This window comes from Bacteroides caecicola, from assembly GCF_023337095.1.
Lineage (GTDB): Bacteria > Bacteroidota > Bacteroidia > Bacteroidales > Bacteroidaceae > Phocaeicola > Phocaeicola gallinarum.
Window position 1 is genome coordinate 288358 of record NZ_JAMBLM010000001.1, and the last position, 115343, is coordinate 403700.

The 115343-nt window shown below is 46.0% G+C and carries 94 protein-coding genes, 6 tRNA genes and 2 pseudogenes (2 of these 102 only partly in view); 43 read left to right on the forward strand and 59 right to left on the reverse strand.

Annotated elements, in window-relative coordinates:
* The 3 genes from M3085_RS01135 to M3085_RS01145 all read right to left on the reverse strand — a co-directional run.
* Positions 1-807: the 5' portion of an MBL fold metallo-hydrolase gene (locus M3085_RS01135; RefSeq protein WP_071149578.1), read on the reverse strand. 492 nt of this gene lie to the left of the window's left edge; the window shows 807 of its 1299 coding nt (coding positions 1-807); its start codon is at positions 805-807; its stop codon lies beyond the left edge, outside the window.
* Positions 798-1973 carry a hypothetical protein gene (locus M3085_RS01140; protein ID WP_249052113.1) on the reverse strand — a complete coding sequence of 392 codons (1176 nt, stop codon included), beginning with the start codon at positions 1971-1973 and terminating at the stop codon, positions 798-800. Before M3085_RS01140 ends, M3085_RS01135 begins: the two co-directional genes overlap by 10 nt.
* A gap of 115 nt (positions 1974-2088) precedes the next feature.
* Positions 2089-2478: a hypothetical protein gene (locus M3085_RS01145; RefSeq protein ID WP_249052114.1), complete on the reverse strand. Its 390-nt coding sequence runs from the start codon at positions 2476-2478 to the stop codon at positions 2089-2091.
* 252 nt (positions 2479-2730) lie between these two features.
* Between M3085_RS01145 and M3085_RS01150 the strand changes: the two are divergent.
* Positions 2731-3402, forward strand: a pseudogene (locus M3085_RS01150) (IS982 family transposase); the annotation flags it as partial.
* Positions 3403-3461: 59 nt separating this feature from the next.
* Here the strand turns inward: M3085_RS01150 and M3085_RS01155 are convergent.
* Positions 3462-4079, reverse strand: coding sequence for a hypothetical protein (locus M3085_RS01155; protein ID WP_249052115.1), 618 nt, complete (start codon positions 4077-4079; stop codon positions 3462-3464).
* 345 nt (positions 4080-4424) lie between these two features.
* Between M3085_RS01155 and M3085_RS01160 the strand changes: the two genes are divergently transcribed.
* Genes M3085_RS01160 through M3085_RS01170 form a run of 3 tightly spaced genes read left to right on the forward strand, consistent with a single transcriptional unit; the run spans position 4425 to position 9375 of the window.
* Positions 4425-6683 (forward strand): aconitate hydratase, encoded by a 2259-nt coding sequence (locus M3085_RS01160; RefSeq protein ID WP_249052116.1) that lies wholly within the window; start codon positions 4425-4427, stop codon positions 6681-6683.
* 51 nt (positions 6684-6734) lie between these two features.
* Complete coding sequence (gene icd / locus M3085_RS01165) at positions 6735-7994, forward strand: NADP-dependent isocitrate dehydrogenase (protein ID WP_178255672.1); 1260 nt, start codon at positions 6735-6737, stop codon at positions 7992-7994.
* Between the two features lie 40 nt (positions 7995-8034).
* On the forward strand, positions 8035-9375 hold the full coding sequence (locus M3085_RS01170) for a citrate/2-methylcitrate synthase (RefSeq protein ID WP_178255671.1): 1341 nt from the start codon (positions 8035-8037) through the stop codon (positions 9373-9375).
* 71 nt (positions 9376-9446) lie between these two features.
* On the opposite strand, the gene M3085_RS01175 is transcribed toward M3085_RS01170, so the two are convergent.
* The 17 genes and pseudogenes from M3085_RS01175 to M3085_RS01255 all read right to left on the reverse strand — a co-directional run.
* Positions 9447-10046 (reverse strand): RNA polymerase sigma factor, encoded by a 600-nt coding sequence (locus M3085_RS01175; RefSeq protein ID WP_178255670.1) that lies wholly within the window; start codon positions 10044-10046, stop codon positions 9447-9449.
* A 117-nt stretch (positions 10047-10163) separates the two neighbouring features.
* Positions 10164-11528, reverse strand: coding sequence for a TrpB-like pyridoxal phosphate-dependent enzyme (locus tag M3085_RS01180; protein WP_191710012.1), 1365 nt, complete (start codon positions 11526-11528; stop codon positions 10164-10166).
* A gap of 129 nt (positions 11529-11657) precedes the next feature.
* Positions 11658-12869, reverse strand: a complete 1212-nt coding sequence (locus M3085_RS01185; protein WP_178255668.1) for an L-serine ammonia-lyase — start codon at positions 12867-12869, stop codon at positions 11658-11660.
* A gap of 118 nt (positions 12870-12987) precedes the next feature.
* Positions 12988-13060, reverse strand: a tRNA-Lys gene (locus M3085_RS01190).
* A 349-nt stretch (positions 13061-13409) separates the two neighbouring features.
* Complete coding sequence (locus tag M3085_RS01195; protein WP_178257562.1) at positions 13410-14537, reverse strand: AI-2E family transporter; 1128 nt, start codon at positions 14535-14537, stop codon at positions 13410-13412.
* A 157-nt stretch (positions 14538-14694) separates the two neighbouring features.
* Positions 14695-14931, reverse strand: a complete 237-nt coding sequence (locus M3085_RS01200; protein ID WP_178257563.1) for a hypothetical protein — start codon at positions 14929-14931, stop codon at positions 14695-14697.
* Between the two features lie 159 nt (positions 14932-15090).
* Entirely contained in the window at positions 15091-16128 is a 1038-nt protein-coding gene (locus tag M3085_RS01205) for a BACON domain-containing protein (RefSeq protein WP_204500611.1), read from the reverse strand.
* A 26-nt stretch (positions 16129-16154) separates the two neighbouring features.
* A complete protein-coding gene (locus M3085_RS01210) occupies positions 16155-17414 on the reverse strand; it encodes a DUF4302 domain-containing protein (protein ID WP_249052117.1) in 1260 nt (419 codons plus the stop codon).
* A 42-nt stretch (positions 17415-17456) separates the two neighbouring features.
* Entirely contained in the window at positions 17457-18332 is an 876-nt protein-coding gene (locus M3085_RS01215; RefSeq protein ID WP_178257566.1) for a putative zinc-binding metallopeptidase, read from the reverse strand.
* Positions 18333-18359: 27 nt separating this feature from the next.
* Positions 18360-19895: a RagB/SusD family nutrient uptake outer membrane protein gene (locus tag M3085_RS01220; RefSeq protein ID WP_249052118.1), complete on the reverse strand. Its 1536-nt coding sequence runs from the start codon at positions 19893-19895 to the stop codon at positions 18360-18362.
* Between the two features lie 16 nt (positions 19896-19911).
* A complete protein-coding gene (locus M3085_RS01225) occupies positions 19912-23250 on the reverse strand; it encodes a SusC/RagA family TonB-linked outer membrane protein (RefSeq protein ID WP_204500622.1) in 3339 nt (1112 codons plus the stop codon).
* 487 nt (positions 23251-23737) lie between these two features.
* On the reverse strand, positions 23738-25198 hold the full coding sequence (gene rodA, locus M3085_RS01230; protein WP_410553992.1) for a rod shape-determining protein RodA: 1461 nt from the start codon (positions 25196-25198) through the stop codon (positions 23738-23740).
* Entirely contained in the window at positions 25179-27029 is a 1851-nt protein-coding gene (mrdA, locus tag M3085_RS01235) for a penicillin-binding protein 2 (protein ID WP_178257569.1), read from the reverse strand. The genes rodA and mrdA overlap by 20 nt, the downstream gene beginning before the upstream one ends.
* On the reverse strand, positions 27029-27526 hold the full coding sequence (gene mreD / locus M3085_RS01240) for a rod shape-determining protein MreD (RefSeq protein WP_178257570.1): 498 nt from the start codon (positions 27524-27526) through the stop codon (positions 27029-27031). Before mreD ends, mrdA begins: the two co-directional genes overlap by 1 nt.
* Positions 27527-27529: 3 nt before the next feature.
* Positions 27530-28372, reverse strand: a complete 843-nt coding sequence (mreC, locus tag M3085_RS01245; protein WP_178257571.1) for a rod shape-determining protein MreC — start codon at positions 28370-28372, stop codon at positions 27530-27532.
* 112 nt (positions 28373-28484) lie between these two features.
* Complete coding sequence (locus M3085_RS01250; protein WP_178257572.1) at positions 28485-29507, reverse strand: rod shape-determining protein; 1023 nt, start codon at positions 29505-29507, stop codon at positions 28485-28487.
* A gap of 121 nt (positions 29508-29628) precedes the next feature.
* Positions 29629-30213, reverse strand: a pseudogene (locus M3085_RS01255) (IMP cyclohydrolase); the annotation flags it as partial.
* 386 nt (positions 30214-30599) lie between these two features.
* On the opposite strand from M3085_RS01255, the gene M3085_RS01260 reads away from it, so the two are divergent.
* The gene (locus M3085_RS01260) at positions 30600-32897 is read left to right on the forward strand and encodes an inorganic phosphate transporter (protein ID WP_178257574.1); all 2298 of its coding nucleotides are present in this window, start codon (positions 30600-30602) and stop codon (positions 32895-32897) included.
* A 96-nt stretch (positions 32898-32993) separates the two neighbouring features.
* On the opposite strand, the gene queF is transcribed toward M3085_RS01260, so the two are convergent.
* The 3 genes from queF to M3085_RS01275 are packed head-to-tail and all read right to left on the reverse strand — an operon-like array spanning position 32994 to position 34835.
* Positions 32994-33449 carry a preQ(1) synthase gene (queF, locus tag M3085_RS01265; protein WP_178266810.1) on the reverse strand — a complete coding sequence of 152 codons (456 nt, stop codon included), beginning with the start codon at positions 33447-33449 and terminating at the stop codon, positions 32994-32996.
* A gap of 7 nt (positions 33450-33456) precedes the next feature.
* Positions 33457-34122 carry a 7-cyano-7-deazaguanine synthase QueC gene (gene queC, locus M3085_RS01270; RefSeq protein ID WP_249052119.1) on the reverse strand — a complete coding sequence of 222 codons (666 nt, stop codon included), beginning with the start codon at positions 34120-34122 and terminating at the stop codon, positions 33457-33459.
* A gap of 26 nt (positions 34123-34148) precedes the next feature.
* The gene (locus M3085_RS01275) at positions 34149-34835 is read right to left on the reverse strand and encodes a queuosine precursor transporter (RefSeq protein ID WP_178257577.1); all 687 of its coding nucleotides are present in this window, start codon (positions 34833-34835) and stop codon (positions 34149-34151) included.
* A 145-nt stretch (positions 34836-34980) separates the two neighbouring features.
* On the opposite strand from M3085_RS01275, the gene corA reads away from it, so the two are divergent.
* Both corA and nth read left to right on the forward strand, forming a co-directional pair.
* Complete coding sequence (corA, locus tag M3085_RS01280; protein WP_191710101.1) at positions 34981-36021, forward strand: magnesium/cobalt transporter CorA; 1041 nt, start codon at positions 34981-34983, stop codon at positions 36019-36021.
* A gap of 15 nt (positions 36022-36036) precedes the next feature.
* Entirely contained in the window at positions 36037-36684 is a 648-nt protein-coding gene (gene nth, locus M3085_RS01285) for an endonuclease III (RefSeq protein WP_249052120.1), read from the forward strand.
* On the opposite strand, the gene M3085_RS01290 is transcribed toward nth, so the two are convergent.
* Both M3085_RS01290 and M3085_RS01295 read right to left on the reverse strand, forming a co-directional pair.
* Complete coding sequence (locus M3085_RS01290; RefSeq protein WP_249052121.1) at positions 36681-37898, reverse strand: S-adenosylmethionine:tRNA ribosyltransferase-isomerase; 1218 nt, start codon at positions 37896-37898, stop codon at positions 36681-36683. The genes nth and M3085_RS01290 overlap by 4 nt on opposite strands.
* A gap of 334 nt (positions 37899-38232) precedes the next feature.
* Entirely contained in the window at positions 38233-39120 is an 888-nt protein-coding gene (locus tag M3085_RS01295) for a hypothetical protein (RefSeq protein ID WP_178257581.1), read from the reverse strand.
* 227 nt (positions 39121-39347) lie between these two features.
* Here M3085_RS01295 and M3085_RS01300 point away from each other — a divergent pair, with 227 nt between their 5' ends.
* The 3 genes from M3085_RS01300 to phnW all read left to right on the forward strand — a co-directional run bounded on the left by M3085_RS01300 (position 39348) and on the right by phnW (position 42691).
* On the forward strand, positions 39348-40733 hold the full coding sequence (locus M3085_RS01300; RefSeq protein ID WP_249052122.1) for a DUF5690 family protein: 1386 nt from the start codon (positions 39348-39350) through the stop codon (positions 40731-40733).
* Positions 40730-41524 (forward strand): phosphonoacetaldehyde hydrolase, encoded by a 795-nt coding sequence (gene phnX / locus M3085_RS01305; RefSeq protein WP_191710018.1) that lies wholly within the window; start codon positions 40730-40732, stop codon positions 41522-41524. Before M3085_RS01300 ends, phnX begins: the two co-directional genes overlap by 4 nt.
* Before the next feature lie 75 nt (positions 41525-41599).
* A complete protein-coding gene (gene phnW / locus M3085_RS01310; RefSeq protein ID WP_249052123.1) occupies positions 41600-42691 on the forward strand; it encodes a 2-aminoethylphosphonate--pyruvate transaminase in 1092 nt (363 codons plus the stop codon).
* 50 nt (positions 42692-42741) lie between these two features.
* On the opposite strand, the gene M3085_RS01315 is transcribed toward phnW, so the two are convergent.
* Together M3085_RS01315 and M3085_RS01320 are read right to left on the reverse strand one after the other, a co-directional pair.
* Entirely contained in the window at positions 42742-43218 is a 477-nt protein-coding gene (locus M3085_RS01315) for a GNAT family N-acetyltransferase (protein WP_204500627.1), read from the reverse strand.
* Between the two features lie 184 nt (positions 43219-43402).
* Complete coding sequence (locus M3085_RS01320) at positions 43403-44293, reverse strand: hypothetical protein (protein ID WP_249052124.1); 891 nt, start codon at positions 44291-44293, stop codon at positions 43403-43405.
* A gap of 211 nt (positions 44294-44504) precedes the next feature.
* Here M3085_RS01320 and M3085_RS01325 point away from each other — a divergent pair, with 211 nt between their 5' ends.
* Genes M3085_RS01325 through M3085_RS01350 form a run of 6 tightly spaced genes read left to right on the forward strand, consistent with a single transcriptional unit; the run spans position 44505 to position 52175 of the window.
* Positions 44505-45824: a DUF5690 family protein gene (locus M3085_RS01325; protein ID WP_249052125.1), complete on the forward strand. Its 1320-nt coding sequence runs from the start codon at positions 44505-44507 to the stop codon at positions 45822-45824.
* 3 nt (positions 45825-45827) lie between these two features.
* Entirely contained in the window at positions 45828-47054 is a 1227-nt protein-coding gene (locus M3085_RS01330) for an NAD(P)/FAD-dependent oxidoreductase (protein WP_249052126.1), read from the forward strand.
* A gap of 60 nt (positions 47055-47114) precedes the next feature.
* Positions 47115-47894: an electron transfer flavoprotein subunit beta/FixA family protein gene (locus tag M3085_RS01335; protein ID WP_178257589.1), complete on the forward strand. Its 780-nt coding sequence runs from the start codon at positions 47115-47117 to the stop codon at positions 47892-47894.
* 12 nt (positions 47895-47906) lie between these two features.
* Complete coding sequence (locus M3085_RS01340) at positions 47907-49112, forward strand: electron transfer flavoprotein subunit alpha (protein WP_249052127.1); 1206 nt, start codon at positions 47907-47909, stop codon at positions 49110-49112.
* Complete coding sequence (locus tag M3085_RS01345) at positions 49109-50233, forward strand: porin (RefSeq protein ID WP_249052128.1); 1125 nt, start codon at positions 49109-49111, stop codon at positions 50231-50233. Before M3085_RS01340 ends, M3085_RS01345 begins: the two co-directional genes overlap by 4 nt.
* A 52-nt stretch (positions 50234-50285) precedes the next feature.
* A complete protein-coding gene (locus M3085_RS01350; RefSeq protein ID WP_178257592.1) occupies positions 50286-52175 on the forward strand; it encodes an AAA domain-containing protein in 1890 nt (629 codons plus the stop codon).
* 2 nt (positions 52176-52177) lie between these two features.
* Here M3085_RS01350 and M3085_RS01355 read toward each other — a convergent pair whose 3' ends face one another.
* Positions 52178-53197 (reverse strand): BF3164 family lipoprotein, encoded by a 1020-nt coding sequence (locus tag M3085_RS01355; protein ID WP_249052129.1) that lies wholly within the window; start codon positions 53195-53197, stop codon positions 52178-52180.
* A gap of 227 nt (positions 53198-53424) precedes the next feature.
* Positions 53425-53661, reverse strand: coding sequence for a hypothetical protein (locus tag M3085_RS01360; RefSeq protein ID WP_249052130.1), 237 nt, complete (start codon positions 53659-53661; stop codon positions 53425-53427).
* Positions 53662-53826: 165 nt separating this feature from the next.
* Here M3085_RS01360 and M3085_RS01365 point away from each other — a divergent pair, with 165 nt between their 5' ends.
* A complete protein-coding gene (locus tag M3085_RS01365; protein ID WP_249052131.1) occupies positions 53827-56169 on the forward strand; it encodes an outer membrane beta-barrel family protein in 2343 nt (780 codons plus the stop codon).
* 6 nt (positions 56170-56175) lie between these two features.
* On the opposite strand, the gene M3085_RS01370 is transcribed toward M3085_RS01365, so the two are convergent.
* On the reverse strand, positions 56176-56997 hold the full coding sequence (locus tag M3085_RS01370; RefSeq protein ID WP_191710025.1) for a tetratricopeptide repeat protein: 822 nt from the start codon (positions 56995-56997) through the stop codon (positions 56176-56178).
* Between the two features lie 113 nt (positions 56998-57110).
* Between M3085_RS01370 and msrA the strand changes: the two genes are divergently transcribed.
* The 3 genes from msrA (at position 57111) to M3085_RS01385 (ending at position 59256) form a co-directional block, all read left to right on the forward strand.
* Positions 57111-57596 carry a peptide-methionine (S)-S-oxide reductase MsrA gene (gene msrA / locus M3085_RS01375; protein WP_178257595.1) on the forward strand — a complete coding sequence of 162 codons (486 nt, stop codon included), beginning with the start codon at positions 57111-57113 and terminating at the stop codon, positions 57594-57596.
* A 6-nt stretch (positions 57597-57602) separates the two neighbouring features.
* Complete coding sequence (locus M3085_RS01380) at positions 57603-58214, forward strand: L-threonylcarbamoyladenylate synthase (protein ID WP_249052132.1); 612 nt, start codon at positions 57603-57605, stop codon at positions 58212-58214.
* A 178-nt stretch (positions 58215-58392) separates the two neighbouring features.
* The gene (locus M3085_RS01385; protein WP_178257597.1) at positions 58393-59256 is read left to right on the forward strand and encodes a mechanosensitive ion channel family protein; all 864 of its coding nucleotides are present in this window, start codon (positions 58393-58395) and stop codon (positions 59254-59256) included.
* Between the two features lie 53 nt (positions 59257-59309).
* Here M3085_RS01385 and thrC read toward each other — a convergent pair whose 3' ends face one another.
* The 7 genes from thrC to M3085_RS01420 all read right to left on the reverse strand — a co-directional run bounded on the left by thrC (position 59310) and on the right by M3085_RS01420 (position 73525).
* A complete protein-coding gene (gene thrC / locus M3085_RS01390; protein ID WP_249052133.1) occupies positions 59310-60611 on the reverse strand; it encodes a threonine synthase in 1302 nt (433 codons plus the stop codon).
* 20 nt (positions 60612-60631) lie between these two features.
* Positions 60632-61843, reverse strand: a complete 1212-nt coding sequence (locus M3085_RS01395; protein ID WP_249052134.1) for a cofactor-independent phosphoglycerate mutase — start codon at positions 61841-61843, stop codon at positions 60632-60634.
* A 23-nt stretch (positions 61844-61866) separates the two neighbouring features.
* The gene (gene thrA, locus M3085_RS01400) at positions 61867-64299 is read right to left on the reverse strand and encodes a bifunctional aspartate kinase/homoserine dehydrogenase I (RefSeq protein WP_178257600.1); all 2433 of its coding nucleotides are present in this window, start codon (positions 64297-64299) and stop codon (positions 61867-61869) included.
* Between the two features lie 369 nt (positions 64300-64668).
* Entirely contained in the window at positions 64669-66498 is a 1830-nt protein-coding gene (locus M3085_RS01405; RefSeq protein ID WP_249052135.1) for a DNA polymerase III subunit gamma/tau, read from the reverse strand.
* A 471-nt stretch (positions 66499-66969) separates the two neighbouring features.
* Positions 66970-68769 (reverse strand): RagB/SusD family nutrient uptake outer membrane protein, encoded by a 1800-nt coding sequence (locus M3085_RS01410; RefSeq protein ID WP_178255729.1) that lies wholly within the window; start codon positions 68767-68769, stop codon positions 66970-66972.
* A gap of 30 nt (positions 68770-68799) precedes the next feature.
* The gene (locus tag M3085_RS01415) at positions 68800-72063 is read right to left on the reverse strand and encodes a SusC/RagA family TonB-linked outer membrane protein (protein ID WP_191710032.1); all 3264 of its coding nucleotides are present in this window, start codon (positions 72061-72063) and stop codon (positions 68800-68802) included.
* A 10-nt stretch (positions 72064-72073) separates the two neighbouring features.
* On the reverse strand, positions 72074-73525 hold the full coding sequence (locus tag M3085_RS01420; RefSeq protein WP_410554023.1) for a calcineurin-like phosphoesterase C-terminal domain-containing protein: 1452 nt from the start codon (positions 73523-73525) through the stop codon (positions 72074-72076).
* A gap of 312 nt (positions 73526-73837) precedes the next feature.
* Between M3085_RS01420 and M3085_RS01425 the strand changes: the two genes are divergently transcribed.
* Positions 73838-74143, forward strand: coding sequence for an FtsB family cell division protein (locus M3085_RS01425; protein WP_178255731.1), 306 nt, complete (start codon positions 73838-73840; stop codon positions 74141-74143).
* Positions 74140-74490 carry a hypothetical protein gene (locus M3085_RS01430; protein ID WP_225230912.1) on the forward strand — a complete coding sequence of 117 codons (351 nt, stop codon included), beginning with the start codon at positions 74140-74142 and terminating at the stop codon, positions 74488-74490. Before M3085_RS01425 ends, M3085_RS01430 begins: the two co-directional genes overlap by 4 nt.
* Before the next feature lie 204 nt (positions 74491-74694).
* Here M3085_RS01430 and M3085_RS01435 read toward each other — a convergent pair whose 3' ends face one another.
* A complete protein-coding gene (locus M3085_RS01435) occupies positions 74695-76152 on the reverse strand; it encodes an aminoacyl-histidine dipeptidase (protein ID WP_204500652.1) in 1458 nt (485 codons plus the stop codon).
* Entirely contained in the window at positions 76149-77162 is a 1014-nt protein-coding gene (locus M3085_RS01440) for a lysylphosphatidylglycerol synthase transmembrane domain-containing protein (RefSeq protein WP_178255733.1), read from the reverse strand. The genes M3085_RS01435 and M3085_RS01440 overlap by 4 nt, the downstream gene beginning before the upstream one ends.
* Before the next feature lie 102 nt (positions 77163-77264).
* On the opposite strand from M3085_RS01440, the gene rsmA reads away from it, so the two are divergent.
* The 3 genes from rsmA (at position 77265) to M3085_RS01455 (ending at position 81333) form a co-directional block, all read left to right on the forward strand.
* The gene (gene rsmA / locus M3085_RS01445; protein ID WP_178255734.1) at positions 77265-78053 is read left to right on the forward strand and encodes a 16S rRNA (adenine(1518)-N(6)/adenine(1519)-N(6))-dimethyltransferase RsmA; all 789 of its coding nucleotides are present in this window, start codon (positions 77265-77267) and stop codon (positions 78051-78053) included.
* Positions 78050-79393, forward strand: a complete 1344-nt coding sequence (mgtE, locus tag M3085_RS01450) for a magnesium transporter (RefSeq protein WP_178255735.1) — start codon at positions 78050-78052, stop codon at positions 79391-79393. The genes rsmA and mgtE overlap by 4 nt, the downstream gene beginning before the upstream one ends.
* Positions 79394-79518: 125 nt before the next feature.
* Positions 79519-81333 carry a DUF349 domain-containing protein gene (locus M3085_RS01455; RefSeq protein ID WP_249052137.1) on the forward strand — a complete coding sequence of 605 codons (1815 nt, stop codon included), beginning with the start codon at positions 79519-79521 and terminating at the stop codon, positions 81331-81333.
* A gap of 80 nt (positions 81334-81413) precedes the next feature.
* Here M3085_RS01455 and M3085_RS01460 read toward each other — a convergent pair whose 3' ends face one another.
* Both M3085_RS01460 and M3085_RS01465 read right to left on the reverse strand, forming a co-directional pair.
* The gene (locus tag M3085_RS01460; protein ID WP_178255737.1) at positions 81414-82604 is read right to left on the reverse strand and encodes an FprA family A-type flavoprotein; all 1191 of its coding nucleotides are present in this window, start codon (positions 82602-82604) and stop codon (positions 81414-81416) included.
* A 14-nt stretch (positions 82605-82618) separates the two neighbouring features.
* Entirely contained in the window at positions 82619-83545 is a 927-nt protein-coding gene (locus M3085_RS01465; RefSeq protein WP_249052138.1) for a TIGR01212 family radical SAM protein, read from the reverse strand.
* 297 nt (positions 83546-83842) lie between these two features.
* On the opposite strand from M3085_RS01465, the gene M3085_RS01470 reads away from it, so the two are divergent.
* Together M3085_RS01470 and M3085_RS01475 are read left to right on the forward strand one after the other, a co-directional pair.
* Positions 83843-84637, forward strand: coding sequence for a thymidylate synthase (locus M3085_RS01470; protein WP_191710037.1), 795 nt, complete (start codon positions 83843-83845; stop codon positions 84635-84637).
* A gap of 62 nt (positions 84638-84699) precedes the next feature.
* Positions 84700-85188, forward strand: a complete 489-nt coding sequence (locus tag M3085_RS01475; RefSeq protein ID WP_178255740.1) for a dihydrofolate reductase — start codon at positions 84700-84702, stop codon at positions 85186-85188.
* A gap of 3 nt (positions 85189-85191) precedes the next feature.
* Here the strand turns inward: M3085_RS01475 and M3085_RS01480 are convergent, their stop codons facing one another.
* The gene (locus tag M3085_RS01480) at positions 85192-85668 is read right to left on the reverse strand and encodes an Lrp/AsnC family transcriptional regulator (protein ID WP_178255741.1); all 477 of its coding nucleotides are present in this window, start codon (positions 85666-85668) and stop codon (positions 85192-85194) included.
* Between the two features lie 86 nt (positions 85669-85754).
* Between M3085_RS01480 and M3085_RS01485 the strand changes: the two genes are divergently transcribed.
* Both M3085_RS01485 and M3085_RS01490 read left to right on the forward strand, forming a co-directional pair.
* Positions 85755-87044 (forward strand): M64 family metallopeptidase, encoded by a 1290-nt coding sequence (locus M3085_RS01485; RefSeq protein ID WP_249052139.1) that lies wholly within the window; start codon positions 85755-85757, stop codon positions 87042-87044.
* 61 nt (positions 87045-87105) lie between these two features.
* Entirely contained in the window at positions 87106-87633 is a 528-nt protein-coding gene (locus M3085_RS01490) for a GNAT family N-acetyltransferase (protein WP_249052140.1), read from the forward strand.
* 183 nt (positions 87634-87816) lie between these two features.
* On the opposite strand, the gene M3085_RS01495 is transcribed toward M3085_RS01490, so the two are convergent.
* Both M3085_RS01495 and rplS read right to left on the reverse strand, forming a co-directional pair.
* The gene (locus M3085_RS01495) at positions 87817-89415 is read right to left on the reverse strand and encodes an aspartate:alanine exchanger family transporter (protein WP_191710041.1); all 1599 of its coding nucleotides are present in this window, start codon (positions 89413-89415) and stop codon (positions 87817-87819) included.
* A gap of 398 nt (positions 89416-89813) precedes the next feature.
* Positions 89814-90170: a 50S ribosomal protein L19 gene (gene rplS / locus M3085_RS01500; RefSeq protein ID WP_178255745.1), complete on the reverse strand. Its 357-nt coding sequence runs from the start codon at positions 90168-90170 to the stop codon at positions 89814-89816.
* A gap of 223 nt (positions 90171-90393) precedes the next feature.
* On the opposite strand from rplS, the gene M3085_RS01505 reads away from it, so the two are divergent.
* From M3085_RS01505 to M3085_RS01520, 4 genes are all read left to right on the forward strand, one after another.
* Complete coding sequence (locus tag M3085_RS01505; protein WP_191710042.1) at positions 90394-91173, forward strand: 5'-nucleotidase C-terminal domain-containing protein; 780 nt, start codon at positions 90394-90396, stop codon at positions 91171-91173.
* A 3-nt stretch (positions 91174-91176) separates the two neighbouring features.
* Positions 91177-92019, forward strand: a complete 843-nt coding sequence (locus M3085_RS01510) for a bifunctional metallophosphatase/5'-nucleotidase (protein WP_249052141.1) — start codon at positions 91177-91179, stop codon at positions 92017-92019.
* A gap of 34 nt (positions 92020-92053) precedes the next feature.
* Complete coding sequence (locus M3085_RS01515) at positions 92054-95035, forward strand: glycoside hydrolase family 3 N-terminal domain-containing protein (protein ID WP_249052142.1); 2982 nt, start codon at positions 92054-92056, stop codon at positions 95033-95035.
* Positions 95036-95153: 118 nt separating this feature from the next.
* Entirely contained in the window at positions 95154-95321 is a 168-nt protein-coding gene (locus M3085_RS01520; RefSeq protein ID WP_007557742.1) for a DUF362 domain-containing protein, read from the forward strand.
* Between the two features lie 538 nt (positions 95322-95859).
* Here M3085_RS01520 and M3085_RS01525 read toward each other — a convergent pair.
* The 3 genes from M3085_RS01525 to M3085_RS01535 all read right to left on the reverse strand — a co-directional run bounded on the left by M3085_RS01525 (position 95860) and on the right by M3085_RS01535 (position 99367).
* On the reverse strand, positions 95860-96237 hold the full coding sequence (locus M3085_RS01525) for a hypothetical protein (RefSeq protein ID WP_249052143.1): 378 nt from the start codon (positions 96235-96237) through the stop codon (positions 95860-95862).
* A gap of 239 nt (positions 96238-96476) precedes the next feature.
* Entirely contained in the window at positions 96477-98117 is a 1641-nt protein-coding gene (locus tag M3085_RS01530; RefSeq protein ID WP_249052144.1) for a helix-turn-helix transcriptional regulator, read from the reverse strand.
* A 50-nt stretch (positions 98118-98167) separates the two neighbouring features.
* Positions 98168-99367 (reverse strand): mechanosensitive ion channel family protein, encoded by a 1200-nt coding sequence (locus M3085_RS01535; protein ID WP_249052145.1) that lies wholly within the window; start codon positions 99365-99367, stop codon positions 98168-98170.
* Between the two features lie 275 nt (positions 99368-99642).
* Here M3085_RS01535 and M3085_RS01540 point away from each other — a divergent pair, with 275 nt between their 5' ends.
* From M3085_RS01540 to M3085_RS01560, 5 genes are all read left to right on the forward strand, one after another.
* Positions 99643-100314, forward strand: a complete 672-nt coding sequence (locus M3085_RS01540) for a B3/4 domain-containing protein (RefSeq protein ID WP_178255751.1) — start codon at positions 99643-99645, stop codon at positions 100312-100314.
* A gap of 10 nt (positions 100315-100324) precedes the next feature.
* Positions 100325-100516, forward strand: a complete 192-nt coding sequence (locus tag M3085_RS01545) for a hypothetical protein (protein WP_178255752.1) — start codon at positions 100325-100327, stop codon at positions 100514-100516.
* A 32-nt stretch (positions 100517-100548) separates the two neighbouring features.
* Positions 100549-101064: an outer membrane beta-barrel protein gene (locus M3085_RS01550; protein WP_178255753.1), complete on the forward strand. Its 516-nt coding sequence runs from the start codon at positions 100549-100551 to the stop codon at positions 101062-101064.
* Positions 101065-101190: 126 nt separating this feature from the next.
* Positions 101191-101799 (forward strand): porin family protein, encoded by a 609-nt coding sequence (locus tag M3085_RS01555; protein ID WP_178255754.1) that lies wholly within the window; start codon positions 101191-101193, stop codon positions 101797-101799.
* A 21-nt stretch (positions 101800-101820) separates the two neighbouring features.
* Positions 101821-103155, forward strand: a complete 1335-nt coding sequence (locus M3085_RS01560; protein WP_178255755.1) for a sigma-54-dependent transcriptional regulator — start codon at positions 101821-101823, stop codon at positions 103153-103155.
* Between the two features lie 374 nt (positions 103156-103529).
* Here the strand turns inward: M3085_RS01560 and M3085_RS01565 are convergent, their stop codons facing one another.
* From M3085_RS01565 to M3085_RS01575, 3 genes are all read right to left on the reverse strand, one after another.
* The gene (locus M3085_RS01565) at positions 103530-104204 is read right to left on the reverse strand and encodes an RluA family pseudouridine synthase (protein ID WP_249052146.1); all 675 of its coding nucleotides are present in this window, start codon (positions 104202-104204) and stop codon (positions 103530-103532) included.
* 74 nt (positions 104205-104278) lie between these two features.
* On the reverse strand, positions 104279-105025 hold the full coding sequence (gene fabG / locus M3085_RS01570; protein WP_178255757.1) for a 3-oxoacyl-[acyl-carrier-protein] reductase: 747 nt from the start codon (positions 105023-105025) through the stop codon (positions 104279-104281).
* A gap of 22 nt (positions 105026-105047) precedes the next feature.
* Positions 105048-105644, reverse strand: a complete 597-nt coding sequence (locus tag M3085_RS01575; RefSeq protein WP_178255758.1) for a TetR/AcrR family transcriptional regulator — start codon at positions 105642-105644, stop codon at positions 105048-105050.
* 317 nt (positions 105645-105961) lie between these two features.
* Here M3085_RS01575 and M3085_RS01580 point away from each other — a divergent pair.
* From M3085_RS01580 to M3085_RS01595, 4 genes are all read left to right on the forward strand, one after another.
* Positions 105962-106034 (forward strand) — tRNA-Met (locus tag M3085_RS01580).
* Positions 106035-106077: 43 nt separating this feature from the next.
* Positions 106078-106153 (forward strand) — tRNA-Met (locus M3085_RS01585).
* 120 nt (positions 106154-106273) lie between these two features.
* On the forward strand, positions 106274-107221 hold the full coding sequence (gene cysK, locus M3085_RS01590) for a cysteine synthase A (RefSeq protein ID WP_178256462.1): 948 nt from the start codon (positions 106274-106276) through the stop codon (positions 107219-107221).
* 22 nt (positions 107222-107243) lie between these two features.
* Positions 107244-108530 carry an O-acetylhomoserine aminocarboxypropyltransferase/cysteine synthase family protein gene (locus M3085_RS01595; protein WP_204500666.1) on the forward strand — a complete coding sequence of 429 codons (1287 nt, stop codon included), beginning with the start codon at positions 107244-107246 and terminating at the stop codon, positions 108528-108530.
* Here M3085_RS01595 and M3085_RS01600 read toward each other — a convergent pair.
* The 7 genes from M3085_RS01600 to trpS all read right to left on the reverse strand — a co-directional run bounded on the left by M3085_RS01600 (position 108521) and on the right by trpS (position 111710).
* Complete coding sequence (locus M3085_RS01600; RefSeq protein ID WP_178256464.1) at positions 108521-109156, reverse strand: helix-turn-helix transcriptional regulator; 636 nt, start codon at positions 109154-109156, stop codon at positions 108521-108523. The genes M3085_RS01595 and M3085_RS01600 overlap by 10 nt on opposite strands.
* Positions 109153-109503: a hypothetical protein gene (locus M3085_RS01605; protein WP_249052147.1), complete on the reverse strand. Its 351-nt coding sequence runs from the start codon at positions 109501-109503 to the stop codon at positions 109153-109155. Before M3085_RS01605 ends, M3085_RS01600 begins: the two co-directional genes overlap by 4 nt.
* Complete coding sequence (locus tag M3085_RS01610; protein WP_178256466.1) at positions 109500-109691, reverse strand: hypothetical protein; 192 nt, start codon at positions 109689-109691, stop codon at positions 109500-109502. Before M3085_RS01610 ends, M3085_RS01605 begins: the two co-directional genes overlap by 4 nt.
* A gap of 161 nt (positions 109692-109852) precedes the next feature.
* Positions 109853-109927: transfer RNA gene (locus M3085_RS01615), tRNA-Val, on the reverse strand.
* 35 nt (positions 109928-109962) lie between these two features.
* Positions 109963-110037: transfer RNA gene (locus M3085_RS01620), tRNA-Val, on the reverse strand.
* 41 nt (positions 110038-110078) lie between these two features.
* Positions 110079-110153, reverse strand: a tRNA-Val gene (locus M3085_RS01625).
* Between the two features lie 465 nt (positions 110154-110618).
* Positions 110619-111710, reverse strand: coding sequence for a tryptophan--tRNA ligase (trpS, locus tag M3085_RS01630; protein WP_178256728.1), 1092 nt, complete (start codon positions 111708-111710; stop codon positions 110619-110621).
* A 218-nt stretch (positions 111711-111928) separates the two neighbouring features.
* Between trpS and carB the strand changes: the two genes are divergently transcribed.
* Positions 111929-115153, forward strand: coding sequence for a carbamoyl-phosphate synthase (glutamine-hydrolyzing) large subunit (gene carB / locus M3085_RS01635; RefSeq protein ID WP_249052148.1), 3225 nt, complete (start codon positions 111929-111931; stop codon positions 115151-115153).
* Positions 115154-115239: 86 nt separating this feature from the next.
* On the opposite strand, the gene M3085_RS01640 is transcribed toward carB, so the two are convergent.
* Positions 115240-115343, reverse strand: the 3' portion of a protein-coding gene (locus tag M3085_RS01640; protein ID WP_249052149.1) for a glycosyltransferase family 32 protein. It continues 646 nt past the right edge of the window; the window shows 104 of its 750 coding nt (coding positions 647-750); its start codon lies off the right edge, out of view — the gene reads right to left on this strand; it ends in the stop codon at positions 115240-115242.

Here is a 115343-nt window from a genome sequence, read left to right on the forward strand (position 1 = left end):
TGCCGTTGCAGAGAAGATGTCAAGAATGTCCTTTTGGTAATCATCCGCCAATAAAGGACGTTGGGGAAACATGTTCCGGGTGGCATTCTTGAAACTTGCCAACCGTTCCATGTCTGTCGACGAACAATGAACAAACACATACTTATGCTTCTTCATTAGTTCGGTGGCTTTTTGCGACAATGCTGTTTCGGTCAGAATGGTTTCATCCTTTCGGGCAAGCATGGTTCCCTCTATGATTAACAAATCTACTTGACCGATATACTTTTGAATTGTAGGAAGCAACCCTTTGCTCAGATAGCCATGTCCACGGAAATCGCCCGTATGGAGGATGCGCTTCCCCTCCGCTTCTATCAGAAACATATAGGCATCATAGGCAGAATGGCTAACGAAATAAGGAGTGACCAAGATGTCCCCGAAACGCAATGGCTGTTTTTCGTGAAACGTGTGCATTCTAGAAGCAGTCTTTAAGGCACGTTGATACTTGCATTGGTCTGATTCGTTTGGCAAGAAACATAATTGTTTGTATTTCCTACAAATTACTTGCTTGGCCACTTCGCCGATATATTGAGGAACACTGTCCGGAACGTGATGAAATAATCCGATGTGGTCGCCATGATAATGCGTGTACAATATGGCGGAACAGCCTTCCGTGATTCTAGCTATCGCACGGTCGTTGTCATAGACATCTTCATCTTCTGCACGATTGGGCAAATTATGCCCTAAATCAATGATGATGCTTGCGTGGGCTGTCGATATGCGGGTAATCTGTCCGCCTATTTGCGTGGCACGATGAATGGTTATCTGCATAAGTCCGGATAACTTACGATAATGGTTTCAAACATTGTATTCTCTTTCAGCTCCTCTATGGAGTTTTTGCGATTTTCCCTTCCTTTAGAAAGTATGCCTTTGTAAGTATTTACAATCAATAATATAGGCTTTAGAGCTATGTGTTCTATTTCGGTCTCTCCATTCCATAAACCAATCCGTTTCTTAATCCGTAACAACTTGGTATAATAATCCTTCAATACTTCCGTATGTTCACGGATGAAATGGCTGTATTTCGTCATCTGATTAATGATTTCAGGTTTCTTGTCATTGCTTCTCAAACGGGAATCAGTGATTAGCTTTATCTCGATGAACCTCAATTCATTTCCTTTCAGCTCCACCAAGTCAAATCGGATAAGATTGTTTTTCCCAATCCGATAGGCGAATTCCGAATCAATGTAGCGTTTTGGAAAACGTAATTTCAGTTCTCCTTGAACCCACTTCTCATTAGATGTATATACTCTATTTTGCTCATCCGTCTTTTCTCTTTTGGAAAGCTTATGGTATTCTTCACGGATATTTTCTTTGATGAGGTCTAAACCCTCCTTACTGTGAAGTATTTCCGTACAATCTTGATATAGGTCAGTTTCATCGGGTTTCCCTAAATACTTCCGATGTGTTTCAGCCGTAATCTTCCCACCTGTCCAACGAAGTAAGGCTACATTACCACCATAATAATAAACATTGACGTAGTTGTCTTTACGGATTTCCACATAAAGTGCCTTGTCTTCCAAAATGTTCTTCCAACATTGGGGAGGATTATTTTCTAATTCTTGCCACAAGCGGCATTCTTCATCTAAGGCATCAAAACAGCCGTTGGCATTAGGTTTGAGCATATTCATTGTTATATCGTTTATTTCTTTTTCGCTGATTTCCCGCTTGACTGGAGTTGTTTTCAATTTTCGGGATTTCATTTCTTGCTGCTCTGCTTTCATCACAGCTTCTATGGCTTCAACTTCATGTCTGTAATACCATGTTTCACCTTCATAATCGGTTTGAGGTGATAGAGGCAAGCCATGTTTTTTAGCCCGCAAATGGTATATCATAGTAGAGAAATCATCAAGATACACCACCTGATCGCTACAAATCCATTCTCCGTTATTATTGCGTACTAAATGCCACTTTTGTTTTTCTTTTTGTTCTATCACGCATATTCAAATTTAGGTGAATCAATCAAGACATTTTCTTCCTCTTGCTCATCATCCGATGTCGGTGTAGCAAGTCGCACTGTCCCATTGTGCATAGAATTGTCTATTAGTAAGGTCAATGGGAAGATACCCGCTTCTTCATCAATAACGACACTTCCATCCGGTCTCTCCATATAAGCAGAATCGATACCATAAACGAAGATGTGCCGACTATATTCTTCCATGGCATGATTGATTTGTGGGTCTTGCTCCGCATCGAAAGCACCTCCTTGGTTAAGTCCATGCCGTAACTTAGGAAAGAAGCCGCGCCGCACGATTTTTCGAGCAAGCGCATGGTGGCGGAATTGGCATATAAATTCAAGGCATAGTCACCGCTATGTCGCTGATGGAAATCACGCTCAAATACTTTTACCTCATCACGGAAGGTCTTGCCGTCCGACTTTCTACGCCCATCATAATAATCTTCAGGGTTGAATGCGTAAGTTTCTATAATCTCTTTTTCCATAAGCAGACGGATTTTATAGTACAAAAAAACTAAATTTTCCCTGCAATAACGAATCTTGTGCTTAAAATGTTATTGTAGTATATCCAATTTTTGTACTTTTGCGTCTGTAAGAGTTACTCAAACAAGCAAAGCGATGCAGACTACGGAAATTAGAACGGTTGCTAACTCATTACCCTAAAACGAGATAAATCTTCTAACTCTCTTGATTTCAAAGAGGTATATTCCTTATACAGATTTACAGAGATTTATTGTATGGCGGATGATTTTTGCAAAGAATTTGCCAAGATACAAGAAAAATACATGGTTGACGACAAGAATCGTAAGCATCGGAACAAGCCCAACCGGATGAGCGATGCGGAAATCATGGTCATTCTGATTCTGTTCCATTCAGGAGGTTTTCGATGTTTCAAACATTATTACAAGGAGTATGTCTGCAAGCATCTGACGCATCTCTTCCCAAGACGTGTGTCCTACAACCGTTTTGTGGAACTGGAGAAAGAAGTCCTGTTACAGCTTACTGTCTTCATCAAGGAAGTCTTGCTGGGTACTTGTACCGGTATCAGCTTTGTGGATTCCACGCCGTTGCGTGTATGCCGGAACCAACGCATATTGATTCATAAGACCTTTGAGGGACTTGCCGGGCGTGGGAAAAGTTCCATGGGATGGTTCTTCGGCTTCAAATTGAACTTGATTATCAATGACAAAGGGGAAATCCTCAATTTCATGTTCACGCCCGGAAATGTGGATGACCGTGAGCCGTTGAAACAGGAAAATTTCCTGAAGAACATAAAGGGAAAGCTCTGTGCGGACAAAGGGTATATAGGTCAGGCACTATTCGAGAATCTTTTCACGAGCGGCATACAGCTGATAACCAAAGTGAAGAACAATATGAAAAATTCCCTGATGAGCGTAGCAGACAAAATACAATACTCCCCAAAGAACCATTCCCTCTTTGGGGAGTATCCGTTTTTTAGGGTAAAATATTATTCCCCCTCCCCGGTTTCCTTTAACTTATACACCCGATGCGGGGCGCGCCCTTCGAAGGTCAGCTTACCCGCTTTAATCCACTTGTTTAACTCACGCTGTGCGTTCGAGCGCAGCAGGCCCGTCAGTTCGCTGTATTGCGTGCGGGTTATCGCTCCGTGCTTTTGCAAATACGTTTGCAGGCGGGCGAACCGCTCGTCTTCGGTAAAGCGCGATGAACTTTCGCGGAACTTGCGGAAACGGTCGGCACGCTCCAGACCGCCGTCGCACCGGAAATTCTTTGCAGGTTGAAGGTTTATCTTGCCGAAGTGGATGGACTGCGCGTGAATCTCATTTTCGGCTTTTATCTCGCGGTCGGCTTGCAGGGATGCCTCGGCGTAACACATACTGCCAACCTGAACCCGATAGCCGTAGCTCAGGTGATGAAGCACGCGGCGTTCTATCTCGGTCATTACGCCTACCACCGTCCCCGGCTCGAAGCTGGATTCCGATGCTATTTCATGCACTAATTGTTCCCACGACACCGTTCCGTTTGTTACTAATTTAGGATACAGAATACGTGTTTTTCCCCCGTCTTTCGGATTGGGAATAGAAAGAAAGTCATACTTTGCTGCCATGTTATTCGGTTTGTTACGGTTGTTTTTTATAACCCGGCAGGCTGGGCTGTATAACCCGCCTTGCCGGGTTATATAACTCACTTTGGCGAGTCGTACGACCCACCTTGCCGGGTTATGGAATTTTTGCTTACAAATATACAACATCAACGGGCGGAATGCAAGAGCCGGTGGCGGGAAAAACCAATCATCGGAATATTAAAACAGGCTTTTAATAGTATTGTTATATTTATTCGATTCTTGCTTATTGTGTTATCAAAATGATGTTATTTATGGGAAAATAGTTGAATGTTGCGAATATATTATTTATATTTGCGAAAAAGTGTATACAGAGATAAAAATAATCGTATGGTTTACGACATTGACATGTTAAGAAAATTCTATGCGCTCTATCCGGAGCGGGTAGAAAAAGCCCGCAAGAAGTTGGGCAGGGCGATGACGCTGGCAGAAAAAATATTGTATGCTCATTTATATGATGAGGCAAACGAGGGGTTGGAATTTCGTCGGGGAGAGGATTATGTGAATTTCCGTCCCGACCGCGTGGCGATGCAGGATGCTACGGCGCAAATGGCGTTACTGCAATTCATGAATGCCGGAAAATCGGCTTCGGCGGTTCCCGCCACCGTGCATTGCGACCATCTGATTCAGGCTTATAAAGGGGCAGGTGTGGACTTGCCTGCCGCTTGCGAGGCGAACAGCGAGGTTTACGACTTCCTGAAAAGCGTGGCGGCGAAATACGGACTCGGTTTCTGGCGTCCGGGGGCAGGGATTATCCATCAGGTAGTGTTGGAAAATTATGCTTTCCCCGGCGGTATGATGGTGGGCACCGACTCGCATACGCCGAACGCCGGCGGACTGGGCATGATTGCCATAGGCGTGGGCGGCGCGGATGCTGTCGACGTGATGACGGGAATGGAATGGGAGCTGAAAATGCCGAAACTTATCGGGGTGAAGCTGACCGGACGACTGAGCGGATGGGCTGCACCGAAAGATGTGATACTGAAGTTGGCGGGTATCCTGACCGTAAAGGGAGGAACAAATGCCATTATTGAATATTTCGGCGAGGGAACTGCCTCGCTTTCTGCAACAGGCAAGGCGACCATTTGTAACATGGGAGCGGAAGTGGGGGCTACCACTTCGGTGTTCCCCTTCGATGAAGAGATGGTTCGTTACTTGCGGGCTACGGGACGCGATGAAATCGCTTCGCTTGCCGAGGCTTGTGCCGACTGCCTGAGAGCGGACGATGCTGTCGTAAACCGTCCTGAAGGGTATTACGACCGCCTTATCGAAATCGACCTTTCATCGCTCGAACCTTATATCAACGGGCCGTTTACGCCCGATGCCGCCTGTCCCATATCCGAGTTTGCGGCAAAGGTGAAAGCAAACGGTTATCCGCAGCGGATGGAAGTGGGGCTGATAGGTTCGTGTACCAACTCTTCGTATCAAGACCTGAGCCGTGCGGCTTCACTGGCACGTCAGGTTAAGTCGAAAGGGCTGAAGATGGCTTCCCCGCTGATAGTCAATCCGGGGTCGGAGCAGGTGTACTGTACGGCGAAGCGCGACGGGATGATAGCCGATTTCGAAGCTGTGGGCGGGGTTATCATGACCAATGCCTGCGGTCCGTGTATCGGACAGTGGAAGCGCGAAACAGACGATAACACCCGTGCCAACTCGATAGTAACCTCGTTTAACCGCAACTTTGCAAAGCGTGCCGACGGAAACCCGAACACACACGCTTTTGTGGCTTCGCCCGAGCTGGCGATGGCACTTACCATAGCCGGCGATTTGTGTTTCAATCCGCTGACCGACACGCTGGTAAACGAGCAGGGTGAGGCGGTGAAACTGGATGCTCCGCAGGGTGAAACCTTGCCCGAACGCGGCTTTACGGTAGACGATAACGGATACGTACCTCCGGTAACGGACGGTGGCGACATCGAAGTAACCATCCGTCCCGACTCGGCGCGGCTTCAGAAATTGCAACCTTTTGCGCCGTGGGACGGAAAAGAATTGACCGACATGCCGCTGCTGATTAAAGTGCAGGGGAAATGTACCACCGACCACATTTCGATGGCGGGAGCATGGCTGCGTTTCCGAGGACATCTGGAAAACATTTCCGATAACATGCTGATGGGGGCGGTAAATGCTTTCAACGGGAAAACAAACTGCGTATGGAATAGACTGACGGGCGGTTACGAAGCCGTATCTGCCGTGGCGAAACAGTATAAAGCGGCGGGGATTCCTTCTATCGTGGTGGCAGAAGAAAATTACGGTGAAGGCTCAAGCCGTGAACACGCGGCGATGGAACCGCGCTTCCTGAATGTGCGTGTCATCCTTGCCAAGAGCTTTGCGCGGATTCATGAAACCAATCTGAAAAAGCAAGGCATGTTGGCATTGACGTTTGCAAACAAAGCCGATTACGACAAGATACAGGAACACGACCGCATATCCATTCTCGGACTGAAAGACTTTGCGCCCGGATGTTCGCTTTATGCGGTTATTACGCATGATGACGGAACCACTGAAACTTTCGAGGTACTGCATACTTACAATGAGATGCAAATCGGTTGGTTTAAGGCAGGAGCAGCACTGAATAAAGTTAATAGTTGATCATCGCGTTTCGTTTTTCATTCTTGATTATTAATTTTTAATTGAATACAGATGAGCAAAGTATATATGAAAGACGGGAAACTGGTTGTTCCCGATAATGTAACAATTCCCTTTATCGAAGGAGACGGAGTAGGAGCGGAGATAACCCCCGTATGTCAGCAAGTGGTAAAAGCCGCTGTGGAGTTGGCGTATCTTGGCAAACGCTCCATCGAGTGGAAAGAAGTGCTTGCAGGAGGCAAGGCGTTCGAGCAGACCGGCGAATGGCTGCCCGAAGCCACGATGGACGCTTTCCGTGAATATCTTATCGGTATTAAAGGGCCGCTTACCACACCCGTAGGCGGCGGAATCCGTTCGCTGAACGTAGCGTTGCGCCAAACGCTCGACCTTTATGTATGTCTTCGTCCCGTGCGTTGGTTTAAGGGCGTGGTATCTCCGGTAAAAGAACCATCGAAAGTAAACATGCACATTTTCCGTGAGAATACCGAAGACATCTATGCCGGCATCGAGTGGGAGCAGGGTACGCCCGAAGCCCGGAAGTTTTTCGCTTTTCTTCGCGATGAGATGGGCGTAACGAAAGTCCGTTTCCCCGAAACCTCTTCGTTCGGCGTGAAACCCGTATCGAAAGAAGGTACGCAACGCTTGGTGCGTGCTGCCATCCGCTACGCGCTGGCACAACAACTGCCGTCGGTAACGCTGGTTCACAAAGGAAACATCATGAAATTTACCGAAGGCGGCTTCAAGCGTTGGGGGTATGAAGTGGCTGAAACCGAATTTGCCGACCAAACGTTTACCATGAATCAGTACGACCAGATAAAGAAAGACTTGGGCGAAGAATCGGCAAAAGCTGCGGTGGCAAAAGCTATAAACGACGGAAAGGTAATAATAAAAGACTGCATTGCCGACGCATTCTTGCAGAACACGCTGCTGATTCCGGAGGAATATTCGGTAATTGCTACGTTGAACCTGAATGGCGATTATATTTCCGATCAGCTTGCGGCGATGGTGGGCGGCATCGGTATCGCTCCGGGAGCAAACATCAATTACCTGACGGGACACGCTATTTTTGAAGCAACCCACGGGACAGCTCCCAACATTGCCGGAAAGAATGTGGTTAACCCGTGTTCGCTGTTGCTTTCGTCTGTCATGATGTTAGAGTATCTGGGATGGAACGAAGCCGCCCAACTGATAGTCAATGCTCTGGAAAGAGCCTTCTCGCTGGGCGAAGCCACTCCGGACTTGGCGCGTTTTATGGATAACGGAAAACCCATAGGGACGGCAGAGTTCGGTAAGCGGATTGTGGAGTTAATGTAAATGTTTTGTTAGAAACCAACTTAGTTGAAAGGAAGAAAGCATGAAAAAAGAATACATCGTATATAAACTTTCGGAGTGTGCAAAACAGGCATGTAGAATAGACAACGAACTGTTTACAAAATACAACGTGAAGCGCGGACTTCGTAACGAAGACGGAACCGGTGTATTGGTGGGACTGACCAAGATAGGTAACGTGGTGGGATATGAACGTACCGAAGAGGGACTGAAGCCCATCCCCGGAAAATTGTTTTATCGCGGTTACGACTTGGAAGACATAGCCCACGCTTTGTTAAAAGAGAAACGTTTCGGGTTTGAAGAAGTGGCTTACTTACTGCTTTCGGGTGAGCTGCCGGACAGTGAGCAGTTGGCATCTTTCAAGGAGCTGATAAACGATAACATGCCGCTGGATAAGAAAACCACCATGAACATCATCGACCTTGAAGGTCAGAACATCATGAATATCTTGGCGCGGAGCGTGCTCGAAATGTATACGTTCGATCCGAATCCCGATGATATTTCACGCGATAACCTGATGAGGCAATCTATTGAGTTAATTTCAAAATTTCCTACCATTATCGCATACGCCTATAACATTTATCGCCACAGTATGCACGGACGTTCGCTTCACATTCGTCATCCGCACGAGAACTTGTCGCTGGCAGAAAACTTTCTCTACATGATAAAGAAAGAATACACTCCGCTGGAAGCGCGGATGCTGGACTTGCTGCTGGTGCTTCAGGCAGAACACGGTGGCGGTAACAACTCTACGTTTACCGTGCGTGTCACCAGTTCTACCCGTACCGATACTTATTCCAGCATAGCTGCCGGCATCGGTTCATTAAAAGGTCCGCTTCACGGAGGAGCCAACATTCAGGTGGTAAAAATGTTCCATCACTTGAAAGAAGTAATATCCGACTGGACGAATGTAGATGAAATAGACACTTATCTTACACGGATGCTTAACAAAGAGGCTTACGATGGCAGCGGACTGATATACGGTATCGGTCATGCCGTTTATACCATATCCGACCCGCGCGCCGTGTTGCTGAAAGAGCTGGCGGGTGAGCTGGTGGCAGAGAAAGGATGTGAGAAAGAGTTTGCTTTTCTTGAGCTGCTGGAACAACGCGCCATCGAATGTTTCAAGAAAGTGAAAGGTTCGAAAAAAAGAGTATGTTCGAACGTCGACTTTTATTCCGGCTTTATTTATGAACTGATGGGGTTGCCTCACGAAATCTATACCCCTCTGTTTGCTATGGCACGTATCGTAGGTTGGACGGCACACCGTATTGAAGAACTGAATTTTGAAGGACGCCGTATTATTCGTCCGGCTTATAAAAATGTGTTGGACGAAGTAACTTACACGCCGATATCGGAACGTTAAAATGTATACCGGCTGATATGATGGGGTATCCGAAAGAAGCGACAGACTTTCTTTCGGATACCCCGCTTGGTTTATGGCTTTCGCTTTAAGGCTTCCGGTAGTTCATAAAAGCCCTTCGGCTGCATTTTGTTTTTTATTTTTACACAAAGCGCGGTAAGACGTTTTGCGCAAGTAGGCTTTTTCATACCCATTTCGTCGGCTATCTTTTGGTAGCTCAAGTTTTGGTAAAAATGAAGTGCCAACATCTCTTGCTCGATTTCCGAACATTCTTCGATAACCTCATCCATCACATCGTATGCCTTTTCCAAAGTGATAAGTAAAGGAGTCGGGTTAGGCGATGCCGGCAGCCTGTCCATACGGTAATGTTCATTCCGCAGCGGTGCGTTCTGGTTCCGCCGGAAATAATCATTCAGGTAATTGTATGTAAGCCGCTTGAGCCATGCGCGGAATTGCCCGGTTTCGGTATATTTGCTTTTCAGTTTGGTGAATACATGGAGGAATACCTCTTGTATGATGTCTTCGCGTTCCTCCCGCTGTATGATTTTAGAAGCTACGATTTTTTCAACAGTTGTGTAGTATCGGTTATATAGAGCAGTTGCGGCTTCTGAAGAGTTTAGCTCGCAATAAATTTTTATCAGTTCGTGGTCTGGTAAATCAAAAGAGTGGTTCATCGTGTTAATCAGAGTATAAAAAAGCACGGATTCGTCGAAAAAAGTGTGTTGTGAATCCACCTTGTTCGATAGTCCGTGCTTGAATTAATTTTATTCTTATAAAAATGAATGCGGTTATTAAATCTTGTCTACTTCCTCCAGATTCTTTTCAATTTCTGCGTCGCTGAGTTCGTAATTCATCAGGTTGCCCGACAGATATTGGTCGTACGCACTCATATCAATCAGTCCGTGCCCCGACAGGTTAAATAAAATCACTTTTTCTTCACCTGTCTCTTTACACTTGTTGGCTTCTTGGATGGCAGCGGCAATGGCGTGGCATGATTCAGGCGCAGGAATAATGCCTTCGCTCTTGGCAAAAAGAATACCCGCATCGAACGATTCCAGTTGCTGGATATCTACTGCCTCCATCAGTTTGTCTTTCAGAAGCTGAGAAACAATGACACCTGCACCGTGATAACGCAAACCGCCGGCATGAATGTTGGCAGGAGCAAAATTATGTCCCAACGTGTACATAGGCAGCAGCGGGGTATATCCTGCTTCGTCACCGTAATCGTATTCGAATTTACCTCTCGTCAGTTTCGGGCAAGAAGCAGGTTCGGCAGCGATGTATCGGGTTTGTTTTCCTTCCAAGATGGTATGACGCATGAACGGGAAACAAATGCCTCCGAAGTTAGACCCACCTCCGAAGCAGCCGATGATGATGTCGGGATATTCGCCTGCCATTTCCATTTGTTTTTCGGCTTCCAGCCCGATAACCGTCTGGTGAAGCGTAACATGGCTTAAAACCGAACCAAGAGTATATTTACAGTTGGGAGTAGTGCGTGCCAGTTCTACCGCTTCCGAGATAGCCGTACCGAGTGAACCCTGATGATTCGGATATTTAGTCAGTATATCTTTACCAGCCCGGGTAGACATGGAAGGCGAGGGAGTTACCTGTGCGCCGAACGTTTGCATGATACTGCGGCGGTAAGGCTTCTGCTCGTAACTGATTTTTACCTGATAAACAGCAGCCTCCAATCCGAATACTTTCGCTGCATAAGCAAGTGCCGCTCCCCATTGTCCGGCTCCGGTTTCGGTAGTAATGTTGGTTACGCCCTCTTGTTTGCAATAATATGCCTGAGCCAATGCCGAATTCAGTTTATGAGAACCGATGGGGCTTACACTTTCATTTTTGAAATAAATATGTGCCGGAGTGCCCAGCGCTTGTTCTAAACCGTATGCCCGTACCAATGGCGTACTCCGATAAAACTTGTACATTTCGCGCACGGCTTCGGGTATTTCTATCCACGTGTCGGTTTGGTTCAGTTCCTGATGACATAACTCTTTGGCAAAAATCGGATAAAGATCTTCCGGTTTTAGCGGTTGTTTGGTTTGAGGATTCAACGGCGGCAGCGGTTTGTTCTTCATGTCTGCCTGAATGTTATACCAATAGCGTGGTATGTCATTTTCTGATAAGAAGTATCTTTTTTGTTTCTTACTCATGGTGTGTTGTATTAAATTTCTGACAAATTTAAACAAAGGAAAGAAGATAAACAACAAATTGACTAATAAACTCGTTCTTTGTCTTCTGTTTTTCTGCTTTGTATACGGTTTGCTTTATTATTTGAATGTTTATAAATCCATCGGCTGGTAATTTTTTGCCAATCCTCCTTCGCTGGTTTCCTTGTAAAGCGAAGGCAAATCATGTCCGGTTTGCTTCATCACTTCGATTACTTTGTCGAACGAAACGCGATGATGTCCATCCGAAAAAGCCGAATAGATATTAGCATCGAGTGCGCGCGCCGCAGCGTAAGCATTGCGCTCGATGCACGGGATTTGTACCAGTCCGCACACCGGGTCACACGTCATGCCCAAGTGATGTTCCAATCCCATTTCGGCTGCATATTCAATTTGGGTAGGACTCCCGCCGAACAGTTGGCTGGCAGCAGCCGAAGCCATCGAACAAGCCACCCCCACTTCTGCCTGACAACCTGCCTCTGCTCCGGAGATGGATGCGTTATACTTAACGATATTTCCCACCAGCCCCGCTGTGGCAAGGGCACGCAGAATGCGGGCAGTGCTGAATTCACGGGTCTGTTGCAGATGGTAAAGCACGGCGGGTACTACTCCACATGCTCCGCAAGTAGGCGCAGTAACGATTTTTCCGCCCGAAGCATTTTCTTCGCTTACAGCCAGTGCGTAAGCAAATACCAGTCCGCGAGACTGCAAGCTGCCTTTATATCCCTTCGCACGTATGTAGTAGGATGAAGCCTTGCGCCGCAGGTTCAGCGGTCCGGGCAGCACACCTTCGGCATCCAATCCGCGGCGTACGGCTGCCTGCATGGTCTCCCATACTTCGGCAAGGAAATCCCATATATCTTTTCCTTCACATTGTTCTACATACTCCCAATAACTCTTGCCGGTATGTTCACACCAATAGAGAATCTGGCTCATGCGGTTCATTTCGTAAACATCCGGAGTTGATTTGGAGTCATGTCCCTCTTCTGCCAATGCGCCTCCCCCGACACTGAATACCGTCCATTCGTCGGTAACCTTTTTGTTGGCATCGAGCGACTTAAACGTCATGCCGTTCGGGTGAAAAGGAAAGAAAATATGCGGTTGCCACAGTATTTCTACCGGGGCATGTGGCTGTATAACATCCATGATGGCGACATCCGTCATGTGTCCTTTGCCGGTAGCGGCAAGGCTCCCGTATAGCGTTACCTGAAAAGACGCTGCTTCGGGATGGCGTGCAAGGAATTGTTCGGCTGCTTTTCTCGGTCCCATCGTATGACTGCTTGATGGTCCTGTTCCGATACGATATAATTCTTTGATTGATTTCATGTGTGTGTTTATTAGTTCATGCAAACTTAATAAAAATCGTTGTAACAACCGAAACAAGGGAATATAAAAAAAACAGAAGCTGTCTCATGTTTATGTTTGAGATAGCTTCTGTCTTTCGTGATCCAGCTGGGGCTCGAACCCAGGACCCCAACATTAAAAGTGTTGTGCTCTACCTGCTGAGCTACTGAATCAATCCGTATTGCAGTCATTTCCTGATTGCGGGTGCAAAGGTATGACTTCTTTTTGAAATATCCAAATGTTTTGATGAATATTTTTCTATCCTGTCGGATTGTGTTCCAGACTGGGGTAGGGTATAACAAATTTCTATTCGGCGGATTCTAATATCCGCCAAATAGAAATTGAAATAGGTTTAATTTGTAATTAGCTTATTTAAAGTGTTTTACGCTTTCCTTCGGAGCTTGAAAAATTCTACCGTTAGCGTTGGTCAATTCTATGGGTAGAATGGGTGAACGCAACCGCATGGGATAGACAACGCTTCCCATAGCGATTTTTGGGGGGATTTTGCCGGCAGAAAAAGCATCACTGTTCGTTGTCGGGAGCACCGGAGTCTTCCTGCGAGGACAGGAAGTTCAGGTTTCCTTTCTTGATGAACCGCTGGTAGTAGGATAGCAGCAGGGTGGTGCAGGGGAGGGCGATAATCATACCCAACATGCCCATAAGCGAGCCCCATACCGAAAGCGAAAGCAGGATGATGGCGGGGTTGAGGCCGGTTATCTTTCCCATGATTTTCGGTACGAGGAAGCCGTCTTGGATGAGTTGGACAACGGCGAATACCAGCAACGCCATACCTAAAATCCACCAGAAGTTTTCGCCCGTGTCGGCAGCTTTCAGCAGGGCGAGCAGGATGGTGGGCACGAAGCCGATGATTTGGAGGTAGGGAACCATGTTGAGCAGTCCGATAAACAGACCTAACCCGATGGCAAGCGGGAAGTCGATTATCAGGAAACCGATACTGAACAGGATGCCTACACAGAAAGCTACCATGGCTTGTCCGCGGAAGTATTGGTTCATGCTCACTTTGATGTCGGTGGTGATGCGTATGGCAGGAGTGCGGTATTTCATGGGAAGCAGGTTTATCCATCCGTTGGCTATCTGCTCGTAGTCGAGCAGGATGAAGAACAGATATAGCAGCATGATGAATACCGTTATGATGGTGATGATGATGTTATAGGATGTAGACAGCAGGTTCCACATTTGAGGAACTAATTTGCGGAACAGGTTGACAAGATTATCCATGTTCAGCGTTTCTTTCAGCCACGCATAATCAATGTTTTCATGCAGGAATTGGGTTATCGTATGGGGAATGGACGAACCTGCACCGCCCTCTGTGAAGTAAATGTCGAGCAGGTGTTTCAGCTTTACGCATTCTTCTATCATCGGCGGAACCAGCAGGTAAAAAGCGCCTGTTACTACCACCAGCAGACTTATCATAACGGCGAAAATAGCTATGACGCGGCTGCGTATGTGCAACTTTTCTTGGTAGAAAATAACGATAGGATAGATGAGGTAGGCAATGACCCACGCTATGAAGAAAGGTAACAATACGCCGCTGAGTCTGTTTAACAGCCACAGGATGGCGATGACAACGGCTCCGCTCAGCGTTCCGCGAACAAAACTGTCGAATGTGATTTTCTTTTGAATGAACATTGTGTCTTTAATTTGTTTTAACAACTCTCGCAAATATACGATTTGTATGGGTAAATCACAGCGTTTGGGTAATCTTTTTATACGTAAATCCCTGTGTTTGTAATGCGGTGGCGATTATAAACACAGGGATTTGCAGTGAGGCTTATGCGTGCAGGCATCAGCGTTTGTTTTCGTGTTTCTTTTTCAGTGTCCAAATCCACAGACTGAAAAACAGGTTTGCGATGCTCAGCACGAAGATGATTCCGAACACGATGTGTACGTTCGGGTTCGGGCAGAAACAGATAGCGGCAACACATGCCAGCATAGTGAGCAGGGTAAGGGCGTAGTTCCACGGCGAATCATAGTGGTTGATTCTGAAAAGCGTATCAAGCCTTTTGTATTCTTTGTTTTCCATACGCTATGTGTTTAAAAGGTTCTGTTTCTTGTTAACGGACTTACACGGAGGGCTGCTTGTAGAGTGTTTTTCATTGCTTGCCCGTCGCGTGTAAGTCCGAGTTTGGTTCATGTCCCTGTCACAGGGGATGCCTTTAAGAGAGATTTATTTATATGATGCTTATTGGCTTATCCATACCATGTTGATAAGGGCATATATACCAGAGCCGGTTGGGGTTCCGCCGCTCGTAATACTGTAATAGTAACCTTCAACGATAGCGCCACTCCAAGTGCCGTTATCAGCAAATCGTAAGATGGTTTGGCTACCGTCTTCGCTGAAACTGATGGGAGCTGCATATTCTACATCTGTACTCCATGTTAATTGTCCGTGGGTATTGTCGTATGCACAAAGTACGATATTTTCTGCCGGATTATCAGGATACGGGCCTAATACCTGACCGAAGTTTACAACAACATCCGTACCTCTTACGGTAATATAGTAAGGAGCATCGTAAGCCGATCCGGTAGGCGTTACTTTGTAACGGTTGGCAGTTTCGGTTGCTTCTATCAAGCAAGTGCCATACGCTGTAGCCCCGCCGTTGATATAGCAATTCCACGTTCCGGTAATGTCTCTATTCATTTGTGTTATGGTATAGTTCATGGTGTGTATCCCTGTTACTAACTTGACATTACATGAGCGGTATTTCATGTTTTCAGGTAATTGTTCTGCACGTATGGTCAGTGTACCATTTTCTAATGTATAAGTAACCCATGATTCATCAAAACCAGTGAGTTCGATATCCCAGTTCGAAATTAGTCGGTAAGAAACTTCTCCGCCTTCAATATCAAACGTAATATTGCTTTGTGTCATGGTGGTGTCTAAAATATCGCCTTCCTGATAAATAGGTATTTGGGTTTCGTCTGCACCGTTGGTAAGTGTTACTACGGTTGAACGGCTTTCCATTCGCGGATTGACGCTGACCGTGACATTTACAGTGTTTCCGTTTACTGCCACCGTACACCACTCGGCACCCGAAGTAGCCGTAACCGGCAGAGCCGAATCAAATTCAATAGTACCTGTACCTCCGTTGACGTCGAAGTTAAGGTCGGAGCTTACTACTTGCAGTGTTTGTTCCGTAACATCATCGTTATCGTCCGAGCATCCGATAAATGCCACGCACATTGTCAATAGCATTAATAGCGAATATAGCTTTTTCATAATTGTTCGATTTATAGTTTATAGTTTTATTGTTTGTGGAACTCGATGTTGATGTATCGAGTATCTCCGCCAAAGCCTCTGTATTCACCATCAGGCCCCCATAAAATGACAGCACGTCCGGTGTAAGAACCCCATGTACCGTTGTCTTCGAAGGCATAATAACTTTCTTGTGTTTCTTCATTGGTTTTAGTATTGCCTAATAAGCCTACTCCGGTAGCCCATGTTAAATTACCATCACCTTGTACTTCCCAAATGGCTACGTAGTATTCGGTAGCGTTTATGGTCAGGATTTCGAAACAATCATTGGCTTCATTGTAATACAGTGGTAGCGGGAAAGTCAATCCCTCCACATTATAGCTTCTGTTGATAAAGTTGCCTTCGCTTACCGTGATTTCTACTTCCTTATCTTGGCTACCGTTGTTGTACTTCATGGTATATGTGCCACAGAATTCCAAGTAACGGTCATAGATAGGAGATGTGACAGGAGTCAAGGCTTGTCCGCCTACTGTAAATGTATTTTGTTCAGTAGACCATTCCAATGCATTGATTTCCGTATCGTTTACGCTTATGGGCTCATACAGCCGTACTCCCTTGTCGGTATATACACATGCTATCGACTGACTTTCTTCCTCTCCAATCTGTATGCTTACATGGCGGTCAACGGGAGCAGTAGCAATAATTTGTACCCCGTTTACAGTTCCTTCATAAGTACCGATTTCGGATGGTCTGTTTGCAATGGCTTCGGTCATTTGCGCAACTTTAGTCAGATAAGATTCACTGGATTCTTCCAGCTTGTACATGTGCATGGTGTTTTTGGTTTTCTTACCTTGCAGTACGATTTCATTATCCGTATGGCTCATGATGGAAAACTCATAGTCGCCTTCATAGCCTTTACCCAAACCCGCTCCGGCGGAATTGTCGGGGTCGGCAAAGTAGTGTAAGATGTCATTGTAGGTATCGAAGTTCAGCGTCGGTCCTACATCCGATTTTATTGAATAAAGACTACTTACCGTTTGGGTAGGATCGCCTGTAATTTCAGAAGCAGCCGTAACCTGTTGGTCATCGAACTTCACGGTCATGCAATATCCTCCATAGTTTTGATTACTTTGTGGGTAGTAATCCAATACCCAGCCGTTTTCCGCGCTTAAAAGCAATTCCTTGCAGGTTTGTAATTCTTCATCCAATCGTTCTTCTGCCGACTTGTCGAACAGGTCGTCTACTTCGTTGTTACATGCTTGCAATAGCAGTGCGGCGAAGCATGTCATATAAAATAGGATACGTTTCATAGTTCTTTCATTTTAAAGTAATAGGTCTGTACTGTTGTGTATTTACGGAAGTTCGGTTAAATCCATTTCTTGAACTTCAACGCTTCTGCGGTCAATGGTTTCGCGTAACTTATCCATATCAACTCCGAAGTTTTTCGACATGTAGTTTTTCATGATGTCTATCTTTTCTTGGATAATAGCCCATCCTTCATCGCCGGCTTGAGTTCTACATGTTTCCCATTGTGCATCCGTCCATGTCAGGTAAGTAGCCGTTACTTCGGCTATGTCTTCACCCGGTTCACTGGCGGCGTATGCCGTTACGCATCCGAAAGGTCTTACTTCTGCATCGGTACGGTTATTCCATCCGGAGGGAGAGTAATGCCCTTCACTTAACGTATTATACTCCGTAGGATAATCAATCGTTTGATGGAGGATATGGGCAAACTCGTGATGCATTGTTTTAAAATAATATTCATTCATGGCAGGAACATCATTCGGATTCAGTGAGTTTCCACCTACCAACGTAACTTTCAATCCACCTTCGGCATATCCCAATGTTATCGTTCCATTTGAGTTCCATTGCCAAGAACCCAAAACATGAATCACTTTCGGTGCATACTGGCGGGTGAATTGCACGCCAGCTACTTCATCGTATGCTTCAAACCACAGGTATTTTACTACACGTGCCATTTTTACTGCCAATTCATATTTGATAGGCACCAAGTTATTGCTCAGACTCGATTCGATATCCTCCATACGGTACTTAAAGTCCACGTTGTAGGGATAGAGATAATTCTCGTCCAGCCAATAGTCCAATTCATTTTTTTCGCTTGTAACCTCGTCATCGAAGATACTTTTGCTGTTTAAGTCATCCTCTTGGCATGACGTGAAAGCAGCTCCGCAGAAAAGGATAGCCAATAATAATATATTCTTTTTCATAGCTCTATTTCATTTTTTAGATTCGTTTTATCTGGGGTTCGGTGTCATATTTCCGGGAGCGCTCAATACTTCTTCCGGTATTTGGATTGCTTTGCGGAGGTCATTGGCCTCGAGTGCAATGGGTTCACCGTTATGAATGTTATGAGTAACCGTTAAACCATAGCGTTTAATATCTGGCCAGCGGTGTCCTTCGTGTATGGTTTCCACGCGGCGGGCATGGAGGACGGCGTAAAGCATACAAGTCTGGTCATGGTCGTAGGTTACTCCCGTATTCAGCGGAGTACGGTTTGCCGGGTCGCAACGGTGTGTTTCATCATTATTGCCGGAGGGTTCATCGTAGAACTCGATAATTTCGGCTGCCGTATGCGCCTCAATGCCTTTCTTTTGATACCAATAAGAGAGATCGGTGGCAGCAGCGTCGTATTCTTTTTTCAATATATGCGCTTCTGCACGGCATAACAATGTTTCATCGGTAGTGAATATCGGTAATACGATATGTATGTATCCGGTTTGTGCTACGGGATTAGTTATTTCAAAAAACTCAATAATCTTAGGTACAAAATAAGTTACATAATTTGTTTGGAATACCACTCTGTATACCGGAAGTTGCACGTTTCCCGGAAAGAGAGACCACACTAACGATGCATTCATAAGATCTCTTGTGATGGCATATCTTTGGTTGTAAAGGCGAGGATATGTTGAATAATTTGTTGTCAGTAAGAGATTAGCCGGTTCGTCTTGGCTTACATAACCACGTCCCCATTCTTCTTGGTTCGTAAATTTGTCATATCCATTTAAATCACGCAATACCGAAGTAGGATCTTCACCGATTGCTTGCGTTGCATAATTGATAACCTTATCATAGTCTTTGCCATAGAACAAGTTGAAGCGTGCAGCGAAAGCGTAAGCAGCTTTTTCATTGAAGTGATAGGCCGGTACATCAAAATTGATACCTCCTATCAGTGGCAGGGCGGCTTCGATATCGGCATCTATTTTTTCGTATACTTCCTGCAATGTTCCACGGTCGTAGGTTATTCCTACTGTAGTTTCCGGAGCAGTGATGTAAGGGATGCCTAAGTTTTCAGAAGCGGTAGCTTCATTGTACGCCATACAGAATACGTTAGCCAACGCAAAATGTCCGTAAGCTCTACACAGCAAGGCTTCACCCTTGTAAGGCATACATTCTTCGGGATTTCCCATTTCTTCGATGGCTACTAACGCCTGATTAGCAGCAGCGATGGCAGCGTATGTCTGTCGCCAGATGCCGCTGGGCGAATCTTGGTCGGTTTCAATGATGTCTTCCCAATGATAAGCCTCACTTACTATATTGTATGAATAATTATAACCGTCTCCATTGTCGTCATAGTTGTCTGACATGTATTCAAACAACGGCATGGATGTGTAATTGGGATAGGCAGACACCAAGATGTCGCGCACCTTTTCGGGTGTATCTATTTCAGTACGTTTGTCGGGCATGGTGTCAAGAAAATCGTTACACGATGCCAAGCCGCAAATAGCTGTTGCTGCGGCACAAATATATAGTAGATTCTTTTTTGTTTTCATGGTTCAACTGTTTTGGTTAGAAACTTGCTCTGATGGTGAATGTAAACTGCTTGGGTACCGGTGAAGCCACACCGCCGGCATTGGCAAATTCCGGATCTTGTCCGTTCAGCTTATCGTCTGAATAGATAAGGAACAGGTTGGTTGCCTGTACTTTCAGTGAAAGCGATTTCAACATTTTCTGGTTGCCTAACAGTGATTTCGGGAATTCGTAACCCAATGAGATTTCTTTCATGCGTACGAATCCGCCATCGGCTATGCGTGCGTCTGAGTAGTTATAAGCATTGTAACCGTAATTCAGATTGGCGTACTTGTTATTGTCGCGTACATTGGCGATAACCGGAATGTCGGTAATGTTTTCATCGCCCGGAATCATCCAGCGGTTCTTAAAGTCTTTCGGTGTAGCGTCCAAGTCGTTGTAAGAGCTTGCGAACTGCGGGTCAAGACGTACCTTGTTACCTGCCGAATAAGTGATGAACACGTTCAGGCGGAAATTCTTGTACGTAAAGATGTTTCCGATACTACCGGTGATGGGCGGGTCAATAGGACCTTCGTGTTTCAGGAAGTCAATGTCGCTTAACTGCTGGAAGTTAATTTCTCCATAAGATGTTTTGTCGATAATTTTGTCTCCCCATTGAAACATCGGGTAACCGTCTTTATCCAGTCCGGCAAACGGGATAGAGAAAATGCTTCCCCATTCGTAACCCTCGCGCTGTCCTACACCTGTTACAAGGTCGAACACGTTGGTTTGTGTCTTCAGGTCGGTAATCTTCGTTTTGCTGTAACCGAAAATAATGTCGGTAGTCCATGTAAAGTCTTTCGTCTGGATATTGCGTGTAGAGAGCGAAGCCTCAAAACCGTGCGATTTCATGGCTGCAAGGTTGGCATAACGGCGAATACCGCCACCGCCTACACCTTGTGTAAGTACCGAACCGATAAGGTCGAAGTTATTACGCTTGTAGTACGCCAGCTCCATGTTGATGCGGTTGTTCAGGAAACCGAAGTCGGCGCCGATGTTCCACTCATGTTTCTTTTCATACGTCAGGTCTTCGTTCTGCACCTCCACGATTTGCAGACCTGTTTCCGTTGCGTCGGCATTCGGACGCCACGGCGTATAGCTGTTGATGTTTACAAACGAGTTGGTAACCCATGCCGGACCTGCATCCGCCGTCAAACTGTACGATGTTTTCAGCGTAAAGTGAGAAAGCGCAGGCTGCAAGGCTTCGAAGAACGGTTCTTCGTGCATGTTCCACGCACCACCCACGTTCCATGTAGGAAGCCAGCGAGCCGAACGAGCCTTACCCAAACGGTTAGAGCCTTCGTAACGGAACGTACCGGTGACGCTGTAACGCCCTTTATACGAGTAAGTACCTGTGGCGAAGTAAGCCAGTGTTCTTTCTTTTGTATTGTTCAGCGAGAAATAATCGGTATTGTCTTCCTGCATCTTCTTGAACGCATAGTAGCTGAAGAACGGAATTTCACCTTTATCGTATATCATACCCCAACCGTCGAAACTGTTGTTCGTACGGTCTTGCGAGTTGGCCTCCATACCGCCGTACAGGTTGATGATGTGGTCGCTGTTGATAACTGTGTTATACGAAGCCGAGGCGCGGAAGTCCCAGCTGAACATCCGATAGTTAGTAACATTATAGAAACCTCCTTCAGGCAGTACACTGAATGCCAAAGAGTTTAATACGTCGGGGTCGGTATACAGCCATGAGTTGGCATCGCGCATGGTAGCATCGTCCATCGCGCGGTATGCCATCGCTTGGTTAGACGATTCCATAATCTTATGTTCCTGTTCGGTAGAAGAATACTTGGCAGCACCCAGTACACTGATTTCCAATCCGCGTACGGGTTTCCATTTCAATTCGCCCTGAAATTTCAAATCGACCACGTTCATGTCGATATAGTTAGAGTTCAACTCGTTAAAGATGTTGAAGTCAGCGTAGTTACGTGTATAATATTCATCCGGGTCGAGTGTTCTCGAAGTATTCAAGGCGTATGAATAGGGGTTGATATCGAATCCGCGCGATACTTCACCTGTTACGGCATCGCGGCTCTGTCCGATAGTACCCGGCGCGCGCTGTTTACGGTATGAACCGTTACCGATAACCGTCAGCGAGAGGTCTTTGCTCAGGTTAAACGTACTGTTCAGGTTGGCGGTATAACGCTGTACCTTTGTTCCTTTCATCCATCCCGGGTCGGTCATGGCACTCAGTGATATATAAGTGGTCGCTTTTTCTGTTCCGGTAGAGATACTTACAGAGTGGTTCATCATCAGTGCATTGCTGAACAGCAAATCAAACCAGTCGGTATTGCGGTATTCCGCCTGACGCAAATAATCGTAGCGTGCTTGCGGCGTATTCATCAGTCCGAACTGTCCCGTCGTAGGGTCGTAGGTATTGATAAGGTGATACATCTTACCGTAAACACCGCTGTTGCTTGCACGGTACGTGCTTGACAAGTTCAGCCATCCTTTGCTCTGCAATTCCTTGTAGATACCCATCTGGTCTTGCGAGTTCATGATGTTGAACGTGTTATATGAAGGTTTCAGGCGTGTGGTAAATTCGCCGGTATAACTGATTCGGTTGGTTCCCGCCTTACCTTTTTTAGTGTTGACTACGATGACACCTGCCATTGCGCGCGCACCGTATATAGAAGTAGCCGAACCGTCTTTCAATATCTGGAAACTCTCAATGTCGTCTGAGTTCAATCCCGCGATAGCCGAACTGATCAGGGTAGTGGCATCACCCGAAGAAAGGTTGTTGGCATCCACTTCTATCACGTCGTCCATGATGACACCGTCTACCACCCACAGCGGAGAAGAGTTGCCGTAGATAGATGTCGCACCGCGCACACGGATTTTAGGAGCTGTACCGAAGGTTCCACTGACGTTTTGCACCGATACACCTGCTGCACGTCCTTCGAGGCTTCGGCTGATATCCGCCATACCATCCAGCTTGGTGTCGGCAGCATTCAGCTGGTCGGCAGCACCGGTAAACAAACGCTTGTCTACCTTGTTCATACCCGTAACCACTACTTCGCCCAGCATTTCCGAATCCGGGTTAAGCGTAACTTTCAGCAAACTGCCGGTTATTTTTACGGTTTCGGTAGTGAAACCGATATACGAAATTTGAAGTTCTTTGGCTGAAGCCGGTAAGTCTTTTAGCGTAAACTTTCCGTCAAGGTCGGTTGTGGTGCCGGTTGTAGTGCCTACCACCAATACGGAAGCGCCGATAACGGGTTGATTGTCTTCTCCCGAAAGAACGACTCCACTCACTTCGCGTTTTTGAGCCATTGCTGTTCCTATTCCTACTAAGATACAGGCAAGCAGCATTAGAAGTTTTTGTTTCATAAGAGATTTAGATTAGATTTACAAAAGTTTCATTTTTCATGTATTATTCTTTCTTTGTTAACATTTTGTTATTTTTGCAAATGTATATAATAAAATTTGAAAAAACAATATTTTTAATATGTGATTATAAGTGAAAAAATAAAAAATAATACTTGGCTGCGTTTTTTCTTTAAAAGAAGATATTTTTTTATGCTGATAAACATACCGACGCTATGGGCAGAAATTCAGAGCCGTCTTAGGGCCTGTTGAGATTTCTCGATAAGCAATTATGATTGGCTTCACTTGAAGCAAGTGAATGCTTGAATTTGTAATCAGTTTGTTTTTAGGGTTTTAGCTTTTAGGTGAAAGCGTAAAAAATTCTACCGTTAGAATTGGTCGACACTATGGGTAGAAATGGTCAACGCTACCGCATGAGTTGGGTAACACTAACGGTAGCGTTTTTTGGGGGGATATACAGGTAGAGAAATAGAGAACGGAAAGCGCCGATTTACCACTCACGGGCTGCATCGATACGCAGGAATACGAATAGTAGAATAGTGAATCCCCACAACGATGAACCGCCGTAGCTGAAAAACGGAAGCGGGATACCGATAACCGGGGTAAGTCCCAGCACCATGCCGATGTTAATGAACAGATGGAAAAAGAAAATACTTACCACGCAGTAGCCATATACTCTGCCAAACCGTGTGGTTTGCCGTTCTGCCAGCGCGAGCAGCCTCAGTATCAATGCCATGAACAGTAACAGCACGCCTGCCGAACCGAAAAACCCTTGTTCTTCGCCTACCGTACAGAAAATAAAGTCGGTATCTTGTTCAGGCACGTACTTCAGTTTGGTTTGCGTACCGTTTAAAAAACCCTTTCCGAACAAGCCTCCCGAACCGATGGCTATTTTGCTTTGGTTTACGTTATATCCGGCTCCGGCAGGGTCGTCTTTCATGCCTAACAATACTTCGATACGGATTTTCTGATGAGGCTCAAGCACGTGGTTGAATACATAGTCGGTCGAGAAGAAAAAAACAGCCGAGCCGAATACGAAAGCCGAGATGAAAAGGTAGTTTTTCAGCCGTTCACGCAGGAACAAAATGATCAGGTAAGCGATTAATGCGGCATAGATGCTGATCAACAAAAAAGTAACATTGAAAGGAATGACATAGCAGGAGAACAAGACGCTGAGCAATACCGTTCCCCCACCTATCGAGAATATATACAGGGCGGGACGTTTCCCCGACTCGCGGCAATATAATTGAACCAGCAGGGCGGTGAGCAAAACGATGAGCAGCGAAACACAAAATTCTCCCCACGAGGTGAGCTCATCGGGCAACATGTCTTCACCAAAGCGGATGCCTACGATGAAGAATACCACTGCGCAGATACCGGAAAACAATACCGTACCCGTCATGCCCTCGCGGTAAAGCACCAGAAAAAACGAAAGGTAAACCAACGCCGAGCCGGTTTCGCGCTGCATGACGATGAGCGCCATCGGCAGTAAAATGATACCGAGCGTGATAAGCATGTCGCGCATACGCTGCATGGAGTAGGTGTATTCTCCCATAAATTTCCCCAAAGCCAGTGCCGTGGCGAACTTGGCAAACTCGGCAGGCTGTATGCTTACCGGCCCTAACACAATCCATGAACGGGAGCCTTTGATTTCGTGCGGGTTAAAAATTGTAGCCAAAAGCAGGAACATCATAATCCCGTAAATGGGGTAGGCATACGTGTCGTACAGGCGGGAGTCGAGCATCAGCAATACGAACCCCAATCCCAACGAACAGCCTATCCACATAATCTGTTTTCCGGCACGGGTAGAGATGTCGAAAAAGTTCGGTTCGCCGTAATCGTAACTTGCTCCACATACACTGAGCCACCCCAGCATTATCAGTACCAGATAAATGCCGATAGTCCACCAGTCGAGGCTTTTCCACCATTTGTTACCTTTCATGTATACCATAATCTATCCTTCTGTTTTGTATATCGGTGGCAAGCACTTCGTCTTCGGGCGAGAGTTTGCCTTTCAGGTATTGTTCTATCATTAGTCGTCCGATGGGAACCCCGTAAGTAGCTCCCCATCCTCCGTTTTCCACATAAACGGCTATTGCTATTTTAGGGTTGTTCATCGGGGCGAAACCCAGAAACGCAGAGTGGTCTTTTCCCCGGTTTTGTGCCGTTCCGGTTTTTCCGCACACCTCAATGTCGGGCAAGTTGGCAACCCGGCATGTTCCACCTGTTACGGCAGCACGCATACCTTCCACCACCTCGTTGTAGTGTGTCGCATCCACTTTGGTATAATGTCGTTTCGTGTATGTTTCGTCCAGCGATTCTCCCTCGATGCCTTTTACTACATGCGGCGTGATGTAATATCCCCGGTTGGCAATCGTTGCACCCAGATTTGCTATCTGAAGCGGTGTTGCGGTAACCTCTCCCTGTCCGATGGCGATACTGATGATGGTCAGTCCGTTCCATGACCCCCGATACGCCTTGTCATAATACTGTGCGTTGGGAATCATTCCTCGTTTCTCTCCCGGCAGGTCGATGCCCAACGTATATCCGAAGCCCATCGAAACCATGTAGTCTCGCCACGTATTCATCGCCTTCTGTACGCTGCCGTATTTCTGCCGTGCGCCAATCATGTGATACAGTCCCCAACAGAAATATCCGTTGCAAGAGGTGGCGATGGCAGGGATTAACGACAAGGGCGACGGGTGGCTGTGACATCCCACATGCAGTCCTCTGAAACTGAATCCCCCCACACACGGGAACGGCGTAGAGGGCACGATGATACCTTCTTGCAAGAACGTCAGTGCCTGCGTGGTTTTAAATGTAGAACCGGGCGGGTATGTTCCCATTATGGCACGGTTCAGCAATGGTTTCCACGGGTCGGCAGCCATTTTCAAATGATTTTTCCCTCGGTTTCGTCCAATCATCAAATGCGGGTCGTAAGTAGGCGAAGAAACCAAGCAAAGCACTTCGCCCGTTGAAGGTTCAATGGCAACGATACTTCCGATTTTTCCTTCCAGCAGGCGTTCGCCCAACATCTGAAGGTCGATATCCAAACTGAGTGTCAGGTTCTTTCCGGCAACGGGAGCCTTGTCGAACTTACCGTCCATATAGTTCCCCTGAATGCGCCCGCGTACATCGCGTAACAAGATTTCTACTCCTTTTTCTCCGCGTAGCTGCTTTTCATAAAAACGTTCTACTCCCAGTTTTCCGATAAAGTCGCCGGGAATATAATAGTCATCTTCTTCCATTTCCTTTTTAGAAACCTCGCCAATATCGCCGAGAATATGTGCTCCGGCATGGTAGCCGTACTGCCGTATTGTTCTGCGCTGGATATAAAAGCCGGGGAATTTAAAAAGTTTTTCCTGAAAAACGCCACAGTCTTCGGCAGATAGCTGGGTGAGAAATACCTGATTCGTATACGGCGAGTAACCCGGATTCTGCCTGCGGTCTTTGATATCCTTAAAGCGTTCACGTAAAAATTCGGGCGTAATGTTCAGCGTCTCACAGAGGTCGAGCGTGTCAAGCTCGGTTATTTCTTTCATGATGACCGTAATGTCGTATGCAGCTTGATTGAATACCAGTAATTTGTCATTTCGGTCGTAAATGTTTCCCCGGCTGGGATATTGAATCTTTTTCAGCAGGGCGTTACTGTCGGCATTCTTTTTATAGTCATCGCTCATAATCTGCAAGGCAAGCAGCCTGATGATGAAAATAAATACGATGGCGATAACAGCTCCCCCGATAACGTATTTTCTTTTTTCGAGATTGTAATTGCGCTCCACTATTTTTTCCTCCTGATTGTATCAACACACATGATGCAGAATAATGTCATTGCCGTATCGGTGACGATGGATAGCAGTAAAGGTTTGAGATGGATGAACGAAAAAGCATCCAGAATGTTTACGGTTGTTACATGGATAAATACACCTGTGAAGGTATATCGTAGAAAAGAGTGGACACCCATTGCGGAGATTCCCGGTTCGAAAATGTCGGACATGCCACGTAAGAGCTGATTGCGTAATAAAAGAGGGCGGCAGAACGCGAGCAAAACCGAGGCGGCTGCATTGATGCCGGGCGTATTGCTGAAGATGTCAACACACAATCCGATGGCGAAAGCCCATAACATCAGACTTTTGCGCCCTATATCTGAATTAAATTTCAGGATGAAATAAATATAGAATAAGGGGGTAGCATATTGATTGATATGCACATAGTTGAGCACCAGCACCTGAAGAAGTACCAGCAAGATAAACCAACGAATACGCTGAAAGTTCTGCATAAGCTAAAGTCCTGCACTTTTTTCTAAAGACGTTTGTTCTTCTTTTCCAACCAACGCAACCACCAACACATCGCGTAACCGTGCGAAATCGGTAAACAACTTTACCCGTAGCAGATAAGATAGTCCGTCGTGACTGTCTACCATGTCGTCTACCGTACCTACCGGGATACCTTCCGGAAATACGGAACTATGTCCGCTTGTTACAATCGTGTCGCCTAACATAAATTCGGAATGGCGGGGCATGTCTTTTACATAAGCATATTGTGACGAACCGCCTTCCCATTTTAGAAATCCGAAATATTCAGTCCGTTTGATTTTACAACTGATACTGCTTTTTGAGTTTAAAACCGGAAGTATGATGGAATGATGGGCTCCTGTCAGGTACACGATGCCTACCACTCCGTTTCCGCTTACCACTCCCATCTCCGGACGGATGCCATCTGCCTCTCCTTTGTTGATGGTAATGTAATTATTCAAATGAGTCACACTGTTGTTTACTACCCGGGCAGGATATGCGCGATATTCTGTATGCGATTGGCTCAATAACCGGTCGGTTACGGTTGAGTCTTGAGTATACTTTTCCATTTCCTGCCGTAGTGCGGTTATTTCCATTTCCAGTTCTACGTTGCGAGCCGTTAATTGTCGGTTCATTTCGTCCAGCCCCACATACCGGGTTATGTGGCTCGATGCGTCGTATATCTTTCCCGCTACATAGTTAGCCGAAGTGAAAAACACGTTTCCTTGATAGTTGTTAAAACGGAACAACAATATAAAACAAATCACTTCCAGCAAGACGAATAGCAGGAAGTAATTGTATTTTAGAAGGAAATCGAGTAAATTTCTCATTCAGCCAACTCTTTTTTAGCATGTACCATCTCTTGGCTTTACTCATAAGTCAGAGCAAGCCCCGAAAACAGAAGAGGAATCTGTTTGTTCTCGTTAAGATTCCACCTCTTTATTATCGCATAAGGAAAGTAAAATGGTCTACGTTTTTCAGCGCAATACCAGTACCTTTTGCCACGCTGAGCAACGGGTCTTCCGCAATATGGAAAGGTATGTTTATCTTATCCGTCAAGCGTTTGTCGAGTCCGCGTAACAAAGCTCCACCTCCCGCCAGATAGATACCGTTGTTTACGATATCGGCATACAGTTCGGGCGGTGTATTTTCCAGTGCGCTCAGAATAGCCATTTCTATTTTTGCGATACTTTTTTCCATGCAGTGTGCTATTTCCTGATAGCATACCGGGACTTCCATCGGCAATGCCGTAATTCGGTTCGGACCGTGGACGATATAATCTTCAGGAGCTTCATCACCCAAGTCGGTCAGCGCCGCTCCCACATGAATCTTGATACGTTCCGCCATACGCTCACTGATTTTCACGTTGTGCTGACGGCTCATGTATTCTTGGATATCTGCCGTCAAGTCATCGCCGGCCACACGGATCGAGTTGTTGCAAACGATACCTCCCAATGAAATTACGGCGATTTCGGTAGAACCGCCACCTATGTCCACTACCATGTTTCCTTCGGGAGCTTCTACGTCAAGGCCGATTCCGATAGCGGCAGCCATCGGCTCGAATATCAGATATACGTCGCGTCCGCCTGCATGTTCGGCACTGTCGCGCACGGCACGCAGTTCTACTTCCGTAGAGCCGGAAGGTACGCCGATTACCATACGCAGTGACGGGGTAAACAGGCGGCGCCCTTTACCCACTTTTTTTATCAAGCCGCGCATCATCTGTTCGCAGGCGTTGAAGTCGGCAATCACACCGTCGCGTAACGGACGTACGGTACGTATATTCGGATTTTCTTTTTCATACATCAACTTGGCACGTTCGCCCACGGCTATCATTTTTTCGGTACGACGGTCGAGCGCTACAACTGAAGGTTCGTCTACGACAATTTTGTCGTCGCAAAGAATAATGGTGTTGGCAGTACCAAGATCCATTGCTATTGATTGAGTAAAAGAAAATATACCCATTCTTGCTAAATTGAAATTTAAAAATGAAAATTAACGGGCGAAATAGAACCGCAGGGAACCGGAACAACTGACGTTGCTGAACGGCATTGTCCGGTTCCCGTTTTCCATTTCTTTATTTTTTAAAGTAGTCTCGAATCGCTGAATCGTAGTGAGAAGATACCGTAAAGGCTTCTCCGGCAAACCAACGGCGTTGGTCGCGCGTGGTTACAGCGCCTTGTTTGTTCAGAATATCCAACAAGGGCTGATACTGATGCTTGCTGGCTACAATCACTACATCGTTAAAGTTTTTCGCTCCGGCACGGATTAACGAAATACCGCCTATGTCGATTTTTTCGATGATGTCTTGTTCGCTTGCTCCGCTTGCAACGGTGTCTTCAAACGGATACAGGTCGACAATCACCAAGTCGATTTCAGGGATTTCGTACTGAGCTACCTGCTTTTGGTCGTCTTCAAGCTCCCGGCGGCACAAGATACCTCCGAATATTTTAGGATGAAGTGTCTTTACGCGACCGCCCAAAATAGAGGGATAAGTGGTTATATCTTCTACTGCCTGACAAGGATAGCCTAATGATTCGATAAACTGGCGTGTTCCGCCTGTTGAAAGAAACTGTACGCCTTCTTCATGAAGTTTTGCCAAGATTGCGTCTAATCCGTCTTTATGATAAACCGATACCAAAGCGGTTTTTATTTTCTTTGATTCTGACATTGCTGTATGTTTTAAGTGATTCGGCTACAAAAGTAGTAATTTTAAACCGATAAAGTGTTATTACAATGGGTAAAAATATTATTTTTTCTCGTAAGAGATGAAAATGTGAGACCTGAAAAATTCTACCCATAGCGCAGGCCGGTCTTCCGAATAGAACAAGGCAACTTATCCGCATGGGAACAGTAACGCTACCCGTTGCGTTTTTGAGGGCAAATCGGGCGTCGGATTTTCTTCATGATTTCGGCTTGAGACGGGAAAACAGACCGGAAACAAACTCAAAAAGGGCGGATAAAAAGACTTAATCGGAAAATTTAAACAGCTCTTAATCCATGAAAAGAAAAAAACGCATAACTTTGTAAATCGAAAAATCTTAGCGAAACAAGTTTATGGAAACTATTTATTTGGGAATCGTAATTTTCCTGTTTATGCTGGCAGTCTTCGACTTGCTGGTAGGCGTCAGTAACGATGCCGTTAATTTTATGAATTCGGCAGTCGGAGCCAAAGTTGCTACGTTTAGAACCATTACCATTGTGGCGGCAATCGGGGTTTTTGTAGGAGCTATCCTGAGCAACGGAATGATGGACATTGCCCGACACGGTATTTTCCAGCCATCCAATTTTAGTTTTTATGATATTATGTGTATTTTGCTGGCGGTCATGGTTACTGATGTGGTGTTGCTGGATGTCTTTAACACGTTAGGTCTTCCTACCTCGACTACAGTATCAATGGTGTTTGAACTTTTAGGAGGTACGTTTATCCTTGCTATGTTGAAAATTCTTGGAGACCACACAGGCATGTTTAGCTTAGGCGATATGATGAATACCGAAAAAGCGTTTTCGGTGATTATGGGTATCTTCCTTTCTGTTGCAGTCGCCTTCATAGCCGGTACGGTCGTCCAATACATCTCCCGCCTTATCTTCAGCTTCAACTATAAAAAACATCTCTCTTGGACCATCGGAATCTTCGGTGGTATAGCAGTTACAGCTCTTTTGTATTTTATTCTTATTCAGGGGTTAAAAAGCGCTCCTTTTATGACGGAGGAGTTAATCGGATGGATTGACGTACACACTCCTATGCTGGTGGCGGGATGTTTTGTTTTCTTTACCCTTCTGATGCAAGTGTTACACTGGTGCAAGGTGAATGTCTTTAAAGTCATCGTGTTGCTGGGTACATTCTCTTTGGCATTGGCTTTCGCCGGTAATGACTTGGTAAACTTTATCGGAGTTCCGCTGGCAGGTTTTTCTTCTTATACGGATTATGTGGCGAATGCCAACGGAGCGGGCATCCACGATTACATGATGACTTCGCTGATGTCGTCGGCTAAAACTCCCACTATCTTTTTATTCGCTTCAGGTATCGTAATGGTATATGCGCTTGCCACTTCGAAAAAAGCGAAGAATGTGATTAAAACCTCGGTCGACCTTGCCCGGCAGGAAGAGGGTGATGAAATGTTTGGCTCATCTGCACTTGCGCGCACCATTGTACGTCGTGCCACTAATCTGAACGATTTCCTGAAACGGGTGATTCCGGAAGGTATGCGCCGCTGGATTGACAGCCGTTTTAATAAAGATGAAATCATTATGGAAAACGGAGCTGCTTTCGACTTGGTTCGCGCTTCGGTCAATTTGGTTCTTTCCGGTTTGCTTATCATCATCGGAACAACGATGAAGCTGCCTCTTTCTACTACTTACGTAACATTTATCGTAGCGATGGGTAGTTCGCTTGCCGACCGTGCTTGGAGCCGCGAAAGCGCTGTTTATCGTATAACAGGTGTCCTTTCCGTTATCGGCGGATGGTTTATTACGGCATTTGTGGCATTTACTGTTTGTGCTGTCGTAACCTTCATCATGTTCTATACCAGTTTTGTAGGCATGTTTATTTTTATCGCCGTGGCTGTATTCTTGCTGGTTCGCAGCAATATCAAATACGGCAAGAAGGAAAAAGCAGAAAGCCGTGACGTTATATTCAAGCAGATGATGACAAGCAAAGACAAGTCGGAAATTCTTTCTTTGCTCCGCCAGCATGTAAAAGCTACGTTTGTTGATTATTTGGTATTCAGCGAAAAAACATACGTGCAGGTTACCGACGGGTTTATCAATGAAAACCTGAAAGACTTGCGTAAGGCGATGAGTGCGACAGACGACCAAAAGAAGATGCTTAAAAAGCGTCGCCGTAAAGAAATCCTCGGTTTGCGCCGTATTCCTATCACCACTGCCATCGAGAAAAATACATGGTTCCACTTGGGAAGTAACAGTTGCGAGCAGATGCTTTACTGCCTGAAGCGTATTTGCGAACCATGTAAAGAGCATGTCGACAACAATTTCAATCCGATATCTCCCGAATCGGTTAAAGAATTCCTGCCTATCCGCGAAGAGCTCTGTCGGTTGATGGAACGCACGCAAGAGGCTATCGAAAATAATAATTATGCCGATGCCGACGATATATTAAAGAAAGGCGATGATTTAAAGAACCGTATATCTGCTTTGCGTAAACATCAGATGAACCTGATGCAGGAGGCAAGTACCAACAGCCTGAAAGCATCAATGGTGTATTTGAATATCCTTCAGGAAACGCAGGAATTGGTAAGCATCTGGCGTCACTTGCTGCGTGCAAGCCGTTTCTTCCAAGGCGATTATGTTCCGCAGGAATTTTCACAAATGGCTTTGGCTGAAGACCATATCTGATAGCTGAGGCAGTACGGTCTGTTCCGCTATAAACAATAAGCCCGCACTTTAGGAAACGATAATCTGTTTTCCTGAAAGTGCGGGCTTGTTGTTTTATTAAAGATCGTGGTTTCTCATCCGGTATTCGGCTAACTCTTCATACTTAGTTCCCGGACGTCCGTAGTTGCAGTACGGATAAATCGAGATACCTCCGCGCGGAGTGAAGATGCCTGTTACTTCGATGTACTTCGGGTCCATGAGCTTTATCAAGTCCTTCATGATGATGTTTACACAGTCTTCGTGGAAGTCACCGTGATTCCGGAAGCTGAACAGATAAAGTTTAAGGCTTTTGCTTTCCACCATTTTGATGTCCGGCAAATAGCTGATGCGTATTTCCGCAAAGTCCGGTTGCCCTGTAATCGGACAAAGACTGGTAAACTCCGGACAGTTGAAGCGCACCCAGTAATCATTCTCAGGGTGTTTGTTTACGAAGGCTTCCAACACTTCGGGAGCATAATCCTGTTTATAGGCAGTGGTCTTGCCCAATATGGTCAGTTCGTCTTTTCTTTCCATACATTATTTATTTAGTTGAGGCTTTTATCGCCAAATATTTTTCCAATCCCTCCCTGCGCAGTTTACATGCCGGGCAGTGTCCGCATCCGTCACCGGGAATGCCGTTGTAGCAAGTCAGCGTTTCGTTCCGAATCAAATCCAGTACGCCCAGTTCGTCTGCCAGCGCCCATGTCTGTGCCTTGTCTATCCACATCAGCGGCGTATGGATAACAAATTGTTCCTCCATAGCCAAGTTTAAAGTAACGTTGAGCGATTTGATAAAACCGTCACGACAATCAGGATACCCGCTGAAATCGGTTTGCGATACGCCCGTTACGATGTGGTTTACTCCCCGTTCGCGGGCATATACCGCCGCGATGCTTAAAAAGAAAAGATTACGCCCCGGAACAAATGTATTGGGAAACGAATCCGCAGGTTTCTCTTCGTCCATGCGGATGGAAAAATCTGTCAATGAGTTCTTTCCCAAATGCCCAATGAAAGAAACGTCCATCACACTGAATTCCACTTCTGCCTTACGCGCTATTTCCCGCGCAAGCTCTACTTCTTTTTCATGCTTCTGTCCGTACAGGAAACTTAAAGCATATACTTTCTTAAAATGTTTCTTTGCCCAAAACAGGCATGTGGTAGAGTCTTGTCCGCCACTGAACACAACAAGGGCTGCTTCGTTATTCATCGTTTTTTGTCTTTATTTGCTTACGGTTAAAGTTCTTTGATTTTTAGAATATTGTAAGAGATGTGTTCGTCGTATACGTCGCTTTCATCTACATGTTTTACGTAACGGACCACACGGATGGTTACCGGCAGGATAATCACCTCGTATAAGGTTTTCAGAACCACCTGCACTGCCATCATTTTCAGTAATTCCGATGCTGGCATCAGCCCGCCGAAAGCCAATGGAAAAAACAGTAGCGAGTCAGCGCTTTCGCCGGCAAGGGTAGAAAGAATGGCACGTGCCGAAAAATGTTTCCCGTGCGTGGCTACTTTCATCCGGCTCATTACATAAGCGTTGATAAACGAACCAGCCAAGAATGCCGTCAGGCTGGCGGCTGCGATACGCGGAGCCATCCCGAACACAAAGTTAAACGACTCTTCGCCTTCCCAGAACGGGGCGGCAGGCAAGGCTACGGCAAGCTGTCCCATCGCCACAACCATGAAGTTCATCAGAAAGCCCATCCAGATAATAAGACGCGCTTTGCGGAATCCCCATACTTCGGCGATGCAGTCATTTATAATATAAGATATAGGAAATACAATCAGTCCGGCGGTAACGGAAATAGTTCCTAACTGAATTACTTTGGTTTCTAACAGATTGGCTGCCACCAAGCAGACGCAAAACACAATACCCAAAACCATAAAAGGTACCGATACAACATTTTCTTTCTTCATTCGTTCCTGTTTTTATACGTGGTGTTCTGGAATACACGGCCGTTATTCGCGGCATCGTATGTAGATTAATTGGCTGCAAAGGTAAAAAGAATTTGCCGGATAACAAAGAATCGTGTATATTTGTCCGTCTCAACATCATACGCTTATGACGAGAAATAACCAGTTGAGCGAGCAACTCAATTATACCGGAATCAGCCGCACACCCACTCATTTGTATCTGCACAGTTACGATACCGAAAGAGTAGATGTCCATGAAGGAGAAAACATGGATGAAATCAGCCCTTATATTCGGAGCAACGCAATTAACTGGATACATGTGTCGGGGCTTCAGAATACGGAGGCAATACAGCAGGTATGCCGTTTCTTCAACATAGACTTCCTTACCACCCAAGATATTCTTAATGCAGAACATCTCACGAAGATAGAAGTGCATGAGTCTTACAATGTGATAATCCTGAAATTGCTTTTCGCAGAAAAGGAAAACGGATATACCCCGCAGCAGTTTTGTATCATTCAGGGAGAAAATTTTGTGCTTACGTTTCTTGAGCGCGATACAGACAGGCTGAACGAAATAGTCTCCGGTTTAAAGAACAATGTGCTTAACATCCGTAACCGCCATTCCGACTTTCTGCTCAGCGTAATCCTTAACAGTGCGATGACCAGTTATATGGCTATTATTTCAGAGATAGAAGACGAGTTGGAGGATTTGGAAGAGCGGCTCCTTTCGCCGGATGAATATCGCGATTCAAGCATCAAAGACATGCAACCTTATCGGCGTAGCGTGCGGTTGATAAAGAAGAGTATCCTTCCGCTGAAAGAAGAAATGAGCACGCTGCTTCACGATAACAATAAGCTGATACATAAGGCAAATCATCCGTTTTTCAGCGATGTGAACGATCATCTGCTGTTTATTCTTCAAACGCTCGACGGATGCCGTGACATGCTTTCGGCGCTTGCCGACCTGTATCTTTCAAACAATGACCGCCGCATGAATAATATCATGAAGCAACTCACCATTGTTTCCACCATCTTTATTCCGATGACCTTTCTTGCCGGCATTTGGGGAATGAATTTCAATTACATGCCCGAACTGGACTGGAAATACGGTTATGTGTTTGCATGGGTCATTATGATTCTGCTTGGCGTGAGTGTATACATTTATTTTAAACGCAAGAATTGGAATTGATAAAACGATACTGATATGAGAAAACAAGAACTATATAATAAGGTAATAACCTACTTTCAGTCGGCTATGCCGGTGGCAGAAACCGAGCTTCATTACAAGAATCCTTTCCAACTGTTGGTGGCAGTGATTCTGAGTGCACAGTGTACCGACAAGCGTGTTAATCAGATTACTCCTCCACTGTTCGAAGCGTATCCCACGCCCGAAGCCCTTGCAGCCGCCACTCCCGAAGCTGTTTATGAGTACATCCGCAGTGTGAGTTACCCCAACAACAAAGCTAAACACTTGGTAGGCATGGCACAAATGCTGCTGAAAGACTTTCAGGGCGAAGTGCCCGATACGTTGGAGCAACTGGTCAAACTGCCCGGAGTAGGGCGGAAGACGGCAAACGTCATTCAGAGCGTGGTATTCAACAAAGCGGCGATGGCGGTCGATACGCACGTGTTCCGTGTAAGCCACCGCATCGGGTTAGTGCCGAAAACCTGCACCACGCCGCTCGCCACCGAAAAATATCTGGTAAAATATATTCCCGAATCATTGGTTGCCACTGCCCACCATTGGCTGATTTTGCACGGGCGTTATGTTTGTATGTCCCGTTCGCCGAAGTGTGAAACTTGCGGTCTGAACGGGATTTGTCAGGAATCGCTGAAAAGCAAAATCCGTTAAGGTATCAAGAGCGAGGAGTCTCCATAGCTCAAGAATCGGAAATCGTGGGCAAGTGCGTAGTCGTAGATGCGGTGCCAGTCTCCTTTTACGAATGCCGATACGAGCAGCAACAGCGTGCTTTGCGGCTGATGGAAGTTCGTAACCATTTTTTTCACAATCTTATAGCTGTATCCCGGAGCAATGATGATTTGCGTGCTGGTATGCAAGGCGTCTAACCCGTGGCGCTCCATGTACGTCCGTATGTGCGTCAGTGCCTCAACCACGCTGAGCGAAGGTTGTGTTTCATACGGTTGCCACTGGCGCACGTGCAGTTCCTCTTGTCCCGCATCGGGATGCTGACTGAGGGTTACACCTATATAATATAGGCTCTCCAGCGTGCGGACAGAGGTAGTGCCCACGGCAATCGCTTCTCCGTTATGGGCTATCAGCTTTTCGATGGTCTGCCGGTTTACCGAAATGTATTCGGTGTGCATCTCGTGTCCCTCTATTTCTTCACTCTTTACCGGCTTAAACGTACCGGCACCTACGTGGAGGGTAACTTCTTCCAAGTCTACACCCTTATCTTTCAGTGCAGTCAGAACCCGTTCGGTGAAGTGCAGCCCTGCCGTAGGAGCAGCCACCGAGCCTTTTATCTTCGAGTAAACCGTCTGATATGTTTCCTTGTCGCTTTCCTGCGTCTCACGGTTCAGGTAAGGCGGAATAGGCAGTTCACCGAACACCTCCAATATATCGGCAAACGTAACCTCCGGGTTATCCCACGCGAAGTCCACCCAATGGCTCGTACCGTGACAGGCTCCGCGTGTGGCAGTCAGCGTTACAGGCTTTCCCTTGACCGTCATTTCGCGCCGGAGCGTACCCTCTTTCCATTTCTTCAGATTCCCTATCATGCAGAGCCAAGCGGAGTGAGCAGTCTGTTGGAAATTCAACGCATAATCGTTGGGTTGGATGGGTTCCAGACAGAAAATCTCTATTAATGCTCCCGTTTCTTTGCGGAAATGCAGGCGGGCTTGGATCACTTTCGTGTTGTTGAAAATCATCAGCTCGTTGGCTTCAAGGTAGTCGGGGAGTGAAGTAAAACGGGTTTCCTCTATCGTTCCGTGGCGGTAGACTAATAGTTTCGACTGGTCGCGTACCGCGAGTGGGAATTTGGCTATGCGCTCATCGGGCAGCGGATAATTATAATCGCTTATCTTAATATGTTTGGTTTCTTCCATACGTATAAATTTATTCTGCAAAAATAGGACTTTCTATCCGATAAACCTCTATTTTCCGGACCTATTTAAACAGGCTCTGAACTTTCCCGCCCGGCGAAAAATTACCCGGCAATATGCCTCCCGAAACGCTACCGTTAGTGTTACCTAACCCATGCGGTAGCGTTTACTGTTTCTACCCATAGAACCGACCGGTTCTACCGCAAGCGTTTTTTCAGATTCCGGGAAACCGGAATTGTTTAATGGGTTTAGATGATAAGTTGTTGATTCATAGCGATGAACACGCAAAAGAAGGGCGTGGAGGCTCAGCGGTCTGCCAGACAGCCGGAATCCCGGTTTACATGGAAAGAATTTTCTTTTCGATTATCAAATCTTCTTCGGTCATTTGTGGAGAAGGGATGTTACACATTCGTATGATGTCCTCCGGCTGGCAGGTATAATCGTAATACGCCATTTCTTTTTCGTTCAACACCTCACGCGCTTTCAGTTCGCCTTTCAGTTTCAGAAACTCATCGCGGGCAATGCTGTCAGAGTGTTTGACGAAAAGAATCCGCCTCGCCACGGGATTATAATTATAGTCGAAACACATATAAATGCCGCGCAAGAACGGGGGGCGGTCATACATCGGTAATTTGAGGCAGATGTGAAACAACGCCAGTTGAGGCGGCTGGTTTTCGTTGAACATCAGAAACAGATGGTTCGAACCGTTAATCATTGCCGCCCCACGGTGAGTCACGCCGTAAGCATTGTTATGAATCACCTCAACATAACTTCCGTTCTCGGCAGGGGCAATCAGGTAGGGTTCTATTTTCAAGCTTCGGCTTCCCGATGATAAACTGTAACTGATATACGTTCCGTTGTAATTCGCTGTATGGTTCAGCGTATTGCGCATTCCGTTTTCTAATTGTCCGAGGAAAGGAATCGGCGCTTCTTCCGAGTAATTTTTCGGACTTGCCTCCATAGCAAACAGCGCAGTTTTCAGGCTGGTGAGCGAGCCGAGCAGTTTTTTCTTCGAAACATTGTTTACCCATACCAGCGCGTTGGTAAGCGCTTCGTCTTCGCCCTGTCCTTTTTCCTTATTCTTGAAATAAGCCGGCAGTACGGTAGAATAAATGGCAGACAGTACGCTGGGCGAGAATCCGGCTTTCTCTGCCATTTCTTTCATTTTGATTCCCCTTTGTCGCAAGAAAGTCATGCGGTCGTATATCTCTTTCAGTTCCTCCATAACTCGATAGATGTTTTGCCGGAGTAAAGATACACATTATTCTTCCTGCGCGGAAATACTTCGTGTTACAAAGTTATTTCAATCGGGTTTTATCTTTGTTTCAGTATTGTAAAAGTATTGTTTCATGAATATTTCTGAATTGTTACGGCTTTATGATTCCTGTTTTATTCATTTTTGCTTTGGAAGTGAGGGTTTACTTTTGCACCGGAATCAAAAAACGAAAGTGAATGGAAACATCAACTCAAACATATACCAACGGCGGAAGCAAAGAAAAGAAACCGATGCCCGACTGGATTTTCGTATTATGGGCAGGAGGTACGGCGCTTCTCTCTTATTCGTTGGTTTACGCCCTGCGCAAACCGTTTACGGCGGCAGAATTTGAAGGACTGCAAGTATTCGGTATGGATTATAAGATAGTGGTCAGTATCATTCAGCTGTTGGGATATGTAAGCGCAAAACTGCTGGGTATTAAATACATCTCCGAACTGCGTCCTGAGGGTCGGTTGAAGTTCATCATCGGTTCGGCAGCGTTGTCGGAAATCTCCCTGATAGCGTTCGGTCTGTTGCCCATGCCTTATAACATCATGGCGCTATATTTCAACGGACTTTCGTTGGGCTGTATGTGGGGAGTTATTTTCAGTTTCCTTGAGGGACGACGCACCACCGACATCCTTGCCAGCATAATGGGAGTTAGTATGGCACTTAGTTCCGGTGTGGCAAAATCATTGGGATTATATACCTTGAACGTGCTTCATGTCAGTGAATTCTGGATGCCCGCCCTGATTGGTGCCATAGCCTTTCCGCTGCTTTGCTTCACGGGATGGATGATGACCCGCTTTCCTCAACCCACGGCAGCGGATATTGCTTCGCGTTCGGTACGTGTTACGCTGAACGGCCACCAGCGATGGGCACTGTTCCGTCGGTTTATGCCTCTGCTGATTATGCTGTTTGCAGCCAACCTGCTGCTTACCGTACAGCGCGATATCAAAGAAGACTTCATCGTATGTATCATCGACGTCAGTACGGTATCTTCATGGGCTTTTGCTCAGATAGACTCTATCGCCACGCTGGTATTGCTTGCCACTTTCGCCTTGCTTTCTACCACGTACGACCATCTGAAAGTGCTTTGCATCCTGCTGGTACTATCGACTTGCGGAATGGGGACACTTGCCTTTCTCGGAGCAAACTTTGAACAGGTTGGATTGCCTACCACCATTTGGCTTTTCCTTCAGAGTCTTTGCCTCGACATGGCATACCTGAGTTTCCAGACCATTTTCTTTGAACGCTTTATAGCCTGCTTCAAGATAAAAGGAAACGTAGGATTCTTTATCATCACGATCGACTTTGTAGGCTATTTCGGAACATTGGCATTACTGCTCTTCAAAGAGTTTTACGCATCGCATATCGACTGGGCATCGTTCTATAACAGCATGAGCCTCTATATCGGTATTGTCTGCTGCCTTGCCTTTATCGGTTCGCTGGTTTATATGATTCAGGTGCGCAAACGCAAGGAAGATCCCCTGCCCGAAAAAGCAGAGGAACCGGAAAAGAAAGAAGAAACGGATAAAGAAACAGATAAAGAAAATATTTATTTAACAACTACTGCTATATGAAAAAAATTGAATGTGTTATTTTAGATTGGGCAGGAACTGCCGTAGACTATGGATGCTTTGCTCCGGTATCTGCCTTCATTGAAAGTTTTAAGACCTTAGGTCTGGAAGTTACTGCTGCTGAAACACGCGCCCACATGGGTTTGACCAAGATTGAAGAAATCCGTGCGCTGTTCAAAATAGAGCGTGTAAGTAAGGCATTCTATGAAAAATACGGACGTGAGTATAACGAAAGCGACGTACAGGCATGTTATACCGAATTCCAACGCTTGCTGTTCTCTACCCTGCGCAGTTACTCTGGTCCTATTTCGAAGGTAGTTGAAACCATCGATGCCCTCCGCGCAAAGGGCATCAAGATTGGGTCTACTACGGGATATACCAAAGAAATGATGGACATCGTTATACCGGCAGCAGCCGAACAGGGATACCATGTTGACAATCACGTAACCTCAGACGGTTTGCCGGCCGGCCGCCCGTACCCGTATATGATTTATAAGAACATGTGCGATCTGAACGTTCCTTTCCGTACCTCGGTATTGAAGTATGGCGATACGATTTCGGATATCAAAGAAGGCATTAATGCCGGAGTGTGGACGGTTGGCGTTGTGTTGGGAAGCAATGAATTGGGTCTGACCGAAGAAGAAGTGAACAACATGCCTGCCGACGAGCTGAAGAAACGCATGATGGATGTAAGATACCGCATGTATGCTGCCGGTGCGCATTATGTAGTGGACTCGATAGAAGAACTTCCGGCGCTGATTGAGGCTATCAATACGCGGATGAATAACGAGTAAAAGAATGCATACGTTTTAAATCCATTGAGAAACAATAATCTAAATAACTGATAACGAATAAAGATAATACGCAATATGAGACCTTATTTATTATTGACACCCGGACCTTTGACTACAAGTGAAACCGTGAAAGAAGCGATGATGAGCGACTGGTGTACGTGGGATGAAAATTACAACGTGGGCATCGTAGAGGTTATCCGCAAAAAACTGGTAGAACTGGCAAGCAGCCGCCCCGAAGAATATACGGCGGTACTGATGCAGGGCAGCGGCAGCTTTTGTGTAGAAGCTACGTTAGGCTCGGTGGTTCGCCCCGAAGACCATCTGTTGGTTGCTGCCAATGGTGCGTATGGTAAACGTATGGGAGTGATAGCCGACTATTATCACCTGAACTATCACCTGATGAAGTTTGAAGAAACTCAGCAGGTAGACCCGCAGGCGGTAGACGCTTACCTGAACGAACATCCTGAAGTGACCCACGTTTCTGTGGTACACTGTGAAACCACTACCGGCGTGTTGAATCCGCTGGAAGCCATTGTCGAAGTGGTAAAGAAGCACGACAAGGTACTGATTGTCGATGCAATGAGCAGTTTCGGCGGTGTTCCTATCGACATGGCAACGCTGGGAATCGACTTCATGATAAGCAGCGCCAACAAGTGTATTCAGGGAGTTCCCGGTTTCGGCTTCATATTGGCTCGCCGTTCGTTGCTGGAACGTTGCAAGGGAGTAGCGCGCTCACTGTCGCTCGACCTCTACGACCAATGGGAAACAATGGAGAAAGGACACGGAAAATGGCGTTTTACTTCGCCCACCCATGTGGTTCGTGCGTTTATGCAGGCGCTGAAAGAGTTGAAAGCCGAAGGCGGCATCGCAGCCCGTCATGCCCGTTACTGTGAAAACCACCGTACGCTGGTAGAAGGTATGCGTTCGTTGGGCTTTAAAACTTTATTGTCCGATGAAGAACAGTCTCCTGTTATCACTTCGTTCTATTATCCCACAGCCGATTTCGATTTTAAGGATTTCTATCAAAAACTGAAAGCCAAAGGTTTTGTGATTTATCCGGGTAAGATATCACAGGCAGATACGTTCCGTATCGGTAATATCGGAGATGTATTTCCTGCCGATTTCGTTCGCTTGACAGAAGCTGTAAAAGAACTTCATTTGCAGTAATTGTTTTTATTTTCCCTGCTTCGGCATTTTGGGTCGGGGCAGGGATTTTTTTATCTGCCCAACCGGTTCTCGCTGTCTTGCGGTGAAGCAAAATTGAGTGAAAACTTATAGTGAAAATTATGCATCCCCCGTGCTTCATAAAAACGGTGCGTGCGGGTTCTCAACCGGTTGCAACATACTTCTATCTGTGTACATCCCTCTTGGCGGGCATGGTGGCAAGCCTCGTCAAACAGTTGTTTCCCGATACCCCTGCTGCGGCATTCCGGAGAAACCGACAGCTCCATGATTTCGCAAATACGTTCCGCATGATGAAGCTGGTATTCCATCCGCAAATTGATGCATCCCTTTACTTTACCGTCGGATACATAAACCAGACACGCATAATCCGCATCCTTTAATTGCTGTTGAAAGATCCGTTCGAACGCCGCATACGGAAGTTCTTTTTCCTCCATGTTACAGATGAGGGCGTACACATCCCGACAGTCATCTGCCGTACTGCTTCTGATAAATTCTGTCTCTGATTCCATAAGTATATATTGGCATTTGCGTTGGTTGTTTTAGGGCTTATTCTGCGCCTCAAAAATTCTATTCGGAAGACGACCGGACTCTCCGAATAGAATTGAGGGACTTTTCGGGATGAAATAAAATTTCTAACCGTAGCGTTTCAGACTCCATGTTTTAACGGTAAAATGTTGAAAGAGAAGTAGCTCTTCAGAGTAATTTCAGCAAATCTTTTTCACGCTTTAAGTCGTCCACATTCTTCTCCGGCGAGACCAGCATCATACTCTTAATCACGTCGCCCGGTTCGCAGGTGTAGTGGTAATATGACAGTTGCTCCTCGGTCAGTTTCTCCTTCGGAATCACCTCGGTACGCAGTTTGGCAAATTCGTCTAATGAGATTTCGTCTCCCTGCCGAATGAAGATAATCCGCCGCGCTATGGGATTACGGTTGTAATCGTGCGTCAGATAAATTCCCTTTAAAAAGGTAGGATATTCGATGATGGGCAGTTGGAGATATACCACTTTCAGCGCCAACTGCAAACGTTTCTGTTCGTTGAACATCAGGTAACCTATCTGGAAAGGAGAAAAAAGTCCCACCCCCGTGTAATAATCGCCCGACATGTTTTGCGAGTAAACTTTCGGCATCGTGTCGCCATCGGTAATGGAGGCAATCATGTACGGCTCAACTTTCAGTCCGTTAGAGAAAGAAGAGGAACTGTATGCCAGATACAGTCCGGTATACACCCCGGCATTGGGCAGGTAATTGATGGCTTCTTTCTCAATGTCGTCCAGAAACGGACGTCCGTTGTTCTTCGAGTTAATCAGTCGCGGCTCAATGGCATGAACCTTTTCGTAGAGAGCGTCCAAACAGCCCAACAGTTTGCGTTTCGATACATTGTTTACCTGTTGGAGCGATTTGTCGAGTGCCTTTTCCTTCTCTTCCCCGTTGGAAAGCAAGTTTACATACATAGGCAATACCGAAGAATACAGCGACGACAGCACGCTCGAAGCGATGTCGGTTTCTTCGGATATGTCTTTCATTCTTACTCCCGATTCGCGGAGTTTTTTCATCCTTTCGTAAAGAGATACTAATCTGTCCATAAGCTGAGTCTTGTTGAGGCAAAAATACGATTAAGATGTTACAATAGTATTTCATTTGTTGCATTTTTATGACATTATCTTTTAATAAACATAACATTATAAATACAGGGCAGCCGGCTTTTATAATACATAATAAATTAATTCTTTCAGACGGTTTCTTGGTGTAGTTTTGCTCCCGAAAAATTTAGAAACATCTTATTATCAAGTTTATATGGAACAGATTACGAAAAACAAGAAACTCTCAGACGTGCTTCTGATTCTGTGGGCGGGTGGAGCTGCCCTGCTCTCTTATTCGTTGGTTTACGCATTGCGAAAACCTTATACAGCCGCTTCGTTCGACGGGCTGACCTTTTTCGGCAGCGATTACAAGGTAGCTGTAACTACCATTCAGATTTTAGGATATGTGATTGCAAAGTTTTTCGGCATCAAGATTATTTCGGAGCTGAAAAAAGAAAACCGCTTCCGTTTCTTTGTCGGTTCGGCAATTCTTGCCGAGGCAGCTCTTATAGGTTTCGGTATGCTGGATACTCCGTACAATGTGATAGCCATGTTTGTCAACGGACTTTCGTTAGGATGTATGTGGGGAGTGATATTCAGCTTCATCGAAGGCCGTAAGGTGACCGATATACTTGCCAGTCTGTTGGGCGTAAGCATGGTTTTCAGTTCGGGTGTGGCGAAGAGCTTCGGTTTGTTTGCCATGAACGAAATGCACATTGATCAATTCTGGATGCCGGCAGTTATCGGCGGTTTTGCCCTGCCTCTGCTGGTTTTTATGGGATATATGTTGAAAAGACTGCCTCAGCCTACGGCAGAAGATATCGCCCTGCGCAATGAGCGTGTGGTGTTGGACGGCAAGGGACGTAAGGCACTCTTTATGAAGTACGCGCCGATATTGTCACTCTTGTTTGTCGGTAACTTCATGCTGCTCGTGCTTCGCGACATCAAAGAAGACTTCCTTGTTTACATCCTTGACATGAGTAACCAGTCGTCGTGGATGTTTGCCCGCATCGACACCATTGTTACACTGATAATCTTGGGACTGTTTGCACTGTTCATCTTCTTCCGCAGCAACATCAAAGCCTTGCTCTGGCTGATGACGCTGGTAATAGCAGGCTGTCTCACCATGACATACGTGTCGTACCATTACGAAACCCTTGACTTGGAACCGGTAACTTGGTTGTTTATCGAAAGTCTCTCGCTTTACATTGCATACCTGACTTTCCAAACCATTTTCTTCGACCGCTTTATCGCTTGCTTCCGCATTAAGGGAAATGTGGGATTCTTTATCGCAATGATTGATTTCATCGGCTATTTGGGAACCGTTACCTTGCTCTCTACCAAAGAGTTCTTAGATATCAACATCGAATGGTTTGCCCTGTTCAATCACATAGCCTGCGCGGTAGGTTCGGTATGTACTGTCCTTTTCACGGTAGCGGGAATACTGATTTATCGGAAATACAACAAGACTTTCCGACTGAAAGAAGCCGACAAGACTTACATGAATACACAATATAACATACTATCGGAATAAAAAATGGAAAAGAATTACGACATTATCATTATAGGCGGAGGGCTGTTAGGATGTGCCACGGCGTATCAGCTTGCCAAGCGTAATGCCGGGAAGATATTGCTTCTCGATGGAAACGAAATAGCTTCGCAGGCATCATCGCGGGCTGCCTGCCTGTTGACGAGGGCACGCACAAAGCCGGGACTGATGGAGATTGTTCAGGAAACGTATGACTGCATCGAAGAAATCGAACACTTGTTGGGCGAATCGCTCGAACTCCAGCAGTGCGGAAGCATCACCATCGCTTCGTCGGAGGCTTCGCTGAAAGAGGTGGAGGCATTGGAAAATGCGGCTACACGGTTTGGCATCCCGAACGAACGCATCACCCGTGAACGTACGCAGGAACTTTTGCCGTGGATTGATGCCGAAGCCGTAGACGTGGCGCTGTATATGTCCACCGATGCGTTTATCGATTCGGCACTGCTTTGTTCAGGCTATGCAAAAGCCGCTGCCAAGTTGGGTGTGGAACTGCGTCCGAACTGCAAGGTGAAAGAAATCGTAACCGCCGACCGGAAAATAGCTGGCATCAAGTTCTGTGACGATGAAGTTGTGTCGGCTCCCGTGGTAGTTAATGCCGCCGGAGCATGGGCAAACCTGCTGATGCGTCCGCTTGGCGTAGGGCTTCCTTTTACGCCCGTCCGCAGTCACTTCTGGATAACGGAGATTGACAAAAAACGTTTTCCGGCGGGACATCCCTTTACGGTAATCCCCGATGCACGGGCATTTACACGTTCCGACGTAGGTGCATTGATCATCGGACTCCGTGAAAGTCATTGTCAGGCATTCAATCCCGATACGCTGACCGAGAAGTTGGAAGACTTTGACTTCAATAAAGCAGCGAAATGGACGGTGCTGGATGAATGTGCTCCGCTGTTGAAACGTTACTTGCATGACATCGACGACCTGCCCATCGCTCACTACATGTCAGGACCTTCCTGTTACGTTCCCGATGCTCTTTTCATTATCGGAGCTGTAAAACCTTACGAAGGACTGTATACCGTAACGGGCTGTTGTGGCGGTGGAGTAGCTGCCGGAGGCGGAATGGGACGTTTGGCTGCCGAACTGATTCTGGGTGAACAGCCGTTTGTCGACCCCATCCGGTTTGCTCCTGAACGCTTTGGCGAGGTTAATCCTTTTTCTCCTGAATTCCAGCAGCGGTGTGCCGATGCCCGTTCCAATAAAAAGGGTGGATAACAGATACTTGTCTATTACAAGCCTCTAAACAGTTGTAACAATAAACAGAAAATCGAATCAATGAAACGCTATATTGTATTTTTAAAGCAAGTTCCCGCCTCAACGAAAGTTGGGATAGACCCTGTAACCAAAACCTTGAAACGTTCGTCGGCACTGACTCAGACCAATCCGGATGATTTGTATGCCTTGCAAGCAGCCCTCGACTTAAGTCGCGCCACGGGAGCAGAAGTCGTAGCCGTCAGCATGGGTCCGGCTTCGGCAGAAGAAGTGTTGCGCGAAGCGCTTCAGCGCGGGGCAGACCGTGCCATCCTGCTCTCTTCTCCCGCCTTTGCCGGCAGCGATACATGGTGTACCAGCTTGGTGCTGGCTTCAGCCGTTCGTCGGATAGGAGAGTACGACCTCTTGTTTTTCGGGCGGATGGCAATCGACGGCGATACGGCGCAGGTAGGTCCGGAAGTAGCCGGTCAGTTAGACATCCCGCAGATAACCTGCCTCTCGGCGATTGAAAACGTATCGGCAGACCGTATTTGCGTAAGCCGGAGGGTGGGAAACCTGACGCAGCGTATGGAAGTAAAGACTCCTTGTGCCGTTATGGTGAGTCGCGAGAATGGAGAACTGGCTTCTCCCACCCTGTCGGGATGGCGGCGCGCACAGGCTCAGGAGATTACCCGCTGGAGCGAAACCGACCTCGGATTAGACCGCTCATTGATAGGGCTGTATGCTTCTCCTACGAAAGTAGTTACCACCGCCGTTCCCCAAGTAACCAAAAATATCCGGTGGCTTGACGGTGGGGGTGAGGTCTTTGCCATCATTCAATCATTTGTTCAACCTTCTTGTTAAAATACCAATCGTATGACAGACAATACTTCTTTTGCGCTTCGTGTGCTGAACGACCGTTGTACAGGTTGCGGGCTGTGTGCCGATACCTGTGCTTACCATGCCATCCGTTTTACTGATTATCCCGAAATAGACCCATACGCTTGTCGCCTGTGCGGAAGTTGTGTACAGGCATGTCCCGCTGAGGCTTTGCAAATGACCGAACCGGAAAATTCCCGCTCTGTCACATCCTCCGGACAACCGTCGAAAGGTATTTGGGTACTTGCTGAAGTAGAAAATAATGAACTTGCACCGGTTACCAAAGAATTGTTGGGTAAAGCGGTGGAACTCTCGACAAAACTTCATCAAGACGTTGAGGCTGTTTTGGTGGGACGCGAAGTAGTCTCGCTCGCACCGTGTCTGATAGCTTACGGAGCCAAACGTGTACATGTGGTGGAAAATGAATTGTTTGCTTCGTTCATCGAAGAAAACTATGCCCGTGCGGTGGTGGAGCTGGTTGGAAAACACAATCCTGAAATTCTGCTGGTAGGAGCTACGCTTCGTGGTCGCGGACTGTCGGCCCGCATAGCCTCGTTGCTGCAAACCGGACTTACAGCCGATTGTACCGAGTTGGATATTGATTCGGAGACCGGACTGCTTCATCAGATACGCCCTGCCTTTGGCGGAAACCTGATGGCAACCATTGTAACCCCCGACCGTCGTCCGCAAATGGCATCGGTTCGTCCGGGCATCATGAAAGCCATCATTCCGGATGCTTCGGCAGAAGGCGAAATCATCCGTCACGATTTCTCGGCATTTGAAGGCGATAACCGCATCCGTCTGATTAGTGAAATTACGGAAGCAATCAGCGAAGAGTCGTTAAGCAACAGCAAAATCATCATTGGAGTAGGGCGCGGCGTTAAGAATAAAGAAGCGGTGGCACAGATTCATCGCTGGGCAGAGCGTTTGGGGGCTGTGGTGGCAGGTTCGCGTGCAGCTGTAGAAGCCGGACTGATTGATGCCCGGATGCAAGTAGGACAGACGGGACACACCATTGCACCGGATTTATACATTGCCATCGGCATCAGCGGACAGATTCAGCACACGGCGGCTATCACCGGAGCTAAGAAAATCATAGCGATTAACCCCGACCGCACAGCTCCGATATTCAACGTGGCAGATTATGGGTGGAATACATCAGTAGAAGAAGCATTACCCCAACTGACAAACGGATGGTTATGAAAAAACTGTTGACCTGCATGGTTATCTTCTTTGTCGGAATGATAACACTACAAGCCCAAGAGTCTTTAAAAGTCAAGTTCCGTTCGCGTGCCTTGCTGGATGCCACGCTGTCGGGCTATGGAAAAGAAAGCACGCAGGGATATTACCGGTTGGAAGACTTCCGGGTGGGTTTTAAAGCAACCTACCAGAAGTTTGAAGTAAAAGCAGACATCGGTCTCGGGGGAGGAAAAGTCGCCATCAAGGATTTGCTGTTGAATTACCATTTCAAGAACAGCGTGTTTTCTTTCGGCAACGGCTACGAACCCTTTTCGATGGATATGCTTATCAGTACCGCCGACCTGCGTTTTCATCAGTCGGCAGCTTCGGTCTTGGCGTTTACCAACAGTCGGAAGTTAGGCGCTACCTACCATTTTTACAATAATCACTGGTATCTGGCTACGGGAGTTTATACACATAATGATATCAACAAGCTCGGCAGCGAACAGAAAAATGCTTTCGTATCGACTTCGCGCGTGGTGTGGCGCAAAATGGAAGAAGAGCATCGGCTGTTTCATATCGGCGGAGCTTTCTCATTCCGCACGAAAGAAGTAAACACCGATACACCTCCCACTGGCAGCATATCGAGTGCCGGAGTTACATCCATGTTTCCGGCATCCATGCTCGAAGCCGAAATCCCCAATATGGGTACGGAAGTAAAGGGGTTGGTTGAGGCACTGTATACAGCTCCCCGTTTCATGCTTCAGGCAGAATACTACTTCGACCGCATGAATCGCACCGCAGGCGGAAAGGCATATCGTCCGCACGGCGGATACATTCAAGGAGGTTTTTTGCTGAAAGGACGAGGATTTGAGTACGATGCCATGTATGGCGTTCCCGGTCGCCCCGTTACGCCGCAGGCGATAGAGTTGGTAGCCCGTTTCAACTATACAGATCTCAACGATGGGAGTGCCGGCATAATGGGAGGCGAAGAAAAAGACCTCTCAGTGGGTGTAAACTTTTACTTGAACCAATATTTTGGAGTAAAACTAAACGGAAGTTACGTATGGGTGGGCGACCATTGCAATGAGTTTTACCGCAATAACTTTTTCTTGGCGCAATTACGCTTGCAATATATATTTTAAGTATTTTTCTTTACCTTTGTGCAAGTCCGGATAAAACCGGATGCTGAGAGAAATGAAAGAAAATACAACCATACAGTCTCCTATCCTTTATTTGCAACGTCAGTACGACTTGCTGCGGATGGAGTATGAATACGAAAAAGAACAGTTTAAGCAACAGACGGAACTGATGGGCATCGGTCGCAAAATCAAGCGCGGGATGTGCTGGTATCCGTTAAACGTAGGACGCAGTTATTATAACGCATTAAATCAGTTGGTGGTAGAGGTAGAACGGCGTGAGGATAAGGAAATCGAACACCTGTTTGAGTACGGCCGCCCCGTCTGTTTTTTCACGCAGGAACTGTCCGGTAAACTGAATTATCTGAATTTTACCGCTACCGTTAATTACGTCGACGAAGACCGTATGGTGGTTATCCTTCCAAACGCCGATGCGCTGCTCGCTTTACAAAGCAAGGAAGTGCTTGGCGTACAACTTTACTTCGATGAAACCAGTTATCGGCTGATGTTTGAAGCACTGAAACAGGTCATTGCGGCAAAAAACAACCGGCTGGCAGAGCTGCGCGATATATTCCACGGCTCACAGCCTGCTTCCTCTTTTTCTTTCCAGCCCATGCGCTTCCCGTGGCTGAACCGCACGCAGGAAGAAGCCGTGAATAAGGTGTTGCACGCCAAAGATGTGGCAATAGTCCACGGGCCTCCGGGTACGGGAAAGACTACTACGCTGGTAGAGGCGATTTATGAAACGCTGCACCGCGAAAATCAGGTTTTGGTGTGCGCGCAGAGTAACATGGCGGTGGATTGGATTAGCGAGAAGTTGGTCGACCGCGGGGTAAGTGTGCTCCGCATCGGCAATCCCAGCCGTGTGAACGACAAGATGCTATCGTTCACCTACGAACGGCGTTTCGAGGCGCATCCCGATTATCCGCAGCTGTGGAGCATCCGCAAAGCCATCCGCGAATTATACTCCAGAAGCCGGAAAGGGGCGGAACGTGAGTCGGTTCGTCAGAAGATAAACTCGTTGAAAGACCGTGCCACGGAGCTGGAGATACGCATCAACGAATCGCTTTTTGCCGAAGCCCGCGTGATAGCCTGTACGTTAGTAGGCAGTGCCAACCGCCTGTTGATGGGACAGAAGTATGGGACGCTTTTTATTGATGAGGCGGCACAAGCCCTCGAACCTGCCTGCTGGATTCCCATCCGTAAGGCAGACCGGGTAATCCTTGCCGGCGACCATTGCCAGCTTCCTCCCACCGTGAAGTGTTTGGAAGCACTGCGTGCCGGATTAGGCGATACGCTTATGCAGTCGATTGTGCGCAACAAACCCGGCGTGGTGTCTCTGCTGAAACTCCAATACCGGATGAACGATGAGATAATGCGCTTTTCCTCCGATTGGTTTTACGGCGGGATGCTCCAATCGGCTCCCGAAGTGAAATACCGCAGCATTCTCGACTTCGACACTCCGATAGAGTGGGTAAATACCGAAGGAATGGACTGTAACGAGGAGTTTGTTGGCGAGAATTACGGACGCATCAACAAGCCCGAAGCCGAACTTTCGGTCAATCAACTGAAGGAATACATCACCCGAATCGGCCGCACCCGTTTCCTTGAAGAACGTATTGATGTGGGACTGATTTCGCCCTACAAAGCGCAAGTACAATACCTGCGTCAGCTACTGAAGCGCGACGCATTCTTTAAGCCTTTCCGTCCGCTAATAACCGTCAACACCGTCGATGGCTTTCAGGGGCAAGAGCGCGACGTTATCCTCATCAGCCTCGTGCGAGCCAACGAAGAAGGGCAAATCGGTTTCCTCAACGACCTGCGCCGCATGAACGTAGCCATTACCCGCGCCCGCATGAAACTGATAATCTTAGGCGATGCCTCCACCCTGACCAAACATGCGTTTTATAAGAAACTGTACGAATACATTCAGGGTTTGAATACGTAATTTCATTCTAATGACGACAAGTCAATTTTGATTAAAGTGTAATCAGGGGCAAGTACGATGGCATACATGAAGTTGGTTTTAGTATCTCCGCATATTCTCAGGATAGGGAATTTCGTATTTACGATGTGTGTCAGATTCAAATTGTAATCATATACAAATAAAGAATGGGGTAAAACCGAAAGGTCACGCGGGGATTTGCTTTCAGTTTTTTCCCCTTCTGTTACTACGTCTCTATCTAATGTTACGATAGACCTCTTGGTCAAAGCGAGTTCCATAGCGCCTCGCTTTGACTGTTTTTCTAATACGAGGTTGCCATCGCGGACACTGCTTTCTATTTCGCCGACAAACTCTTTCTCTAATGTTAATGCTTTGTTTTTCCATGCGTAAACAGCAAGGTAAGGCAAACTCATGCAATTATAAACCAACAAGTTCTTGTCCGCATTGTATGTTATCTGCCCTTGATACAGGTAGAAAGAATTTTCATATTTTTCTGACAGGGGAAATTTTCCGCATACATCAACCTTGCTGTTTGCGATAATCTTAAACAGATTATTGGCGCCGGGCGTTAAATTAACGGTAGTGTTATCATCCAAATGAGCCAACGCCGTTGTTTCCATATCCCTTTCATATTTCGCTTTCTTAATCTGGTAGGTCCCTGTTTCGTCTACCGTGTACAAGTGTTCTATACCTTTTTCAGTGTCATTTAAAAAGAAACCCTTTGTGGGAGAAACAGACGGGATAGGCAACACGAAATCATCAGGGCCATCGCCTTTATTACCGAAACTGCATAGTTCTTTACCCGACCGGATATTTACTACATGAATAAAATTTTCAATCCCGGTGGCGTCGTGCCAATAAACATTGCCATCTATGGCAGAAATCGTACCGGGTATACTGCTGTAAATGCTATCAGTAATGACTGAATAGTTGATATCGTTTATGCGTTCTATTTCTTTTTTCTCATTCGTAGTGCAATTTGCCAGTAAAAAAACGGATAGCAGGCAGTAACATAGTTTCTTCATAGCGTTGTTCTGATGATTATTCCCAAATGTACGAATTTCTTTTAGATAATATCCAAAAGCCTCATAAAATGATAGAAACTGTTTTGAATTTCTCCAAAAAGTTTTTTTCGTCTTGATGCATTCCTTTTCGTGTGTGCTTTGGGCGATTTTTTGGTCCTTTCCGCTTCTGTTCTTCGTCAGATAGCCCGCTATCTTTCTCATCACACAAGCGGAAATGCCTCAAAAACTCATCCCAAATCATCGCACGATAAATTCAAAACAGTTTCTAATATCTTGATAATAATATCAATTTGTGAAGAAATATATTTTCGTTCATCCGCATAAATTTTATAGCCCTGCATGGTGGGTTGTATAACCCGCCTTGCTGAGTCGTATAACTCTCCATGCCGGGCTTTATAACTCACCTTGCAGGGTTGTAGAGTTTGATGGGAAGAATGGGGATTTTCTTTTGCATAACTTGTCATTTCCTGCGAGTGCACTTTTATTTGTATGAAAGATTATATGCGTCAAAGATGTTTTTGGTAAAAAAACATAAATAGAAAGTGCTTTTATCCGATAATCTATAATTTTTGTAATTTGGTACCGAAAATCTCGGATATAGATCAAATCATAATAAATGAATCCAATATATGAAGACGTTAAGAAAGTACCTCCCTAATAATTTTTCGTTATTCTTGCTGGTATGCAGCCTTGTTTGTTTCCCATCGTGGGTGATGGCACAAACCATAAAACTAAGCGGGATGGTGACAGACGAAAGCAGGAATCCCCTCGACTATGCCAATGTTGTGTGTTTAAATGGTGATTCTGCTTATGTAGGAGGGGGTATAACAGATAACTTCGGGCGTTTTAGCATAGAACTTGACACTGCAATACATTCAATCAGAATCAGTAAAATAGGCTATGTGAGCCGAACCTTTTCCAAACCGTTTTCTACACAATTTATTTTGGCAACGGATAATCAACTTTTAAAAGAAGTCACGGTTACGGGGAAAGCCTCATTGATTAAACAAACGGAAACGGGATTGCTATACGAATTGCATCATAATAAATATGCAAAAGAGCAAAATCTTTTGCAAGCCATGCGCTTTGTACCTATGCTTGATGTTTCTCCTGACGGGAATTTGTCTGTAATAGGGCATGATGATTATCAGATCTATTTGAACGGCAAACGGTATGATATTGCCGAAGCCAATACCACACAGACGTTGCAGAGCTTTCCAGCCCATCTGGTTAAACAGATAGAAGTTGTTACTACGGAGGATTCCCGTTTTCAGAGCAACGGGGCGGTTGTTATAAATATCATTACGGAAAAGAACTTGCTGGATGGTTTTTCTCTCAACACATCTGCAAACGGAACAACCCAGCCGACAGCAAAGGCAGGCGTTTCCGCCCTCGGCAAAAAGCGGAATGTGGATTTTTCTGTGTCATATAATTACGACCTGAATACGCAGCGGAAGCAACCGATAACACAAGATTATATTTACCCTGATCGCATTGTAAACCTTGATGGCGAGGGAGATGGCGATTGGCATAACCACATCATGCGCGGCATGTTATCGTGGCAACTTGATACGCTGAATATGATATACGCCGATATACATGCCAAAATTTTAAAGACGGATTTCAAAACGTTATGGGAGCAGACTGTCGACCAAGAGAACAGCCGTACAAGCATGTTTGAGAATAGAAACCATAATACTTCCGGTACGATTGAGACGAATCTGATATACCGTAATTATTATCGTCATCTTCCTCAACAAGAACGGCTGACGTTGGGATATCGTTATACATACAATCCGGACCGCAGACATTACAGTCAATGGTGGGCTGACGATGAATCCACACGTCAGGAGAATCATACGAGAACAGACGGCGGATTACATGAACATACGGCCAACGTCACTTATGCACCCATTATTTGGGAACGGTGTAAAACGTTGGTCGGAGCGAAAGCAATCTGGCGTTTAGGGAATACTACCGCTACAAACCATTCGGATATATCATACCGCCAGCAGTTGATATATCCTTACGTTAAGTTTTCAGGGGCAGTTTCAGGTATCAATTACAGTCTGACGTTGAGCGGCGAATACGATTATTTGTCTATGAAAACACCTTACGCCGAAGAAGTAAAACATACCAATTCAAAGTTTTATTTTACACCCTCGTTGGAGGTATCGCGTAATGTCAAAGGAGCTCGGATAAGTGCGAACTATACCCGTATCACCAAGCGTCCTACAATCGTAATGCTCAACCCGTTTTTTTCGATGGGAAACGGGTACGCTGCCAGCACGGGTAATCCTTATCTGAAATCAGAAATACAAAACCTTTTGTCGCTGAGCATGTTTAAATTCAGAAAACGGTTTTATTATACCGTAGGGATTGCGTATTCGCATTCCAACGATGCCATTGTCTATCATCAAGTAAAAGATGAAAGTAATGATGTAATGGTTTATACTTATGACAATATGGGGAAAGTGACCACGGTGACAGGCAATTTGTTTTTTAACTGGCAGCCACTTACAGCATTAGTGCTAAAGTGCAGTGTAAATGGGGGATATTACGGATTAAGGTATGAAAACAACAAGCAAAACGATTATACGCTGAATGTTTTCGGTTGGATAGATTATTACCTGCCTCACAGTTGGCGTTTGGGGGCGAATGTGATGCACTTCAAACAAGCTCCGGAACCGAACAGTACCATTAATGCCATGACACGCTATTCTTTGGTGGTTGGTAAAACTTGGTTGAAAGGAAGGCTTACAGCCAATATCGAAGTTTCAACTCCTTTTCAAAAATATGTGAAGATGAAAGTCAATACACAAACACCCGATTATTCCGTTCGCCGGATTAATTACATGAAAGCTCGCTACGTAGGAATCAACCTTTCTTATACATTCAATAATGGAAAAAGAGCAAAGATACAGCGTGATACGTCCTTGAAACATAACGATTTGTCAAGCGGAGTGGAATGATGGGATTTATTTGCACTGCCGCAGCCTTTCTTCCAATTCCGGGCGGGGGATTCCCTGCCTGATAGCCTGCTCGTAAGCCTTGCGTGCTTCGTCTTTCTTCTTCATCGATAAAAGGATGTCTCCCTGCATGATGTAAGCCTCTGCGTCGGCAGGCGTTACGTTTATAACCTCTTCGATGTCTACCAAAGCAAGTTCGGGGTGATTGTCCTCTAATTCGATGTTGGCACGCATCTTTAAAAGCGACGTGTCATGCGGATTTTCTTGTATCATCAGGTTCAAACCGTCGCGTGCCGATGCGTAACGCCCTTCTTTCTCGTCGAGCATAATGATGCCTAACCGGGCGGTACGGTTTTTGGCATCTTTCCCCAAAACCACATTGTAATCTATCCGCGCTTCTGCATATTGCCGCTGCTCCATGTAGATATATGCCCGGAAAAGACGGGCTTCTATGTTTTCGGGCAGCAGGTCGATTACGTTACAGTAGTCTACATACGCTTTGTTCAGCAGGTTCTTTTCCATGTAAAGTGCGGCGCGGTTCAGCAGGATGGAAGTGGCATACGGCGTAATGTTCAGCGCCATTGTGTACGCTTCGAGTGCTTCATCGGTCTTTCCCTGCCGTTTCAGTACCGTACCCAAGTTGGAGAAAAGCAAAGCGTTGCGGGCATTTTTCGGGTCGGATTTCAGTGCCTGTCGGAATAAGTCTTCGGCCTGTACGAGACTGTCGCGCTTGGTATATTCCATTGCTTTTTCAATCAACTGGTTATACGACTGGGCTTTTACGGATAAAGCCATGAAGAGGCAGACTATAATGCTAAGTATTTTATTCATCAGTATATTAATAATTTATCCGCAAAAGTAACAGATTTATCCATGCCCGGCGGATTATATTAAAAACTTTTTGTAAGTTTGAACAATCATTATACATAAAAACAAGAACTGACATGGAAACAGAAAAAGCCATATTTGCCTGCGGATGCTTTTGGGGAGCGCAACACCTGTTTGAACGCGCTGCGGGGGTAGTCCAGTCTACGGTAGGCTATATAGGAGGACATAAAGAAAAACCTACTTATCAGGAGGTGAAAGCCCACACTACCGGACATGCCGAAGCGGTGGAAGTGGAGTTTGACCCGATGCAAACTTCGTTTACTGAACTTTGCAAACTGTTTTTCGAAATCCACGACCCGGCGCAAACCGACGGACAGGGACCCGATATAGGGCCTCAGTACCGCAGTGAGATATTCTATCTGAACGAACCCCAAAAACAACAGGCAGAGGAGGTTATCGCCCTGCTTCGCTCAAAGGGGTACGAAGTGAATACCCGCCTTACGCCTGCTTCTACATTCTGGAAGGCGGAAGAATACCATCAGCATTATTATGACAAAACGGGTGGAGAGCCTTACTGCCACATCCGTGTGAAAAAGTTTTAAGCGACTATGATACTGAAACTATACGACAAAAACAATAATCCGGACGATTTGCAGCGCATCGTCGACACGCTGGAAGAGGGGGGCATCATTATTTATCCTACCGATACAATGTATGCCATCGGCTGTCATGCGTTGAAAGAACGCCCCATAGAGCGTATCTGCAAGCTGAAAAATATTGACCCTCGCAAACATAATCTTTCAATTATTTGTTATGATTTGAGCAACATCAGCGAGTATGCTCGTGTGAGCAACGCTACGTTTAAACTGATGAAGCGTACGCTGCCGGGGCCTTTTACATTTATTCTGAATGCCGACAGCCGTTTGCCCAAGATATTCCGCAACCGTAAAGAGGTGGGAATCCGTGTGCCGGACAATAATATCATCCGGGAGGTATGCAGGATGTTGAACGCTCCGATACTGACTACTACATTGCCGCTGAAAGAAGGGGAGGACATAGAGTATGTAACCGATCCCGAACTGATAAACGAGAAGTTCGGCGATAAGGTAGATTGGGTTATCGACGGGGGAATAGGCGGCATAGAGCCGTCGACGGTCATTAACTGTTGCGGCGACGAACCGGAAGTGGTGCGTCAGGGAAAAGGACGGTTGGAAGACTGATTGATATGTTCCGAAAAAACGCTACCGTTAGTGTGGGTTGTTCCATGCGGATAAGTCGGTTGGTTCTACCCATAGGACTTGTCTGTTCTACGGGTAGCGTTTCTGAGCATCGGGATGAATATTTTTTTGAACTGAAAAACAGGCTATTATGTTTAATTGTATTTAAAGTAAAAAGATTATGTTTTTAACGACTACATTGTTAGACGCTTCGGCAAAACTTGCATCGAGAGTAAACGTCGAACAGATTATCGACAGATTGGTAAATTGGTCAATCGAGGTGGGGAAAGATATTCTTGCCGCCGTATTGATTTATATCATCGGGCGGTTTGTCATCAAGCAAATATCCCGGCTTCTTGCCAAAATATTAGAGAAACGGAAATTGGAAATCAGCGTGCAGACGTTTTTGCGCAGCCTTGTCAGCTTGTTGCTTAATCTGGTTCTGGCGTTTGCCATCATCAGTAAGTTGGGGGTTGAAACCACAAGCCTTGCTGCTCTGTTGGCTTCTGCCGGTGTAGCTGTGGGTATGGCGTTGTCCGGTAATCTTTCCAACTTTGCCGGCGGGTTAATTATCTTGATTTTCAAGCCCTATAAGGTAGGCGATTATATTGAGACAAACGATGCCAGCGGTACGGTGAAAGAAATCCAGATATTTCACACCATACTGACCACGCTCGACAACAAAATTATTTACGTGCCGAACGGAACGTTAAGCAGTGATGCCGTAACGAATTACAGCCGTCAGGTGACACGCCGTGCGGAATGGGTGTTCGGAGTAGAATACGGAGAAGATTACGAAAGGGTAAAAGCTGTGTTGGAGCGCATTATCGCAGCCGATGACCGCATCTTGAAAGACCCTGCTCCGTTTATCGGACTGGGTGCACTCTCGGCAAGCAGTGTCGATATAAAGGTACGTGTCTGGACGAAAAGCAGTGATTACTGGGACGTATATTTCGATATGAACCGAATCGTATACGCCACGTTTAATAAAGAAGGTATCGGCTTTCCGTTCCCGCAACTTACGGTGCATCAGGCAAAAGATTGAGTATAAAAAATCCCGCGTTTCAAAAACGCGGGATTTTTTATTGGGCATGATTCTTATTGCTTCATCAAATAAGCCTTGAACGAGGCGAAATCTTTCGTCATAGGCACGCTCAGTTTCGTACCCTTCATAAACGCCTGCAATTTTTCGGGAATGGCAATCTTGTTTCCGATAATCTCTTCCACCGTTTGCAGGAACTTGGCGGGATGAGCCGTTTCAAGGAATACGCCCGTTTCGCCGGGTTTCAAGCCTTCTTCCAGCGCACGGTAACCGCAAGCCCCGTGAGGGTCGAGCAGATAACCCGTTTCAACGTATGTTTTCTTCACCGTTTCGCGGATTTGTGCATCGGTATAAGTCGCGCCGCTGATTTCTGCCGATATTGCCGCATGGCTGTTATCATACAGAGCCAATATGCGGGCAAAATTGCTGGGGTCGCCTACATCCATGGCGTTGGCAATGGTAGCCACCGACGGGCGCGGACGGTATTCGCCGGTCTGTAAGTATTGGTAGAAAATATCGTTGCGGTTATTTGCCGCAATGAAACGCCGGACAGGGAGTCCCATTCGTTTACCGAAAAGCCCGGCAGTGATATTTCCGAAATTACCGCTCGGCACACACACCACCAAGTTATCCGCTTTGCCGAGTTTCTTCAGTTGGGCGTATGCATAGAAATAGTAAAACGCCTGCGGCAAGAAACGCGCCACGTTGATGGAATTGGCGGATGTAAGCTGCATGTGTGCATTCAGCTCCTTATCCATGAATGCGTTTTTTACCAACGCCTGACAGTCGTCGAACGTACCGTCTACCTCGATGGCGGTAATATTTTGTCCTAACGTAGTAAACTGTTTCTCTTGAATTTCGCTTACTTTTCCTTTCGGATAAAGTACATATACGTGGATGCCCTTTACTCCGAGGAAGCCGTTAGCCACCGCGCTGCCTGTATCCCCCGATGTGGCAACCAGCACATTTACCTGCTGTTTGCCTTCTTTGCGGATGAAGTAGCTCAATAACCGTGCCATGAAGCGTCCGCCTACATCCTTGAATGCCAACGTAGGTCCGTGGAAAAGCTCCAGCGAGTAAATATTCTCTTTTACCTTAACGGCAGGAACATCAAAGCTCAGCGTGTCGTAAACGATTTGTTTCAACGTATCGGCAGGAACATCTTCGCCGAAAAACGCATCGGCTACGCGGTAAGCCATTTCCTGAAACGAGAGATTTTCTATTTCATCGTAAAACGAGGAAGGAAGCGGTTTGATTTCGCGGGGCATGAATAATCCCTTGTCGGCCGCTAATCCTTTTACAACGGCTTCTTCCAACGTAGCATCGGGAGCCTGTTTGTTGGTACTGTAATACTTCATGTTGTTCTTTTGATTATTACCTAAATGTTCATAAACAAATTCATAAACTCGTCTTTTTCCAGTTGTCCGTATGCACCTTGCCGGCAAGCCACTTCATCATACGTCTGTACTCCGTCCGGCTCTATTCCCGGATAATAGATAAGAAAAGGAACAGGCTCGGCAGTGTGCGTACGAAGCTCGCAGGGGGTAGGATGGTCGGGCAGAACTGCGATTGCCACGGGTTCATCCCACGTCTTGATTGCCTCATAGATGGGAGCAATGGCACGGCGGTCGAGGTATTCGATGGTTTTCAACTTCAAATCCACATCACCTTCGTGTCCGGCTTCATCGCTTGCTTCGATGTGTAAGTAAACGAAATCATCTGTCTTTAACGCCTCGATAGCGGCAGCGGCTTTGCCTTCGTAGTTGGTGGTGTACAGTCCTGTAGCCCCCTCCACGTCGATACAACGCAATCCCGCATAGCGTCCGATGCCCCGGATAAGGTCGACGGCAGTAATGACAGACCCTTTCCGGATGGAAGGATATTTCTTGGAAAGCGATTCCATTTGCGGACGATACCCCGGACTCCACGGCCAGATACTGTTTGCCGGGTCTTTACCTTCCGATATGCGTTTCAGGTTTACCGGATGGTTGGCAAGCAATTCCTGCGATTTGAGAATCAGTGCATTTATCAATTCTGCTGTTTCTTGAGCTTCGGGACAGAGCGCTTTCACCATATTCGGGCGGAAAGGCTGTAACGGAATATCATGCGGCGGTACACATTCCAATCGTTTGTCTCCGCCTTTGATGACCAACAAATGACGGTATTGCACGCCTGTATAAAACCGGATACAATCAGTGCCCAACTTCTCATTCAGGTATTTAATCAGTTCGTCTGCCTCTTCGGTAGTAATATGTCCTGCCGAATGGTTTTTCAGCATATCGCCTTCTACGCAGATAATATTACAACGCATAGCCATATCATCCGCTTGAAGGTCGACACCGATGCTTGCAGCTTCCAGTACGCCGCGTCCTTCATACACCTTCTTCAAATCATACCCCATTACAGACATGTTCGCTACTTCGCTGCCGGGATGGAATCCGTCGGCAACCGTTTTCAGCATTCCCGTTCGTCCCATTCGGGCGAGCATATCCATGTAGGGCGTATTCGCATATTGCAGCAAGGTCTTATTTCCTAAGGAGGGTACAGCCCAGTCTGCCATACCGTCTCCTAAAATGATAATATGTTTCACGGTTATAATCCTTATATTCTTAATCAGATGTTGGCAATACTCATGATGTCGGCAAAAACTCCTGCCGCTGTAACTCCGGCTCCTGCGCCGTAGCCTTGTATCAGCATGGGGTATTCATTATACCGTTCGGTGGTAAGCAAAATAATATTATTGCTTCCTTCAAGATTATAGAACGGATGATGAAACTCTACCTCTTCTAACGCTACGGATGCTTCGCCGTTTTCCAAGCGTGCAACAAAGCGCCAGCGTTTTCCTTCGCTTTCCAGTTTCTGGCGGCGCATTTCGAAATCGGCATCCAATTCTCCGATATGTTTCCAGAAGTCATCCAGAGAGCCTTCAAAGTATTTGTCAGGAATGAAGAGATGAGTCTTTACGTCTTCCTGTTCCAACCGATAGCCTGCTTCACGTCCTAAAATCACCAGTTTGCGGATAACATCCTTCCCACTCAGGTCGATGCGCGGGTCGGGCTCAGAGTATCCTTCTTCTTTTGCTTTGCGGATAATCTTGCTGAGCGGCATATCGGCGCTCAGTTCGTTGAATATATAGTTCAGTGTGCCACTCAGTACGGCTTCTATCTTCAGAATCTTGTCGCCGCTGTTAATCAAATCATTAATCGTATTGATGACCGGAAGCCCTGCACCTACGTTTGTTTCGAACAGAAACTTCACACCTCTCAGTCGGGCTATTTGTTTCAGTTCGGCATAAATGTCATACTCCGATGAAGCCGCAATTTTGTTGGCAGCCACTACAGCAATGTTATGGCTCAGAAAATCTTTATAAAGTCCGGCTATTTCCGGGCTGGCAGTACAGTCTACGAATACCGGATTGAAAATATTCATGCCGATGATTTCATCGTGCAGCACTTGCGGTGAAGACGGAATGCCTTTTTCTTCTAATTCTTTACGGAAATCGGCAAGGTCGATACCCCGGCGCGTAAAGTAAGCAAGATGACCGTTTGCTATACCTACGATACGCAGCATGAGTCCCCGTTCTTGTTTCAGCTTTTCTTGTTGGGCATGAATCTGCTCAATCAAGCTGCTCCCTACCGTACCGATTCCGCATATAAAAAGGTTTAATACCTGATATTCGGATAAGAAAAAAGAATCGTGGATGACATTGAGCGTCTTGCGCAGCGAACCGCCGTCTACCACAAACGAAATGTTTGTCTCCGAAGCACCCTGCGCACAGGCGATTACATTGATACCGTTACGTCCTAACGTACCGAACAGCTTTCCGGCTATTCCCGGAGTATGTTTCATGTTTTCTCCTACGATGGCAACCGTAGCCAGTCCGCCTTCTGCTTTCATCGGACTGATTTCGCCCATTTCGATTTCTTTCGAAAATTCTTCATTCAGTACTTCACATGCCAGAGCCGCATCTTCGTTACGCACACCGATAGAAGTAGAGTTTTCTGACGAAGCCTGCGAAACGAGGAATACGCTGATACCGTTTTCTGCCAATGTTTTAAAGATGCGATGATTCACACCGATAACACCCACCATACCCAGTCCGGTCATGGTGATAAGGCAGGTATCATTGATAGAGGAAATACCCTTAATCGGTTTCGATGAATGGTCGGCTTCCTGTTTGATAATGGTACCCGGAGCATCGGGGTTAAACGTATTCTTTATTAATATAGGTATGTTTTTATGACATACGGGGTAAATGGTAGGCGGATAAACCACCTTCGCACCGAAGTTACACAGCTCCATAGCCTCCACATAGCTCAGTTCGGTGATAGGATAAGCGGTACTGATAACACGCGGGTCGGCAGTCATAAAACCGTCTACATCTGTCCATATTTCCAGAATATCTGCATCGAGGGCAGCGGCAATGATAGATGCCGTATAATCTGAGCCACCCCGTCCGAGGTTGGTTACTTCGTTTGTCAATTTGTCGGTCGAAATGAATCCCGGTACGAGCGATACCTTCGGAATCTCGCGGAACGTTTCGCGCACCAATTGGTTCGTCAGTTCCGAGTCGAGGATATGGCGGTTATGTTTCTTTTCGGTCTTGATGAAAGTACGCGAGTCAAACCATTGTGCACCTTCTATCAGCGTAGCCACAATGATGGACGAAAGCCGTTCGCCGTAGCTTACAATCGTAGCCGAAGTTTTGGGAGACAAGTCGCGGATTAAGTAAATGCCCTGAAAAATATCTTTCAGTTCGCTTAACAGTTCGTTTACTTGGTCGAGCAACACCTCTCGTCCGTGTCCGGCAGGAATCACGGTATAAACCATTTCGATGTGTCGGTTTACGATTTCTTTCATTTCTTTTTCGTACGAAGAATCGCCTGCCGCTGCCATTTTGGATGTGTTAATCAGTTTATCGGTAATGCCTCCGAGGGCGGAAACTACCACGATTACTTTATCGTCTACTGCTTCGACTATTTTTTTCACGCTCAACATGCTGTTCACGGAACCTACGGATGTTCCGCCGAATTTCAATACTTTCATGTACGGTATGGTATTGTGCCTCTTCACCTGTCATAGCCAGACAGAAAGGAAGAGCCGGATTAAAATAAAATCTTGATTACTGGAAAAACGAAAAAAGTCTGCCTTTGCAGACGTGTATCGCGTAGATACACATAAACATACTATCCTTACCCCCGAGGGGTCATCCCGGTAGCCGATGTGACAGCGGGCATTCGCCCTGTTCCCGTCAAGATGATATAAAGATAGCGTTCAGTCATAGATTAATGTTTTCTCGACGGCAAATATAACAACATTTTTCTACAAACAAATACTTTTCCCGTTATTTTTTGCACAAATATGTCTATTCTTGCCGATAATGTCTTTCAAAGTATCACGATTGAAATATTCCGGTTATGCCAACTCTAATCCTAATTCTTCTTTCAGTTTGAGCAGGCTTGGGTTTTTTTTGCTCATCATCTGGAAGCGTTCCAAATGACTGTATGCGCGCACGTTTTCTTCAGGAGCACTGACACGTACGGTCATTTTTATCTTCCGGTTATGCAGTTGTTGGCGGAGGTAATCTTCAATCTGCGGCATCAACTGCTGCATATATTTCTGAACAATCTCATTGTCTACGGCTACTTCGAATGTTGTCTGGTCTGCTTGCAGTTGGGGGTGCATGTTCTGCATACGTCCGGCGTTGGCGGCTTCTTCTTTGGGCAGGCGTACCGCAAATTCCCGCCAATAATAATTCAAATCTTTTTCGTTGAAGATATAGTCTTCCCATTCTTCTTCCGCTTGTGTAACGGAAGAAGCTGCCGGAGCGTTTTGCTGCGTCGCAGTAGCTTGTTGGGCATGAGGACGACGGATTGACATGCCGATACTTCCTGCTTTGAGTACCGGAGTTTTCTTTCCTGTATCTGTTTTAGGCAGTGGGTTGGCATGAATGTTCGGCTGGGCAGGTTCGCGCAATGTCTCTGCCGGAGCTGCCGGTTGAGTATAGGCAGTAGCCGCCGGCTGTTGTGCGGAAGCCGCAGGTGCCGACTGTGGTTGTGGCGCCGGCGAAGCGGATGCCGCTTGCGTTTGGTTAAATACAGGGTTTAAAGTCTTTTTAGGGCGATGCCCGCCTGCCGCGTCTTCCGGTTCGGCAGTAAGTTGAGCCACCTCGATGAGGGTCAGTTCCACTAATAAGCGTTTGTTCTTGCTGACGCGATAGTTCAGGTCGCAGTCGTTACAGAGCTTCATGGCTCGATAAAGGAACTTGGGAGAACACTGCTGTGCCTGTGCTTGGTAACGTTCGCGAATGGAAGCTCCAACCTCTAATAAAGGAAGGGTAGCGGGGTCGCGGCTAACCAGAAGGTCGCGGAAGTGAGAACTTAATCCGGTAATGAAGTGGTTGCCGTCGAAGCCTTTTCGCAGAATGTTATTGAATATCAGCAGACAGTCTGTTACCTTGTTATGCAAGAAACAGTCCGTCAGCTTGAAATAATATTCGTAATCAAGTACGTTGAGGTTCTCAATGACGCTTTGGTACGTAATGTGTCCGTTGGTGAAACTCACCACTTGGTCGAATATCGAAAGCGCGTCGCGCATACCGCCGTCTGCTTTCTGGGCGATTACGGTAAGCGCTTCGGGTTCGGCATCGATACCCTCTTTCTTTGCCACGTTTTCCAAATGCTCTACCGTGTCGGTCACGCTGATTCGGTTAAAGTCGTAAATCTGACAGCGGCTCAATATGGTAGGCAGAATCTTATGCTTTTCGGTAGTGGCAAGAATGAAAATGGCATGATGAGGCGGTTCTTCCAACGTTTTCAAGAAAGCGTTGAAAGCCGCTTGTGAAAGCATGTGAACCTCGTCGATGATATATACCTTATATTTCCCGATTTGGGGCGGGATGCGTACCTGCTCGATAAGCGAACGGATGTCCTCCACCGAGTTGTTCGAAGCGGCATCGAGTTCATGGATGTTATACGACCGCTGCTCGTTGAACGCCTTGCAAGATTCACACTCGTTACATGCCTCGCCGTCGGCAGTAGGCTGCAAACAGTTGATGGTCTTGGCAAAGATACGCGCACACGTGGTTTTTCCCACTCCGCGCGGACCGCAGAACAGGTATGCGTGAGCCAGCTTGTGGTTGGCTATGGCGTTTTTCAGCGTAGTGGTCAAGGCGCGTTGCCCCACTACCGTATCGAATGTCGCCGGGCGGTATTTCCGAGCCGATACAATGTAATTTTCCTCCATGAACAGATTGGTTTTCGTTGCTTGACAGATGCAAAAATACAAAAATAACGGGAATATCCGAGAGATTGGATGGATAAAAGAATAATTCATTGAAATACATCCGGCATGAAAAAACCTGCTTAAATTTCCTGATGGGTTAATTTAAACAGCACCACGCAAAAAGATATTGTTATTGGCATCCGACAATATTTAGAAGCAGAAAAAAATAAACAACTGTAAAACAGGTATATACAAAACCAAAAATCTTACCGCTTGGATTGCCTCGTCTTACCGCTTAGGCGGAGCCGTTTTACCGCATGGAAGACCTCGTGTAACCGCAAGCATTTCAAACCATATAGTATAGAGAAAAAAAGGTCGCCTTACTGCCCGTGCAGGCAATAAAGCGACCTTTGATACCATAACTGAAAAACGCTGATTTTATAGCCTTATTATCCGTTTTTCCTTATTAATCACCCGTCTTATAACAAAATATCAGATAGAAAGTCCGTCGTCCCAACCCGGGTTCTGTGCCAGACTCGGATTCAACGAACGTTCGTTGATTGGTATCGGATAGAGATAATCGCGTTCTTCATCAAACGGCGTACGGCTAATGTTATGGTGATAATTGATATATCCGTGGTTGCCTTCAGAAAGAGTTATATCCGAACCAATCCGATATATCTGCGCACCGTCAAGAACCGGTTCGTTATCTCCCTCATACAAAACCACATCAATCTGACCGTCTCCGCTCAGGTCGTATTCGCCTGCACTGGGGAAATACATACCCATAAGAGACTGGTCGATACAAGCACCGGCTTTCCAACGGACCAAGTCATCGAAACGGAAACCTTCCTGAGTCAGCTCGATAGCACGCTCACGGCGGATCTCCAAGATTACGCCCTGATTGCTTCTGGTTACGTTGGTATAACCGTATTCGGCAGACGAAAGGTAGCTGTCGGGATTGGCATTGGCTTGAGCCATATCCAAATGAGGCATATCTACACGGTCGCGGATTTCATTGACCGATTTGTCCAAATCTTCTTGGGTCAGTGTTCCTAACTCGGCTTTAGCCTCAGCAAAATTCAGCATCACTTCAGCAAGGCGGAATACCGGAAGGTCGCAAGTAGAACGGTCGTTACGGTCTACCTGACCACCCGAAGCCGACGGGTCTTGCACGTATTTAATCGGCTGGTAACCTGTTACGCTAACCGACAAATCAGGAGCCAGAATATCCGTCCTGCCGATACGGTGATAGCCCGGAGTACGGATGCTCTGCGCCAGACGCGGGTCGCGGTCTTTCACTTCCTCGGTAAACGGCATGGTTTCCCAACCGGCACGGTCGGTAAAACGTGTTCCGTCTTTCATCAGATACGTATTAATCAATTTACGGGTCAGCCCCGGACGTCCCTGCGTAGGCACCAGCGTATGCGCCGTTGCATTATGGTAAACGCTCATGCCGTAATCAAATTTGATGGCAAGGATGTATTCATCGGGATTGGCATCTTCTTCGGCAAACAGCATCAGGTAATCTTCTTCCGGATTTCCGGTAGAATACAAATGATATTCACCGCCGTCAATCAATTCTTCTGCTGCATCCGCTGCCTGTTGCAGGTAATACGTATAATCATTCCCATCCAAAGTCAGGTTATGGTATTTGCGGTAAGTACCTTCGTACAGGCAGAAACGAGACTTCAACGCCAACGCTGCCCCACGGGTCACACGGAAAGGACTGCTTGATTCTTCCGCACGGGTAGGCAGGTTCTCGATAGCATAGTCAATATCGGCAAGCATGTTGGTCATCACCAGTTCGCGCGAATCACGCGCCTTATACAGGTCGGGGTCGTCCGAAAACATTTCTTTATCATACCAAGGCACATCGCCGAAACGTTTTACCTTGTCATAATAGAAGTAGGCACGGAAGAAACGTGCCACTGCGGTATATTTTGTAGCCGCTTCCGCATCTTCACATTTATCCACATTACCTAATAAGGTATTGACACTGCGCAAGGCTGTCCAGCTCCATCCGCCTCCGCTTGCCGGGACGATACGGTTTTCTCCGCCCAATATTTCATCGGAAAGTTCTTGCTGTACATATACATCGCTCTGCTCGTCATACGGCGATTTATTGAGAATGCTGTTATAAAAACCGTTGCTGAAAAGCTGGAGGTCGGTTTCTGTTCTGAAATAGTTTTCCTCCTCTATTTCACTCAAAGGGCTTTTATTTAGCCAGTCGTCACACGATGAAAGTCCGGCGAACAATGCAAGTGCTATAAATATATTTCTTTTTTTCATAATCGTTTTGCTTTTGTTTAATAGTTCATGTTAGAAAGTGACATCAATACCGAACAGGAATGATTTCTGCCACGGATAGAATGCATTGTTGTAAGCTCCGCTCCGGTCGATAGCTCCTTCAGGGTCGACATACTTCGAATGTTTCTTCAACGGAGACCAGTAGCAAAGGTTTTCACCCGTAAAATATACACGTACAGACTCAATGCCGGCTTTCTTCGTCCACTGTTGCGGCAGGGTATAACCCACAGTCAGGTTCTTGAAACGCATGTAACGTATATTCTGCAAATAACGGTCGTTTACATTGCTCAGCACACCGCCCGATGCCGAATAAGCCATCGCACGCGGGAAATAAGCTCCCGTATTATCTTCTGACCACACATTCTGCAAGAAATCCTTCTGCAAGAAAGACAGGTACGGATAAGAGTAAGCTCCCCAGAAAGGCATGGATTCTCCATCGGGATACCAATAATGGTTTCCTGTCCCTTGGAAGAATGCCGACACATCAATGCCGTTCCAGCGCACGCTTACCGTAATACCGTATGAAAGCGAAGGCAACGAATTACCGAGTATCTTGCGGTCGCCCGGATTATCCACATTATTGCTTCCGATACCTATCTTGTTATCTCCATCCAGATTGACAAACTTCACGTCACCTGCTTGCCAACCTCCGGTTTGTCCTTTCAGTACATAACTCAAATCCAACTGTTCGGCGTATGCTTGGGCTTCTTCATCGCTTTGGAAAAGTCCGTCGGTCACGAATCCCCAGATCTCACCGATTTCCATACCTTCATAATAAGGTTGTGCAAAAGTCTTGTTTTTATTATCATACTTAGTTACGATACTCTTATAGTCGCTCAGGTTAAGCCCGACGCTGTATTCAAACGGCTTGCCTCCCAATGTTAATTGGTCACGCCAGTTCAATGTGATTTCATATCCTTTTGTACGCAGGTCGGCAGCATTCATATCAGGCACACTCGCACCGTATACGGCAGGAAGTTCCACGCCGTCGGTCAACATATCGCGTGTATTACGTATATAGCCGTCTACCGTCAGGTTCAAGCGATTTCCTAACATCGTCAGGTCGAAACCGAAATCCCATTGCTGGGCTGTTTCCCAAGTCATGTCCGAAGCTATCGGAGCACCCAATGTAGAATATTTGGGCAACACACTTCCTTCGCCGAACGTATAGCCTAAATTGGCTATCGAAACCAGACGTGCGAAAGTATAGTAAGACGATACATTTTGGTTACCCAAGCTACCGAAAGACGCTCTGATTTTCAAGTTATCTACCAAACGGCGTGCAGGCTGGAAGAAAGATTCTTCCGAAATACGCCATCCCACAGAAGCTGACGGGAAGAATCCCCAACGGTTGCCTTTCGCAAAACGGGAAGTACCATCGTAGCGTCCGCTCACTTCGAATAGGTAGCGGCTCATATAGTCATAGTTAATACGTCCGAAGATACCTAACAAAGCATATTCGTTCTGACCACCGCCTACACCGGTAATGGTAGCACCTTCGGCATTCTGACCTACCAAATCCAAGTCGTCCAAATCGGCAGATACCAAGTTCTCACCGTATCCGGAAACATTTTTGCTCTTCCATGCCTCGTAGTTCATACCGGCTACTACAGTCAAATGATGTGCATCGTTAAACGTATCGGTATAATTACCAAAGATGTTCGTAGAATAATAATTACTTGTATTCACCGACTCGTCCAAACGGTTGGCACCGGCACCGGTAGCATACGAAAGCAAATCGCCATCGGGATATTCACGGTAATACATCGGATTGGAACGGCTCGTATTGCGCGTCTGATACAAACGGTAAGTAAAGTCGCCCGTAAAGCTCAGTTCTTTTATGGGAGAATAAACCAAACGGGTAGTATTCGAGAAGTCAGTACCCCGTTCTATATTGCGGTGTGAATCTTCACCCAACAAGATATGCCGGCCATTGGCTACCTTATAATTCAAATAAGGTGTACTATACAACCACGAACCGTCAGGGTTCTTCTGAGGGAAACAAGCCAAAGCATGGCGGGCACTATATGCCAAGGTATTTTCTACGCTGCCATCGCCCAAATAATTGTATTGCGAACTGTAGAACGAAGTATTGTTCGACATTGTAAACCACTCATTGATACGGAAATCAATCTTCGAACGCAAATTATACTTCCGGAAAACATCGGGATTTTCGCGCAAGATACCGGTCTGTTTGTCGAACGAACCCGACAAATAATATTTGATATCGTCTTTTCCGCCGCTGATTGAAATATTGTGCTGCTGCATCGGGCGGTTATCGCGATACAATTCGTGCCACCAGTCGTGGTTTCCGTAATATACCCACTGGCGACGGCCGTTGCGTACATCTTCCACTACCCACGGGCGGTCGGGGTTTTCGGTCTTGTCGTTCACACGGTCCCACAATGCCTGCATGTCTTGATCGGTATAATCGACATACAATGTACCCGAATCGGCTTGCCAGAACTGATTGATGGTATAAACCGACCAATAACCGGTTGTTTCATAATCGGTAGAAGTAGTAGGCGCCTGCCAACCGAAGCGGCCACTATAACGTACTGTGGCTTTTCCGTCTTTGGCGGCTCCCGACTTGGTTGTGACCAAAATCACACCGAAGGCTGCACGCGCACCGTAAATAGCAGCTGCCGACGCATCCTTAATGACAGAAATCGACTCTACGTCGTTCGGGTTGATGCGGTCAATCTCGCCTACCGCACCGTCTATCAATACCAGCGGTTCGGCATCGTTGATAGAAGTCACACCACGCACATTGATAGAAGCCGAACTTCCCGGAACACCCGAAGAAGTGGTTACGTTCAAACCGGCTACCGTACCTTGCAGCATGTTACTCAACGAAGTAGTTACGCGGTTTTCCAGCTCATCACCTCCAATGTTGGCAACAGCTCCGGTAAGGTTTACTTTCTTCTGTTTACCGTAACCTACCACAACCGTTTCGTTCAGCAATACTGCATCTTCTTTCAGGTGGACGGTTACAGTCGACTGGTTTGCTGCTACTGTTACCTGCTGCGAAGCAAAACCGATGTAAGATACATTCAAGACCACTTTCCCTTCCGGTACTTGAATGGTAAACGCTCCGTCTATATCGGTCACAGCACCGATAGTAGCACTTTCCACCGCAACCGTCACCCCGATAAGAGGTTCTTCGTTTGCGTCAAACACTTTTCCCGAAATGGTTCTGTTTTGAGCCGAAAGCGTCATTACACTTCCTGCCACCAACAGCATCAGGAATACAACTACTGATTTTAATGTTTTCATTATTTATGTATTAAAAGAAATATGTATTTTTAGAGTTGATGGTCTGTGTATAGACTTCCCCGAAACGATTGGTAAACTCTATTTTAATCTGTTTGGCACCGTCGGAGGGCATGGCACGGAACAAATGAGCCGTAGGCTCTGCATCGCTACGCTTCTTTAATTGCGAAGCACGTTCTTCATCAGAACCGATAAACTGTTCCATGTCTCCCATCGGTTTTCCGTCTTGATACCATACCACACGGCAGGCACTGTCCCAATCCCATACATTAGCTACTACGAAACTGCTTTGAGCCGTAAACTCTCCTTTTTTATACACACGGAACTGGTAAGCAAAATTACGGCGCGTAGCCTTATAATGCCATTTCACGTCGGTACCATCGACATCTACCACCATATAACCGTTGGGCGCGCCACACTGGTTTACCCATCCTGACCACCAGCCGCCACAAGCCGCACCGATGTTATGTTCATAAAGCGTAGGAGTAACTTCATTATTCTGGAAGAAATGTGTATGACCGGAAAATACATGCACCCGGTAGTCTTTCAATACTTCTTTCAAAGCGTTTGCATTGCGGACATTTCCACCCGGCGAAACCTTGTTCCATACCGGCGCATGGAGGTTCAATATAACCAGACTGCCTTTCGGCACGTAGTTTAAATCGTTCTTCAGCCATTCCAACTGCTGACCGGTCAGGCTTTCTACATACTGCTTCCCGCCCACATAGTTGATATCTTTCATAGTTACCACATGCGCCTTGCCTATATTAAACGAATAGTCGGTAGGACCGAAATAGCGTCCGTACACCATTTCGCCATACACGGGCGTGCCTTTCGCCATATTATGAAGGTCTTGGTATTGCTTGTCGAAATCATGATTACCGATACATTGGAAGAAAACCGCACCGGTGTTTTTTACCGACTCACGGTATTCGTCGAACAACGGCATGTTATCCCACACCAAGTCGCCCAACGTCATAGCCACCACTTCGCGCGACTGTTTCAGCGAATCGATTACCTCTTTCAAATCAGGCACTGTTTCCTGTCGCCAACGCTTCATCTGGTCGGCGTTACGTACCTGAGGATCTGATATGGCAATGTAATGAAAGCTCTCTTCCGTCTGGTCTCGCTTTTCCAACACAAAATCATGCTTCCCGCCCGTTTGCGCCAACGCGCGTACAGATATATAATAGTTGTTTGCCAGCCCGTCTTGCTGAGGCAAAACACAAGATGCCGGCACTGATATACTTACAAATTTGCTTAACGTTGTATCCGAAACCAAAGACCATGCCCCTTGCGCATCGGTCTTGGTAAAGTGGATACCGTCGTTTACCACCACACCGGAAATACCCTTCCCGCTTGGGTCGGTTACCTTTCCACCAAAATCGAACACTACTTTCTGGGCACTTGCATTCAGGCAGAATCCACCCATCACCAGACTAAGAATCAACGCCTTACAGTCCATCCTTTTCTTCGCTTTATTAAAATTAACCATAGTTTTATTTTTAAATGCAAAAAAACAGATTGCAGACTTCGAAACAGATACGATAAGATTACATTGCCGTGAGGATGTTGTTACAAAACCAATACAGCAAAACCTGTTGTAAAAGAAACTGTTTTGAATTTATCGTGCGATGATTTAGGATGACTAACCCAACCAACACAGGCAAGCATCCTGCTATGTTAAGCAGCATCATACGAAAGATATTTTTTTTACGACAAACGAGGTTGCAAAAATATCGTTATCTTTGCCCACGCACAACAAAAGGATTAGTTTATGGTCACTTTAAAAGAAACCGGACGTTTTATCAGCCGATACAAATACTGGGTTACGTTGGGGATATTCTTATTGGTCATCGGGGTGTTAGATGAAAACAGCCTGATTCAACGTTTTGCGCACAAGCGCGAGATTAGCAAGCTGAATGCCGAGATAGAATATTACCGCAAGCAGTATGAAGAAGACAGCAAGATGCTGAAAGAGATAACCTCGAATAAGGAAGCGCTCGAAAAAGTAGCACGCGAGAAGTATCTGATGAAGAAAGAAAACGAAGACATTTTTATATTTGAAGAAGACTTGAAATGACAGCGAAAAATGCGAATATATTTGGTATGACGGGAGCGGTTTTACTGTTTGCCGGACTGGTGGTTCAGTTTATGAAACTCGACTTTGCTCCATATATTTATTTGGTGGGTTCCATACTGTTTGCTTATGCTCAGTTTGTGACAAGTCCTGAAACCACGAATTTTGCAATTCGCCGTCTGCGCCGTCAGCAACTTTTAGGTGCAATGTTATTGATTATGACGGGAGTCATGATGTTGTTATGGCATCATAATGAGTGGATTATCTGCCTCACCATTGCGGCGTTGCTCGAACTTTATACCGCCTTCCGCATTCCGCATGAAGAAGCCAAAGAAAAGGGTGGAAAATGACCGGCGGAGCGGTGCTGAAATTCTACCGCAAGCGTTCATCAGTTCTACCCGAAGCGTTACTTAACGCTACCGCATGTGTAAAGCAACGCTATGGGTAGAAAAAAGGTCGTCTTTTTTTGTTCACATCGAACATAAAGACGACCTTTTTTATCTTAGAGCCTGTCGTTTAAATATTCCAATTAAACAGGCTTTTATTGTTTTAGCCTATTTTTCAGGCGTGTTCTCCAGTGTGGCAATCAAGAAATCATAGAATTTCTTTACGCTTGCAATGTTGCAACGCTCTTCGGGAGTGTGCGGACATTGCAGGGTAGGCCCGAACGAAATCATGTCCAGTCCCGGAATGGTAGCGCCGATGATGCCGCATTCCAAACCGGCATGAATTACTTTTACTTCAGGGCTGTCGCCAAACTGAGCCTTGTAAGATTCTTTCATGGCGCGCAGAATGGGGGAATTGACGTTGGGCTCCCATCCTGAATAAGAGCCTGAACGGACAACCTGCATACCTGCCATAGAGAAACAGCTCTCGATAGAAGTGTTGAGATAATCTTTCATCGAGTCGCGCGAGCTGCGGGTCAGAATCTGGACAGTAGCCTTGCCGTTTTTGATGTCTACGATGGCGAGGTTCGATGAAGTCTCTACCGTGTCGGGGATGGTAGGAATGTAACGTTCCACTCCGTTGGGACACGCATAGATGGCATCCACCAAATTGTCGCGGATTTCTTCGGGCACCATCATCTTGGGCAATTCAACCCGCTCGGCAGTAAAGCTGAGACCGTCTTCGATGGTAGCGTATTCGTCTCTCCAAACATGTTCGCATTCTCCCACGAAAGCCAGAACATCTTCTACCTCTTCGGCAGGGATGGTAATTATGGCTTCACATTCGCGCGGGATGGCATTACGCATGTTTCCGCCTTCCCATGAAACCAGACACGCTTCGTCGTAAGCAATAACCTGATTTAAGAACCGTGCCATCAGCTTGTTGGCGTTGGCATGTCCCCATCCTATTTGGATGCCTGAATGCCCGCCACGCAGTCCTTTCAGCGTAACTTTCAAAGCCACGTCTTCGGGGTCGGTTTCTTCTTCTTTATATTCTAATGTAGCAGTCAGGTCTTCTCCTCCTGCACATCCGATATACAGTTCACCTTCTTCTTCCGAGTCGAGGTTAAGCAGGATGTCCGCTTCTATTTCGCCCGGTTTCAGTCCGAATGCTCCATACATACCCGTTTCCTCGTCTGCCGTAATCAGTCCTACCAGCGGTCCGTGTTTCAGGGTATTGTCTTCCATCACAGCCATGATGCTTGCCACCCCCATTCCGTTGTCCGAACCCAGTGTAGTGCCTTTAGCCTTTACCCATTCGCCGTCAATGTAAACTTTCAGCGGATCGTTTTCAAAATCATGTTCCGTATCTTTGTTCTTTTGTGGAACCATATCCATGTGAGCCTGCAAAATCACCGTCTTGCGGTTTTCCATACCCGGTGTGGCAGGTTTGCGGTAAATGATATTTCCGGCTTCGTCTTGGCTTGTTTCGATGCCTACGTTTTTTCCGAATTCAAGCAAGAATGCCTGAATCTTTTCCAAGTGTCCTGACGGGCGAGGAATCTGTGTCAACGCATAAAAATGTTTCCACACATTTTGTGGAGCTAAAGAAAGAATGTCGTTCATACTACTGTTTTTTTAGTTTTTTTGTTAGAGAGCGGCAGCGCCACTAATCCGTAAATACCTAACAAAATTAATAAAAAGGTTTGAATACCATGCACTAACAGGGCAAATATTCCTGCTTCTTCTTTATTTACGCCATACATCATCATCATGGTGATGACTGCAAAGTGCCACGGACCGGCTCCGTTAGGGGTGGGAACGGCTACGGCGATACTGCCGACAACGAACATAACCAGTGCGGGTATGATACCTAAGTCGGTAGAAAAGTCGAAGCAAAACAGGCTTACATAAAACTGAAAGAAATAGCAGGCCCAGATGCTGATGGTATAAATAATAAAGAGCGGCGGATTTTTTACGTTCCGAAGCGAAAGACACCCTGTCCAGATGTCGTTCAGTATACCTCTTACTTTGGCGAAAATGGTCAGGTTTCGTACAAGGAAAAACGCCATGACCAGTACGGCAACAATACAAATCAGCGTAATATAAAAGTTGGTAGAGGTAAACAGGCCGGAAAGGAAAGACATGTTCGTTCCCGTTTTGGCGAAGAAAGCCGCGAATACCCCCGATTGAAGAAGCAGTGTAACTCCCGTAATAAGGAGTACGCAGAGGGTGTCTATCAATCGTTCGGTAACAACCGTACCCAGCGACTTGGAGAACGAAACTCCGTCATACTTAGCCAACACGCCACAGCGGGATACTTCTCCCACACGCGGAATCACTAAATTGGCTGCATAAGATATGAAAACGGCATACACACTGTTCGACAGTTTGGGATACTCTCCGAGCGGAGCAAGCGTAAGGTTCCACCGCCATCCGCGGAACAAATGTCCGAAAACTCCGAATACCAGCGAAAAAAGCAACCACCAGTAGTTGGTTTCTCCGTTTAAAACACTCCAAACACGGCGGAAGTCGAACCCGTGATAAGTCCAAACCAAGATGGCTGCTCCCAAAAACAAAGGCAGGGCTATTTGGATGGTTTTATTAATGACAATTTTTAGTTCAGTTCGTTTCAAAATAAGTCGGTTTATTTAATATTAATGCTTACCTTTGCACGATAGCAGGTAAGACAAGTTGCAAAGATAATATCTTGGTGGAATAAACTTAAATTTTGTGGAATGAAATTGGTAAAACCCAAAAAGTTTTTAGGACAACACTTCTTGAAAGATTTGCAAGTGGCGCAGAGAATAGCGGATACAGTGGATGCTTATCCGGACATTCCGATACTCGAAGTTGGACCAGGTATGGGAGTGCTTACTCAATACCTTCTCCCCAAAAAACGTTTGCTTAAGGTTGTGGAACTCGATTTCGAATCGACCGCATACCTTCGCGAAAACTTTTCGCAATTAGGGGAGGAGAATATCATTGAGCAGGATTTTCTGAAAATGGATTTAGAGAAAGTTTTTGGCGGACAGCCGTTTGTGCTTACAGGAAACTATCCGTATAATATTTCCAGCCAGATATTTTTTAAGATGCTTGATAATAAAGAATTGATACCCTGCTGTACGGGCATGGTGCAGAAGGAGGTGGCCGAACGTATAGCGGCTTCTCCCGGAAGTAAAACGTATGGCATATTGAGCGTGCTGATACAGGCTTGGTATCATGTGGAATACCTGTTTACGGTAGACGAACACGTGTTCAATCCTCCTCCAAAGGTGAAAAGTGCGGTAATTCGCATGACACGTAACGATGTGAATGATTTGGGATGTAATGAAAAACTGTTTAAGCAGATTGTGAAGACAACGTTTAACCAGCGCCGTAAAACATTACGTAATTCGATAGCATCCATTTTGAATAAAACAAACCCGCTCAGTGCGGAACCGATTTTCAGCAAGCGTCCCGAACAGCTTTCGGTTCAAGACTTCATCGGTTTGACTAATTGGGTGGAAAAAGCATTAGAGGCATGAATAACGAGGAATTGTTGAAAGAAGTATCAGAATTGATAGAGCAGAAAGAATCGGACAAGTTAAAGGAAATCTTGCACGATTTACATCCTGCCGACATCGCTGAACTTTGTAACGAGCTGGATGCGGAAGAAGCACGTTCTGTTTATTTGCTGTTAGATAACGAGACGGCAGCCGATGTTCTTATCGAGATGGATGAGGATGCGCGAAAACGTTTCCTTGAGATATTGCCGTCAGAAACAATCGCCAAGCGTTTTGTCGACTATATGGATTCGGATGATGCGGTTGACATCATCCGTGAAATGGATGAAGACAAACAGGAAGAAGTGCTTTCGCATATCGAAGACATCGAACAGGCAGGCGATATCGTCGACTTGTTGAAATACGACGAAGATACCGCCGGTGGTTTGATGGGTACGGAGATGGTGATAGTAAACGAAAATTGGAGTATGCCCGAATGTCTTCGCGAGATGCGTATCCAAGCAGAGGAAATGGACGAGATTTATTATGTATACGTTGTAGACGATGACGAACGTTTGCGCGGTGTGTTTCCTTTGAAGAAGATGATTACCAGCCCTTCGGTATCGAAAGTAAAGCACGTGATGAAAAAAGATCCAATATCTGTTCATGTAGATACGCCGATTGAAGAAGTGGTGCAGACCATTGAGAAATACGACTTGGTAGCTGTGCCGGTGGTCGACAGTATCGGCAGGTTGGTAGGGCGAATCACCGTCGACGACGTGATGGATGAAGTGCGTGAGCAAGCCGAAAGAGACTATCAGTTGGCTTCCGGTTTGTCGCAAGACGTAGAATCAGATGATAACGTATTTCGTCAAACCACTGCCCGTTTGCCGTGGCTGCTTATCGGAATGTTGGGCGGAATCGGTAACTCCATGATTTTGGGAAATTTCGATTCGACGTTTGCCGCCCATCCGGAAATGGCTCTTTATATTCCGCTTATCGGTGGAACCGGAGGAAATGTGGGTACTCAATCTTCAGCGCTTGTGGTACAGGGCTTGGCGAACAGTTCGTTGAATGCAGAAAATACAATCAAGCAAATTCTGAAAGAATCGGTTGTGGCATTGATTAATGCTACAATTATCTCCATGTTGGTCTATACCTATAATTTTATTCGTTTCGGAGCCCATGCTACGGTCAGCTATTCTGTTTCCATCAGTTTGTTCGCAGTAGTAATGTTTGCGTCTATATTTGGTACATTGGTTCCTTTGACGTTAGAAAAACTGAAAATAGACCCGGCTATTGCCACCGGACCGTTTATATCGATAACGAATGATATTATCGGTATGTTAATGTATATGGGAATAACCGTATTGTTATCGTAGTCTTTTGCTGTTATCAGAATTTGCGGGTATAAATTAAAAAAAATCTGCAAAAAAGTATGAAAATCAGATTTTATTTCTTTAATTTGTAAGTTAGAGATAAAATTACTCTTTAAAATCTAAATACGATGGAACTGAATGAAACCAATCGCCCGTTAACTGAAGTGCCGGTAGAAGAAACATCGGCTGCTCCGGTTTCTACTGTTTCTGCAAAGGAAGAAACAGAAAGCGCTACGCCGCGTACAGAGATACAAACTCAGGAAGAGGTCATACAGCGCTTGAAAGAGATAAATAAGGATGTTTGTAATGCCGATAAGCAGGAAATAGATCAGCTGAAGCAAACGTTTTATAAACTGCACAAAGCAGAACAGGACACAGCGCGTAAAGTCTTTGTTGAGAACGGAGGAAATGCAGATGAGTTTGTGCCTGTTCCCGATCCTTTTGAAAAAGAATTTAAAGAGGTGATGGGAGCTATAAAAGAAAAGCGCAATGCAATGACTGCTGCCCAAGAGCAGGAAAAGGAAGAAAATTTGCAGAAAAAGTTGGCAATTCTCGAGAAAATGCGAATGCTTATCGAATCAACCGAAGACACCAACAAAATATATAATGATTTCAAGCAATTACAGCAAGAGTGGAGTGAAATAAAACAAATACCCGCCGGTAAACAGAATGAATTATACAGGAGTTATCAGCTTTATACAGAGAAGTTTTATGACATGGTGAAGCTGAATAACGAGTTTCGCGAATACGACTTCAAAAAGAATCTGGAACAAAAGACACGCTTGTGTGAAGCCGCTGAAAAGCTGGCGGAAGAGCCCGATGTAGTTTCGGCTTTCCATCAATTGCAGAATCTGCATCAGGAATTCCGGAGTATAGGTCCTGTGTCAAAAGAATTGCGGGAAAGTTTGTGGGCGCGCTTTAAGGCTGCTTCTACGGCTGTGAACCGTCGTCATCAGCAACACTTCGAAGAGTTGAAAGAAAAGGAACAGAATAATCTGGATCAGAAAACTGTTATCTGCGAAATAGCAGAGGCGATGGATTATGATTCATTCAAGACTTTCAGCGATTGGGAAGAAAAAACACAGGAGATATTGGCTCTGCAGGCTAAGTGGAAAACCATAGGTTTTGCTCCCCAAAAGATGAATGTGAAGATATTCGAACGCTTCCGCGCCGCGTGCGATGAGTTTTTCCGTCGCAAGGCTGCTTTCTTCAAATCCGTCAAAGAGAATATGGCGAAGAATTTGGAGAAGAAGAAAGAGCTGTGCGAAAAGGCAGAGGCACTGAAAGACAGTACCAACTGGAAAGAAACCGCAGAGATATTGACCCGTCTGCAAAAAGAATGGAAAACCATAGGCCCCGTAGCGAAGAAACATTCGGATGCAGTATGGAAGCGCTTTATCGGAGCGTGCGATTATTTCTTTGAGCAGAAAAACAAAGCCACTTCTTCACAGCGTTCGGTTGAGCAGGAAAACTTAGCAAAGAAAGAAGACATCATTAAGCGACTGGCTGCTTTGGAGGCTTCGGGAATTACCGATGAAAGTGCTGCCGAACAGACTCGCGCATTGATGAAGGAATGGAACGAAGTAGGTTTTGTTCCGTTCAAAGAGAAAGACCGTATCTATAAAGAATATCATTCGCTGGTAGACAAGTTGTTCGATAAACTGAATCTTTCGGCTACGGAAAAGAGATTAAGTAACTTTAAGTCGGGATTGAGCAAAGAAGGAAATCTGTATCGTGACCGTGAACGTTTGGTTCGTACTTACGAAGGATTGAAGAACGATATTCAGACATACGAAAATAACCTCGGGTTCCTTAACTCTTCTTCAAAGAAAGGTAACAGCCTTGTTACTGAAATAACCCGCAAGATTGAACGTCTGAAAGCCGATTTGGATTTGGTTACAAAGAAGATTGCTGCTATCGACGAAGTTTTGAAAGAATCGTAAATACTTATTATGTATTAAAAAGTAAGGGATGACCCGATTTTCAAGTCCGGTCATCCCTTTTTTCGTATGCTTTTCTGACTTTATTTGCGGTCGGCTTTCAGACGGTCTGCCATTGCTTTAGCCAGTGCTTTTGCCTGCAAATAGTTGTCGGCTTTCATGGTCTGTTTCATTTCTACCGGGTTTCCTACTACCTCAAACTTCAGTTTTTCAGTGTATTCGCCTAACTTCTTTACGGCTGCGCTTGCCCATGTGAACGAACCGAAGTAACCCATGATGCGGTTCTTCATCTCGCGGGCGGCAACCTTGTCTAACAGCGATTGAATTTCAGGATAGAGATTCATGTTATACGTCGTACAACCCACTATCAGACCTTTGTATTTGAATATATCAGACAGAATGAACGAATGGTGCGTATACGAAGCGTTGTGCATGATGATGTTTTTAATACCCTGTGCGCTTAATTCTTCGGCGATGGCTTCAGCCAGCTCTTCCGTGTTGCCATACATGGTGCCGTAAACGATTACCACCCCTTCTTCGCCTTCGTAACGGCTCATCTTGTCGTACATGTCGACCACCTGAGGGATGTTTTCCTCCCATACCGGACCGTGGGTAGAACAAATCATCTTGATAGGCAGGCCGCTGCATTTCTGCAATGCCTTTTGTACCGGATTTCCGAATTTTCCTACGATGTTAGAGTAGTAGCGGCGCATCTCGTTCCAATAGATGTCGGTATTGATGTTTTTGTCGATACATCCGCCGTTCAGTGCGCCGAAACATCCGAAAGCATCTCCCGAAAACAAGATGCCTTCCGTTTCATCGAACGTAACCATTGTTTCGGGCCAGTGAACCATCGGGATGAGGTAGAAGCGCAAGTTGTGATGTCCTATTTTCAAGAAATCGCCTTCGCCTACCACGTAACGGTCGCCCGTCAGTCCGTAATAGCCTTCTACCATGTCGAAAGTTTTTTTATTTCCTACCAGTACGATATCGGGATAGTATTGTTTAATCAGCGAAATAGAACCAGAATGGTCCGGCTCCATGTGGTTGATGATAAGGTAATCAATCTTGCGGTCGCCGATTACGCTGCGTATTTTCTTCAGATAAACTTCAAAGAAAGCTACATCTACCGTATCTATCAGTGCTACCATCTCATCGTCTGCTATCAGGTACGAGTTGTAAGAAACGCCGTAAGGCAGCGGCCAAAGATTTTCGAACAATGCTTTTGTGCGGTCGTTCACGCCTACATAATGTACTTTACCTTTTAGTTCCATGTTGTTTTCTATGTTTATAAAGTGTAATATTTCCCTTGCCATGTGTCTCGCTCGCGCATCCGTTTTCTTACCCGGCAACTGAACTCATGGTTTTTCAGTCCCCAGTCGGGTGCGATAAGTAGCTCTTTGGGAGATTGCGAGACGAAACGCTCTAAAACCAAATCCGGACGAAGCCTTTCTACATATCCGATTACCAAGTCGATATATTCGTCTGCCGTATAAAGGTGGAAATCTTCAGGCGAATGTTCGTATTCGTATGCCATGCGTGTACCCTTTATCAGTTGCAACTGATGTAGTTTGAGTGTAGTCAGCGGTAAAGCCGAAACCTGCGAGGCCTGTGCGAGCAGCATTTCACTGGTTTCTCCGGGCAGTCCGAGAATGATATGTCCCCCCGTGCGTATGCCTCTCGCCGCTGTGCGCTGTATGGCATCGGCAGTACATTCGAATGTGTGTCCTCGGTTGATACGCTTCAGTGTATCGTTGTTTGTGCTTTCTATGCCATATTCTACCAGCAAGAAGGTTTTTCGGTTCAGTGTTTCCAGATAATCGAGCAGACTGTCCGGCATACAGTCGGGGCGTGTCCCGATAACCAGCCCCACCACGTCTTTTACCTGCAATGCTTCTTCGTACATGCGTACGAGTTTTTCCTGTTCGCCGTAGGTGTTCGTGTAGGCTTGGAAGTAAGCCAGATATTTCATTTGCGGATATTTATGGGCGAAAAAAGCTTTTCCTTCTTCCAATTGCATCGCCACGCTTTTATCCGTATGGCAATAAGCCGGGTTAAATGTTTGGTTATTGCAGTACGTACAGCCGCCATAGCCTTTCGTTCCATCCCGGTTAGGGCATGTAAAGCCTGCATTGACAGAGATTTTCTGTACTTTAAACGGAAATTGTTTGGCTAAGAATCCGGCAAAATCGTTGTATCGTATGCTTTCTTCCATTTCCTGATTTGATTTTAGGGTGCAAAGATACTTCTTTTTCAGAAAACAGGCAGAGGTTGAAGCCATATTTTAATCTCTATTAAGAGCTTGTTCCGGTTTGTGGCATAGAAAATTTCTATTCGTATGACACCTGCTTCCTATGGGTAGAACAGCAGCACTTATCCGCATGGGATGAGGGACGCTTACGGTAGCGTTTTGCGGGCTGTTTTGTCCCGAATACAAATTATGCACCTTTCATATATCAATATATTCCAAAATAACCCGTACCTTTGCTCCCTCTATAAAATAAATATCGGAATGAAACAATATTTGGATTTGCTCCGTCGCATCCGTACCGAGGGAGTGAAGAAAGAAGACCGTACGGGAACCGGAACTATCAGTGTGTTCGGACATCAGATGCGTTTTAATCTGGAAGACGGCTTTCCGCTGGTAACCACCAAGAAACTTCATTTGAAATCCATCATCCACGAGCTGCTTTGGATGTTGAAAGGCGATACGAACGTGAAATACCTGCAAGAAAACGGTGTGCGCATCTGGAACGAGTGGGCCGACGAGAACGGTGATTTGGGGCACATCTACGGATACCAGTGGCGCTCGTGGCCTACGTACGACGGCGGATTCATCGACCAGATAGCGGAAGCTGTGGAGACGATCAAGCATAATCCCGATTCACGCCGCATCATCGTAAATGCTTGGAATGTAGCCGATTTGAAGAACATGAACCTGCCGCCCTGCCACATGTTCTTCCAGTTTTACGTAGCAAACGGACGCTTGAGCCTGCAAATGTATCAGCGTAGTGCCGATACTTTTTTGGGTGTTCCCTTCAACATTGCTTCGTATGCCCTGCTGCTTCAGATGATGGCTCAGGTAACGGGACTGAAAGCGGGCGATTTCATCCATACATTGGGCGATGCCCATATTTACCTCAACCATCTGGAACAGGTAGATTTGCAGTTGACCCGCGAGCCTCGTCCGCTTCCGGTTATGAAACTCAATCCCGACGTAAAAGATATTTTCAGCTTTACTTACGACGATTTCCGACTTGAGGGTTACGACCCGTGGCCTCACATAGCCGGAAAGGTATCGGTGTAAGTGTGATTAATGTGTTGAGAACTTTGAATTATTAATGTTATAAAATTAAAAACTCACCTTTCATGTCTTTATCGATTATTGCTGCAATTAATAAAAACCGAGGACTTGGTTTTCAAAACAAACTACTTTACTGGTTGCCGAACGACTTAAAGCGGTTTAAGGCTTTGACTACGGGACACACCGTTGTAATGGGGCGCAAAACTTTCGAGTCGCTTCCCAAAGGAGCTTTGCCTAACCGCCGCAATATCGTGTTGACTCGTCAGGAAATTTGTTTTGAAGGAACGGAAACATTCCATACGCTGGAAGAGGCGTTGGCACACTGTGCATCAGACGAAGAAGTATTTATCATGGGGGGAGCCACGCTTTATACAGAAGCCATGCCGCAGGCAGATCGCCTGTATATTACAGAAGTAGACGATGACAAGGCTCCTGCCGATGTGTTTTTCCCTGAAATAAACCCGGAACAATGGCAAGAAAAAAGTAGAGAATGTTATCCGACTGACGAAAAACATCTCTACTCTTACTGTTTCGTTGATTATGAGCGACGCTGATTTTCAGTCTTCGCTCGTTATACCGATAATAGGCATCTGTCGCTTAATAGCTTCGCGGAACGAGATAATCGTTTCCGAGCGCGACAGCCCTAACGGTTGAAGTTTGTCGTGGATGACTTCTAATAAGTGATGGTTGTTCTTTGCATAGATTTTGATAAACATATCATACTGCCCCGTAGTATAGTGACATTCTACAACCTCCGGGATTAGTTTTAATGCCTCCGTAACAGAGTCGAACTGTTCGGGGTCTCTCAGGTACAGCCCGATGTAAGCACACGTTTCATAACCTATCTTTTCCGGGTCGATGATAAACTCCGAACCTTTCAGGATTCCCAAGTTGGTCAATTTCTGAATACGCTGATGAATCGCAGCTCCTGATACGTTACATGCACGTGCTACTTCCAAAAACGGAATACGTGCATTGTCAGCAATCAATCGTAAAATTTGTTCGTCTAAGCTGTCTAATTGGTGATGTCCCATTTTTATATCTTTAAATATTTATGCAAAGATAGTATTTTTTCGGTTTCATTCTTTAACTTTGCCGCCTATAAAATCTTAAATGCGATATGAAAAATTTATTTGTAGCTCTAATTTTATGCTTTTGTACGTCATATTCGGCTTTTTCACAAAGTTTTGATGATTATTTTGTTGATAAGACTTTACGGGTCGATTACCTCTTTACGGGCGATGCAAACCATCAGGATATTTATTTGGATGAACTCTGTTCGTTGCCCCAGTGGGCAGGCAGAAGGCAACGGCTCAGTGAGTTGCCGTTAGAGGGGAACGGTGACATCACGGTAGCTGATAAAGCCACTGGGACAGTGATTTACCGCACTTCTTTTTCAAGTCTGTTTCAAGAATGGGTGAGCGAAGATGAAGCAAAGCATGTAAAGCGGGGATTTGAAAATACATTTCTGCTGCCTTTCCCGAAACAGCCCGTAACGGTAACCGTCCGCCTGAAGGATGTCTACCATAAGCCGGTAGCTTCACTGACTCATGAGGTGAACCCCGGCGATATATTGATTCACCGGCGCGGACTGGAGCGGATTACTCCTCACCGCTATTTGCTCGAAAGTGGTCCGGCTACCGATTGTATCGACGTGGCCATTCTTGCCGAAGGCTATACCGCAGCCGAAATGGATGTATTTTATGCCGATGCACAAAAGGCGTGTGATGCTTTATTTGCCCACGAGCCTTTCAAGCATCTTAAAAGCCGTTTCAATGTCGTTGCGGTGGGAAGCCCCTCGGACGATAGCGGCGTAAGTATTCCCCGCGAAGCCCAGTGGAAATCAACGGCGGTAAGTTCTCATTTCGATACATTCTATTCCGACCGATATCTGACGACCCGTCGGGTGAAAGACATTCACAACTGGCTGGCAGGGATTCCTTACGAACACATCATCATCCTTGCCAATACGGATACGTACGGTGGCGGCGGCATCTATAATTCGTATACGCTCACCACGGCTCATCATCCGATGTTCTGGCCTGTTGTGGTGCATGAGTTCGGACACAGTTTTGCCGGACTTGCAGACGAATATGCTTACGATGAGGCTCCCAGTGCGCAATATCCGTACAGCGTAGAGCCGTGGGAACAGAATATAACGACGCTGGTCGACTTCGACAGTAAGTGGAAAGATTTGCTTCCGGAGGGTACTCCCGTGCCTACTCCGTTGGAGACCGATTCGGCTACCATTTATACGAAGGTAGGCTTGTACGAAGGGGGCGGATATACCCTGAAAGGCATTTATCGTCCTACTACCGAATGTAGGATGAAAATCAACGAAGCACCCCGTTTTTGTCCCGTATGCGAGCGGGCGATAGAGCGCGTCATCCGGTTTTATACCGACAAGTGACTGCATTTTAACCCTGTGTCAAAATACAGAATCGTATGTTTTACTCATAATCAGAATCATTATGTTAAACTTTACTCCAATTAAAACAGACCACAAGGCTTATTCTTTTGTAGAGAATCTTTTGCACGAATCGTTTCCTGAAGTAGAGCGCCGGGACGATGAAGACCAGCGGCGCAATGCCGATACCAATCCGCTTTTTACGTGTTACCTCATAACCGACGATGAGCTTCCGATAGGGTTGATTACGGCATGGAATCTCGGCGATTTCCATTACTTGGAGCATCTGGCTACTTCTCCGGCTGTTCGTAACAAGGGATACGGAAGGCAGGTTATGGAGTATATAAAGCAGTTGCTTCCGGGTATCATCGTATTAGAAGTAGAACGTCCGGAAGATGAAATGAGCATACGTCGGATAGGTTTTTACCAAAGATGTGGTTTCTCGCTTTGTGAAAAAGATTACTTCCAGCCCTCTTATAGAAAGGGGGGAGAAGGGCTGCCGCTATACCTGATGTTTGCAGGAGCAGACAGCATCGATACGGATTTTGAGGCAATACGCGACCGGATACACCGTGAAGTATACGGAGTTTGAAAGCATAAGAAAAATCTGCCGGTATATCCCTCAAAAACGCTACCGTTAGTGTCATTCATCCCATGCGGTAGTGTTTGCTGTTTCTACCCATAGAACCGACCGGTTCTACGGGTAGAATTTTTTATGCTTTTTGCTGAACTGTAAAGCCTTAAAAATAAGTTAGTTATCTTTCCTTTAGGGAGGCTAATTTATAACCATTGCTATTACTTGAATGAATAAAATGAGCAGCACCATTGCAATGGGATAAACCGTAGCGTATGCCACACCGGGGATGTTGCTGTCCGTCATCGAGTCGGCGGCCGCCAAGCCCGGTGTACTGGTCATACCTCCGGTGATTGTTCCCAAGAGATCGAGCATACTGATTTTAAATACCAGTCTCCCGATAAGTGCGGCTGTCAGCATGGGTACGATGGTAATGAGCGCCCCGATGCCGAACAAAAGGAATCCGCTTTCTTGGAATGTTGCTACCAAATTTTTTCCGGCAGACGTTCCTACTTCGGCAAGGAAAAGCAGCAATCCCAACTGACGCAAAAGCTGATTCGATGCTCCAGACATTGACCACAAAATAGGTCCGGTTTTTCCTATCGCGCTCAGGAAAAGCGCCATCATCAGCACACCTCCCGTCAGCCCCGGTGAGAAAGACATGCTTCCTCCAAATGAAATGTTCAGTTTGCCGAACAAAACTCCCAGCACAATACCCATCGCGATGGGGAAGAAGTCGGTGTCGGAAAGTTTTTTCGCATCATTCCCCAGCAGGCGCGCAATGCTTTGAATCCCTTCTTTTTCGCCTACCACGGTCAGTTTGTCGCCAAACTTCAGCGCCAGTTCCGGCGATGGAGCTATGTCTATTCCGCTTCGCCGTATACGGGTAACGGTACATCCGAAGTTCCGTTGCAAGTTAAGGTCGCCCAGCTGTTTGTTAATCATATCTTTCTTGGTCAGTAACAGCGACTCGATGCTTTGTGTATGCTCTAAAGGCAGTTCTCCGTCTTCGCGCGTGCCCAACATGACGGTAAGGTTATTCAGGGCTTCTTCGCTGCCCACGGCTTGTATCGTGTCGTTCTCTTTTAAAACCGTGTGTGCTGTTGGGATAATGATAGAGCCGTCACGTTTCAGCCGGGAGATTACAGCTCCGGTTATGGCACGGATATTCAGTTGTTGGAGCGTGCGATTCAATACCGAAGGATTGGTAACGCGGAACAGACAGGTGTTTAGCTCCGGGAAATTGTTCCGGCGTTCTTTTTCCAGCTTCCGTGCTTCTTGTTCCACGTCTACTTTAAACAGCTTGGGTAAGAGTTTTACAAATAAAATAACACCTATCACTCCGAACGGATAGGCAATACCGTAAGCGATGGATGCCAGTGGCGACTGTGTACTGTCGATGGCAACGGCAAGTCCCGGCGTACTTGTCAAAGCTCCGGCTATCAGTCCGACGATGCTTGGTGTATCAATATTAAACAGGTATTTCATCCCGACTCCCGTAAGACAGGCAGACGCAACAATAAGTAATGTAATAAGGATGAGCGTTTTTCCTTTGCTGCGGAACGAATGGAAAAATCCCGGTCCTGCCTGAATACCTATGGTAAAGATGAAAAGTACCAGTCCGAAAGTGCCTAACTCTTTCGGTATGGATACTCCCCAATGTCCGAAAGCCAGTGCGATGAATATTACGGCAGAGACATCGAGCGACAGTCCCATGATTTTAACACGTCCCAACATGAAGCCGAGAGCCACTATCAAGAAAATAGAGAAATAAGAGGATTGGAGTAATTCTATTAACATACGTATGATGGAAAACAAGATTGATAAATAAAATGAGCGTGGAGAAGGATTTAGGGATTTAGAAACTGTTTTGAATTTCTCCAAAAAGTTTTCTTGGCTTGATGTCTTCATTTTCGTGTGTGCTTTAGGCGATTTTTTGGTCCTTTCTGCTTTTGTTCTTCGTCAGATAGCCCGCTATCTTCCTCATCACACAAGCAAAAATGACTCAAAAAACTCATCCTAAATCATCACACGATAAATTCAAAACAGTTTCTTAACAAGTGATGCTGTTTGGGGAGCAACAAAAAATTAGGCGCATATTGTGCGAGAACATAACGGAAACAGAAAGAAGAGTTTTCGTCTGACCCGCGCAATGTGCGCCTAAAGGTTATGTAAGAACACGTTATAGTTTCCGAGACTTAGGCGTTGCTTGTACGCTTTTCTTGGATTCTTGCTTTCTTACCTGTCAGTTTGCGCAGGTAATACAGCTTAGCGCGACGTACTTTACCAATCTTGTTGACAGTGATGCTGTCAATAGCCGGAGATTCCAACGGGAAGATACGTTCTACACCAATTGTTCCTGACATTTTACGTACGGTAAAACGTTTCTTTTCACCGTGACCTGAAATTTTGATAACAACACCGCGATACTGCTGAACACGTTCCTTGTTACCTTCAACGATACGATATGCTACCGTAACCGTATCACCTGCTTTGAATGAAGGATGCTGTTTGCCGGTAGCAAATGCTTCTTCTGCAATTTTAATTAAATCCATTTCTTTTTTAAAATTAAATTGTTTCATCGTTACAACGCAACATATCAAGTAACTCCTCTTGACAGCGATTGCGCGAAAGCGGTGCAAAGTAAGTGATTTTTCGGTACATAGCCAAATCTTTACCCTATATTTTGTAAAAATGAGCGGTAAAGATGCTATCGGTATGAAGTTTTCTTGTCGAGTTTTGCTTTTTTGGTTACTTTTGAATGATAAAACGAAAAGTATGAATAAGAATTTGATAAAAAACCATTGGCTTGTTGTAGCGGCAAGCGGACTCCTGATAGGCTTGGGAAGTTGTAGTTCGGGATATTCGGTGGTAAGCGTTGAGGGAGGCAGATTCCCTATGACAGAAGCGTATGATGTAAATCCTGATGCGAGGGCTGAGGCGATTCTTGCTCCGTATAAACGTCAGGTAGACAGTATCATGTCGCCGGTTATCGGACATTCGGCGGCTACATTGACATCGCAGCGTCCTGAGTCTCCGTTGTCTAATCTGATAGCCGATGTGCTTCGCCGGAGTGCTTCATCGGTCATCGGAGGTGAGGCAGATGTGGCAGTGATGAATATGGGTGGTATCCGGAATGCGTTGCCTGAGGGTGTGGTTACTTTCGGTACGATTTATGAGATTGCCCCTTTTGAAAATGCGTTATGTGTTTTAACGATGGATGGAAAGACTTTAATCCGTTTGTTTGAACAGATAGCTGCTGTGCATGGAGAAGGCTTGAGCGGAGCGCGGCTGGTGATTACGTCCGACGGAAAACTGGTGGATGCAAAGGTCGGAGGAAAGTCGGTTGACCCTCGGAAAGACTATACCGTGGCAACGATTGACTATTTGGCAGAGGGGAACGATAAAATGCCGGCTTTCCGGGATGCGAAATCGAAAACCTTCCCGAAAGACAAGGTGTTGAGAGATTTGCTTATCGATTACGTGAAGCAGTGTGAAGAGAAAGGACAGTTTGTAACCGCCCGTACCGAGGGACGCATAAAAGTATCGGAGGATTAAACCATGAAAAAGAGTTTTTTGTTATTGCTGTTGTGTTTGGTAGCGAATCTGTTGCCGGCGCAAACTGAGAAAGAATTATATATTCTTCATACCAATGACATGCACAGCCGTATTGAGCCGTTCGCTCCTTACTATCCCGATTCGGTCTTGGCGGGAAAAGGAGGAGTAGTGCGCCGTGCTACGTTTATCGCCCAACAACGTAAAGAATATCCCGATTTGCTGCTCTTCGATTGCGGCGATTTCTCTCAGGGCAGTCCGTACTATAATTTGTTTAAGGGAGAAATCGAAATAAAGATGATGAACGAGATGGGCTATGATGCAGGTACTATCGGCAATCATGAGTTCGATTTCGGACTTGATAACATGGCACGGCTGTTCAAATTGGCGAAGTTTCCTATCGTATGCGCTAATTACGATGTCACGGGTACTATATTGGAAGGATTGGTAAAAGAATATGTGATAATGGAGCGTAACGGTATACGTATCGGTGTGTTCGGATTGGGTGCGAAGCTGGACGGACTGGTGGCTCACGCCAACTACGGGAATGTTAAGTTTGAAGACCCCGTTTCAGAAGGGCAGCGTATGGCGGATTTGCTGAAAACGCAGGAGCATTGTGATTTGGTAATCTGTTTGTCTCACTTAGGGTGGGAGGGCGAACCCTATTCCGATGTGGAACTGATAGAAAATACGCGCAACATTGATATCGTGTTGGGCGGTCACTCGCATTCTTATTTTTCCGAACCGCGATATTACAAAAATTTAGACGGTCAGGAAGTGCCCGTTCAGCAGATGGGTAAAAATTCTGTATTTATTGGTAGAATGAAGGTCGACATGCGTAAAGAGTAAGCAGTTATTCGGCATGTTTTTAGCAGTTTATTTTATGAGAGGATTTATGTATTGGTTTAGTCTGTTATGCTTGCTTTTAGTCGGGCGGACAGCAATGGCACAGTCGTCCGGACTTCGATTGAAGGCGGAAGATGAGGCAGCATGTAAACAGTGGGTGGACGAGCAGATGGCTTCGATGACCCTGAAGCAAAAAGTGGGGCAGTTGTTCATTCATACCGTAGCTCCGATAACCACGCAGGCAAACCGGAAAAACATCGAACAGGCGGTAACCGAGTATGGCGTTGGCGGTCTGTTGTTTTCCGGAGGTGATATTCAGAAACAAATTCAGTTGACTAATTACGCACAGGGTTTGGCTTCTACCCCATTGTTGATAACGTTCGACGGCGAATGGGGCTTGGCGATGCGCCTGAAGGGGACTCCCTCTTTTCCGCGTAACCGCATATTGGGATGTATCGAAAACGATTCGCTGATTTACGAGTATGGTCGCGAAGTAGCTCGTCAGTGTCGCGAAATCGGGGTACAGGTAAATTTCGCTCCCGTGGCAGACGTAGATAACAATCCTAAAAACCCTGTAATCAATACGCGCTCGTTTGGCGCACTTCCGCAGCAGGTGGCGCGTAAAGTAATCGCCTACTGCCGTGGGCTGGAGGATGGTGGGGTACTGTCGGTATGTAAGCATTTTCCCGGGCATGGGGATACGGAAACCGATTCACACAAGTCGCTGCCTGTGCTGAACTTCAGTCGTGCGCGGTTAGACAGTATCGAGCTGCGTCCTTTCCGCGAGGCGGTAGAAGCGGGTGTGGGAGGCATGATGGTAGGACACCTGAATGTTCCGGCTTTAGGAAAGAAACCGGCATCTATCTCTCCGGAAATCATTAATGGGGTATTGAAGCAAGAGTTGGGCTTTCGCGGATTGGTGTTTACCGATGCGCTGGAGATGAAAGGCATTTCCGGAAACGAGGCTGTTTGTGCACAAGCCTTGATAGCCGGAAACGATATGGTATTGGCTCCGCGTAACCTGAAGAGGGAATTGGCTGGCGTAATGAGTGCCTTGAAGACAGGTACGCTGACCGAAGCGGCTGTTGACGAAAAATGCCGGAAAGTGCTTACTTATAAATATATATTAGGACTGGCTAAGCGCAAAGATATTTCGGGCGAGGGCATCGACCGGCGCTTGAATCGTCCGGAAACCGAGGAGTTGATGAACCGGCTGAAGCGTGCAGCGGTTACCGTAATCAAGAATCAAGACGATATGCTTCCGCTGGACTTGTCTGTTTCAGAAACGGCATTGTTGAGTCTTTCGCCCACACTTACCGAAGATTATCCTTTTTACCGTCAGTTGCGCGAAGTGTTTCCCGTAACATGGATTCGTGCCAATGTCGATTCTTTGGAGTCGATACGTCGTCGCTTGAATCCGGTTCAGCAGGTGATTATTGCCATACATACATCGAAAGTAGCTCCTTATGAGTCTTTGATAAACCAACTGGCGGCAGACAAGCCTGTGGTTTTGGTTTGTTTCGATTCGTCGAAGACATTAGAGAAATTAAAAGATACCATGCAAAAAGCCTCGGCGGTTGTGCTTGCACATACCGATGTCTCCGATGTGCAACGCTATGTCTCCGATGTATTGCTGGGGCAACAGAAAGCGGACGGACGTTTGTCGGTTCCGTTGGCAGGACTTTTCCCTGCCGGGACAGGCGTTACGCTTGATCCGGATATCCCCCGTCATTATTGTGCGAAAGACTTAGGGATGAATCCCGCCGTGCTTTCCCGTTTAGACAGCATTGCTTTGGAGGGGATTGAAGTTGGTGCATATCCGGGGTGTCACGTGCTGGTGTTGCGCGAAGGGTTCCCGGTGTACGACAAATGTTTCGGCAAACACACTTACGAGGGAAACGAAACGGTAAAGGAAGGAGACATTTACGACCTTGCTTCGCTTACGAAAACCACGGCGACACTTTTGGCTGTGATGAAACTGTATGACGAAGGACGGTTTGGACTAACCGATAGAATTTCTGCCTATCTGCCCTTTTTGCGTGGAACAAACAAGGCGGATATCACCATCCAAGATTTGTTGTATCACGAATCCGGACTGCCTGCTTATTATCCTTTTTATCAAGAGGCTGTCGACCTGAGTTCCTGTAAAGGAGGATTGTTTCGCAAACGTCCCGATGCGCATCACCGCATCCAAGTAGAGCCTAATCTGTATGCTTGTACCGACTTCTCGTATAAACCGGAGTGGGTTTCGCGCGTGCCGTCGGCAGATTATCCGTTGCAAGTGGCGGAAAACCTGTATATCAAGAAAGAATTCCGGCAGGTGGTGTTGGATAAAATAGCCGAAATGCCTTTGAAGGGCCGCTCTTACCGGTATAGTTGTTTGAACTTCATTTTGCTGAAAGAACTGGTGGAAGCGGTTTCGGGCACACCGATGGATGTGTATTTAGACAGTGTGTTTTATAAACCGATGGGGTTGACCCATACCGCTTTCCAGCCTTTGAAACGGTTTAAGAAAGAACAGATTGTGCCTACGGTAAACGAAGACTTTTTGCGGGGAGGCAGGTTGCAGGGCTTTGTACACGATGAGGCGGCTGCTTTCTTGGGAGGCGTATCGGGAAATGCCGGATTGTTTTCTTCGGCTCACGATGTGGCACGCATCTGCCAACTGCTGCTCGACCGTGGCGTATGCGGAAACAAACGTTACCTTACCCGCGCCACGTGCGACCTTTTCTTGAAAGCGAAATCAAAGAACAGCCGGCGCGGATTAGGGTTCGATAAGCCTAACCCGGATAATCCCGATAAAAGTCCGTGTGCAGCCGAGGCGCCGGCATCGGTATTCGGTCATACCGGATTTACGGGGACGTGCGCATGGGCAGACCCCGATAACGACATCGTTTTTGTTTTCTTGTGTAACCGCATTTATCCGCGTCCGTTCGATCGCAAGAACCTGATGAAGTACGACATCCGCACACGTATGCAGCAAGTCATCTATCAGGCTTTGACCAACTTAGCCGAATAAGCTATTTAGACAATGTACAAATTAAGCAGATTTTGTAATGTAGATGTTACAATGAAAGGCAAAAACATTACCTTTGTATCATCAAATTAGTACTAATAATAACTTAACTTTTACAACAATGGCTTACGTAATTAGTGACGATTGTATCGCTTGCGGTACTTGTATTGACGAATGCCCGGTAGGTGCTATCTCTGAAGGTGACAAATACTCTATCAATCCGGACGCTTGTACAGAATGTGGTACTTGCGCTGATGTTTGTCCTTCTGAAGCTATCCACTTGGGATAATCAACAAATCGTCTGTATGACAAACTAACACAAAGGGCTGTCCGCATGGGCAGCCCTTATTTTTTGTTATGAATATCTGCCGGAAGCGCAGTAAAAATTCTTCAAGGATATAGCCCGAAAAACGCTACCGTTAGTGTTACTCATTCCATGCGGTAGCGTTGACTGGTTCTACCCATAGCGTTGCTTCGTTCTATGGGTAGAATTTTTTAAGTTCCCGGTAAAGCTAAATGATGTTTCTAATTAGTTGATAAATAATAAATTAAATAAAATGTCATTCTTTTGGATAAGTCGCTTCTTCGTCTTCTTCAAATTAGGTTCAAGTTATTGTCTTAAAAGCCGATTATATTTTGTATTGAAAGATTAAAATGCCTAAATGTTACTCTTTAGTCCTTTACTTAAAGAAATAAATGTATATACGTACTTTGCCGAAGGCTTACAAACAAACTGTAAATTGCAAAAACTGTGCCGACAAAGATTATTTTATCTTTGCCGGCACAGTTGGGTTTATTCCATGCCAAAGGGCTGAATGGATAATTGTTTATAATAATGATATATATCCGGTAGTCAAATATTTATTTCCAGATAGATTACTCTTAAGTATTCCATTTACCCAAACCTTAATAGTTATTAAAGTATTGTCATCTTTGCATCTTGCTTCTATTGAAAAACCATCGTGTGAAAAATCATCATTTCCCAACTCAAATGTTGTGTCATAATTCTTTTTTATAACAACTCCGGTTTCTCCACTATCTTTAATTCCATAAATTCTAACGGGTTCATCAGAATTAGTTTCTATTTGTACGTGAATAATATTCAAATTAGGGTTATCTTTTGAACATGAATGACATAAAAGAAGACCTAAGAAAAATATTAAACATACTGAGATTTTCTTATATGCTATTTTATTTCTTTTCATTTTTTAATTCATAAGACATAATTATTTAGTTAATACTATGAAAAACAAGTTGCTATTTTGAGGTTGAAATCCATATCATTTGTGACTGAACTTTTCTGCTGCAAAGTTAGCGTTAAAGGCTTATATAGCCATTGGTAAGCCTTTGTTTTATACTTGTAATTTATGAATGTATATAACTGATAATCAATATGTATTTAAAAGGGAAATTTGTAATCGCGCGATTTTCCCTTGTAACGGTACTATTTCTCTCTGTAAAGCTCACCTTTCAGCACGGCGATGATGTCGGATGCTTCGGGGGCATTTATCTTTTTGCGCACATTGGTTTTGTACTTATGTACGCTGTAAACACTCTGCATCCATATCGCGGCTATCTCTTCGGTTCTGAATCCGGCAACCAGCAGGCAGCACAGTTGTATTTCTTTTTCGTTGAGGTCGGGATGGGTTTTCACCAACAAAGAGTGGAAATTGTCGAATGAAATGTCGATGTGGGTGTAAAACTGTTCCCATTGCGTAGCCAGCAAATGATTGCCTTTGGTGAGTTTGAGTTTCTCTAAATCTTTAAAGAATTTCGCCATTTGCTCTTTTTGCGTATATTTCAGCATGGCAATTTGTTTGGCTATCTCAAAATCGCGCAGGATAAGAGATTTTGTTTCGTCTTTTATATCTTTCAGATTTTCCAGCGATTGAAGCTGTTGTTGCAGGGCGATAAGCCGGTAGGCAAACTTCTTTCTCCGGTTGACGTAAACCACCAGTCCGATGATGAGCATGAGGATGAAGCACAAAATCACATAGCGGTATCTCGTGAGGTCTCTTTCATAGATTCCTTTTTCATAGATACGGGTATAGGCTTGGATGGCTTCGTCTAACGATTCGCCACCCAAACTGTCAAGCATTGTTTCGTATCGTTCTACGGTTTTGTGCAGACATGCGGTTTCCTCTTCCCCGTTGTGATTCTGTCGGGCAAACTCGGCGCAGAGTTTGTAAAACTCAATTTCGATGAGGCTGGTTGCGGCATCCTCATCGTATGACATGGCAAGCCCTTTGTGCTTTCCGGCATTGACCGTATCATTTATATGATAGTAGCAGTATGTTAAAATGGAGTGACAGACAAACTTTTGTTCGTTGGTTTGTATCAGCGGCAGTATTTTTTGTATCTTTTCGATGCACGGGCTCCACTGTTCCATTTTATAAAGCGCAATACCTTGCAGGCAGTACACTTGGGGGTAATAGATGTTGCTTTCGCTGATATTGTTTTCGATGGTTTGCAGCAATCGGTATGCTTTCTCATGGTGGTCTATGTATAGCAGGCTTTTAGCCACTTGCACCCGTGTGGATAAACTCATCTCTTCGTAGGGGATATCCTTGATGCACTGATTGGCAATGGTTTGGTAGCGGACGTATTTCATTGTGTTATATTTCCTCAGATACATGTCTCCCAAGTAGCTGTACAGATGGAACAGCCATTCTTTATCGTCCTCCCGGTTGGCTATCCCGATAGATTGTTCGATGGTTTGCAGTTCGTTGGTTAAATCATTCTCCCGCCGATAGATTCCGGCAAGCAGGAAGAGGGCTTCCAACTGCTGTTGGTTCAGGTGGTTTTTCCTGAAAATCCGGATGCTTTCAAGCAGCAGGGGCTTGGGCGGATAACAGGTTACGTCGATATAGTTCCTCGTCAGATATGCCAGCAGGAACTCGGTAGCTGTTTCTGTGTTGCGGATTTCTTTGTAACGGGTAGTGTCAATCTTTGAGAGATACAACTGCGGATTATTCTCGATGAAAGCGATTTGTTCATCGAAAGCATCTTGCTTCGCTGCGTTTTGCCGGCAGGAAAAACACAGCAAAGACAAGGCTGCAACAAGGATGATAACAAGGTGATTCATTCTATGATTAGAGATATGGGGTAGAAGGTTTCGGTTCTTTTTCTGTTGCTTTACGCATCGGCACGATAGCGGTCGGGATGGAAATCCGTTCCACCGGGGCGCTGGAAGATACGCAGGTTAAATTCGCCCACCACGGCAAGCAGATGGTCGAATATCTCACTTTGAATCTCTTCGTATTCCTGCCATACGGTGGTGTTGGTAAAACAGTATACCTCCATCGGCATACCCTCTGCCGTGGGTTGCAGTTGGCGTACCATAATCATCTGTTCTTTACTTACGCGCGGATGTTGATTCAGGTAGGTGAGCAGGTAGTTTCTGAATACCTGAAAATTGACAATCGGTTTTCCGGCATCGGCTTCGCTTATCCAACCTTTTTCCGTGAACTTGCTTAATTCTTCCTTTGTGCAGAAGTGTACCGAAGTAACATCGATGTTGACCGAACGCATGATGCGCCGTCCGCCCGTTTCACGCATTCCCCGCCAGTTCTGGAAAGAGTCGCTCACTAACGCATACGGGGGGATGGTGGTGATGGTCTTGTCGAAATTGCGTACCTTGACCGTGGTAAGCGATACTTCTATAACATCTCCGTTCGCTCCATACTTCGGCATCGTAATCCAGTCGCCCGGTCGCAGCATGTCGTTTGCCGATAGCTGCACGCCTGCCACCAATCCTAAAATGCTGTCTTTAAATATCAACATCAGTACCGTAGCCGAAGCTCCGAAACCGGCAAGGATAATCGTAGCATCTTCGCCGAGGATGATACTTAATATGATGACCACTCCCACACCGATTACCACTAATTTGATGGTTTGATACACTCCCTTCAGCGGACGGTTCCGCAGCGTTTCATGCTCACTCGATATGCTGTACAGCGAAGTAAGAAACGCATTAGCCAAAAGAATGATGGCAACCACGAGATAAATTTCGGTGGCTTTCATCAGGAAGTTCATCAAGGCAGGAGCTTTAGAAAACACGAAAGGCAGTAACCCGTACCACACGATGGGCGGGATGATGCGGCTGAAGTTTACCATCATCCGCTCGTTGAACAAATAATCGTCCCACGTAGCTTTGGTCTTGGCGGTTAGTTTCTTTACCGTCGGGATAATCAGATGACGGAATATTTTGGTACAAAGAAAAGATATGACTACCACCCCGAGGATTAAAGCCAACTGTACGCTCCAGTCGAGGTTTGATTTATCTATGCCGAGGTATTCTAAAAAACGGCTTATGCTCTGATTTATTACTTCCATACTCTATGGTTTCTCTGTTTTTGCAAAGATACACAAAGAGACTGAATAATAATGGAGGATAAATCTTTAACTTTTGTCAAAACTGTTGTTGTTGGTTGCCTGCGGAGACGGGTTATGAACTTCATAACCATCTTTAATTAATGTCGGTATGAGAAACCGGGTATTTTTTTGTCGATAATTATCATAATAAGCGGATTTTATGGTTGAAATAAGTGGAAAAGGTTTGAGCTGAAGCAAGAAACCATTAATTTTGCCGCGCAATTTATGAAATAGTCATGAAAGAGTTGGTTATTGAAGTTTCTGAAGAGTTAAGACAAGCGTGGCAACCGTTCCGGGGAGCCGCCGTGTTTGCAACGGTGAAAAATTCGGCTTACAGCGAAGCCTTGTGGAAACGTATTGAAACGTTTACGGAACTTTATCGGCAGCAGTACACTACGGATTCTATCAAAGAGATGCCTGCAATTCAGGCTACCCGTCAGGCATATAAGAGATGTGGCAAAGACCCCAGCCGGTATCGTCCGTCATCGGAAGCGCTTTGCCGGCGCATCCTTCGGGGGATACCTCTTTATCAGATTGATACGCTGGTAGACTTGATTAATCTGGCTTCGATTTACAGCGGACATTCCATCGGTGGTTTCGATTTGGATAAGATTCAGGGCGACCGTCTGGTGTTGGGCATCGGCAAGGCAGGTGAGCCGTATGAAGGCATCGGCAGGGGCGAACTGAACATTGAAGGGATGCCGGTATACCGCGATGCCGTAGGCGGAGTAGGGACTCCCACCAGCGACAACGAACGGACGAAAATAACCGCCGACACTACCCACCTGCTTGCCATTATGAATGCTTACAGCGGTGAAGATGGACTGGCTGAGGCTGTAGACTATATGGTCGGACTGCTGAAAGAATTTGCCGAAGCCACAGACGTAAAAATAGTTTATTTTAAATAAGTAAAAGGTTATGGATATAGAAAAGATATTGACCGAAGGTATAGTTTTTAAGGGCGGAAAGTCGCCCGGAGGGAAAAAAGAGCAGAAAGTAAAAACCAAAGCTCAGAAGAAATCTTATATTACGGGAGCCCACGGTTCGGGCTCGGCGAAAATGAAAGCAGAGTATCGCCGCCGTCGTGCGAACCGTCATAAAAACGGATAACACACATTTATTATAAACAAAATAGAAAAATCATGAGAAAATTATTGTTGGTGGTCGCTGTAATCATGGCGGCATTATCAGTGCAGGCACAAGAAATGTATTTGGGTGGTGGAATCAGCTTATGGAGAAACACGAGCAAAGACGTTACTTCATTTTCTATTACTCCCGACTTCGGTTATAACCTGAACGAAACTTGGGCTGTGGGCGGCGAATTGGCGTACAGTCATGAAAGCGGCGATGCCAAGTCGAATACGTTTGCCATTGCCCCTTATGCCCGTTACTCGTTTTATGAAAATAAAATCGTTCGCCTGTTTGTTGACATGGGCTTAGGTTTTTCTACCTACAAGCAGAAACACCACGATGCCGTAAACGGTTTTGAAATCGGTCTGAAACCCGGATTGGCAATAAAATTAAACGACAGTTTCAGTTTCATTACCAAAGTTGGTTTCGCGGGTTATCGGAATGACTATCGGGGCGAAATGGGAGAAGGCTTTGGCGTAGATGTAGACGGAGAAAATATTTCAATCGGTATCGATTACGAGTTTTAATGGCCGAAAAAGCAGTAAAAAGAGCTGTTCTGCTTACGAACAGCTCTTTTTTTATGCCTTTTTGTTAGCATGTCAGACTAAACTTTTATACATTTGCGGATAGGAAATCTTAAAAATAAATGGCTTATGAAAAAGTTTTTGCTTATGATGGTTTGCCTGTTCTCAATGTTGACCGTAACGGCGCAAACGAAAGTAACGTGGAGCATGGAGCTGGGTTTAGGTATGAGTACATGGATGGGAAAGGATGCTAACGGCAGCAATCCCTTGTTTAATCCGAAAGTAGGAGTAGGCATTGATGTTCCTCTTACCGGATTGGTCTCTTTCCAAACCGGGTTGTCATGGGTGTCGAAAGGAGCAAGTTATAAGGAAAATGGGACAGATATAACAGTCGACCAGAATTACTTTGAAATGCCCTTATTGGCTGCTTTCCATGTAGGTACGGCTTGTAAGTTCGACATGGTATTTACCGCAGGTCCTTATTTGGCTTTGGGCGTAAACGGAAAGGTTAGCCACGAGATAGATGATGTTACCACTTCATGGGGGACATTCGATGATGTGAAAGCCCAGAGTTGGAACGGGTTGAAGCGTTTCGATGCAGGATTACAAGGAGGTGTGGCTTTGGATTTTCCGAAATGGACCGTGGGACTCGACGGAGAGTTTGGTCTATGTAAAATAGCCAGTGGAGCAGCTCCGCGTAATTTGGCATTCTTCTTTACCGTAGGGTATAAGTTCTAAAATAAATGTAACACACACATAATGGCTTCGTCTATATTAATTGTTGAAGATGATTTGACTTTCTCTACCATGCTGAAAACTTGGCTGGGCAAGAAAGGTTTCGAAGTAGAGGCGGTTGGTACTCAGTTGCGCGCAAGAAAACTGCTGGCTGCTCGCGATTTTGATTTGGTATTGTCTGATTTACGGCTTCCCGACCAAGACGGCATCTCTCTGCTTGCTTGGCTGCGGGAACAGAATAAACTTATACCGTTTATTATCATGACCAGCTATGCCGAAATCCAGAGCGCTGTACAGGCGATGAAAGAAGGTGCGACTGATTACGTAGCCAAGCCGATACAGCCAGACGTTCTTCTGACAAAAATAACAGAAGCCATAGGAAATAATACAGCCGCGCCTATTGCGCCGGTTCATTCGGCAGCTTCGGTTTCTTCTCAGAACTTTCTTGAGGGAGAAAGCGAGGCTGCGCGTCAGCTTTATAATTATGTTAATCTGGTTGCGCCTACCCACATGTCGGTTTTGATTAACGGAGCGAGCGGAACCGGTAAGGAATATGTTGCCCATCGCATCCATCAGCTCAGTAAGCGGGCAGGCAAACCGTTTATCGCTATTGATTGCGGTTCTATACCGAAAGACTTGGCTGCTTCTGAATTTTTTGGCCACGTAAAAGGTTCGTTTACCGGTGCTCTGTCGGATAAGGTCGGTGCTTTTGAGGAAGCAAACGGCGGAACTTTATTTCTTGATGAAATAGGAAATTTGAGTTACGAGGTACAGGTGCAGTTGCTTCGTGCCCTTCAAGAGCGTAAGATTCGCCGGATAGGGTCGACTAAAGAAATCGAGGTTGATGTTCGGTTGGTGAGTGCAACCAATGAAAATCTTAAAGAAGCCATCGCCAAAGGTACTTTCCGTGAGGATTTATATCATCGTATCAATGAGTTTACGCTGCGTATGCCTTCGTTGAAGGAGAGAGAAGAAGATATTTTGCTGTTTGCTAATTTCTTTTTAGATCAAGCGAATCGGGAGTTGGAGCGTAATCTGATTGGATTTGATATGGAGGCAAGTATGGCTTTGCAGAATTACTCGTGGCCCGGCAATCTTCGTCAGTTGAAGAACGTGGTGAAACGTGCTACTTTGCTGGCTCAGGGAGAATTTATTTCTTTACACGATTTAGGGGAGGAGCTGGCAGACAATGTTTTCTTGATTCAAGACCTTTCGCTTCATGACGAGGAGAAAGAGAAACAACGAATCATTAATGCCCTGCAGCAAACCAATAATAATAAAACAAGGGCAGCTCAACTGTTGGGTGTAGACCGGAAAACACTCTACAATAAATTGAAACTCTACAATATTCCACAATAAAAGTGTGGAAACCTTCTACATATTCCACACTTTTTCCACACTTTGAAAAGCAAGGTTGTGGCAAACTCTTTTCTTCGATGATAAATTTTCTCTTTTAGAATCGCTTTGATTATCAGTTGGTTTGTAGCGAGCGTGTGATTTTTTAATAGGAAATATGCCTTTATTTTGCTTTTTGGTAAGGTCTTGTTATTTGTGGCACGGATATTGTTGTTTACTTAATAACAACATAATAACGTGAGTTGATAAATAGACTTAGACTATAAACCCAACCCCATAGAATAAAGTTGGAGATTGTTTTTCATTCAATCTCTTGATAAATGAAGATGCCTATGTGTTAATTGGAGAGAGAGAACGCTGTGAAGCGCTCTCTTTTTTTATTTCTCAAAATCAAAACCACTCCAAAGATTCCCTTCAGGAAGAGGAGCTGTCAGGCTGATTTCTTTCTTTGATACGGGATGGATGAAATGTATGTAACGGGCATGAAGGCAGATGCTGCCGTCGGGATTAGAACGGGGGAATCCGTATTTAAGGTCTCCCTTTATCGGACATCCTATTTTAGCAAGCTGGCAACGTATTTGGTGATGCCGGCCGGTCTTTAAATCGACTTCCAGCAAACAGTAATTTTGTGAATGACCGATGAGGCGATAATGTAAAACAGCTTTTTTCGAACCTTTGATTTCTTTATCGTATGCGTACGATTTATTTTGTTTTTCGTTTTTTATCATGTAATGCGCCAGTTCGCCTTCCGGTTCTTTCGGGCAATTTTTTACAATCGCCCAATAAGTTTTCTTCACTTCGTTGTTACGGAACATGTCGTTTAACCGGCTTAATGCTTTGCTTGTCTTCGCAAAAACCACCAGTCCGCTAACAGGACGGTCTAACCGGTGCGTAACTCCCAGAAATACATTTCCGGGCTTGTTATACTTTTCTTTGATGTACTGTTTGACGGTTTCCGACAGCGGAGTATCTCCCGTTTTGTCTCCTTGAACAATCTCCGAGGAGGTTTTATTAACAACAATGATGTGGTTATCTTCGTATACGACTGTCATAATGGGAAAGTAAGAAATAAAAAAAGACGAAGCATGAAAACAGTATTCATCCTTCGTCTTTCCGGGAAAGTTTATTACATATTCATACCGCCGTCTACTTGGATAACCTGTCCTGATACATACGAAGACATATCAGAAGCCAAGAATACGGCAATGTTTGCTACATCTTCCGGAGTACCTCCGCGGCGCAACGGAATACGTTTGTTCCATTCAGCTTTAACCTCGTCAGACAGTTTGGCTGTCATTTCCGTGATGATGAATCCCGGAGCGATGGCGTTGGCACGGATTCCGCGTGAGCCCAGTTCCTGTGCGATAGATTTAGCCAGACCAATCATACCGGCTTTCGAAGCCGAGTAGTTACACTGTCCGGCGTTTCCGTGAACACCTACCACAGATGCCATGTTGATGATGCTTCCGCTTTTCTGGCGAATCATGATAGGCGTGCAGGCGTGGATGAAGTTGAAAGCCGACTTCAAGTTTACGTTGATAACTGCATCCCATTGAGCTTCGCTCATACGCATCATCAAGCCGTCTTTCGTGATACCGGCGTTGTTAACCAATACGTCGATAGATCCAAACTCTTCTTTCACTTGTTCTACCACTTTCGCTGTGTCTTCAAAGCTGGCAGCGTTTGAAGCATAACCTTTTACTTTTACGCCAAAAGCAGCGATTTCTTTTTCCGTATTTTGGCTGTTTTCGTCAAGAATCAAGTCTGTAAATGCAATGTTTGCGCCTTCGGCAGCAAATTTCAGTGCGATAGCTTTACCGATTCCGCGAGCAGCTCCGGTAATCAATGCTGTTTTTCCAGTTAATAATCCCATGATTTTTATGTTTAATAATGATTTATAAATGTTTCTTTCTGCATCCTAAAGCCCCGAATACGATTTTAGCCACATAGCGCCAGCCTATTTCTTCATCCAAATCTTCACCTATTTGCCCACGGATGTAAGGCACCTCTATTCCTTTTACGCAGTAATGAAGAATGTCGGCCGTGATATCTACGTTGTCAATATCGAATATCCCTTTTTCTTTTCCCTCCTGCAAAATGCGTTGGTAAAGTTTGGTTTCTTTCTGGTCGAAACGTTTCCTCATGGTTTCCACGCGCCAGATGTCCCGGAAGAAATGTGCGCGTAGCGTACCGTTTCGGTATACCACTACCTTTATGGCCTCTAAGTGTGTTATTATCAGTTCTAAAATCTTTTTGTCGGCGTCAATCGTCTTTTGGGCGGTTTTTTCCATACGGTCAGACAGCATTTCCAACTCCGATTCAACCACAGCCCGATAGATTTGTTCCTTATTTTTAAAATAAGTATAAAGCGTACGTCGTCCCTTCTTCGAAGCGATGGCAATGTCATTCATCGTCGTTGCTTCCACCCCCTGTTTGGCAAAAAGTTGGCGGGCTACGTCTACTAATTGGTCTCTGGTTTTTAGTACGGTCATTTTTTCGGCTCCCACAATCTGATTGACAGGCAAAATTACGTTTTTTCTTTCTACTGAGCAAATTTATGTAAATACAATCTCCGTAAAATACCAGTGTCGGTACCCGAAAACGCTACCGCAAGTGTTGGTCATTCCATGCGGATGAGTTGACCGATTCTACCCATAGAACTGTCCGGTGCTATGGGTAAGAATTTTTTCGTGGCTTGTTGGGATGCAGTAGAGAGCCGGAAATTGCAAAAAAATGTATTTTTCTTTCAAAACACTTGTTTGTTTCAAAAATAAACCGTACCTTTGCACCCGAATTAAGAAATAAACATCGCGGAGTGGAGCAGTTGGTAGCTCGTTGGGCTCATAACCCAAAGGTCGTCTGTTCGAGTCAGGCCTCCGCAACTAACCGGAATAATAGAAAATCCGATTCTTTTATAACAAACATCGCGGAGTGGAGCAGTTGGTAGCTCGTTGGGCTCATAACCCAAAGGTCGTCTGTTCGAGTCAGGCCTCCGCAACCAAGTGAAGAGAAGCATTGCTTCTCTTTTTTTTTATTCCTACCTAATATACCCTAAAAAGGGTATTGCCGCAGTATCTGCTTTCCCGTACCTTTGCTTCCAGATAAATTAAAAATAAAAGTTATGGCAAACATTAAAAAACAACTGACCGAACTTATCGGTAATACTCCTTTGCTGGAGTTGCAGAATATGTCAAAGTTACATCAGGCTCAGGCCACGGTAATAGCTAAGTTAGAGTATTTCAATCCGGGCGGAAGTGTGAAAGACCGCATTGCATTTGCGATGATTGAAGATGCCGAACGCAGAGGTATCCTGAAACCCGGATCGGTGATAATCGAACCTACCAGCGGAAATACCGGAGTGGGATTGGCGTGGGTTTCTACCGTAAAAGGTTATAAAACCATACTGACCATGCCCGAAACGATGAGCCTCGAACGTCAAAACCTGTTGCGTGCAATGGGTGCACAGCTTGTTCTTACTCCCGGAGCGAAAGGCATGAAGGGGGCCATCGAAAAAGCCAACGAACTGCGTGATGCTACTCCCGGAGCGGTTATCTTACAGCAGTTTGAGAATCCGGCAAATCCGGCGGCACACGTGCGTACCACAGCCGAAGAGATCTGGAGAGATACCGATGGGAAAGTAGATGTGTTCGTAGCCGGAGTAGGTACGGGCGGTACGCTGAGCGGCGTAGGCGAGGGGCTGAAGAAGCATAACCCGAATATCGAAATCGTAGGTGTAGAACCGGATGCTTCGGCAGTGCTTTCGGGAGAAGCTCCGGGATTACATAAGATACAAGGAATCGGAGCCGGATTTGTTCCGAAAACTTATAATGCCGGTGTGGTAGACCGTATTATTCGTGTGACGGACAATGATGCCATCCGTACGGGCCGCGAGCTTTCGTTGAACGAAGGACTGTTGGTGGGCATCTCGTCGGGAGCTGCAACTTATGCAGCCTTGCAGTTGGCGCGCCAGCCCGAATACGCCGGAAAGAACATCGTAGTCTTGCTGCCCGATACGGGAGAACGATACCTCTCTACGGTGCTTTACGCTTTTGAGGAATATCCACTTTAACCCCATAAAACAAATACAACTTATGAGAACGAATGATTTACATTTTGAGACATTGCAACTTCACGTAGGACAGGAGGCGGCAGACCCGACTACCGACGCGCGTGCCGTACCTATTTATCAGACTACTTCGTATGTGTTTCACAACTCGGAACACGCGGCGGCACGCTTTGCCTTACAAGACCCCGGCAATATTTACGGTCGTCTGACTAATCCCACGCAGGAGGTGTTCGAGAAACGAATGGCTGCGCTTGAGGGCGGGGTTGCCGCTCTTGCCGTGGCTTCGGGAGCAGCTGCCATAGCCTATACATTTCAGAACATTACACGTGCGGGAGACCATATCGTGGCGGCAAACACCATTTACGGCGGCACGTATAACCTGCTGGCGCATACCTTGCCGGTTTCGGGCGTAACCACCACGTTTGTCGACCCTTCGGCTCCGGCAAATTTCGAGGCAGCCATCCGTCCGGAGACCAAACTGATTTTCATCGAAACCCTCGGTAATCCGCATTCCAACATAGTGGACATGGAAGCCGTGGCGGAAATAGCGCATCGGCATCACATTCCCCTTGTGGTAGACAACACGTTCGGAACTCCGTACTTGATTCGTCCCATCGAACACGGTGCAGACATCGTGGTACACTCTGCCACGAAGTTTATCGGCGGACACGGAACCAGCCTCGGCGGAGTTATCGTAGACGGCGGTACGTTCGACTGGCAGGCTTCGGGCAAGTTTCCGCAACTCACCGAACCTGACCCCTGCTATCACGGCATCCGTTTTACGGAGGTGGCAGGAAAAGCAGCCTTTGTAGTCCGCGTGCGGGCCATCTTGCTGCGCGATACGGGGGCAGCCATTAGTCCGTTTAACGCCTTCCTGCTTTTGCAGGGATTAGAAACCCTTTCGCTCCGTGTGGAACGCCATGTGGAAAACGCACTGAAGATTGTTGATTTCCTGAAGAGTCACCCCCGGATAGAAGCCGTTCACCATCCCGCCCTGCCCGAACACCCCGACCACGCGCTCTACTTGCGCTATTTCCCCAAAGGGGCAGGTTCGATTTTTACAGTGGATGTAAAAGGCGGAATCCGCGAGGCACAGAAGTTTATCGATGCGTTAGAAATCTTCTCGCTTTTGGCTAACGTAGCCGATATGAAGTCGCTGGTCATCCATCCCGCTACCACAACCCACTCGCAGCTTACCGAGCGTGAGATGGAAGAGCAACATATCAAGCCGGGAACGGTTCGCCTCTCCATCGGTACGGAGCACGTAGACGACCTGATAGCCGACCTCGACCGCGCGCTGTCTCAAATATAATACTCCATTGCATCAACAATGCCGGCACGAAGCGCGTAACGAACCGCTTCGTGCGCATTGTTTACTTGCAGTTTCCGGAAGATGTTCTTGCGGTGAGTCATTACCGTATATACACTCAAGAAACGTTCCGATGCTATCTCCTTCGTGGTCTTGCCCATTGCCATTGCTTTCAGTATCTCTTTTTCAGTGGCAGTAAGTGGTGAATCATCCTCTTGGGTTTTCGTCTCTTTCTCCAACAGGGCAGAGGCTTTGGCGCATATAAATGGAATGCCGTTTTTAGCCTTCTCTAAACACGATTCGATTTCATCAAGCGATGAATCCTTCATCAAGATGCTGAATTTCGGATTACTGAATACCATGCGCCGGATGAACTCCTCGCTCAGTGCGTCGCTGAAAAGAATAAACAGCGAGGCAGGAAAACGCTCTTTCACCACAAGCAGCTGTTCGGCAGTGCAGTCGAAAAGCGTATAGTCGATAACCGCAACCGCCCTTTCTTCCGTCAGCAGCTTTTTAGTCAGTACATGGATGTCGTCAGCTTCCAAAACCTTGTCGAAACGTGTTATAGCGATAGCCTTCATACCCATACGGGTTATGGCTTGATTGTCGGAGAGGATTAAAGTGTTCATTTTGTTCTTTGTTGCGGATTGGGAAACTCGTAATCTATTTCGCGGGGCAGGGAGAAACCTTTTATGCAATTCGGGTTGCGGACACATATTTGTATATGGTTCTTTTCTTTGAATCCTGCACCGGGATATAATTCATCCCCTTCCCAAAATATGCTTCTTACCGAGTCGTAAGGAGGGAATCCGGCACGCTCGTTCATTCCATGCGCAACTTCTATTACGGAATCGTAATCATTGGTGCTTGTAGTGAGGATGTCATCACCGGATAAAACTTTGTCTACAACGGACTTATCGCATCCGTGAAAGCCTATTATCAACCCCGGACGACGGGAATATATAGTATCTTTCATGGATAATAGACTTTGGAAAGCTGATTCTTATCGTCCAGCAAACCGATTTCTCTCAAGAATTTAGCGGACTCTTCCTTTGAGGACAGAATCTTCTTTCTCGCTTTCCTCATGCGTTTTTCGCGCGGGGTGAGCGATTTGCGCGCCTTTTTTGAGGAGGTTCCTTTGATAGGAGTGGTTGTTGCTGTCATGCGTTATCGATTTCTTTTCACAAAGATACTAATTTCTATGTCACTATCAAATGATGGTAGAGATTATTTCATACGGAAAGACAAACAGAAATCCTTACTGATATTTCAATATCCGTTGAGATGTTTAATAATGAATGTGTGGAAAAACTTATATTAGGAAGTGGGCGTTGACGGATTCGAACCGCCGACCCTCTGCTTGTAAGGCAGATGCTCTGAACCAGCTGAGCTAAACGCCCGAAGGGGGAAATTTTTCAAATTTACTTTTGGACTGTGGGCGTTGACGGATTCGAACCGCCGACCCTCTGCTTGTAAGGCAGATGCTCTGAACCAGCTGAGCTAAACGCCCCAAAAGCTATGTGCTTCCGAGAACAAGTTTTCGTTTTTGAGTGGGCGTTGACGGATTCGAACCGCCGACCCTCTGCTTGTAAGGCAGATGCTCTGAACCAGCTGAGCTAAACGCCCGAAGGTCTTGTTCTCATTTGCGGTTGCAAAGGTACAGCTTTATTTTAAATCTCCAAACATTTGCGGTAATTTTTTTACGTTTTTGCTGCAATTTTTTCGCGAAGGCGGTTGCGGATGCCCGCTTTCCGGTGGGGATTTTACCGTTTTTGCCGAAGATTTTTATAACCCGGCTTGGTGGGTTGTACGACTCACCTTAGCGGGTTATATAACTCATCAGGGTGGGTTGTATAACTCTCCATGCCGGGTTATAGAATGGTTGAGAAAGAAATGAGGAACAGTTGCCGACAGGCGGAGGTTTTTATGGGGATGAAGAAGAAAGAGGTCGGTATAAATGTCTGGAAGCGAGTATAAAAAATACGGATTCTTATAGAGATGTGCCGGCTCTTTGGGGTAGAACCGGAGGTGTCTGTAAGAATCCGTATCGGTATATGAAGGCTTCCCGCAGCGGCGGGAGGCTTTGCGGGATTACTCGGCAAAACGTTTGGCTTGTTCGGCTATCAGCGCTTCGTCATCGAAATAGTTAATCTTCATTGCGCGGCGCACCTCACTCATGGTTTGTGCGGCAGCTTCGCGTGCCACTTCGCAGCCCTTCTTCAGCATGTCGTAGATGGCAGGGATGTCTTTTTCGTAGGCTTTGCGGCGTTCGCGGATGGGCGTAAGCTCTTCCTGCATAATGGCGGCAAGGAATTTCTTTACCTTCATATCGCCCAGTCCGCCGCGCGTATAGTGAGCCTTCAGTTCGTCCAAGTTCGGATAGTCGGGCAGGTAACGCTCGAAGTGTTCGGGGCGGCAGAAAGCGTCGAGATACGTAAACACGGTGTTTCCTTCCAGTTTTCCGGGGTCGCTCACCTTGATGTGGGTGGGGTCGGTATACATGCTCTTTACCTTCTTTTCCACCTCGTCGGCAGTATCCGACAGGTAGATGCAGTTGCCCAATGACTTGCTCATCTTTGCCTTTCCGTCTGTTCCCGGCAGGCGCAGGCAGGCAGCGTTATCGGGCAGAAGGATTTCCGGTTCTACCAGCGTTTCGCCATAAATGTAGTTGAAGCGGCGCACGATTTCGCGCGTCTGCTCAATCATCGGCTCTTGGTCTTCACCAACGGGTACGGTGGTAGCCTTAAATGCCGTGATGTCTGCCGCTTGGCTGATGGGGTAGGTGAAGAAGCCCACGGGGATGCTTGATTCGAACTTGCGCATCTGTATTTCGGTCTTTACCGTAGGATTGCGCTGGAGGCGCGATACGCTAACCAAGTCCATGAAGTAAAAAGTCAGTTCGCAAAGTTCCGGAATCTGCGACTGGATGAAGATGGTAGACTTGGCGGGGTCGAGCCCTACGGCAAGATAATCCAACGCTACTTCGATTACGTTCTGACGTACCTTTTCGGGATTTTCTATATTGTCGGTCAACGCCTGTCCGTCGGCCTCAAAAATAAATATCTTATCATACAATCCTGAGTTTTGAAGTTCTACGCGACGGCGTAACGAACCTACGTAATGTCCGATATGTAGTTTGCCGGTCGGACGGTCGCCGGTCAAGATAATTTTTTCTTTTCCCATAGTCAAATATGTTGTTTACTTTTAAATTGCAGCAAAGATAACTAAATACTTTGTTTTCTTCAAAATAAATTGTTTCTTTGCATAAATGAGGAGATGACGAATCGGCAGTTGTCCGACGGGCTATCTACCGATAGATATTGGTAACCGGAAGAAAACTTGGTATCTTCATATCCTGAAAACATACCTTTGCAGAAACCATAACAAAACTATCTATAACGATGAAAAAAGAATTAAAGAAAGTCTTAGTCTTAGGTTCAGGGGCACTGAAAATCGGACAAGCAGGTGAATTTGATTATTCGGGTTCGCAAGCACTGAAAGCCTTGCGCGAAGAAAGTATCCGCTCTGTATTAATTAATCCCAATATTGCTACTATCCAAACCTCGGAAGGCATCGCCGACCAAGTTTATTTCCTTCCCGTTACTCCTTATTTCGTGACGGAAATTATCAAGAAAGAACGTCCGGACGGCATTTTGCTGGCGTTTGGCGGACAAACAGCGTTAAACTGCGGTACGGAGCTTTATCGTAACGGAGTGTTGAAAGAATATGGTGTAGAGGTGTTGGGAACATCGGTAGAAGCCATCATGTATACCGAAGACCGCGACTTGTTTGTGAAGAAGCTGGACGAAGTGGAACTGAAGACTCCGATAAGCCAAGCGGTGGAAAACATGGAGGATGCTTTGACGGCTGCCCGCCGCATCGGTTATCCGGTCATGATTCGTTCGGCGTATGCGTTGGGCGGTTTGGGTAGCGGTATCTGCCCGAATGAAGAAAAGTTTATCGAACTGGCGGAAAGCGCATTTACCTTCTCGCCGCAGATTTTGGTGGAAGAATCGCTGAAAGGATGGAAAGAAATAGAGTTTGAGGTGATTCGCGATGCGAACGACCACTGTTTTACGGTGGCAAGCATGGAGAACTTCGACCCGCTGGGTATCCATACGGGCGAATCCATCGTGGTGGCTCCCACCTGTTCGCTTACCGCAGCGCAGGTTACCATGCTGCAGGAACTCTCCAAACAGTGCATTCGTCACCTCGGAATCATGGGAGAATGTAACATCCAGTACGCATTCAATGCCGATACCGACGATTACCGTATCATCGAGGTAAATGCCCGCTTGAGCCGTTCATCTGCATTGGCATCGAAAGCTACGGGGTATCCGTTGGCGTTTGTGGCGGCTAAGATTGCGTTGGGCTATACGCTGGACGAAATCGGCGAAATGGGTACGCCCAACTCGGCATACGTAGCTCCGTCGCTCGATTACCTGATTTGCAAGATTCCGCGCTGGGACTTGACGAAGTTCGTAGGCGTATCGCGCCGCATCGGTTCGAGCATGAAATCGGTGGGCGAAATCATGTCTATCGGGCGCACGTTCGAAGAAATTATTCAGAAAGGGTTGCGTATGGTAGGACAGGGTATGCACGGCTTTGTGGGTAACGACCATACGAGATTCGATAATCTGGACGATGAGCTGGCTAATCCTACCGACTTGCGTATTTTCGCCATCGCTCAGGCGTTGGAAGAAGGATACAGCATTGAGCGTATCTTTGAACTGACGAAGATTGACCCGTGGTTCATTGGCAAGCTGAAGAACATCGTCGACTATAAAGCCAAGTTACAGACTTATAACTCGCTGGAAGAACTTCCGGCAGATGTGCTTCGTGAGGCAAAGGTATTGGGCTTCTCCGACTTCCAGATAGCACGCTTCGTGCTGAAGCCGAAGAGCGGAAACATGGAGAAAGAAAACCTTGCCGTGCGCGAGTATCGTAAGAAATTAGGTATCCTTCCGGCTGTGAAGCGCATCAATACCGTGGCTTCGGAACACCCTGAACTGACGAATTACCTTTACATGACATACGCAGTGGAAGGGCATGACATTAATTTCTACAAACACGAGAAATCGGTAGTGGTACTCGGTTCGGGAGCATACCGTATCGGTTCGTCGGTTGAATTCGACTGGTGTTCGGTCAATGCCATCCAGACTGCCCGTAAGTTGGGCTATAAGTCCATCATGATTAATTACAATCCCGAAACCGTATCTACGGACTACGACATGTGCGACCGTCTGTATTTCGACGAACTCTCGTTCGAACGTGTATTGGATGTAATTGATTTGGAACAGCCTCGCGGTGTCATCGTTTCGGTAGGCGGACAGATACCGAATAACCTCGCCATGAAACTCTACCGCCAGTCTGTACCTATCCTCGGAACCTCGCCCATCTCTATCGACCGTGCCGAAAACCGTAATAAGTTCTCTGCCATGCTCGACCAATTAGGCATTGATCAACCCGCTTGGCAAGAGCTGACCAGCCTTGACGATGTAAAAGAGTTCGTAAAGAAAGTAGGCTATCCGGTATTGGTACGTCCGTCGTACGTACTGAGCGGTGCGGCGATGAACGTCTGCTACGACCAAGAAGAGCTGGAACGCTTCTTGCAGATGGCGAGCGAAGTATCGAAGGAATATCCGGTAGTGGTATCGCAGTTCATGCAGGAGACAAAAGAAATAGAGTTCGACGCTGTGGCACAAAACGGTGAGGTAGTGGAATACGCCATCTCCGAACACATCGAATACGCCGGCGTACATTCGGGCGATGCAACCCTTGTATTCCCGGCACAGAAGATTTATTTCTCTACCGCCCGCGAAATCAAGCGCATCAGTCGCCGCATAGCTAAGGAACTGAACATCTCCGGTCCGTTTAACATCCAGTTCCTTGCCAAGAAGAACGAAGTGAAGGTAATCGAATGTAACCTCCGTGCTTCGCGCAGCTTCCCCTTCGTATCGAAGGTATTGAAACGCAATTTCATAGAAACGGCTACCCGTATCATGCTCGACGCTCCGTATGCTAAGCCCGACAAATCAGCCTTCGATATTGACCGCATCGGCGTAAAAGCCTCACAGTTCTCGTTCGCCCGCTTACAGAATGCCGACCCGGTACTGGGTGTCGACATGTCATCGACCGGTGAAGTAGGCTGTCTGGGTGATGACTTCAACGAAGCCCTGCTGAATGCGATGATTGCTACCGGTTACAAGATACCTCAAAAATCAGTATTGTTCTCTTCAGGTGCAACGAAATCGAAAGTCGACTTACTCGATGCCAGCCACATGCTGAGTCAAAAAGGATATACGCTTTACGCTACGGCGGGAACAGCCGCATTCCTTAACTCGCACGGCATTCCTACCACACCGGTATTCTGGCCCGATGAACGTCCGCACGCCGAAAACAATGTAATGAAAATGATAGCCGGTCATAAGTTCGACCTGATAGTAAACATCCCGAAAAATCATACCAAGCGCGAATTGACCAACGGTTATCGCATTCGTCGCGGTGCCATCGACCACAACATTCCGCTGATAACCAATGCCCGTTTGGCAAAAGCCTTCATCGAAGCTTTCTGTCAGATGAGTCAGGAAGATATCCAGATTAAGAGTTGGCAGGAATATAAATGAAAAGTTGATATAATGTAATAAAAAGTAAGAGACCGTTTCCGAATAGGGAGATGGTCTCTTTTGTTTTTATGGGAGTATTTAAATTTTTACTTCTTAATTCTTAAATACTTCCGCACCCCATTCACTAACTTTCTGAATGCTTTTTCACCTAACAAGTCGATTAACAGTTTTCTCAGCCGATACTGCCAAG

Bases quoted from the DNA above. Each gene is read 5' to 3' on its own strand.
- M3085_RS01160 (WP_249052116.1), top strand. From the start codon at position 4,425: ATGGTTTACGACATTGACATGTTAAGAAAATTCTATGCGCTCTATCCG.
- M3085_RS01510 (WP_249052141.1), top strand. From the start codon at position 91,177: ATGAAAAAGAGTTTTTTGTTATTGCTGTTGTGTTTGGTAGCGAATCTG.
- M3085_RS01325 (WP_249052125.1), top strand. From the start codon at position 44,505: ATGGAACAGATTACGAAAAACAAGAAACTCTCAGACGTGCTTCTGATT.
- cysK (WP_178256462.1), top strand. From the start codon at position 106,274: ATGGCAAACATTAAAAAACAACTGACCGAACTTATCGGTAATACTCCT.
- M3085_RS01260 (WP_178257574.1), top strand. From the start codon at position 30,600: ATGGAAACTATTTATTTGGGAATCGTAATTTTCCTGTTTATGCTGGCA.
- M3085_RS01435 (WP_204500652.1), bottom strand. From the start codon at position 76,152: ATGAACGACATTCTTTCTTTAGCTCCACAAAATGTGTGGAAACATTTT.
- M3085_RS01540 (WP_178255751.1), top strand. From the start codon at position 99,643: ATGAAAGAGTTGGTTATTGAAGTTTCTGAAGAGTTAAGACAAGCGTGG.
- M3085_RS01555 (WP_178255754.1), top strand. From the start codon at position 101,191: ATGAAAAAGTTTTTGCTTATGATGGTTTGCCTGTTCTCAATGTTGACC.
- mreC (WP_178257571.1), bottom strand. From the start codon at position 28,372: ATGAGAAATTTACTCGATTTCCTTCTAAAATACAATTACTTCCTGCTA.
- M3085_RS01410 (WP_178255729.1), bottom strand. From the start codon at position 68,769: ATGAAAAAAAGAAATATATTTATAGCACTTGCATTGTTCGCCGGACTT.
- M3085_RS01320 (WP_249052124.1), bottom strand. From the start codon at position 44,293: ATGGACAGATTAGTATCTCTTTACGAAAGGATGAAAAAACTCCGCGAA.
- carB (WP_249052148.1), top strand. From the start codon at position 111,929: ATGAAAAAAGAATTAAAGAAAGTCTTAGTCTTAGGTTCAGGGGCACTG.
- M3085_RS01605 (WP_249052147.1), bottom strand. From the start codon at position 109,503: ATGAAAGATACTATATATTCCCGTCGTCCGGGGTTGATAATAGGCTTT.
- M3085_RS01300 (WP_249052122.1), top strand. From the start codon at position 39,348: ATGGAAACATCAACTCAAACATATACCAACGGCGGAAGCAAAGAAAAG.
- M3085_RS01340 (WP_249052127.1), top strand. From the start codon at position 47,907: ATGACAGACAATACTTCTTTTGCGCTTCGTGTGCTGAACGACCGTTGT.
- M3085_RS01475 (WP_178255740.1), top strand. From the start codon at position 84,700: ATGTCTTTATCGATTATTGCTGCAATTAATAAAAACCGAGGACTTGGT.
- M3085_RS01525 (WP_249052143.1), bottom strand. From the start codon at position 96,237: ATGAAAAGAAATAAAATAGCATATAAGAAAATCTCAGTATGTTTAATA.
- M3085_RS01545 (WP_178255752.1), top strand. From the start codon at position 100,325: ATGGATATAGAAAAGATATTGACCGAAGGTATAGTTTTTAAGGGCGGA.
- thrC (WP_249052133.1), bottom strand. From the start codon at position 60,611: ATGAAGTATTACAGTACCAACAAACAGGCTCCCGATGCTACGTTGGAA.
- corA (WP_191710101.1), top strand. From the start codon at position 34,981: ATGACGAGAAATAACCAGTTGAGCGAGCAACTCAATTATACCGGAATC.
- M3085_RS01315 (WP_204500627.1), bottom strand. From the start codon at position 43,218: ATGGAATCAGAGACAGAATTTATCAGAAGCAGTACGGCAGATGACTGT.
- M3085_RS01560 (WP_178255755.1), top strand. From the start codon at position 101,821: ATGGCTTCGTCTATATTAATTGTTGAAGATGATTTGACTTTCTCTACC.
- M3085_RS01610 (WP_178256466.1), bottom strand. From the start codon at position 109,691: ATGACAGCAACAACCACTCCTATCAAAGGAACCTCCTCAAAAAAGGCG.
- M3085_RS01465 (WP_249052138.1), bottom strand. From the start codon at position 83,545: ATGGAAGAAAGCATACGATACAACGATTTTGCCGGATTCTTAGCCAAA.
- M3085_RS01415 (WP_191710032.1), bottom strand. From the start codon at position 72,063: ATGAAAACATTAAAATCAGTAGTTGTATTCCTGATGCTGTTGGTGGCA.
- mgtE (WP_178255735.1), top strand. From the start codon at position 78,050: ATGAATAACGAGGAATTGTTGAAAGAAGTATCAGAATTGATAGAGCAG.
- M3085_RS01295 (WP_178257581.1), bottom strand. From the start codon at position 39,120: ATGGAGGAACTGAAAGAGATATACGACCGCATGACTTTCTTGCGACAA.
- M3085_RS01565 (WP_249052146.1), bottom strand. From the start codon at position 104,204: ATGACAGTCGTATACGAAGATAACCACATCATTGTTGTTAATAAAACC.
- M3085_RS01550 (WP_178255753.1), top strand. From the start codon at position 100,549: ATGAGAAAATTATTGTTGGTGGTCGCTGTAATCATGGCGGCATTATCA.
- M3085_RS01470 (WP_191710037.1), top strand. From the start codon at position 83,843: ATGAAACAATATTTGGATTTGCTCCGTCGCATCCGTACCGAGGGAGTG.
- M3085_RS01195 (WP_178257562.1), bottom strand. From the start codon at position 14,537: ATGTTCATTCAAAAGAAAATCACATTCGACAGTTTTGTTCGCGGAACG.
- M3085_RS01335 (WP_178257589.1), top strand. From the start codon at position 47,115: ATGAAACGCTATATTGTATTTTTAAAGCAAGTTCCCGCCTCAACGAAA.
- M3085_RS01250 (WP_178257572.1), bottom strand. From the start codon at position 29,507: ATGGGTATATTTTCTTTTACTCAATCAATAGCAATGGATCTTGGTACT.
- M3085_RS01530 (WP_249052144.1), bottom strand. From the start codon at position 98,117: ATGAATCACCTTGTTATCATCCTTGTTGCAGCCTTGTCTTTGCTGTGT.
- phnX (WP_191710018.1), top strand. From the start codon at position 40,730: ATGAAAAAAATTGAATGTGTTATTTTAGATTGGGCAGGAACTGCCGTA.
- M3085_RS01490 (WP_249052140.1), top strand. From the start codon at position 87,106: ATGTTAAACTTTACTCCAATTAAAACAGACCACAAGGCTTATTCTTTT.
- M3085_RS01365 (WP_249052131.1), top strand. From the start codon at position 53,827: ATGAAGACGTTAAGAAAGTACCTCCCTAATAATTTTTCGTTATTCTTG.
- M3085_RS01515 (WP_249052142.1), top strand. From the start codon at position 92,054: ATGAGAGGATTTATGTATTGGTTTAGTCTGTTATGCTTGCTTTTAGTC.
- thrA (WP_178257600.1), bottom strand. From the start codon at position 64,299: ATGAAAGTATTGAAATTCGGCGGAACATCCGTAGGTTCCGTGAACAGC.
- M3085_RS01385 (WP_178257597.1), top strand. From the start codon at position 58,393: ATGTTTTTAACGACTACATTGTTAGACGCTTCGGCAAAACTTGCATCG.
- M3085_RS01360 (WP_249052130.1), bottom strand. From the start codon at position 53,661: ATGACAAGTTATGCAAAAGAAAATCCCCATTCTTCCCATCAAACTCTA.
- M3085_RS01290 (WP_249052121.1), bottom strand. From the start codon at position 37,898: ATGGAAGAAACCAAACATATTAAGATAAGCGATTATAATTATCCGCTG.
- M3085_RS01355 (WP_249052129.1), bottom strand. From the start codon at position 53,197: ATGAAGAAACTATGTTACTGCCTGCTATCCGTTTTTTTACTGGCAAAT.
- M3085_RS01420 (WP_410554023.1), bottom strand. From the start codon at position 73,525: ATGGACTGTAAGGCGTTGATTCTTAGTCTGGTGATGGGTGGATTCTGC.
- M3085_RS01495 (WP_191710041.1), bottom strand. From the start codon at position 89,415: ATGTTAATAGAATTACTCCAATCCTCTTATTTCTCTATTTTCTTGATA.
- M3085_RS01210 (WP_249052117.1), bottom strand. From the start codon at position 17,414: ATGAAACGTATCCTATTTTATATGACATGCTTCGCCGCACTGCTATTG.
- M3085_RS01520 (WP_007557742.1), top strand. From the start codon at position 95,154: ATGGCTTACGTAATTAGTGACGATTGTATCGCTTGCGGTACTTGTATT.
- M3085_RS01200 (WP_178257563.1), bottom strand. From the start codon at position 14,931: ATGGAAAACAAAGAATACAAAAGGCTTGATACGCTTTTCAGAATCAAC.
- M3085_RS01185 (WP_178255668.1), bottom strand. From the start codon at position 12,869: ATGAAATCAATCAAAGAATTATATCGTATCGGAACAGGACCATCAAGC.
- M3085_RS01205 (WP_204500611.1), bottom strand. From the start codon at position 16,128: ATGAAAAAGCTATATTCGCTATTAATGCTATTGACAATGTGCGTGGCA.
- M3085_RS01220 (WP_249052118.1), bottom strand. From the start codon at position 19,895: ATGAAAACAAAAAAGAATCTACTATATATTTGTGCCGCAGCAACAGCT.
- msrA (WP_178257595.1), top strand. From the start codon at position 57,111: ATGGAAACAGAAAAAGCCATATTTGCCTGCGGATGCTTTTGGGGAGCG.
- M3085_RS01350 (WP_178257592.1), top strand. From the start codon at position 50,286: ATGAAAGAAAATACAACCATACAGTCTCCTATCCTTTATTTGCAACGT.
- M3085_RS01215 (WP_178257566.1), bottom strand. From the start codon at position 18,332: ATGAAAAAGAATATATTATTATTGGCTATCCTTTTCTGCGGAGCTGCT.
- phnW (WP_249052123.1), top strand. From the start codon at position 41,600: ATGAGACCTTATTTATTATTGACACCCGGACCTTTGACTACAAGTGAA.
- M3085_RS01535 (WP_249052145.1), bottom strand. From the start codon at position 99,367: ATGGAAGTAATAAATCAGAGCATAAGCCGTTTTTTAGAATACCTCGGC.
- M3085_RS01575 (WP_178255758.1), bottom strand. From the start codon at position 105,644: ATGACCGTACTAAAAACCAGAGACCAATTAGTAGACGTAGCCCGCCAA.
- M3085_RS01425 (WP_178255731.1), top strand. From the start codon at position 73,838: ATGGTCACTTTAAAAGAAACCGGACGTTTTATCAGCCGATACAAATAC.
- icd (WP_178255672.1), top strand. From the start codon at position 6,735: ATGAGCAAAGTATATATGAAAGACGGGAAACTGGTTGTTCCCGATAAT.
- M3085_RS01405 (WP_249052135.1), bottom strand. From the start codon at position 66,498: ATGGAGGAAAATTACATTGTATCGGCTCGGAAATACCGCCCGGCGACA.
- M3085_RS01460 (WP_178255737.1), bottom strand. From the start codon at position 82,604: ATGGAACTAAAAGGTAAAGTACATTATGTAGGCGTGAACGACCGCACA.
- M3085_RS01595 (WP_204500666.1), top strand. From the start codon at position 107,244: ATGAGAACGAATGATTTACATTTTGAGACATTGCAACTTCACGTAGGA.
- nth (WP_249052120.1), top strand. From the start codon at position 36,037: ATGAGAAAACAAGAACTATATAATAAGGTAATAACCTACTTTCAGTCG.
- M3085_RS01455 (WP_249052137.1), top strand. From the start codon at position 79,519: ATGGAACTGAATGAAACCAATCGCCCGTTAACTGAAGTGCCGGTAGAA.
- M3085_RS01370 (WP_191710025.1), bottom strand. From the start codon at position 56,997: ATGAATAAAATACTTAGCATTATAGTCTGCCTCTTCATGGCTTTATCC.
- queF (WP_178266810.1), bottom strand. From the start codon at position 33,449: ATGGAAAGAAAAGACGAACTGACCATATTGGGCAAGACCACTGCCTAT.
- fabG (WP_178255757.1), bottom strand. From the start codon at position 105,025: ATGGGATTATTAACTGGAAAAACAGCATTGATTACCGGAGCTGCTCGC.
- M3085_RS01345 (WP_249052128.1), top strand. From the start codon at position 49,109: ATGAAAAAACTGTTGACCTGCATGGTTATCTTCTTTGTCGGAATGATA.
- M3085_RS01180 (WP_191710012.1), bottom strand. From the start codon at position 11,528: ATGAGTAAGAAACAAAAAAGATACTTCTTATCAGAAAATGACATACCA.
- rodA (WP_410553992.1), bottom strand. From the start codon at position 25,198: ATGGTATACATGAAAGGTAACAAATGGTGGAAAAGCCTCGACTGGTGG.
- mreD (WP_178257570.1), bottom strand. From the start codon at position 27,526: ATGCAGAACTTTCAGCGTATTCGTTGGTTTATCTTGCTGGTACTTCTT.
- M3085_RS01330 (WP_249052126.1), top strand. From the start codon at position 45,828: ATGGAAAAGAATTACGACATTATCATTATAGGCGGAGGGCTGTTAGGA.
- M3085_RS01600 (WP_178256464.1), bottom strand. From the start codon at position 109,156: ATGAACACTTTAATCCTCTCCGACAATCAAGCCATAACCCGTATGGGT.
- M3085_RS01225 (WP_204500622.1), bottom strand. From the start codon at position 23,250: ATGAAACAAAAACTTCTAATGCTGCTTGCCTGTATCTTAGTAGGAATA.
- M3085_RS01275 (WP_178257577.1), bottom strand. From the start codon at position 34,835: ATGAAGAAAGAAAATGTTGTATCGGTACCTTTTATGGTTTTGGGTATT.
- M3085_RS01170 (WP_178255671.1), top strand. From the start codon at position 8,035: ATGAAAAAAGAATACATCGTATATAAACTTTCGGAGTGTGCAAAACAG.
- M3085_RS01175 (WP_178255670.1), bottom strand. From the start codon at position 10,046: ATGAACCACTCTTTTGATTTACCAGACCACGAACTGATAAAAATTTAT.
- M3085_RS01430 (WP_225230912.1), top strand. From the start codon at position 74,140: ATGACAGCGAAAAATGCGAATATATTTGGTATGACGGGAGCGGTTTTA.
- M3085_RS01480 (WP_178255741.1), bottom strand. From the start codon at position 85,668: ATGGGACATCACCAATTAGACAGCTTAGACGAACAAATTTTACGATTG.
- M3085_RS01505 (WP_191710042.1), top strand. From the start codon at position 90,394: ATGAATAAGAATTTGATAAAAAACCATTGGCTTGTTGTAGCGGCAAGC.
- M3085_RS01485 (WP_249052139.1), top strand. From the start codon at position 85,755: ATGAAAAATTTATTTGTAGCTCTAATTTTATGCTTTTGTACGTCATAT.
- trpS (WP_178256728.1), bottom strand. From the start codon at position 111,710: ATGGGAAAAGAAAAAATTATCTTGACCGGCGACCGTCCGACCGGCAAA.
- M3085_RS01380 (WP_249052132.1), top strand. From the start codon at position 57,603: ATGATACTGAAACTATACGACAAAAACAATAATCCGGACGATTTGCAG.
- M3085_RS01145 (WP_249052114.1), bottom strand. From the start codon at position 2,478: ATGGAAAAAGAGATTATAGAAACTTACGCATTCAACCCTGAAGATTAT.
- rplS (WP_178255745.1), bottom strand. From the start codon at position 90,170: ATGGATTTAATTAAAATTGCAGAAGAAGCATTTGCTACCGGCAAACAG.
- M3085_RS01155 (WP_249052115.1), bottom strand. From the start codon at position 4,079: ATGGCAGCAAAGTATGACTTTCTTTCTATTCCCAATCCGAAAGACGGG.
- rsmA (WP_178255734.1), top strand. From the start codon at position 77,265: ATGAAATTGGTAAAACCCAAAAAGTTTTTAGGACAACACTTCTTGAAA.
- queC (WP_249052119.1), bottom strand. From the start codon at position 34,122: ATGAATAACGAAGCAGCCCTTGTTGTGTTCAGTGGCGGACAAGACTCT.